The sequence below is a fragment of the Ochrobactrum sp. P6BSIII genome (genome assembly GCF_014138065.1).
Classification (GTDB): Bacteria; Pseudomonadota; Alphaproteobacteria; order Rhizobiales; family Rhizobiaceae; genus Brucella.
Genome location: NZ_JACGXB010000003.1, coordinates 57,672 through 169,388 on the forward strand (window position 1 = coordinate 57,672; position 111,717 = coordinate 169,388).

Consider the following 111,717-nt stretch of genomic DNA (forward strand, 5'->3'; position numbering starts at 1 on the left):
GCGAACTCCTCACCAAGCTTGCCGCTGAATTTTCCGCCGGTGCGCCGCAGCCAGACGTGCTGCTGATCGCCGATGCGGTGACCATGGAAGGCCTGAAGAAGGACAAGCGTCTGCTCGCCTATCCGGAAGCCAAGGTCAATGGTTTTGCAGCCGACGCCTATGACGCCGACAAGACCTATTTCGGCTCCAAGCTGATCACCACCGGCATTGCCTATAATACCGGCGCATCGCAGAAGCCGGAACATTGGGCTGATCTCGCCAAGGCCGATTATAAGGGCCAGGTGGTCATGCCGAGCCCGCTTTATTCGGGCGCGGCGGCTTACCTGCTGAGCGGTTTTGCACTCAACAAGGATCTGGGCTGGGATTACTTCAAGAATCTCAAGGCCAATGAACTGGCAAGCGTGAAGGGCAACGGCGCTGTGCTGAAGTCTGTTGCCAGCGGTGAAAAGCCTTACGGCATCCTCGTCGACTTCATGGCGCTCAACGCCAAGGCCAAGGGCTCGCCGGTCGAGTTCGTGTTCCCGTCGGAAGGCGTGCCTGCCGTGACCGAGCCGGTCGCCATCATGGCCACTGCCAAGAATGTCGATGGCGCCAAGAAGTTCGTTGACTTCATCCTCTCCGACGACGGCCAGAAGCTGGCGCTGGATCAGGGCTATCTGCCTGCCAAGGAAGGCGTTGGCCGTCCTGCCTGGCTGCCGGAAGGCACCAAGATCAACATCATGTCTATCGACACCCAGAAGGTTCTCGATCAGACTGATGCCGACAAGAAGCAGTTCTCCGAGCTGTTTGGCGGATAAGGCATTTCGATGCGTATCATGAAAGACCTTCAGGGCCGCGATGCGGCCCTGATTGTTGGCGTAACACTGATCGTGGCGGTTCTGTCGCTTCTCCCGATGGGCCGACTGCTGGTGGAGCTTGTTGCGCCGCAGGGGCAGTTTTCAACATCGGTTCTGGTTGAGACGCTGGGCAGCCAGTCGACATGGGTTGCGACGTGGCATTCCCTGCAAATCGGCATTGGCGGCACGTTGCTGGCACTTGCCTTCGGCATTGCCGCGGCGCTGCTAGTGGGCCTCACCAATATGCGCGGCCGCAATGTCTTCGTGCTTTTCTATGTAACGCCGCTGTTGATCGCACCGCAGGTGACGGCGCTGGCCTGGCTCCAGCTGTTCGGGCCGTCGAGCCAGTTTCTGAAACTCCTGGGCATGGCTCCGCCGCTTGGCAGCCGCAATCCGCTCTATTCCGTCTGGGGCATTATCTTTCTGCTCGGCGTGCAATATGGGCCGCTGGTTTTCCTCATCGTGCGGGCAGGCTTGCGCAAACTGCCGCGTGAACTGGTCGAGGCCGGTTTGAGCGCAGGTGCGAGCAAATGGACCGTGCTGCGCACCATCATATTGCCGTTGATGACACCATCGATCATCGGTGCTGCCGCTCTGGCCTTTGTCTCCTGTGTCGGCAATTTCGGTATTCCGGCTTTTCTCGGTATTCCATCGAATTATCTCGTCCTGCCAACGCTGATTTATCAACGTCTTGCCGGTGGCGGGCCATCGGTCCTGTCGAGCGTTGCCGTATTATCGGTGCTGATCGGGCTGATCGCTATGGCGGGTATCGCAGCGCAGGATTATGCATCGCGCAGACGCGATTTCCGCATCGTCTCCACATCCTTGCCCGCTGCCCCTTTCGCGCTCGGCCCCTGGCGTCTTCTGGCGGAAGTTGTGGCATGGCTGATGATTGTCGTTGTACTCGCGCTGCCATTGATCGGGTTGACGCTGTCGGCGCTGGTCCCGGCCTATGGCGTGCCGCTGACTTTCGCGACTGCGACATTTGAAAATTTCCGCTTCGTGCTCATGGAACATGGTGGAGCGGCGCGGGCCTTCGGCAACAGCATCCTGCTGTCGCTGATCGCAGCACTTTTTGCCGTTCTGATCGCCGTGCCGCTCGCCTATATGCTGGCTTGGCGCAAACGGCGCTGGACCCCGGTGCTCAATTTTGCCGCCGAGCTGCCCTATGCGCTTCCCGGCGTCGTGCTGGCCATTGCCTGTCTGCTGCTGTTCCTGAAACCGCTGCCTGTGATCGGCGTCAGCCTGTACAATACGCTCTGGATCATCCTGTTCGCCTATCTCGCGCGCTTCTTCGTGCTGGCGCTGCGGCCAACGGTTGCCGGTCTGCACCAGATTGATCGCGCGATGGAGGAGGCGGCACGCGTTGCAGGTGCGGGGCTTTTCTATCGGCTGCGCACGATTATATTTCCTCTTGTCGCACCGGCGACGCTTGCAGGCGGCGTGCTCATCTTCATGACCGCGTTTTGCGAACTGACGGTTTCGGCGCTTCTCTGGGCGTCGGGATCGGAAACGCTGGGTGTGGTGATGTTTTCTTTCGAACAGGCGGGTGATTCCGCCTATGCGGCTGCTCTATCCATTGTGGCCGTTGCGGTGACATTCATGCTGATGCTTGCAACAAATCTGTTTGCGCGGCGTCTTCCAAACGGAGTCCTGCCATGGCGCGACTGAAGATCGACCAGGTATCCAAGACGTTCAACGGGTTTCAGGCTCTGTCCGGCGTGACGCTGGATGTAAATGACGGCGAGTTCGTTGCCATTCTCGGACCTTCCGGCTGCGGCAAAACCACGTTGTTACGTATGATTGCGGGCTTCGAGGAAGTCGATGGCGGTGAAATCAACATCGGCGACAGCTGCGTCTCCCATGCAGGCGGCAATGTGCCGCCAGAAAAGCGGCAGGTCGGCATCGTCTTCCAGAATTATGCGCTCTGGCCGCATATGACCGTGGCGGAAAATGTTGGCTACAGTCTGCGCGTTGCCAAGGTCGCCAGGGCCGAGCGGGAGCGCCGGGTGAGGCAAGCGCTTGCGCTGGTCGATCTCGACGGTTTCGGTGATCGTCGTCCCGCCAACCTCTCCGGCGGACAACGCCAGCGCGTGGCGCTCGCCCGCTGTCTGGTGGCGGCGCCCTCGCTGGTGCTGTTCGATGAGCCGCTGGCCAATCTCGACGTGCATCTGCGCGCCTCGATGGAAGACGAGTTCGCCGCTTTCCACAAGCGCACCGGTACGACGATCATCTACATCACCCATGATCAGGCGGAAGCCATGGCGCTTGCCGACCGCATCGCTGTGCTGGATCACGGCAAGCTTCAGCAGTTCGATACGCCGCGAAAGCTCTATGAAGAACCTGCCAGTGAAATGGTGGCCTCCTTCATCGCCCATGGCATGGTTCTGCCTGCTGAAGTGGTGTCTTTTGCGCAAGCGGGCCATTGCGAAGCGCTGGTGCTGGGCAGCCGCACGCAGGTGCGGTGTTCGGGCATTGAAATGCCGCGCGCCAATGCACAGCTCTGCGTGCGGGCTGCCGATCTGAAACTCACCGAAACCGGTGGAATTCCGGTTCGCGTGAAGCGTTCTGTTTATCGCGGCGGTGGTTCGCGCATTGAGGCCGAAGTCATAACCAAGCCGGAAATTGCCCTTCATTTCGAAGTACGCGATCCGGTTCGGCTGGAAGAGGGCGACGAGGTTCGTATCGCGATCTGCGGCGGCTGGATCATCCCGACCGAAGATATGCCGGTGAGAAAAGCTTCAACCGGCTTTCCAATCGGCAATAAAATCTGACACTAATCAAAACATGTAAGTCTTCTTGTGAGAAGCGAGGTTGCCATATAAGCTCAGGCTAATATTTTTGCTGGAGGGGAGATGGCGGCAGCCCGTTTTTCCAATATTGATGGCTTGCGTGCGATAGCCGCAACATCAGTTGTGTTTCATCACTTCTTCGCCGATATACTGCATCACGCGACCTATAAGGACACGCCGTTATTCGGCATATTGATGTCCTTGGTCACAAGCTTCGACTTTGGCCGTTTCGGCGTGGTTCTGTTCTTTCTGATCAGCGGTTTTGTGGTGCCATTCAGTATCCGAAGCGGCAATAAGGGCGAGCATCCGATCCGGCGTTTTGCCATAGGGCGCTTCTTCCGCCTCTATCCGGCTTTCTGGCTGTCACTGGCTTGCATGTGGGCTTATTTGACGTTCACGGGCGACAGTCCGGAACTGAAAACGCTGGCCGCCAATGTGACCATGGCGGCAAATATGTTCGGCCAGCCCTGGCTGTCGGGCGTTTATTGGACGCTCTTTATCGAGCTTGCCTTCTATATCCTGATCGCGCTGGCTTTCATGGCGGGCATCTTGCGCCAGCCATTGATGATCTTCGCTGCCGGGTTATTGCTGGCGGCTTCCACCGGCGTGCCGTTCATGCTGCGCTCGTTCGGCATCAACTTGCCGGTGATCTATATCGGGCTGCATTTGTCGTTTCTGTTTTGCGGCCTGCTCTTGCGTCTCGCCGTTATCGAAAAAGCGCCGCATGCGGTCTGGACTGCGCTTGTGCTGGCCATCGTGCAGATGAGCATTATCGGTTCGATTGGTGATTTCTCGCTGGCCCGGAACGACACATTCTTCATCGTTGGCAAGTTTCCGGTCATTGCCGCCTATATCGCGGCCTATGCGGTTTTTCTGCTGTCACTCTGGACCATGCGACCGAAATCCGAAATTTTGGCAGCGACGGGCGAGATCAGCTATTCAATCTATCTCTTTCACGTGCCGGTGTTCTGGACGATCTTTCTGTTCCTGCCGCCGACCGGCTTGTGGAGTGACCTGATAACGATGGTGCTCTGCGTGGTGGCCGCCTTTGCCGTTTCCAGCCTGACCTATCGTTTTGTCGAAAAGCCGATGATCGCCGTTGGCCGACGGTTGGCCGGGCAGGCAAAACGCCCGGTGCCGCAGGTACAAAACTAGAGCATTTCCAGCAAAAGTGCGTAGCGGTTTTGCGTAGGATAATGCGTAGAAACAAATAGATAAGCGCATCACGAAAAGTGTGAAACGGCCTTCACGTGGCTGGTGAAGGCCGTCTGGTTGTTATTTTTTCTTCATCGCTTCCAGCAGTGCCGCGCCGAACCCGCCCGTTGCGGGCTGTTCCTGCTTGCGCTGCGGCGTAAAGTTCTTGGCCGGGCGTTGGTCACGGGTGCTGGGACCACGCGGAGCCGGGGCATCGCCGCCATCTTTGCGCCCGGTGGCGTCGCCACCATCTTTGCGCATAGAAAGGCCGATGCGCTTGCGCGGCACGTCCACTTCCGTCACACGCACCTTCACCACATCGCCCGCTTTCACCACTTCATGCGGGTCTTTGACGAAACGGTCTGCGAGCTGCGAGACATGGACGAGGCCGTCCTGATGCACGCCGATATCTACAAAAGCACCGAAGGCGGCCACGTTGGTCACGGTGCCTTCCAGCATCATGCCGGGTTTCAGGTCCTTGATGTCGTCAATGCCGTCGGCAAAGGTTGCGGTCTTGAATTCCGGTCGCGGATCGCGGCCCGGCTTGTCCAGTTCGGCAATGATGTCGCGCACGGTTGGCAGGCCGAACCGTTCATCCACGAAAACCCGCGGGTCGAGGCTTTTCAGCGCCACGCTGTCGCCCATCAGCGCACGCACATCGCGACCGCATGCGGCAACGATCTTCTTCGCCACGCCATAGGCTTCCGGGTGAACCGATGAAGCGTCGAGCGGTTCGCTGCCGTTCGGAATGCGCAGGAAACCCGCGCATTGCTCGAAAGTGCGGTTGCCAAGACGTGCGACTTTGAGCAGTTCTTTGCGGTTCTTGAAGGCGCCTTCGGCATCCCGGTGGGCCACAATGGCCTCGGCGATGGATGTGCCAAGCCCCGACACGCGGGCAAGCAAGGAGGCGGATGCCGTATTGAGATCGACACCAACCGCATTCACCGCGTCTTCCACAACGGCATCGAGGGCGCGGGCAAGGCGTATCTGATCGACGTCATGCTGGTACTGGCCGACGCCGATGGATTTAGGCTCGATCTTAACGAGTTCGGCCAGCGGGTCCTGCAGGCGGCGTGCAATGGAAACCGCACCGCGCAGCGAAACGTCCAGCTGCGGGAATTCGGATGCGGCAGCTTCCGATGCCGAATAGACCGATGCACCCGCTTCTGAAACGATGACCTTCAGCGGTTTTGGCGCTGGCATGTCCGACAGCATGTCCACGACGAGACGCTCCGTCTCGCGGCTGCCGGTGCCGTTGCCAATCGCGATGAGTTCTATTCTGTGCTTGCGAACGAGGCTGGCCAGTTCAGCCTGTGTGCCGCGCACATCGTTTTTGGGCGGGAAGGGGTAGACCGTGGTGGTGTCGAGCAGTTTTCCCGTGCCGTCGACCACTGCCACCTTGACGCCGGTGCGGATGCCCGGGTCGAGACCCATCGTGGCGCGCGAACCGGCAGGTGCGGCCAGCAACAGGTCTTTCAGATTGCGGGCGAAAACATTGATCGCCTCTTCTTCGGCGCGCTCGCGCAGCTCGCGCATCAGGTCGAGCGAAAGCGAGAGCGACAACTTCACGCGCCAGGCCCAGCCTGCCACTTCCATCAGCCAGCGGTCGCCCGGCAGCGTGCCGCCAATCGCATAGGCGGCAGCGATCTTGCGCTCGACGGGTTTCACAGGTGAGGTGTCGTCGGCATCGATTTCGATGTCGAGCGACAGAAAATCCTCGTTGCGTCCACGCAGCATGGCGAGCGCGCGGTGACCGGCGACGGTGGCCCAGCGTTCGAAATGATCGAAATAATCCGAAAACTTCGCGCCCGCCTCCTGCTTGCCGTCGACAACGCGTGAACGCAGCACGGCACGGTCCTTCAGATAGTTGCGCAGATTACCAATCAGCTCGGCATTTTCCGCAAAACCTTCGGCAATGATGTCGCGCGCGCCATCGAGTGCTGCTTTTACATCGGCGACTTCGCCGGTGACATAGGACGCGGCTATCTCGGCAGGCACAAGGCGACGGTCGGTGAGGATCGCCTCGGCCAGAGGCCCAAGGCCGCGCTCGCGGGCGATTTCCGCACGGGTGCGGCGCTTCGGCTTATAGGGCAGATAGAGATCTTCCAGCTCGGCTTTGGTCTGGACATTGGCGATCTTCAATTCCAGTTCGGGCGTCAGCTTTTCCTGACTACGGATCGATTCCAGAATGGATGTGCGGCGGGCTTCAAGCTCACGCAGATAGGCAAGGCGTTCGGAGAGCTGACGCAGTTGCGTATCGTCGAGCCCGCCGGTGACTTCCTTGCGGTAGCGCGCGACGAAGGGCACGGTCGAGCCTTCGTCCAGCAGACCGATAGCGGCGAGTGCCTGCTCTGGCTTTGCGTTGATTTCCGCCGCGATAATTCCGGCAATGCGCTTGCTGTCGTCCGCCATCTTCATTCCAATCTCAAATATTTGCAGCGAACATAGTCGGATGTCCGTTCGGCGCAATCAAGGCGGTATCGATGTTCCACAGGAAAGGCGGCAGTTTGGCCGTTCACGCCGATGTGAACACCTCGCCCCTTTTTAAATCGGGTTTCAGCGATATCTATATCGTGAAATGACGATATGCATTAGATCAGCGAGGTGATTGCAATGTCGGACGTTCAATCCACAGTCTCGGCGATACCCTTGGATGAGATATTCAAGGCACTTAGCAATCCGGTGCGTCTCGAAATTTTGAGCTGGCTCAAAGAGCCGGGGAAACATTTCTCCGCTCAGCACATGTCTTTGGAGATGGGCGTGTGCGCGGGCCAGTTCGAACGGTGTGGTCTGTCTCAATCCACCGTTTCAGCCCATTTGTCCGTACTGACAAAAGCGGGGCTGATAACGCCCCATCGTGTCGGCCAATGGACGTTCTACAAACGCGACGAAGAGGCAGTTGCCGCCTTCATCGCGTCGCTATCCGGTCTTTGACCAGTTCTTCCCGTTTGACCAACCTTTCCAATTTGCCCAACTTTTCCAACTTGAAGGAAATGCACTATGGCCACCTTGTTCGATCCTGTCACCGTCGGTGATCTGAAGCTTGCCAACCGCGTTGTGATGGCGCCGCTGACGCGCAATCGCTCGCCGCGTGCCGTGCCGAATGATCTCAATGTCACCTATTACGAGCAGCGCGCCAGTGCTGGCCTCATCATCACCGAGGCAACGCCGATCAGTCATCAGGGACAGGGCTATGCCGATGTTCCGGGTCTTTATTCGGCCGAGCAGCTCGCTGGCTGGAAGCGGGTGACCGATGCCGTTCACACCGCCGGTGGCAAGATCGTTGTGCAGATGTGGCATGTGGGCCGTATTTCCCACAACACCTTGCAGCCGAATGGCGGCAAGCCGGTCGCACCTTCGGCGATCATTGCCAAGTCGAAGACCTATCTGGTTCATCCTGATGGCACGGGCGAATTCGCACCGACCTCCGAGCCGCGCGCGCTGGAAAAGAGCGAGATTGCAGAAATCGTCGCCACCTATGCCAAGGCTGCCAAGGATGCGATTGACGTTGCCGGCTTCGACGGTGTCGAAATCCATGCGGCCAACGGCTATCTGATCGACCAGTTCCTGCGTTCGGGCAGCAATCAGCGCACAGACGAATATGGCGGCTCGATTGAAAACCGCGCGCGCTTCCTGTTCGAAGTGGTTGATGCGATCACCAAGACGGTCGATGCAGGCAAGGTCGGTATCCGTCTTTCGCCGGTCACGCCCGCCAATGACGCATCGGATTCCGATCCGCAGCCATTGTTCGATTATGTCATCGACAAGCTTGCCGCTTATGGTCTCGCCTATGTTCATATTATCGAAGGCGCAACCGGCGGTCCGCGTGACTTCCAGCAGGGCCCGCAGCCTTTCGACTATGCTCACCTGAAGCAGGTCTATCGCGACGCTGGCGGCGATGCCGCCTGGATGGTCAATAATGGCTATGATCGCGAGCTGGCCGAGGAAGAAATTGCAAGCGGTCGCGCCGATCTGGTGGCATTCGGCAAGCCGTTCATTTCCAATCCGGACCTCGTGCGCCGTCTGAAGGAAAATGCGCCGCTCAACGAGCTGGACCAGCAGCATATGTATGGCGGTGGCGCCAAGGGCTATACGGATTATCCGGCGCTCGCCTGATATTGAAAACAAAAAAGCCCGGTCGCGCGACCGGGCTTTTTCTTTGCGATACTTGAATAGTCAGAGCCTGGCGCGGGTCGAACGCGGCGTGGCCAGCAGAAGATTGGTTTCGCTGGCCTTGATGCCGGGCACAAGGCGGATACGACGCAGCACGGCGTCGAAGTCGGTGAGGGTGGCCGCGCCCAGCTCAACCACCAGATCGAAACGACCATTGGTGGTGTGGACGGCGGAAATTTCCGAGAAACCGCCAAGCGCCTTGACCACACGGTCGGCGACATGGCCCTCGATTTCGATCATCATGATGCCGCGCACCGGCAGGTCGACAGCGTCCGAGCGCAGAATGACCGTATAGCCCAGAATATCGCCTGAACGTTCCAGTCGCTCCATGCGCGCACGTATCGTTGCGCGGGAAACGCCAAGGTCTATCGCAATGTCGGATATGCTGCGGCGGCCATTATGGCGCAAAAGCGTAATAAGCTTTTCATCCAGATCGTCCATAGTTTCTCCAATTTGAAAAGCCAATCCGACATTCTGATAAACCAAACCGATAAAATTGCCAATCCGGTTGGTTCACATCGCCAAATAAAAATGATGAATCTTGGAGCAATAATCAGAAGGAACCTTGTTTAATGCATTGCAAGATTTTGGGACTACCCGTTCAGGAAGGCACTGGCCGCGCAGGCTGCAATATGGGTCCCGATTCCTACCGTGCCGCCGGTATTGCGGATGCCATCCGCGAGCTTGGTCACGGTTTTACGGATCTCGGCAATCTGGTTCCCAGCCCCGCACAGGCTGCAAAGGCCCCGCAGGAACATCCAAACCACGCGATCAAGGCGCTGCCAAGCGCAGTTGCATGGATTGAGGCGATCAGCGACGCGGCTTTCCGCGAGAGCGAAGAGGGCTTCCCGATTTTCCTCGGCGGCGACCATCTTCTGGCTGCCGGAACGGTTCCGGGCATTGCGCGCCGCGCTGTCGCAAAGGGCCGCAAGCAGTTCGTGCTCTGGCTCGATGCGCATACGGATTTCCACACGCTGGAAACCACAACCAGCGGCAATCTGCATGGCACGCCGGTTGCCTATTATACCGGGCAGAAGGGCTTCGAAGGCTATTTCCCAAAGCTGGAAGCCGCTATCGATCCGCACAATGTCTGCATGCTCGGTATCCGCAGCGTCGATCCGGCTGAACGTCTGGCCATCCAGAAAACCAAGGTTTCGGTTTTCGACATGCGCATGATTGACGAGCACGGCGTGGCCGCCCTGTTGCGCCGTTTCCTCGACCGCGTGAAAGCGGAAGACGGCCTTCTGCATGTCAGCCTCGATGTCGATTTCCTTGACCCGTCGGTTGCACCAGCTGTCGGCACCACGGTTCCGGGTGGCGCGACCTTCCGCGAGGCGCATCTCATCATGGAAATGCTGCATGACAGCGCCCTGGTTACGAGCCTCGATCTGGTCGAGCTGAACCCGTTCCTTGATGAACGCGGCCGCACTGCCACCGTCATGGTCGACCTGATGGCGAGCCTTCTGGGCCGCAGCGTCATGGATCGTCCGACGATCAGCTACTAAGGCGTGTCACCTGCCTGCTTGGGCCGTTATGCGGCCCGACGCAACAGAATGACGCTCCGATCATTGTATCAATACGCAATGCGTTCCGAAGGTCGTGTCAGTCTTTCGGAGCGTGTTTAAGGAGAATTTGAATGACCCAGCCGAACCTCAACATCGTCCCCTTCGTCAGTGTCGACAACATGATGAAGCTGGTGCTTTCCATCGGCGTCGAGACTTTCCTGAAGGAACTCGCAGATTACGTGGAAGAGGATTTCCGTCGCTGGGAAAATTTCGACAAGACCCCGCGTGTTGCGTCCCACTCCCGCGAAGGCGTGATCGAGCTGATGCCGACGAGCGACGGTACGCTCTATGGCTTCAAATATGTCAACGGCCACCCGAAGAATACGCGTGAAGGTCTTCAAACCGTCACGGCTTTTGGCGTTCTGGCTGATGTCGGCAGCGGCTATCCGATGCTCCTGACCGAAATGACGATCCTGACGGCGCTGCGCACGGCTGCCACTTCTGCGGTTGCCGCCAAATATCTTGCGCCGAAGAATGCCCGCACCATGGCGATTATCGGCAATGGCGCGCAGAGCGAATTCCAGGCCATGGCGTTCAAGGCGCTGCTCGGCGTGAACAAGCTCCGCCTATACGATCTCGACCCGGAAGCGACCGCAAAATGCATGCGCAACCTTGCCCATGCAGGCTTTGACATCGTCGCCTGCAAGTCGGTTGAGGAAGTGGTCGAGGGTGCCGACATCATCACGACCGTAACGGCTGATAAGGCCAATGCCACCATCCTGACCGACAATACGGTTGGCGCGGGCGTGCATATCAATGCCGTTGGTGGCGATTGCCCGGGCAAGACCGAATTGCACGGGGACATTCTGCGCCGTTCCGACATTTTCGTCGAATATCCGCCGCAGACCCGGATTGAAGGTGAAATCCAGCAGCTGCCGGAAGACTATCCGGTCAACGAGCTGTGGGAAGTCATCGCTGGCAAGGCGGAAGGCCGCAAGGACGCGCGCCAGATCACGCTGTTCGATTCCGTTGGCTTTGCCACGGAAGATTTCTCGGCGCTGCGTTATGTGCGCGACAAGCTGAAGGATACGGGCCTTTACGAGCAGCTCGACCTGCTGGCCGATCCGGATGAGCCGCGCGATCTGTTCGGCATGCTGTTGCGTCACGAAAAGCAGCTGGAAGCAGATAAGTCGAAGCCTGCCGCCTGAGTGTCTGATCCAAAAGCCGCCATGCCGGTCTGCAAATGGCAATTTCTGCGCTTCCGGTGCTCGCGTACCTTTAAGTACGGCTCAAGCTCCGGTTCTCGAAATCACCATTTTCGCTATGGCCTGTCGCTTTTTGATTCAGACACTATAGCGCGCGGCGAGCATGACGCGGGGCGGCGATACGCCCCGCTTGCGTTGCAATGGCCATTTCGAAACTGTCGGCAATGCGCCTTGCGCGGTCGATGAAAATGATCGCCGCTTCCGCAGGATAGATATCGCGTGCGGTTTGCTCGAATAGCGCAAGCCAGCGGTCAAAATGCTCATTCTTCAAATTGAGTTTGAGATGCGGCGGCATAGGCCGCCCGTCATATCCGCCGGTCTTGAGAATGACCGACGACCAGAATTGCGCAATCTGCGCAATATGATGATCCCAGTCATGCACGGCCTCCGCAAAAATCGGCCCGAGCAGCTCATCCTCCCGCGCCCGGCCATAGAATGTGGCCACCAGTTCCTGAATGGAAGCGGGGTCTATCGATGGGTGCGGCTGGTTGATGAGAAGGGTCATGGCAAGGCTTTCGGGGTTGTTCCAGCCCGGATATAGGCGCTCGCCCTCCGCTTATCCAGCGCAGCTTTGCCGCATCCTGGCTCTATTCCTCCGAGCGGCTCTTATTTTCACGGTCGCGTTCATAGCGCTTCTTGAGCGGAAAGGGCGGCAACCAGCTCTCGCGGCGGATCGTCCAAAGCTCGTAGGTCGGCACGAATTGATCGGGGGCGTCCAGTGAGCCCAGATTGACCTCGATCTCATCGCCAGAACGGCCAAAGACTGTGGAACCGCAGCGCGGGCAGAAATGCCGTCCGGCATAGTCGCGCGTTTCGCCGCTAACCGTGACTGCATTCTCAGGAAATATAGCCGAGGCGTGAAAGAGCGCCCCGTGATGCTTGCGGCAGTCGAGACAGTGGCAGAGGCCCACCCGATAGGGACGCCCCGTGGTCACAAACCGGACATTGCCGCACAGGCAGCCACCCATTGATTGTTCCATATGCCTCCTCCTCAATTCAGCGATGAAGCCTTCTATAATGAGGGGCTCCAACCGTAATGCAACCGGCGCAATGACTGCCGAAATATTGCATCGCTAACAGTGTGTATTGGATTCGAATCTGGTTCTGTCACCACGGCTGAGCAGAACTGGAGGGCTGATATTGGCCCCCGAGGGAATTTTTTCCGCAACAATCTGTATTGATTGCTTATGGTAAATTTCTGATAGCACCGTTATTTATTGAAAGAAATCAATAAGTTTCAGATCGTTAAATATAATCATCTAATATTTGTGTATCTGTTATAAACATCTGGCTTGATCTACTCAAAATTTAAGTATTGCCCCAATAATAAATTGGCTTCTTAATGCCCGGGGCTTTTATGCAATGAACTGAGGGGTTTCGATGCATTTAGGTGTTCGCGGATTGACGGCCGCCCTATTGCTTTCCACGACGGCGCTTTTCACAGTCGGCGCTGTGCTTCTGCAATCTGGTAATGCTCAGGCTGCGTGTGTGTTTTCACCGACAGCTGGTGACGATGTTTTCATCTGTGATAGCGGCACGTCCGCAGCAGGTCTGACTGATACGAGCGGTAACAACACGCTCCTGCTGCCTGAAGGCGGCAGCGGCACGGTCAATGGCAATGTGACCTTCGGAGCGGGGACAGATCGCATCGAGGTGCATTCGGGGTCGATTGTCGGCAATGTCGATCAGGGAAGCGGCGCAGATGCGTTCGTCATTTCCGGCGGCACGGTGACGGGCAATGTCCAGCAGGGCGCGGGCGTCGATGATTTCCAGATGACCGGCGGCCAGATCGGCTCGCTCAATCAGGGTGACGCTCGCGATACGTTTTTCATGTCGGGCGGACGGATTGTCGGTGCCTTCGAAGATGGCGATTATGCCGTCATGACCGGCGGTCAGATCGGTCGCGTCGATATGAAGCTCGACAAGAACTACTTCAATATGTCGGGCGGTATCATCGACCGTAATCTGGTGACGGGCTTTGACACTGATACGATCATCATTTCCAACGGCAGCATTGGCGGCAATATCAGCGTCAGCGGTGGCGCGGACAGCGTGACAATCACAGGCGGCACGATCGGCGGCAACGTTCTCATGAGCGTCGGCAACGATCAGTTCACCTGGAACGGTGGCGGCGTCGTGAATGGCTTTGTTGATCTCGGCGGGGACGACGACGTTGCAGTACTCGCCAATCTGACCGATGCCAATATAGGCGCAACATCGCGGATCACCGGCGGTGTGGGGATCGACAGTCTGACATTCGACAATGTTGTGGCAGGTGCGGTCAGCCGCTTCGACAGTTGGGAAACCGTCAATCTCACCAACAATACCAGCCTGACTTTCGATACGGCGTTTACGCTGGGTGACGCCGGAACTGGCACGGGCACGCTCAATATCGACGCGACGAGCACCATTCTGGGCGGCTCTGCACAGTCAAGCATCGTGCCTTTCACAGCGGGACAACTGGCCAATGTGGTCAATGCGGGCCGCATCGACTTGACAAATGGCGGCTCCAGCACGACCGACAGTTTGACGATCACAGGCAACTATACCGGACAGAACGGACTGTTGCTCATCGATACGGTATTGGCGGGCGATGGTTCGCCATCGGACAGACTGGTGATTGATAGCGGTGCCGCTTCCGGCAACACCACAATCGAGGTGAACAATGTCGGTGGCGCTGGCGCCAGAACCGCTGCCGACGGCATCATGGTGGTGCAGGCGCTCAACGGTGCGACCACGACTGCCGGCGCTTTTGCGCTGAACGAGCCTCTCGCGGCGGGCGCCTACCAATATTACCTGTTCAAGGGCGGTGTCTCCGCCGACACGACTGAAAACTGGTATCTGCGCTCGACAATCGTACAGGGAATTACGCCGACCGCACCTGTCGTGCCAACTCCGGTGCCGCTCCCGGCTCCGGGTGTTGCGCCGCCTTCGGCTGACGCGACGCCTGTTGAAGGCGATGTCGTCACGCTTTATCGCGAAGAGGTGCCGGTCTATTCCGCGCTGCCACCGGTTGCGCATCATCTCGCGTTGACCACGCTCGGCACATTTCATGAGCGCCGGGGCGAACAGGACCTGCTCAAAAGTGGCGGCTATTTGCCGTCAAGCTGGATGCGGGTGTTCGGTCAGGACGTGGACATGAAGTGGAAGGGAACGGTTGGGCCTGCCGTCGATGGCAGCCTTCTCGGCCTTCAGGTCGGCCAGGATCTGTTCGGTTATGAATCGGCCAGCGGCCATTTCGACCGCTTCGGCGTCTTCTTCGGTTATGCGCGCGCCACGGGCGACATTACCGGTCAGGCGCTTGGTTGGAACGATCTTGCAGTTGGCGATCTGGACGTTTCGGGCGCCAGCTTCGGCGGCTACTGGACCCATATTAGCCCGCAAGGCTGGTATCTTGATGCCGTGTTGATGGGGACATGGTTCGACGGCAGCGCCAGTTCCAACGCGCAGCAAAGCATTGATGTCGGCGGTCATGGCGTGACGGCCTCGCTGGAAGGCGGCTATCCGGTAGCGCTGGGCGGAAACTGGACGCTGGAGCCACAGGCGCAACTGATCTGGCAGCATCTGTCGCTCGATGATCAGGCAGACAGCTATTCCAGCGTGACGTTTGATTCCGACAACGCCTGGACCGGTCGCATCGGCATGCGCTTGCAGGGCACGCAAGACACGTCGTTCGGCAAGCTGCGCCCCTATCTGAAGGCCAATCTCTGGCAGAATTTTTCATCGGATCAGGTCGTCATCTTTGGCACCGATCCTATCACCACGAATTTGAAGGGCACCTCGCTGGAAGTGGGCGGCGGGGTAACGATCGATGTAACGGAAAAGGCCAGTCTTTTTGCGACGGCCGATTACACAACCAATCTTGGAGGAGAGCGAACCCGTATCTGGGAAGGCAATATCGGACTGAATGTAAAGTGGTAATTTTAATGGCGGCTGACGGCGTCGCCATATTCATTTCAGGTGAGGGAACACGATAATGGGCAGACGCGCATATGATAAACTTGCGAAGATTTGTGCATCTCTGAATACGTCCGAACAGGAACTGGCTTACGCGCTCGGCATATCGCGCATCGCACTCAAATCAATCGAACGACCCGACGCCCCCCTCTATCTGCGTCTGGCGCTTGCAGCACTGCTGTCGGACATGGACCCCGATGAAGTGCTGAATGCTACTCATTCATCCCCCACGATCGACGTACCGCTGCACATCTTGTCAACGCGGTAGAACTCAAAGGTTGAAGACCAAAGGGTGTTGTCATGACAAAAACTGTCGCCCTGCTTTTCTTGTTTGGCCTCTTAGCTTACCCCCAACTGGCGGAGGCGGCCTGTTCACAGGCGGCTAGTGCTTCCGAGCTTATGGCGCAAAGACAGCTTACTGCGTTGCGCGGCATGGAGCGGGCGCGCGGCTGCAAAGGCGATAGCGGCGGTGGGCTGTTCAATGCCTGTCGCGATTTGTCGGTGCGCATCGCAGAGGTGCAGCGGCAGATTTCGGCGGGGCTCGCGTCGCGGGCCTGTTCCAACGCATCGTCTGCAACACAGAGCGCGCGCGTGGACCGGCCAAAGGCAGCGAATGTCACGGCCAAGGCCGACGACAAATCGACGCCGTCCTGGGGTGGCAAGGGCGCGCTGACCTATTGCGTGCGGCTTTCCGATGGCTACCTGTTCCCGGCACCGCATTCGCAATTCGACAAAGCGGAGAGCACCCCGGAAACGCTGGCTCAATGCCGGTTCATTTGCCAGAATCAAAATGTCGATCTTTATGTTCTGAGCGACCCGAATGGCGAAACGGCGGATATGATTTCCGCTACCAGCGGCAAGTCCTATGCCGACCTGCCCACCGCGTACAATTATCATGATAGCGGAAACTTCCAGAAGTGCGACTGGGCGGGCTATGTCGCCAAGGTGAGCGAGCTGCGTGCCAGCAATCGATCCGCCAAAGCTATGCGCAATGTGGTCATGCCGATGCCGGATAATCGCCCCGCGCGCAATGCCGATACAGTTGATACGGTCGCCACGGCGGCCTTTGCGCCGCTGACGGACCGAACGGTTCGCGTTGTTGGACCGGCTTTCATTTTCGACGAGAGTTTGAAGAATTAGCCCATAGTAACGGATGAGCGAGCACAAGTTTCGGAGAACAGCTGCTTCCAGATCGGACGGATATGTCCGTTATATGTGATGCACTCGGGGTAAAGGCCGCTTTGGACACGGCTTTGTCCGACAGTTTCCCAATGTGGCGAATAGTCATTCTGCCAATCAAAATCCTGCGAAATAAGTGTTTCCCAATCGAAGGCTGTCGGGTCACACGCCAAAATTCTCTGCGCTTCTTCTGCCAAAGGCGTGTATTTTTCGACTGCGGCGATCTTTCTGCTTCGCGCGGCTGAATTCAGCTGAAGCACGACTTCCGTTTTTCCCGCAACATTTGTAGTTGCCGCAGAACAAAGATGACGCGCCGGAATGGCCGATGCGACAAGACGATGCTGAACCATTTTACCGAACGCCCAGGCCATATCGTGCATTGGATTGTAGCCATCCAATGCATCAGAAATAATCTGTACAGGCCGGTCCAGAGGAATGTCATCGAGAATTGCATTGAGCATTGTTGTGAAAAATGCGCTTTGACCACCTAGTATCGCGCTGTACCACGCTTTGTCCGTTATTGTGCCGAAGACAGCACCGGGCAACCCGCCTGCGTTTTCAATAACAGCTCTGGAATAGTGGGTTCTGGATGATAGCTTGCCGCCTGATCCATCCGTCAATAAATATACCGTCGGCCGGTGAAGCTCTAACCAATGGTGAATTCTAAGTTCGTGGCCCGGATGTGCCAGAATCAGGATGTTCAGTGTTGGTTGGGGCATGTGGCCTCTGCGTCATATATAAGCTAATCCTTCGCATACTAACTATAAATTGCAAGGGCTTTTGAAGTGCGCGTTCTCATCACAAATCTGTTCATGTTCTCGAATTCGGGCACGGAAACTGTGTCTGCCTTGTTAGCAGACGGTTTGCGCCAGGCGGGACACGAAGTGGTGGTCTTTGCGCCCACGCTGGGCGGTCTGGCGCAAGGAATGCGCGCGAGGGGGCATAAAGTCCATGATCGTATTGACCAAATCACTGAGAAGCCTGATGTTATTCATGCCCATCATTTGACGCCGACGCTGATCGCCATGGCGCGATTTCCCGATGTGCCTGTCGTGTTTACGTGCCACAGCTCTTTTTTTGAGGTTGAGGCGCCGATGCTTCATCCGCAAATTCGTCAATGGGTGGCGGTTGATGAGGCGTGCCGGGCGAAAAGTCTATCGCGCGGCGTTCCATCGGATCGCTTGAGCATCATTCACAACGCGGTGGATTTAAAGCGCTTCAAGCCGCGACAGCCTCTCCCGACAAAGCCCGTGCGGGGTCTGTTACTCACCAAAAACCGCGAACATCAGCAGGCGGTGCGAGAAGCCTGCGCGATTATGAATGTCACGCTGGACGAGATGGGCCCCGCGACTGGTAAGATCTCTGGTGAAATCGAAAAAGATCTCGTGAATTACGACATCGTTTTTGCAACCGCGAGAATGGCAATCGAAGCGGCGGCAGTGGGTTGTAGCGTGATCGTCTGTGACGCCCGGGGCTTTGCAGGTCGTCTTTCGACCGCGAATATCGAGCGATGGCGGGATTGGAATTTGGGCGTTGGGCTCTTGTCCCAGCCGACGACGATTGAAAATGTGACACAAGCCATATCCGAATATGATGCGGATGATGCACACGGGGTGATGCTTTATATGCGATCAGTCGCCGGGCTTGATGCTTATATCGACGACTATGTGCGGATTTATCAGAAAGCCGTTGAAGACCATGCGCCGCTTAATACGGCAGAATGCCATCTGGCATCGGCGCATTGGATCGAAGAACTGGTCGTGACCAGCGAGAAAAGAAAATGGCATGCGATTGCCACTGAGCTGGGCCAGCATCAAGAGAACAATTATCAAGATGTTTTTCTGGCACGCCTTGGTGATGTTGAAGCAGGCTTAAGAGATGTTCGAAAGGATGCCCAGGAAAGCTCTGTTTCCGTTGGAAACCGGCTTGATGCAACGAATGATCTGCTTGCTTCTATAAATGGATCGACGGCTGCAGTCGGACGGTTCACAGATCAGGCTAGAAATTTCTACCAAGCGCTCATCCCCACATCTGTCCGCAAAGTGCTTTACAGATGGCGGCAGCAGTAATGCGTGACCAGATATTCGATTCAATCGGCTGGAAGGAGACGATGGTAGCGGAGGAGGGATTCGAACCCCCGACACAAGGATTATGATTCCTCTGCTCTAACCTACTGAGCTACTCCGCCACGCGTCGCTTTGCAGAACTTTTTATCGTCACCGTTTCCGGTGGGACAAAGCATTGTTCCTGCAAGGAATGGCGGCGGTATATGTGGGGAATGAAAACCTGTCAAGCACTCTTCGCACAGGTTTCGTCTTGTTTTCCATCATTTGCACCGATAAGGAACTGTGCATAAGCAAAGGCATAGTTTCATGGCACCTCGTATTGCGGTTTTGGGTTGCGGCTATTGGGGCGGCAACCACATTCGTACCCTGAAGAGCCTCGGCGCCCTTCAGGCAGTCTCCGACGCCAATCCGGCAAATGCCGAACGATTCGCTTCCGAATTCGGCGTTCCCAATGTTCCGGTCGATGAATTGTTCACCCGTCCAGACGTCGACGCTATCGTTCTGGCCCTGCCTGCACAGTTCCACGCGCAATATGCGACCGAAGCTGTGAAGAACGGCAAGGACGTTCTTGTCGAAAAGCCCATTGCGCTCGATGTCGCATCGGCGGAAGCAGAAGTGGCCGCGGCGCGCGAAAACGGTCGCATCTTCATGGTTGGGCACGTTCTGCGTTTCCATCCGGCTTTCGAGAAGCTTCTCGACATGGTCAAGAGCGGTGAACTTGGCGAGATCCGTTATGTTCATTCGCATCGCGTCGGTCTCGGCAAGTTCCATGCGCAGTTCGATGCGCTGTGGGATCTCGCGCCGCACGACCTGTCGATGATTCTCGCCATCACCGGCGAAGAGCCAAGCGCCATTCGCGGCGAAGGCACGGCCATCATCGATCATCTGAACGATTTTGCGCATGTGCACATGGAATTTCCGAGCGGCATTCGCGGACATCTTTTTGCCTCACGGCTCAATGCATATCGCGAACGTCGCCTCAGCGTGACCGGCACCAAGGGCATGGCTGTCTTCGATGACGGCGAACCGTGGGACCGCAAGCTTGCTCTCTACAAGCACGAAGTCTGGCGGGAAAACGATCAGTGGGCTTTCAAGTTCGTAGACCCGATCTATATACCGGTCGAGGAAGGCATGCCGCTTACCCGCGAGTTGCAACATTTCATGCATTGCATCGAAACGCGCGAGACGCCGCGGACCGATGGCAAGGAAGCGATCGATGTTCTGCGGATTCTGACCGAAGGATCCGTGAAGCATAACAAATAAGATGTCGCGGGCGGAGCTTACGTTTCGTCAAGCGGTGTTACAGCATTCGCAAAACTTTGAACGCCCCGGCCATGGCAGGGCGGGGCGCAAGCGAATAAATAGGTGCCAAGGATTCGCACGTGGTTCGTGCGAGGCCAACTCTATGGAGCCAACATGCAGTTTATTGATCTTGGAGCGCAGCGCGCGCGTATCGAAGACCGTCTCAATGCCGCCATTTCCAAGGTTGTTGCGGAAGGCCGCTATATTCTCGGGCCTGAAGTGGCAGAGTTCGAGAAGAAGCTCGGCGAATATCTGGGCGTCGAACATGTGATCGCCTGCGCCAATGGCACCGACGCCCTGCAGATGCCTCTGATGGCACGCGGCATCGGTCCTGGCGATGCAGTGTTCGTTCCCTCCTTCACCTTCGCCGCGACCGCGGAAGTTGTAGCGCTTGTCGGCGCGGAGCCAGTTTTCGTCGATGTCGACGCGACCAGCTACAATATGAATGTCGAACAGCTTGAAGCTGCCATTGCCGCTATCCGCAAGGAAGGCCGCCTGCAGCCGAAGGCAATCATTCCCGTCGACCTGTTCGGCCTTGCTGCCGACTATAACCGCATCACCGCGATTGCAGAGCGCGAAGGCCTGTTCGTCATCGAAGACGCCGCACAGTCCATCGGCGGCAAGCGCGACAACGTCATGTGCGGTGCTTTCGGTCATGTCGGTGCGACCAGCTTCTACCCGGCCAAGCCGCTGGGCTGCTATGGTGACGGCGGTGCAATGTTCACCAATGATGCCGAACTTGCCAACACGCTGCGCTCCGTGCTGTTCCACGGCAAGGGTGAAACGCAGTATGACAATGTTCGCATTGGTCTCAACTCGCGCCTCGATACGATCCAGGCTGCTGTTCTTCTGGAAAAGCTTGCAATTCTCGAAGACGAAATGGAAGCGCGCGACCGTATCGCCAAGCGTTACAATGAAGCGCTGAAGGATGTGGTGAAAGTTCCGGCCTTGCCTGCCGGTAACCGTTCCGCCTGGGCGCAATATTCCATCGAAAGCGAAAACCGCGACGGGCTGAAGGCGCATCTTCAGGCCGAGGGCGTGCCGTCGGTGATCTATTATGTGAAGCCGCTGCACCAGCAGACGGCATATAAGCACTATCCGGTTGCGCCGGGCGGCCTGCCGGTCTCGGAAGCCCTGCCATCGCGTATTCTGAGCCTGCCGATGCATCCGTATCTCTCGGAAGCCGATCAGGACAAGATCATCGGCGCTATCCGTGGTTTCCACGGCAAGAAAGCCTGATCTGGTCAGTTCAGTTGAAGAAAAGCCCGGCGAAAGCCGGGTTTTTTATTTGCCTGATTTTTCCGGACGTTTTGCCAGGCTTCTTTCCACACGTTTGGCGACGAAGCGGGCAATCGCCGGTCCCGCAAAGAGCACCACGAAAAAACGGCTCGTCTGCATGGCGATGATGAAGGGCAGGTCGACATTGGTCGATGCGGCGATGATGGCAACTGTGTCTGCACCGCCCGGGCTTGTCGCCAGATAGGCGGTGAGGGGATCGAGATCGAGCATGTGGCCAAGCGCCATGCCGAACAGGCCGCAGACGGCGATCAGAATCAGCGTCGAGGCCAGCACGGCGGGAAAGGCCCGTGCTGCATGCGCGATGATCGCACGCGAGAAGCCAAGACCGATGCGCCAGCCAATCAGCGTATAACTGATCGCCAGCAGCCATGGCGGCAGGTCGATGGTCATGACGCCGGTATCCTGAAGGATCGCGCCCAGCACCAGCGGCACCAGCATGGCGCCCGTTGGAATGCGCGAGATCTGACCAAGAAGCGCACCAGCGACAACGAGAAGCAGCGTAGCGCCAAGGCTGGACGGGTTGAGCGGTGGAAACCAGTCCATTGCAGCTGGCGTTGCCATTTCCACGCCCGCACCAAGGCGCACGACGAGCGATGCGGTGGTCGCAACCAGCACGACGCGCAGATACTGCATGAACGCGACGAGCCGCGCGTCTGCGCCGAAGGATTCTGCCATCAGTGTCATTGCGGTGGCAGCACCCGGAGAGGAACCCCAGACGGCGGTTGTGCCTGGCAGGACGCGGAACCGCGCCAGCAGATAGCCAATCAGCGTGCTGGAAAACAGCACGAAGAGCATCGAGATCAGGATGATCGGCAGATGCCGCCCCATATTGGAGAAGAACTCAGGCGTAATCGCACGGGCAATCAACAGGCCGACCACGGCCTGCGCAAGTGTCGAAAGCTGGCTGTGAACGCGCAATGTGCTTTCACCAGCGGCCATCAGGATGCCGCCGATCATCGCGCCCAGCAGCAAGGCTGCCGGAAGATGCAGCAGCTCCCCGACAACAATCAAAACAACCGACACCACCAGAAGCAGGCCCCACTGGACCGGCTTGGGCGTCTTGCTGAAATTGAACTTGCTTGGGGCTGGTTTAAGCCCTGAGGGGGCGGATTTCTGCATTGCACGTCTTCCCTACATGCGGGTGAGGCGGGATGCAAACCAAGTTTTTATGTCGCCGATGCGGACAGAGCCAACTGGCTGTTGTTTGCTGGCCCGGCATACAGACGCAAAGGCACCGCCCTTATCACTACAGTTGCATTCTTCACCATGCCGGGCTGCAACGAGCAATTTCCTGCGCTCCGGTGCTCACGTACCCAAAAGTACGCTCCGCTCCGGTGCTCGAAAATCACTCGTTTCACCACGGCCTGACGAATTTGCAACTGTAGTGTTACAAAGAAGGGCAGTGCCTTGAAAATCGCAATCGTTTCGCCGTTGATCAGCCGATCATTGCGCGACGCTGATTGGCCGGACGCTCAACGACTTCGCGTGGCGCCTTGCCGCCGTCACGCTCTTCCAGTGCTTCGGCTTTGGAAAGCTCGATCTCGGCGACGGCCAGTTCTGCTTCGGCCGCTTCCTTCTGCGACATCAGATCGCCGATCGAACCGAACAGGTTGTCACGCCGCTGGCGTGCAGCCTTGGCGAAGGTCGGATAGGCAAAATGATTGATGTCGGTGATGCCGGCTTTCTTTTCTTCCGACAGGATCTGGGCGTCGAGTTCTCCAGCCATTCGCTCGAACTCGCCGATCATCAGGTCAAGCTGGCCCAGTTGACGGCGCTTTTCCTTCACCTGGAACAGTTTCAGCCTGACTAGGCTTTCACGTGGCTTCATACGCAATACTCCTTGAACACCAACCAGCTTCCATGTGTTGGGGCGTTCCCCCCTGAGTCTAGACAACGGTTCGATCCTGCTTATCGGATCGGCGCTCTAAACCAATTCATTCGAAACATGGTCTCATCGACCCTCGTTTCACGCGGTCGGACCATGTTTTATTAACAAGTGTGAATAAGCAAAATGCGCCCGTTCACACCGCGAATCCCCCGCGAATCCAGCCCCAAAGAGGGAAAGCGTCGCGGCCGTTGTCGGAAATCACCCCTCGTAGCGAAACAAAAAGTTAAGATTTCACCCGTTTGGTAACCATTCCTTTACCGGCGAGGTTAATCATACGCGTTAGGACTTAAGGCTCGGTAAACCTAATGTGGTTTTTGAGCAACAGGTGAAACCTAGAGTCGGATGAATCGCTTAGCGAGAATTCTTAAAGTGATGCTTTAGAGTCATGAGAAAGTGAATCTCCTTATGATTCAGATCGCTACGAGAATTTTCTAAACAGGGCATAAATATGCTTGCCAACCAGAATCATATTTTGTTAACCATTTGCTGGCACCTTCATACAGAGGCAACGACGGTTCCGTGTGCCGCCTTGAGGGACATCTGGTCGGCTGCGGAAAGGGGATAAGAGATGCGCGTCCTTTTGATTGAAGACGACAGTGCTATCGCACAGAGCATTGAGCTGATGCTCAAGTCCGAGAGTTTCAATGTCTACACGACCGATCTGGGCGAGGAAGGCATCGATCTCGGCAAGCTTTATGACTACGACATCATCCTGCTGGATTTGAATCTGCCGGATATGTCTGGTTACGAAGTTCTTCGTACGTTGCGCCTTTCCAAGGTGAAGACGCCTATCCTGATCCTCTCCGGCATGGCCGGCATCGAGGACAAGGTTCGCGGCCTTGGCTTCGGCGCTGACGACTACATGACCAAGCCTTTCCACAAGGATGAGCTGATCGCGCGTATTCATGCGATCGTTCGTCGCTCGAAGGGCCATGCACAGTCGGTCATCACCACGGGTGATCTGATCGTCAATCTGGACGCAAAGACGGTGGAAGTTTCCGGCCAGCGCGTTCACCTGACGGGCAAGGAATACCAGATGCTCGAGCTTCTCAGCTTGCGCAAGGGTACGACGCTCACCAAGGAAATGTTCCTCAACCACCTTTATGGCGGTATGGACGAGCCGGAACTGAAGATCATCGACGTCTTCATCTGCAAGCTGCGCAAGAAGCTTGACGCAGTTTCCGGTAGCCAGAGCTACATTGAAACCGTCTGGGGCCGCGGCTATGTGCTGCGCGAGCCGGATGCCGAGCTGCGCGAAAGCGCCTGATCGGTCCGGACCTTACGGTCATCGAATAAAAAGCTCCGCTTCGGCGGAGCTTTTTGTTTTTGGCAGTTCGAGGATCAGGTGGTTTTGTCGCGACGTATCGCCAAAACCCGTATCACGCCAGACGCGGGCGCCTCGGCTGCTCGGCGCTCATCAAGGCGGTGAATTGCTCGGTGAGATAGGCGCGGTCGAAGGGCTTCAATATGTAGCCATCCGCGCCGGAGCGTTTGGCACGCATGATCCGCGTGACGTCGAGTTCATAGAGGCAAATGATGATGCGCGGATGCTGGCCATCGGGCAAGGCGCGCAGTTCCGGGATGACTTCGAGGGCGGTCATGTCCGGCAAGTCGAAATCGAGAAGGATGATATCCGGCATCCGCGATGCGCAACTGTCGAGCGCGTCATGTCCGGTTGAGACTTCGGCAAATTCTGCGATGGAATCGGACAGGATACGGCGCGCTACCTTGCGGATGACGGATGAATCGTCAACCAACAGGCAATAGCCGGCCATTGCTTCGTCTCCCATCGAATTTCCCCCAGAAAGGCAGCGGGCAGCTGCCTGAAACACCTCACGTCACACGGTCGTTGCCTGCTGTCATCATGTCAGCAGGAGCGCGGGCGGACCCGCGCTCCAAATTCACCTACTCGGCAGAGAATACGATATCTTCTGCCGTCGCGTGAATAGAAATCGTCATGCCGGCTTCTTCGGCAAGCAGCAGCGTATAATAAGGCTGCACGGAATGCGCATCAATTGGCTCTTCCGGGGTGGCGCCGGAATGCAGCTCCAGGAACTTTGGCGGAACGCGCAGCATGCGGCCCTTGACCGTGATGACGAAGCGCGGTTCGGTATCGCCGCCTTCCAGACGCACAGCAAGCGAGCCGCCACGCGGGATCGCACCATTGGCGATCAGCAGCATATTGAGCAGCAGTTTCACTTTGTTCTTGGGCAGAAGCACGCGGGTGCCTTCCCAGGTCAGCTCCGGCTTCTCGTTCTTGAAATATTCGGTGGCGACGGTCTGCGCGTCGCCCGTGTCGATCTGCACGCCTGCTGAACCGGCAGCGCCGAAGGCAATGCGGGCAAACTGGAGACGGGCCGAGGCGTTGCGTGCGCTCGACTTGATCAGCGCCATCGCATCTTCGTCTGCGCCGCCTTCTTCCAGCAGTTCAAGACCGTTATTGATCGCGCCAACCGGCGAGATGATGTCATGACAGATCCTGCTGCACAGAAGCGCACCGAGATCGAGTGCGGAAAGGGTAACGGGTAGTGGCATGGCGCTTTCTCCGGAACGCGGATGGACCCGGCTCCGCGGCGCTTCGGCCGGACGGTCGCGTCCTGATCGGTTAACGAAACCGCCCGTAAAACCTGTCGTTTGACGCGCGGCATGAAGATGGGCGAATCGCCCTGAATGTCGGTTTAACTGGATACACGCCACACTAGAAAGCCGCAACAAAGCTGTCTTTTTTGAGATCAGCTTATCGATGTAGGCGCGTTGATGAAGACGAGGGATTTTCGCCTTTGTAACGCCAATTTCCGCTCATAAAGGTTTGGACAATAAATTAGCGTTTACAATATGCGCGATTCGACGCGAAAGCCCGGAAGAGGCGGCGTCATGCTTTTAACAGGGCGTCAGACAGAGAAGCGGTAGCCAGAAGGAAATAAAAATGGCCATACCATCCCTGTCGCAAACCAGTTTCCGCAATGCGGCGTATTACATCGCGTTTCTTGCGGCACTGTTTGTCTCCATCCTCGCTCTGCCGCATCAGGCACGGGCGCAGAACACCTACACCGCCGAGGAAATCGTCGATTCCGGTCATCGGTTCTTTGGCTCGGCTTCGGGCGGGCTTGCCAGCGCCGTCGAGAAAGCGTTCCAGAGCTTCGGCTTGCCGAACGGCTATGTTCTTGGTGAAGAAGGTTCCGGCGCGTTCATCGGCGGACTGACCTATGGCGAAGGCACGCTTTATACGAAGAATGCCGGTGACCATAAGACTTACTGGCAGGGCCCTTCGCTCGGCTGGGATTTCGGCGGTCAGGGCTCACGCGTCATGATGCTCGTCTATAATCTGGACGATATCCAGAACCTTTACGGCCGCTATGCGGGCGTTGCCGGTTCGGCTTATGTCGTTGCAGGCGTCGGGTTCAATGTGCTGAAGCGCGAAAACATTGTGCTCGTACCGATCCGCACTGGCGTTGGCGCAAGGCTTGGTGTGAATATCGGCTATCTGAAGGTTTCCGCGGCTCCGACCTGGAATCCCTTCTAGGTTGTTGTGGATTTCGGCTGCGCGAAGGCTGTTCTGCACCCGGAATGTTTCGGTGCAAGAAAGCCTTTTGCGCATTCCAGACCTATGCGCTACCATCAGTTGATGGTTCTGTTTGGCTGCAAAAAGCTCAACTTCGTGTGAAACCTTGATCCAGTCGGCACTCTTCTTCCTGCTTGGCGTTCTTGTGACGGTTTTCGTCCTGATCCTGCTTGGGCCATCGGTCTGGCGGCGCGCTTTCTTTCTAGCGCGACGACAGGTTCAGGCCGAACTGCCGATCACGCTTGCTGAAATCCGGGCTGACAAGGATGGCTTGCGTGCGGAATTCGCCGTCGCGATCAGCAAGCTGGAGCAGCAGTTGAAGCGGGAACGCCAGAAGGCAGCCGAACAGGCGGTTACCCTTGGACGTCAATATGAAGAGCTGAAGCGCATTCCGTTGCTTGAGGAAAGCCAGTCCACCATCGAGAAGAAACTGGTGGATCAGGATCAGACGCTGTCGGAGGCCAAGTCGTCGCAAGAGACAGCGTCGGAAAAGTCCGAAATCCTGCAAGCCGAGCTTGAACGCGTTCAAAGCCATTACACTGCGCTGGAAGGGCTTGCGGATACGCTGCGTATCGAGATAAGCGCTAATGAGGCTGAACGTGGCCGCTTGTCGAGCGAGATAACCGAAATGCGCCGTGACCGTAAGGAAGCAACTGCCCGCTATAACGAGCTTTCAACGCAGCTCACCTCGGCGCAGACTGAATTGAAGAGCGAGAAACGTCGAAACGGCGATTTGCAGCAGAAGCTGGAAAAGCTGATTTCCGAACTATCCGACGCACAGGAAAAGCTGGAACGCTTTTCGCGCGGTGGTGCAGTCGCTGTTTCGCTGTCCGATCAGGATCAAGCCGAGATCACGCGGCAGAATGCGGCGCTTCGCGAGGAAATGGCGGAGCTTGCTGCCCGCATGGTTGCTGCAACCGCGGACAAGGAAGGCCCCGATTCGCCTATTCACGGCATTCTGCAAGCCGCAGAGACGGCGGCAGGTGGCAAAAGCGGGAAGAACGGCAAGGCTGTTTCCAAAAGCCTCGCAAGCCGCATTCAGGAATTGCCAAAGGGCTGATCGTTCTCCGATCCCATCATTCATGATTCGCGAAAACGCCGACCAGATATTAATCCGGTCGGCGTTTCAGTTTCCTGCTGGCTTTATCAGCCGTTGGTAATCACATCAGACCAATCGGGGTGACGCGTTGCCTGCGCATGCATGAAGCTGCAGCGCGGAATGATTTTCCAGCCATTGCGGCGCGCATCGAGAATGGCGTTCTTGGCCAGTGCCTGTGCCGCGCCCTTGCCGCGCATGGACTCCGGTACGCGTGTATGATCGACGGAAATGAGCGAAGGCCCCAGCTTGGTGTAGGTCATTTCGGCTTCGCTGCCATCCAGCGACGCCACATAGCGCCCGCCGTCGGAACTGTCTTCCTTGCGAATCTCGATATTTCCGCTCATGCCATCCTCCAGATTGAACACATACAGTCTTCAACATAGGAATGAATTGCGCAAACAAAAACCGGCCCAGAGGGCCGGTTTTCAATTTGTCAGATCTATGGGCTGAATCGGTCGAATGATTGAACGACTGTTCAACCCGGCACGATCCATCAGTGCCGATATTGCTGAATTCTGGTCGTCCGGAGACCGGCGAGACCATGCTCATCGATCGAGGACTGCCAGCCAAGGAACTCTTCCACCGTCAATGTATAACGCTGGCATGCCTCCTCAAGGCTCAGAAGTCCGCCGCGAACAGCAGCGACAACTTCGGCCTTGCGGCGGATGACCCAGCGCCTTGTATTGGCGGGGGGAAGGTCCGCAATGGTCAGCGGGCTGCCATCGGGACCAATTACATACTTTATACGCGGTCTTACCAGATCGGTCATTGTACTCTCTACACAACACTCAAGGACCTAATCGAGTGTGAGACTAGCGCCACAGCTTTAAAAATTACCTAAACTGCCGGTAACACTCTGGTAACACTTGAAAAATTTTCGAAGAAAAATGAATGGCCCGACGACATTTGGGCGTTTTTCGGTGAATTTCACGGTGAAGTGTGCGGGCCAGGTCGCAATTCGACCAATGTTTATTATGCGACACCTTGGCAAATTGCCGCAGTTTCGCCTATATAGGCCTTAGAAATCTGAATTTTGAGAAGCAGGGCGCATGCCCGGAAGCTGGAATCAATCATGAGCCTGAACAGCCTCGATCTGCCGGGAAAGCCGGAAGACACGCGCGTTGTCGTCGCCATGTCGGGCGGCGTCGATTCATCTGTTGTGGCCGGGATTCTCAAACGTGAAGGTTACGACGTCGTCGGCGTGACGCTGCAGCTTTATGATCATGGCGCAGCGGTTCATCGCGCCGGCTCCTGTTGTGCAGGACAGGATATTGAAGACGCCCGCCGCGTTTCGGAAAGCCTCGGCATTCCCCATTACGTTCTCGATTACGAAGCGCGTTTCCGCGAAGCCGTGATCGACCCGTTCGCGAATTCCTATGTCAGCGGTGAGACGCCGATCCCATGCGTTTCCTGCAACCAGACGGTCAAGTTCGCTGATCTTCTCCAGACCGCGCGCGATCTTGGTGCGGATGCTCTGGCGACGGGTCACTATATTCGCAGCCGTGCAAATGGTGCGCATCGCTCGCTCTATCGTCCGGTCGATACGGATCGTGACCAGAGCTACTTCCTTTTCGCGACCACGCAGGAGCAGATCGATTATCTGCGCTTCCCGCTTGGCCATCTGCCAAAGGCGCAGGTGCGTGAAATCGCTGAGGAAATGGGCCTGACGGTTGCCAAGAAGCAGGATAGTCAGGATATCTGCTTTGTGCCGCAGGGCAAATATTCCGACATTATTTCCCGGCTGAAGCCGGAAGCGGCCAATCCGGGCGATATCGTTCATATCGACGGTCGCACGCTTGGCCGTCACGACGGCATCGTGCATTACACGGTCGGCCAGCGTCGCGGTATCGGCGTTGCAACCGGTGAGCCGCTTTATGTCGTGCATCTCGATGCCGCCAATGCGCGTGTCATCGTCGGCCCGCGTGAGGCGCTGGAAACGCACAAGGTGTTCCTGCGCGATATCAACTGGCTGGGCGATGGCCCAATCGACGATCTGCCGGAAGGCGGAATGGAAGTTTTCGCCAAGGTTCGCTCCACGCGTCCGCCGCGTCCGGCCGTTCTGCGCCACTCCGGTGGCAAGACCTGGGTTGAACTGGTGGATGGCGAAAGCGGCATCGCACCGGGACAGGCCTGCGTGCTTTATTCCGACGAGAGCAATACGGCGCGCGTTTTCGGTGGCGGTTTCATCGGTCGCTCCGAACGTGAACCGCAGGCAGAAGAAATGCTGCGCCGTCTGGTGGCCAGCACGGCGAGCGCTTCGGCGGCCTGAGCCGGGTTCAGAGAGCAAAACAAATCATAGGTGGGTGTTAGCACCCGCCTATTTTTTTGCCTGCAACAGCACCCAATCCCGAAACGCGGCCACGATGGGTCGTTCCAGCGCCGTTGCCGGATAGACCAGATGATAGGCGAAACCCTTGGCGACTTCCTGACAGAAGGGCGCGACCAGAGTGCCGTCCTCCATCTCGCGCGCCACAAGAGACCGGCGCACCAACGCAAAGCCATGCCCGGCTTTCGCTGTTTCGATAGCGCCATTGCTGTCGAGGAAGATCGGCCCGTTGGATGCGTCGATGGTGCTCAGACCCGCCGCCTCCAGCCATAAACGCCAGTCATGCCTATGCTCGTCATGGAGCAGGGTAGAGTTTTCGAGCACTGCAGGATCGCGATCCTTGCCCGTCAAAAGGGAAGGGCTGCACACCGGCGTCAGATCATCATCAATCAGCCGCTCGCTTTCCAGCCCGGGATAGATTCCGAAACCATGGCGTATCGCAACATCGATACCGTCGCGCTCAAGATCGACAATCCGGTTGGATGGGCTGATGCGCAGATCGACCTGCGGGTGCAACGCTTCAAAAAGCGAAAGCCGCGGCGTCAGCCATTGAATGGCAAAGCTGGGTGTACAACTGATTGTCAGTATGGGCAGCGCACGGGTTTTGAGCTGCGCCGTTGCCTCGCGAATGGTGCGGAATGCCGTGCGCAAAGCCGCAAAATACTGTTCGCCGTCTGTTGTCAGGATAAGACGGCGCGGCTTGCGCGTGAACAGCGTGATGCCAAGCGACATTTCCAGTTCGCGCACCTGAAGGCTGACAGCGCCGGGCGTCACATTCAGTTCCTGCGCCGCCAATGTTACACTGCCGCGCCGGGCCGTGGCTTCAAACGCACGCAGTCCGTTGAGGGAGGGGAGTGGTGCATGCATAGTTTAGTTTTACTCACTCATCCTGCGAGAAACACTCGTTTGCCAAGCATTGAATTTAAAAGCGATAAACGGGAAGTCAATCCGGCTCAGTTGGCCTAGTCTGGCTATGGTAGAGCCCAATTATTGAATTTCGGGAGCGCTGGCGATGACGACGCAAAAGGTGATGGGCTGGAAAGAATGGGGCATGTTGCTCGTGCTTTCCGTGCTCTGGGGCGGGTCATTCTTCTTCAACGGCATTGCAGTTCGGGAACTGCCGCCATTCAGCATTGTCACGCTGCGCGTTGCTCTGGCGGCGCTCGCCCTGATGGTGCTGATCCGTCTGATGGGTCTGTCCATGCCGAAGGATCGGCGTATCTGGGCTGCCTTTTTCGGTATGGGTTTTCTCAACAACCTGCTGCCGTTTTGTCTCATCGTCTGGGGCCAGACGCAGATTGCCAGCGGGCTTGCTTCCATCCTCAATGCGACGACACCGCTATTCGGCGTGATCGTTGCGCATTTTCTCACCGCGGACGAAAAGATCACCCGCAACAAGGTCGTGGGGGTTCTGATCGGTTTCTGCGGTGTGGCGATCATGATCGGACCTGACGCCATTGGTGGACTTGGCCATAATCTCTGGCCGCAGCTTGCTGTTCTCTGCGCCGCACTTTCCTATGCTTTCGCCGGTATTTTCGGACGCCGTTTCAAGGCGATGGGCGTCGCGCCGCTGATCACGGCCACCGGTCAGGTGACGGCAACGACCGTCATGCTCATTCCGGTTGCCCTGATCGTGGATCATCCGTGGACTCTGGCCGCACCAAGCGCTGCTACCTGGGGTGCGCTGGTCGGAATCGCGCTGCTCTCAACTGCGCTTGCCTATGTGCTCTTCTTCCGCATCCTCTCGACGGCGGGCGCGGTCAATCTGATGCTGGTGACGTTTCTCATACCGGTCAGTGCGATCCTGCTCGGTGTGCTGTTTCTGGGTGAGACCCTGCAAGCCAAGCATTTTATCGGCATGGCAATGATTGCCGCCGGGCTGGCGGCCATTGACGGGCGGTTGATCGCTGCGCTTTTACCGTTTGCTGGGAGCCCATCCCGAAAAGTGTGAAACGGTTTTCGGACAAGATGTGCGGAAAAACAGATAGCTAAAGCACGAGGTCTACTGAAACCGGCTGAAACGCGACAGGGCGATGCCGGAGGCGGTAGCAACATTCAGGCTGTCGAATTCCTTCGACATGGGAATGCGGGCTGTCTGGAGTCGCTCCAGAAGCCGCTGCGGCAGTCCTTCGCCTTCTGTGCCAAGCAACAGCGCCTGACGATCATGTCCGGTTGCCTGATAGATGCTGGTTTCTGACGATGGGCTGAGCGCCAGCACGTTGAAGTTTGCATCCTGCAACGCGGCGAGAATCTCGTCAATGCGTCCGCCGTGGAAATAGGGCACTTTCAGCGTCGCGCCGACAGAGACGCGAATGGCCTTGCGATAAAGCGGATCGCAGCAGGTTTCGTCCATCAGCACGCAATCGGCCTCGAAGGCGGCAGCGTTGCGGAAGATGGAACCGACATTGTCGTGATTGGATATGCCGCACAGTACTGTGACGAGCGATTGTTGCGGGAGCGCGGCCAGCAAGTCAGCCAATTCCGGCTGGGGCTTGCGGCGTCCGACGGCAAGAATGCCGCGATGCACATGAAAGCCAGCAACCGCATCCATGACGGCTTGCGGTACACAATAGACCGGGGTGCCTGTGGGGATCTGCGCCAGCTGTTCCGTCAGCCCTTCGAGCCGATTTTCCAGCACGAGCAACGATTCTGTCTCAAAACGTGCCGTGGAGGAGAACAGGACATTGATGACGACTTTGCCCTCGGCAATGAAACGCTTCTGGCGTCCGACGAGGTCTTTTTCGCGGATGTCACGATAGGGGGAAAGGCGGTCGTCGTCCGGATCGTCAATGCGTTGGAGACAGCCGTGCAAATGATCTTCTGATTTCATTGCACGGCTGTAACCTCATGCTTAAGCGATGGCTAGTACCGGCTGTTCCTGCCGGCGCGGTGTCGGACTCATATAGAGACTTGAGAGCGTCGACAACATCAACTCGATATGCGGTGACGAAACCATATAGTAGATGGTCTGGGCATCGCGTCGGGTCGAAACGAGGTCGAGAGCCCGCAATTTGGCCAGATGCTGCGACAATGCCGACTGACTGAGGTCAATCGCCTTGGCGAGCGCGCCAACCGACATTTCATTGTGGAGCAGCTTGCATAAAATCAATAGTCGCTTGTTGTTTGCGAGTGCTGAAAGAAAATCTGCTGCCTGATCTGCATTTTCTGTTAAATCACAAAAAGTATGTTCTTGGTTCATTTGCTGTCATACCCCCGTAAGACCGCTGGTAGTTTCAAATGACGGTTCCTTTTTGGAACACGCATTCAAATTTAAAGGCTGCCATTTCGTTTGAAAAGGCCTTGCTTAAATGCGCTCGTGTTTAAATCGCGCAAATTTGTCCCAAAAAGACAGTGAATTTGTTTCAGCGGGGCGCGGCGGTCATTTTTGGCAGTTCGGAGCGTATTTCTGCGACCGTGCCGCAACGCTGCGAAAAGGAGAGTCGCACCATCTCATTGCCAACCGCAATGTCGATACCGTCGGGATCTATCCCCGCGACCTTCAATGGCTTTGCTGCTGCGCCGATCATTTCGGTGACAAGGGCAGCAATCGCATCTTCTCCACTTTCTATGACGCTATCAAGAAAGTCCTGTTCGTTGGGAGCTATACTTTCGGCTATGTGGGCGGGACAGATTAGGTCTTCCGATGTGAGATTGAAGGCTTTGCCGAACCCGCCGTTCAGACTGGCGCCCGAAACATGCAGGCGAAAGAACGCGAAGTCACCGAGATCGACATAAAGCGCGCCTTTGGGATTATGGTTCAGATAGCGGCGGCGAATGCGCGGATAGTCGTCCGCTGTCCGCTCGACCTTGGCGGCTTCGCAGTGAAGGGTGATGCGCGGATGGGCAAGCGGATCGCCTTTTCCGGGTTCGCCAAGCAATAGTGAACAAGCGGGGTTGGCAAGCAGACCTGGAGTATGGGCCGCCAGTCCCGAAACCAGAATGAGCGGTGTGCCGTCCGTGTCCGTGGCCGTTGCCACGCGGCTTGCCAGCGGGCGATGGGTTTTTGCATCCAGCACGGCAAGGGCGCCATAGCGTGCCGTGCGCATCAATGTCTTGGCCAGCTGAATGGCTTCCGGCGTTGTCGGCCTGATAGGGGATTCGGTCTTTTCTTTGGTCTCGGTCATCGGGCCGCCGTAAATATGAGTTCTTTTGTCTAGTTCTTAGTCGATTTTCTGGCGATAAAACAGGGGCCTGCCGCTGATATTGCCCGCAATTCCGGCGATTCCAGAGGCGCTATGCGACAGCTGCATGACCCTATGCGAAAATTCACGCAAATAATATTATGATTTGACCGCTCTTAGCGCAATTTTCCGCAATATGGCGTTTCGAAGAAATTAAAATCTAAAAATATGGGTGGTAAACGCATAAGAATGTGAACTGGTTCTAACAATTGCGCTTGCAAAGTAAGGAACCAAGCGTTTCGATAGGCCAAGCTGCGAGCAATGGGGTGCGCGCGGCAGACTTTTCCGTGGAGGCGGACAATAAAATGAAAATGTACAAAACACTCCTGGCTGCAACCGCGCTGGTGGCTCTTATGAGCGGTGCTGCATCTGCCAAGACACTCGTTTACTGCTCGCCGGCTTCGCCTGAAGGCTTCGATCCGGCTGCCTATACGGGCGGGGATACGTTCGATGCTTCGTCGCGCACGGCCTATGACCGTCTCGTCGAGTTCAAGCATGGCGAAACCACGATTGAACCCGGTCTCGCCGAGAGCTGGGACGTTTCGAAGGACGGCCTCGAATATACCTTCCACCTGCGTAAGGGTGTGAAGTTCCAGACGACCGACTTTTTCACGCCGACGCGCGAATTCAACGCCGATGACGTGATCTTCTCGTTCGAGCGTCAGGCCAAGAAGGACAATCCCTGGCACGAATATACTGCCGGTGTTTCCTACGAATATTTCGACAGCATGGAATTCCCGACGCTGATCAAGGAGATCAAGCGCGTGGACGACCACACTGTCACCTTCGTGCTGAGCCGTCCGGAAGCTCCGTTCCTCGCTGATCTGGCCATGGATTTCGCATCCATCCTGTCGAAGGAATATGCCGACAAGCTTCAGGCCGACAAGAAGATGGATGATCTCAACCAGTTCCCGCTTGGAACCGGCCCGTTCACCTTCGTCGCCTATCAGAAGGACGCTGTGATCCGCTACAAGGCTAACCCGGATTACTGGGGCGGCAAGGAAAAGATCGACGATCTCGTTTTCGCGATCACGACCGATCCGGCTGTGCGCGCGCAGAAGCTGAAGGCTGGCGAATGCCACATCATGTCCTATCCGGCTCCGGCGGACATCGAAGGTCTGAAGGCCGATTCGAACCTCAAGGTTGACGAACAGCCAGGTCTGAACGTTGCCTATCTTGCCTATAACACGCTGGTCGCTCCGTTCGACAAGCCTGAAGTGCGCAAGGCGCTGAACCAGGCCATCAACAAGAAGGCCATCGTCGATGCCGTGTTCCAGGGTTCGGGCGAAGTTGCCAAGAACCCGATCCCGCCGACAATGTGGGGCTATAATAACGACGTCAAGGACGACGAGTACAACCCGGAAGAAGCCAAGAAGGCGCTTGAAGCTGCTGGCGTCAAGGACCTGAAGATGAAGGTCTGGGCAATGCCGGTCAGCCGTCCGTACATGCCGAATGCCCGCCGCGTGGCCGAACTGATCCAGTCGGACTTCGCAAAGGTTGGCGTTGGCGTGGACATCGTTTCGATGGAATGGGGTGAATATCTCAAGAAGTCGTCCGACAAGGACCGTGACGGTGCGGCCATCATGGGCTGGACCGGCGACAATGGCGATCCGGACAACTTCCTCGGCGTTCTGCTCGGCTGCTCGGGCGTTGGCAACAACAACCGTGCCCAGTGGTGCTACAAGCCGTTCGAAGATCTGATCCAGAAGGCCAAGGTCACTGCCGATCAGGGCGAACGTGCCAAGCTCTATGAGCAGGCGCAGGTCGTCTTCAAGGAGCAGGCTCCTTGGGCAACTCTCGATCACTCGACCGTGTTCATGCCGATGTCCTCCAAGGTCTCCGGCTACAAGATGGACCCAGTGGGTATCCATCGCTTCACCGGCGTCGATATCGCAGAGTAATTCGTCTCAACACCAGCGGCCGGGAGCGGAGGGGTCAACCCTCCGCTCCCGGTCGGAGTTTATTCTATGTTCCGTTTTTTTCTGAATAAGTTGGCCTATCTGGTGCCGACTTTCATCGGGATTACCATCGTCGCCTTCGGTTTCGTGCGCGTGCTGCCGGGCGATCCGGTGCTGTTGATGGCCGGTGAACGTGGTGTCAGTCCCGAGCGTCATGCTGAGCTTATGGCGCAATTCGGTTTCGACCGTCCGCTCTGGCAGCAATATCTCGACTATGTCTGGAACCTGTTGCATGGCGACTTCGGCCTTTCGATCGTCACCAAGAAGCCGGTCCTGACCGAGTTCTTTTCGCTCTTCCCGGCCACCGTGGAATTGAGCGTTTGCGCAATCATTCTGGCCGTGTTGATCGGTATTCCGGCGGGCGTTGTTGCAGCCGTCAAGCGCGGGTCGTGGTTCGACCAGTCGCTGATGGGTGTCGCCCTTGTCGGTTATTCCATGCCGATCTTCTGGTGGGGCCTGCTCCTCATCATTTTCTTCTCGAATTATCTGCAGCTGACCCCGGTATCGGGCCGTATTTCGCTGCTGTTTTTCTTCCCGCCCGTCACTGGCTTCATGCTGATCGACAGCCTTTTGTCGGGGCAGAAGGGTGCTTTTGCATCGGCTGCGTCGCATCTTGTCCTGCCGACCATCGTGCTGGCGACCATCCCGCTTGCGGTCATCGCGCGCCAGACCCGTTCGGCGATGCTGGAAGTGCTGGGCGAAGACTATGTGCGCACGGCGCGCGCCAAGGGCCTGCCGACCCGCCGGGTTGTCGGACTGCATGCGCTTCGCAATGCACTCATTCCGGTGATCACGACCATTGGTCTGCAGGTTGGCGTGCTTCTCGCTGGCGCAATCCTGACGGAAACGATCTTTTCCTGGCCGGGCATCGGCAAATGGATGCTCGATTCGATCTCTCGCCGCGACTATCCGGTCGTGCAAGGCGGACTTCTGCTGATCGCGGGGCTGGTTATGGCAGTCAATCTGATTGTCGATCTGCTCTATGGTCTGGTCAATCCGCGAATCCGGCACAGGTGAGGTTCCAATGAGCAATGTAACAAACACACCCGTCGCCACGGATACCGCCACGCCCGGCGTCAGCCGCATGGCGATGCTGAAGGACTTCTGGTTTTATTTCAGCGTCAATCGTGGCGCTGTCATCGGCCTCTGGGTTTTCATCGCCATCGTCCTGATGGCCATTTTTGCGCCGCTGATCGCGCCGCATGATCCGACGGAACAGTTCCGCGAATTCTTCCTGAAGCCTCCGGCATGGCAGGAAGGCGGCTCGACGTCGTTCCTTCTCGGCACCGACGCCGTGGGCCGCGATATCCTGTCCCGCCTGATCTACGGCGCACAATATTCGCTGCTGGTCGGCTTCGTGATCGTGGTGATCTCGATGTGCGTCGGCATCACGATTGGCGTGCTGGCCGGTTATCTGGGCGGAGCCGTGGATGCCGCTTTCATGCGCGTCATGGATATCATGCTGTCCTTCCCGTCGCTGCTTCTGGCGCTGGTGCTGGTGGCTATTCTCGGGCCGGGCCTGACGAATGCAGTCATCGCGATCACGCTGGTTCTGCTGCCGCACTTTTCGCGTCTGACGCGTGCTGCGGTGATGGCGGAAAAGGAGCGGGAATATGTAACGGCTGCCAAGCTTGCCGGTGCAAGCAGGCTGCGTCTGATGTTCAAGACCGTGTTGCCGAACTGTCTGGCACCGCTGGTCGTTCAGGCCACCATGTCGTTCTCCAACGCCATTCTCGAAGTGGCGGCGCTCGGCTTCCTGAACATGGGCGCACAGCCGCCGACGCCGGAATGGGGCACCATGCTTGCCGAAGCGCGCGAATTCATCACGCGCGCCTGGTGGGTTGTGACCTTCCCGGGTCTGGCAATCCTGATCACTGTTCTCGCCATCAATCTGATCGGCGACGGTCTGCGCGATGCGCTTGACCCGAAACTCAAGAGGAGCTGATCGATGGCTTTGCTTGAAATCAAGAACCTTACGGTTTCGTTCGATACTTCGACCGGTCCATTCAAGGCGGTCGACGGCATCGATATCAAGGTCGACAAGGGTGAAGTTCTGGCCATTGTCGGCGAGTCCGGTTCGGGCAAGTCGGTGGGCATGCTGGCCGTTATGGGCCTTCTGCCAAAGACCGCGACTGTGACGGCAGACACGATGTCGTTCGACGGCAAGGATTTGCGCACGCTTTCCAGTTCGGAGCGCCGCCAGATCATTGGTCGCGACATTTCGATGATCTTCCAGGAGCCGATTGCCAGTCTCAATCCGTGCTTCACGGTTGGCTATCAGCTTGAGGAAGTGCTCAAGCAGCATATGGGTATGAACGGGTCGGCGAGCCGTGCCCGCGCTATCGAACTGCTAGAGCTTGTCGGTATCCGCGACGCTGCCGAACGTCTGGGCAGTTTCCCGCATCAGATGTCGGGTGGTCAGTGCCAGCGCGTCATGATCGCTATCGCGATTGCCTGCAATCCAAAGCTTCTGATCGCCGACGAGCCGACCACGGCTCTCGACGTGACGATCCAGAAGCAGATCCTCGATCTCCTGATGCGGCTCCAGGTGGAACATGGCATGGGTCTGATCATGATCACCCACGATATGGGTGTCGTCGCCGAAACGGCGGATCGGGTCATCGTGCAGTATAAGGGCCACAAGATGGAAGACGCTGACGTGCTGTCGCTGTTCTCCGCGCCGAAAAGCCCTTACACCCGTGCGCTTCTGTCAGCTTTGCCGGAAAATGCGACTGGCGACCGTCTGCCGACGGTGTCCGATTTCGTCTTTGACAATAGCAGTGCAGGAGAAGCGCGATGAGCGAGGTTGTTCTCGAAGCGCGCGATATCAAGCGCGACTATCATGTCGGCGGCGGCCTGTTTGGCAAGCCGAAGGTGGTTCATGCCGTCAAAGGCGTCAGCTTCAAGCTAGAAAAGGGCAAGACGCTGGCAATCGTGGGCGAATCCGGTTGCGGCAAGTCCACGCTGGCGCGCATCCTGACCATGATCGACCCACAGACTTCCGGCGATCTGAAAATCGGTGGCAAGGATGTGAACATCGCTCGTGACGGGCTGACGCCTGAAATGCGCCAGAAGGTGCAGATCGTGTTCCAGAACCCTTACGGTTCGCTCAATCCGCGCCAGAAGATCGGCGACGTGCTGGCCGAACCGCTGCTGCTGAACACGAACATGTCGGCTGAAGAGCGTCGCGCCAAGGCGATGCAGATGCTGTTGAAGGTTGGTCTCGGTCGCGAACACTTTAACCGCTATCCGCATATGTTCTCCGGCGGCCAGCGCCAACGTATCGCCATTGCACGCGCGCTGATGCTCAATCCGAAGCTGCTGATTCTCGATGAGCCGGTTTCCGCGCTCGATCTGTCGGTGCAGGCACAGGTTCTCAACCTGTTGTCCGACCTGCAGGAAGAGTTCGGCCTGACCTACGTCTTCATCAGCCACGACCTTTCGGTGGTGCGCTATATCGCCGATGAGGTGATGGTGATGTATTTCGGTGAAGTGGTTGAATATGGGGCGCGTGACGACGTGTTCAACAATCCGCAGCACGATTATACGAAGAAGCTGTTTGCCGCGACGCCACGTGCGGACGTCGATGCCATTCGCGCGCGTGTTGAAGCGCGCGCTGCTGCCAGACAGGCAGCGCTGACCTAGCCGATTGAAAGTCCATTTATTGGAAATGCAGAGCTTAGCATCAAATAAAAACGCCGCATATTAAAATATGCGGCGTTTTTATTCCCATTATAACTTGTGTATGAGAGTGATTACGATACAGTAATAAAATTTAATCCACGCGGTGATCAAATGCGTATTCTATTAATACTTTTGTTTTCTGTCCTTATTCTTGTTGCCGTTGCCACCTTTTCTTTATGGGCAATTTTTCATTGATGTATCGACTGCCGTTCAAGAAGCGTGTCAACGCTGCTGGTGCCAGGCAAGCGCCCGGACGATATCGTCCGCCGCGACCTTGCCGACAATGTTTCCGTTCTCGACGATGCCGACATCGCCGTTACTGTCTGCAACGGCGTTCATCAGCTCGCGCACCAGCGTTTCCCGGCGTGCCGTTGCCGCAAAGGGGCGCGGAGCGGCGTTGCGGTCGAACGGCGTCATGATATCGCCTGCGCGCAGCACGCCAAGCGGGTTCATATGCGCGACGAAATCGGCGACATACTGATCGGCTGGCTGCAGCAGGATTTGCTGCGGTGTTCCGCATTGCACGATGCGCCCGCCTTCCATGATCGCGATGCGGTTGCCGATTTTCATGGCTTCATCGAGATCGTGGCTCACAAAAACGATGGTTTTCTTCAGCCGCGACTGGAAGGCCAGAAGCTCGTCCTGCAACCTCGTGCGGATTAGCGGGTCCAGCGCCGAGAACGGCTCGTCCATCAGCAGGATTGGCGCGCCGGTAGCAAAGGCGCGGGCGAGGCCGACACGCTGCTGCATACCGCCGGAGAGTTCGCCGACCTTGCGCTTGGCCCAGTCCTGTAGGCCAACCAGTTCAAGCTGCTGGCGGGCCTTATTGATGCGGTCTTCCTTGCCCATGCCGGAGATTTCCAGCCCGAAAGCCACATTCTCCTCAACGGTGCGCCACGGGAGCAAACCGAATTGCTGGAACACCATCGAAACGAGTTCGGTGCGTAGGTGGCGAAGCGTGTTGCGATCCGCTTTGCCGACATCGATGTCACGGTCGCCGTCCTGTACTGTGACGCGACCGCGCGAGATCGGGTTAAGCCGGTTGATGGCGCGCAGCAGCGTGGACTTGCCGGAACCGGACAGGCCCATCAGAACAAGGATTTCGCCTTCTTCAATATCGAGCGTGCAATTATGGACGCCGAGTACATGACCGGTTTCGGCCTGAATCTTGGATCGCGTTGCGCCGCCATCGGCCAGCGCCAGCGCATTGTCCGTGTTCTTGCCGAAAATGATGCAGACGTCTTCGAGTGCGATAATGGTCATCCGCAATCTCCTGACTTTTGTTTGAGCATGATCCGAACCGAAAACCGGTTCCCACTTTTCGGGACCATGCTATTTTTCCCTGCCAGCGCGGAAGATGCGGTCGAGCACGATGGCGACCACGACGATGACAAGGCCTGCCTCGAAGCCGAGCGCGGTGTTGACCGAGTTGAGCGCGCGAACCACCGGAACGCCTAGGCCGTCGGCACCGACAAGGGCTGCAATAACCACCATCGAAAGCGACAGCATGATCGTCTGGGTCAGACCCGCCAGAATTTGCGGCATGGCATAGGGTAGCTCAATCTTCCAGAGAAGCTGCGATCGCGAGGCGCCGAAGGCTTCGCCCGCCTCGATCAACGAGGATGGGGTGGAGGAAACACCAAGATGCGTCAGGCGCACCGGCGCGGGCAGAACGAAAATCGCTGTGGCAAGCAGGCCGGGCACCATGCCGATGCCGAAAAACACAATCGCCGGGATCAGATAGACGAAGGTTGGCAGCGTCTGCATCAGATCAAGCACGGGGCGCATGGCGGCATAAAGGGTGGGGCGATGGGCTGCGGCAATGCCGAGCGGAACGCCAATGGCCATGCAGAGAACGCAGGATGAAAGCACCAGCGTCAGTGTTTCCAGCGTCCGGTCCCAGTAACCCTGATTGAGAATGAACAGAAAGCCCAGGATCGTCAGGACGACCACAGAAATGCGCCGCTGGATAAACCAGGCAATCACCGCGAATATGGCGATCAGGAGCAGGGGATGGGGCAGTTTCAGGACGAAGAGCAGGGCGTCGATCATGCTTTGCATGACCGCTGCCAGCAGGTCGAAAAATCCGCCCATATTGTTCGTCAGCCAGTCCACGACCGTTTTTGCAGTCGGTCCAACCGGGATTTTATAGTCCGTCAGCCAGTTCAACGATGAAGTCTCCTGCTGCGTTTTTTGATGGAAAGGATACGGCTACCCGCAAATAACGAGGCCGCGGGTTTAGCCGCGGCCTGCGAATGCTGCGCGTCAGAGGCCGAGGGCCGATTTGACAGCAGGCAGACCTTCCTTACCGTCAACGGTCGTCACGCCAGCGAGCCACGTGTCGAGCACAGCCGGATTTGCCTTGAGCCAGTCGGTTGCCGCCTTTGAAGGCTCCTGACCGTCATCGAGAATCTTGCCCATGATCTCGTTTTCGAGATCGAGGTTGAATTCGAGATTGGTCAGGAACTTGCCGACATTCGGGCATTCCTGCGTGTAGCCCTTGCGCACATTGGTCTCGACCTTGGCGCCGCCGAGATTCGGGCCGAAGAAGTCATCGCCGCCGGTGAGATAGGTGATCTCGAAGCGCTTGTTCATTGGATGCGGTTCCCATGCGAGGAACACGATCGGCTCCTTGCTTTTGACGGCGCGCGCGACCTGCGCAAGCATGCCCTGTTCGGAGGATTCCGCCAGTTCGAACGACTTCAGGCCGAAGGCGTCTTTGTTGATCATGTCGAGGATCAGACGATTGCCGTCATTGCCCGGCTCGATGCCATAAATCTTGCCGCCAAGCTTGTCCTTGAAGGTGGCGATATCTTTGAAGTCCTTGAGGCCTTCATTGGCGGCATATGTCGGCACGGCAAGCGTGTATTTCGCGCCGGTCAGATTGGTGCGCAGCGTCTCGACGCTCTTGTCATCCAGATAAGGCTTGAGATCGGCGCTCATGGAAGGGTTCCAGTAGCCGAGGAAGACATCAATGTCCTTCTTGCTCAGCGACGCATAGGTCACCGGCACGGAAAGAACCTTGATATCGGTCTTGTAGCCGAGGCCCTTGAGAATTTCGGTCGCAACCGCAGTTGTCGAGGTAATGTCGGTCCAGCCGACATCGGAGAAGCGCACCGTCGAGCAGCTTTTCGGCTCTTCCGCAAAGCTGGCGCCGGGTGCTGCAAGCATTGCCGTTCCCGTGGCAAGCGCAGCAAAGGCAAGCGTATAGGTCAGTTTCATTGTTCTCTCCATTTCCGGGCCGTTTTGACGGTTTGCTTATTTTTCCGGTTCCGGCTTTAGCAAACACCAAAGATTGCGCCGTTCAAGTACCACAGCGGCGAAAATATTCTCGATTGCGACGTCTGTCTCTTTTGTCGTGATGAGAATGAAAAATATCCCGCACTTTTTCTGGAACGGCTCGAAGTTGCGCCATGTTACGGATCGGCCCCCCGGTTTCAACCCTGCCACGCCAAAATGCCGGATAAAATCAGTTGGATGAGCGATCCCGGTTGTCGAAAAGACAAGCGCACTCTATTTGAAAGGGAACAACGTTTCTTGCTCACGCCTTTTCGGGAAACGACGTTTTTTGCGGACGGATCGGCGCGTGAGTGAAAATGGTTCGAAGCCCCGGAATTGCGGGCCAAATGAAGGATGATCGATAGTGTGGAATGCAGTGCGGGCCGTTTTCTCCTTCCTAGGTCGTATGATTGCGGGTCTGGCCCGGCTGATAGCCGTTCCGCTGGCCGCTTTGTGGCGGCTTTATCTTAAGTTCGGAATATTGTGGAAAGCCATAATTGGCGTCGTCGTGGTCGGTCTGGCTGCGCTCTATATCTATTTTATCTGGCAGACTCAGGTCTGGACCAATTTCGATCCGGACTATCCGGCAAAGTATAGTTATCAGACCGCCAACACGCCCGGCGAGGAAGTAAGTTCGCAGTCCGCACCCGCTGCGCCAGCACAAGCTCCGGAACCGGCACCTTCCACCGGAACTGCGGCCGGATCGGGCAATGACCAGCCTTCTTCCGAAACGCCACAGACTGCACAGCCGGTTCAGGCGGCACAAATTCCGTCAACGGCGCGCAAGTGCTCGCGTTCGGCGATTGCCGAGGTTGCCGCAGACCTCACCGATTTCAACGTGAACCAGAATGCGTGGATTTCCTCCATGCTGCTCTACAAGGCCGGTTTCTTCGGCCTCGACTGGGATCGCACACCGTTCCTCGACAACAAGGCCTCGTTCCAGCGTGGTATCAATGCCGCCGTGCGTCGTACGGCGATTGAACTGGTGGACAATATCGGCCGTCTGCGCGGCACATCGCAGATCGATGGCGATCTGCAAAAGGCGCGTGGCAATTTGCAGTTTGCCGAGGATTCCTGGTATTTCGGTCTGAGCCCGTTCGGTCCGAAGACCCCGACGCCAAGCTATTATCGTTCGGCAATCAAGGATCTGCGTTCGTTCAATACGCGCCTTGAAAACTGTCAGGCCACGTTTGATGCCCGCGCCGACAATCTGATCCAGTTTGTCGACCGTATCGCCAGCGATCTGGGTTCCACCTCGGCGATCCTCAAGGACCGCGCGGAAAACTATCATAATGGCTGGTTCGACACCCGTGCGGATGACCGCTTCTGGTTCGCCTATGGTCAGCTCTACGCCTATTACGGCCTGCTCCGCTCGGCGCATTCCGATTTCCGTGGCGTGCTGGCTGAAAAGCACCTCGACGGTGTGTGGGACGAGATGGAAAAGCAGATGCGTTCGGCGCTCGACATGCAGCCTTTCATCGTTTCCAACGGCAGCCCGGATGCGTGGTTTACCCCGTCGCATCTGACCACAATGGGCTTCTATATCCTGCGCGTTCGTTCCAATCTGGTCGACGTGAAGCAGGTTCTGGAGCGCTGACGGGCAATGGAACTGCCTCCGATTTTGCGTCAGGCGGTGGATGCCGCGCTTGAGGGCGTGGCATTGGCCGATCTCAAGCGCGCCTCCGATCTTCTGTCGCGCCGCTATCGCGCCGAGACGCGGGACGGTCGCCTGCATATTTCCGACGATCTGGCCGCGAAAGCCTATCTCGCGGCGCGTTTGCCTGCCACTTATGCGGCGGTGCGCGCAAGCCTCGAAAGTGCTGCGGAAGTTTGCCCGGATTTCGCGCCACAATCGATGTTGGATGTTGGCGCTGGCCCGGGTACGGCGCTATGGGCAGCCCGGGGGTGCTGGCAGTCGCTTGAAAACGCCACAATGATCGAAGCAAGCCCGGCCATTCGCGCCGTTGGTAGCAGTCTGGCCACACAGAGCGGTCTGGCATCGCTGGACTGGCGCGCTGGCGATGTGGTGAAGGAAAAGCTCGATTTTCCGCAAGCTGATCTCGTCACCATTGCCTATGTGTTGGATGAGCTGGCGCCTGATGATCGGCGCAAGCTGGTTGCGCAGCTTTGGACGTCTGCACGGCAGATGTTCGTGATTGTCGAGCCGGGCACGCCTGCGGGCTGGCAGCGCATTCTTGATGCACGCATGGCGCTGATCGGACGGGGTGCGACGATTGCCGCGCCATGCCCGCACCAGCTGGATTGCCCGCTGGTCGCGCCGGACTGGTGCCATTTCTCGCGCCGCGTTGCCCGTTCGCGCATTCACCGCATGACCAAGGATGCGGAAGTGCCGTGGGAGGATGAGAAGTTTATTTATCTCGCCGCCGTGCGCGAACCATCCGATGCTGTTGAAGCGCGGGTTGTTGCGCCGACGAGGGTTGGCGGCGGCAAAGTTTCGGTTAAACTCTGCAAGGATGACGGCAGAGCCGAGGAGCGCCTGCTGACCAAGCGCGACGGCGACTTGTTCCGTTGGGCGCGCCGCGCCGACTGGGGCGATGCATTGTTGAGCGATTGAACCCGGAATCGAGAACATGAAGATCAGTCTGGTCCAGTTACGTCTGCTGCAAGCTGTCGCTGAAACCGGCAGCGTCGGTGCTGCGGCGCGCCAGCTGGGGCTGACGCAATCGGGAGCCAGTCAGGCGATTGCGACGCTGGAAAAGATACTGGGCCTTGATGTGCTGGCCCGCAAACGCGATGGGGCAACCCTGACGGCCTTTGGCCAGTCTATCCTCGACGATGCCAGGACCGCTCTTGCGGCGGTGGACAGGATCGAGCTGCGAGCACGAAGCAATGTTTCGGCAGGGCCCGAGCGGCTCCGTGTCGCGGCCATTCCAAGCCAGCTCGAATATGCCTTGCCCGGTTTGCGGAAAGTTTTTCAGCGGCTCTATCCGGCTATTGAACTCAGCGCGTTCGAGGGCGGACATGATGTCGTGAGCCAATGGGTGCGGGATGGCATTGCCGATCTTGGCATAACCTCGTTGCCCGCGCCGGAGCTGGAAGCATGCGACATCGGTCAGGAGGAGCTTGTCGTGGTGGGACGCAGCGACGATCCTTTCATGCGACATGACAGGATCGCCGTCGAGACCCTGCGGGATCGCCAGCTGATTGCTGCTGCGGGCTGTGAAATGATCATTGACCGCATCATTCATGGCGACGGTAAGACCTGCAGCGAGCAGGTGCGCACCCGTGATGTAGCCACCGTGCTGGAAATGGTGCGGCATGGCATCGGCACGACGCTTTTATCGGAGATCAGCCTGCCGGGGGCGGACCTGCACGGATTGCGGGCGCTTCGCCTCGATCCGCCGACATTTCGCACCGTCTATATCGTTTTTCGGGCCGACAGTCCTGTCCGGCATCTGGTCGAGCGGTTCTGCGATGTAGCGCAAGACGCCAAAAGCAAAGCGGCATAAGAAACTCTAATATCTCATATCTCACTTATCCGTGGTGTTCGCTACGGCGAAGAGTGCAATAGTCCGGCTATTCTTCGACCATCCTGCAGCGAGCAACCATGACCGCCATTGCCGACAACACCCCGACACCTTCGACATCCGATACCATACGCGGTCTTGCCTGGGGGCTTTCCGGGGTTTTGGTGTGGTCCGGATCGTTCGTTCTGACGCGTTTTGGGTTCAAGACCGCGCTCACGCCTTTCGACATCATCGCTTTGCGTTTTGGTGTGGCGGGGCTGGTGCTGCTGCCGGTCGTAGTCATGAAAGGCTTCGGCTTCCGGCAGCTTGGACCGCTGGGCTTTGTCCTTCTGGTTTCCGGCGCAGGCGCGCCCTATGCCCTGATGACCGCCTATGGTCTGCAATTCGCCCCGGCATTCCATGCGGCAGCGCTCATTCCGGGCATCATGACGGTGCTCGTGGCCATTCTGGGCGTGGTGTTTCTGGGAGAACGTCTTGCAATGTCGCGCTGGCTCGGGGTGGTTCTGATCCTGATCGGCAGCATGTTGATCGCGGGACTGTCGCAACTGGGCGGACAGGAAATGGTCGGACACATCGCCTTCTTTGCCGCGGCGCTCATATGGGCGATCTATGTCATGGTGTTTCGCAGCAAGGGGATGGACGGGCTGCATGCGACGGCGATTTCAGCTGTCGCCTCGGCACTGTTCTATCTGCCGATCTATGCGCTTTTCCTGCCCATGGGGCTCGGTGCAACATCCTGGGGCGATATCACCCTGCAAGGGTTTTATCAGGGCGTTCTCACTTCGGCCTTTGGCGTCTTTGCCTTCAACCGCGCTGTTGTTCTGCTGGGAACGGCGGCCGGGGCCGCACTTTCGGCGCTGATCCCCGTCATCACGCTGGTTCTTGCCCTTGTCCTGCTTGGCGAAGTGCCGGGCTTTGCCGACACGCTCGCCGCCCTCCTGATCAGTGTCGGTGTGCTGGCACTGAACAGGAAGGGCAAAAAGCCGGTCGCGTCATGAAGCCTGCAGAACGACGCGCGGGGCAGGGCGGTTGATGATGAACACCATCGCCGCCGCCGCAAGGCACATGGCGCCAGCCAGAACGAGGGCTGGCGTATAGCTGTCATAGTCGGTGCGGACGAAGCCCGCAAAACCGGCGGCAGCAGCGGCGCCAATCTGGTGACCGGTGAACACCCAGCCAAAGACCAGACCGGCCTTTTCCGGGCCGAAACGTTCGGCGGCAAGCTTCACCGTCGGTGGTACGGTTGCGACCCAGTCCAGACCGTAGAAGACGGCGAACAGCGCCAGTTCATAAACCGAGAAGTCGGTGAAGGTCAGATAGATCAGCGACAGGCCGCGCAGCGCATAGAACCAGAACAGCAGCCAGCGATTGTCGAAACGGTCGGAGAGCCAGCCGGACATGATCGTGCCGATCAGGTCGAATGCGCCGATGACTGCGAGGATACCGGCTGCGCCGACCGGCGCGATGCCGTAGTCACCGCAAAGCGTGATCCAGTGGGTCTGGATGAGGCCGTTTGTCGAAAAGCCGCAGACGAAGAAGGTCAGGAACAGCACCCAGAAAGTGGAGGTCGAGGACGCTTCGCGCAGGGTCACCAGCGGCGAGGCAAGCATGGCGCCAAAGCTCTTCTTCGGTTCAGGTGCTGGCAGTGGAGCCGTGCGGCCATAGGGTTTCAGGCCGATATCTGCCGGGTGATCGCGCATCAAAGCGAGAACCAGCAACAGCGCAACGGTCAGGAAACCAATGACGATGGTGAGCGATGTGCGCCAGCCAATGGTCTGGCTGACACTGGCGAGGATCGGCATGAAAACCAGCTGGCCGGTGGCATTGCTGGCGGTCATCAGGCCGACCACAAGACCACGGCGCTTTTCAAACCAGCGGGCGGCAACCGTTGCACCCAGCACGAGCGCGGTCATGCCGGTGCCGACACCGATCACGACGCCCCAGAGGCCCACCATCTGCCATTCCTCCGTCATGAAGATGGAGCCGAGAAGGCCGCTGGCGATCAGGATCAGCGCTGCGGTCACAACGCGGCGGAGGCCGAACTGGTTCATGAAGGCGGCCGCAAACGGTCCCATCAGGCCGAACAGAACCAAACGAAGCGCCATGGCAAAAGAGATATTGGCGTTGGTCCAGCCGAATTCGCGCTGGAGCGGTTCGATCAATATGCCTGCCGACCCCATGGCGGCAGCCGTTGCCAGCATGGTCAGGAAGGTAATGGCGGCGACAACCCATCCGTAATGGATGTTTCTCTGTTCGAGAACGCGTGCGAGGCGGGCAGATATCATCTTGAGCGCTTTCGGTTAGGACCATTTTTGCAGAAATGGCCACGGATAGGAAGGCGAGCTTCTTTGCGCGTAGCCGCAGAAGCGCGCTCCGTCATTGTTTCCAGTCAAGTCAGTTCAGTTAGAGGGTCGCGTCCGACGGGCTTCAGAGTGCCTGAAGCAGCGCCTGCAACTGTTCGACCCCGTTATTTCCAAGTTTTTCTTCGATTTCTTCCTGGGCTTTATCCCAGAGCGGACCGCCACGGGTGAGAAGCTCCCGGCCTGTATTGGTCAATCTGATATTGGTTTCGCGATGGTCTTCGCCCTGGCCGGGCTCAACCAGTCCCATGCGCTGCAACACCTTGGCGTTGCGCCCCATCGTGGAACGATCAAGCTCGGCCGTGCGCGCCAGTTCGGTGATCGACAGTGTGCCCGCGCGGTCAAGCCGACGCAGCAGGCTGAACTGTGCGACATTGATGCCAAGCGGCGCCAGCGCCTCGTCATAGATGGCGGAGGTTTTGCGCGATGCCTGACGCAGAAGTATGCAGAAACAAGAATGTGCCATAATGCGGGTATATACCCGCAAATGAATTCTGGCAAGCATTCATTGCTGGAGCAGGAAGGATCCTGTCAGCGTGGCGATGGCCATGAGAGGCCTTTTATACCGCGATATGCGCGGTTTCCTTGACTTCTTCCATGACGGCATAGGTGTGCGATTCCCGCACGCCGGGCAGAGAAAGAAGCGCTTCCGACAGGAAACGGCGATAATGATCCATGTCGGAAACGCGGGCCTTGACGAGATAGTCAAAGCCGCCTGCCACCATATGGCATTCGAGAACGTCTGGATTGTTGCGCGTGAACGTCGCGAAGGTCTCGAAGACTTCCGGCGTCGTGCGGTCGAGCTTGATCTCGATGAAAACCAGCATGGCGCGGTCGAGCATCTTGGGCGACAGCCGTGCCGAATAGCCCAGAATATAGCCTTCCCGGGTCAGGCGCTTGACGCGTTCGGCAGTCGCTGTCTGCGAGAGATTGATGCGATCGGCAAGCTCGGTATTGGTCAGGCGCCCGTTCTCCTGAAGGGCCTGTAGGATGTTCCTGTCCATGGCATCAAGGTTCTTCATGCGTGTGTCCCCAACTGGTCGCCTGTTTGCGGCGACTCTTTTCTTCATGCGTTCATTCTGAATTAAGTCACGGGAATGAATCTGAAATCCGCGCTGGGCGCAAGACGAAACTTGTTCAGAAGGCTGACAAATTTGCGGGGACTGGTGAGCCATGTCCCAAATACGAACAGGCGGCCCCGAATCAATTACTAGTTGCCAACTACATGCAACCCATGGTAGTGATTAGCCATACTGAAAGTCGTATTGCACGTATAAATTTAGTCATTTGGGGGGCGAGGAGCCTCGTTTTGATCAGGCAAGGCACCCCGCTTCCTTGTCTGTATGTCCTCATTAAGGACAGGGAAAAGTCCGGACCTTCCGTGGTGTCCGGACTTTTCTTTTTTCGGTTCCGAAGGCTTAGCATAATTCTGACAGGTATAGGCCTGACAATTTTCACAGGGTCGGCTCATCGGGGCCGGGTCTCGGGTCTGTCGGGAAAAATGCGAGGCCACAATTTTCCGGTTGCAAGCCGCCCGGCGGAACGCTAACACTAGCGCCCATGAACATTTCGCACATTCGCATCAACGGTTGGTGGTGGGCTCGCTAAAAGCGGCCACGCAGGCGTTTGCGCATATGCGTTCAGGAGACAGGGCCGCTGGGATTATCCGGGCGGCCTTTTTGTTTGGCTGCCCGAATGGGACCGAAGCCCGGAATTATTCGAAAACGAAAGCAATTGGGATTAGCCGACCATGAATGCGAAGATAGCGGATAGCGAGATATTTCAGCACGAAACGGCTGGCGGCATTGTCGTCGAGCGCGTGCGCCATCTCACTGCGTATAAGGGCGCCATCGAAACCTATATCGATGTGCTCAATGAAAGACGCGGTGCGGTGTTCTCGTCCAACTACGAATATCCGGGCCGCTATACGCGATGGGACACGGCAATCGTCGATCCGCCAGTGGTGATCACGTCGCGCCAGCGCACCATGCGCATTGAGGCGTTGAACGCCCGTGGCGTCATCCTGCTGCGCCCCATTCTCGATACGGTACAGGCCTTGGGCGAAGTGACGGTGGATACGTCCACGCAGGATCGCATCGAGCTGACCATCGCGGAGCCGACCGGCACATTTACCGAAGAAGAGCGTTCGCGCATGCCTTCGGTGTTCACGGTGCTGCGCGCCATTGTCGGGCTGTTCTTCTCGGAAGAAGATGCCAATCTCGGCCTTTACGGTGCTTTCGGTTACGATCTGGCGTTCCAGTTCGACCCGATCCAGTACAAGCTCAAGCGCCCGGAAACCCAGCGCGATCTGGTGCTGTTCATTCCCGACGAGATCTTCGTCGCCGACCACTATGCAGCACGCGCCTGGGTCGATCGTTATGAATTCACCTGCGGCGGTTCCTCGACGCATGGTCTTGCGCGGGCAACGCCTGCCGAGGCGTTCAAGCCTTCGGAACGCACATTGCCGCGTGGCGATCATAATCCGGGCGAATATGCCAAGCTGGTCGAGCGCGCCAAGGATAGCTTCAAGCGCGGCGATCTGTTCGAGGTCGTGCCGGGTCAGACCTTCTATGAGCGTTGCCACACTGCACCGTCGGAAATCTTCCGTCGCCTGAAGACGATCAATCCGTCGCCTTATTCCTTCTTCATCAATCTGGGCGAGAACGAATATCTGGTTGGCGCATCGCCGGAAATGTTCGTGCGCGTCAATGGCCGCCGCATCGAAACCTGCCCGATTTCGGGCACGATCAAGCGCGGGGAGGATGCGATTTCGGATTCGGAGCAGATTCTGAAACTGCTCAATTCCAAGAAGGACGAATCCGAGCTGACCATGTGTTCGGATGTCGACCGCAACGACAAGAGCCGCGTCTGCGAGCCGGGTTCGGTGCGGGTGATTGGTCGCCGCCAGATCGAAATGTATTCGCGCCTGATCCATACGGTTGATCATATTGAAGGTCGCCTGCGTGACGGTATGGATGCTTTCGACGGTTTCCTCAGCCATGCATGGGCTGTGACCGTGACCGGCGCGCCGAAATTGTGGGCGATGCGTTTTCTTGAGGAAAACGAGCGCAGCCCGCGTGCATGGTATGGCGGCGCCATCGGCATGATGCATTTCAACGGCGACATGAACACCGGTCTCACGCTGCGCACCATCCGCATCAAGGATGGCGTGGCTGAAATCCGTGCCGGTGCAACGCTGCTGTTTGATTCCAACCCGGAAGAAGAAGAGGCGGAAACCGAGCTGAAGGCTTCGGCGATGATCGCGGCTGTGCGTGAGGCGCAGAAGAGCAATCATGTTGCTGAAGAACGTGTGGCCGCCAAGGTAGGCGAGGGCATCTCGGTCCTGCTGGTGGATCACGAAGATTCCTTCGTACACACGCTGGCCAATTATTTCCGCCAGACGGGCGCAACCGTATCGACGGTGCGCTCGCCAGTCGCCGACGATATTTTCGACCGCGTCAATCCTGATCTCGTGGTGCTTTCGCCGGGGCCGGGTTCGCCGCAGGATTTCGACTGCAAGGCAACCATCGACAAGGCGCGCAAGCGCGAACTGCCGATCTTCGGCGTCTGCCTCGGCCTTCAGGCTCTGGCGGAAGCCTATGGCGGCACGTTGCGCCAGTTGCGTATTCCGATGCATGGCAAGCCGTCGCGCATTCGCGTGTCGAAGCCGGAACGCATTTTCTCCGGTCTGCCGAAGGAAGTGACGGTCGGGCGCTACCATTCGATCTTCGCCGATCCGGAGCGTCTGCCGGATGATTTCCTCGTCACGGCGGAAACCGAAGACGGTGTGATCATGGCTTTCGAGCATAAGAAGGAGCCGGTGGCGGCTGTTCAGTTCCACCCGGAATCGATCATGACGCTCGGTCATAATGCCGGTATGCGCATAATCGAGAATGTGGTGACGCATCTGGCGGGCAAACACAAAAAAGCGCGCCGCAGCAACTACTGAAAAGGCGCTTCATCGCGTTGATATTCAACCGGTCGTAGTCATCCTGCGGCCGGTTTTGTTTTTGGAATTCGACGGTGCGTTTCCGCGGCTTGCTCTGGCAACGCATTTGCAACTGTAATGCCTTGCATTTGCAGGAAAAATTAAATGCGATAACTGAAAAAACAGGGGTACGAACTTCGATTGTTCTGGGGTATAGAGCGGTCATTGAAGCACATCTCAAAAAGTGTGAAACGGTTTTTGGATAAGATGCGCTTTAGACAATGCAGTTGCATAGGACTGACCGGCTCTGAAAGCTAATTTCAAGCCAAAGCCGGTGCGCATGAGCCCAATATGCATGAGCCTGAATTGATCAAGGTCCGGTTTTTGGGCCTGTCTCGGGCAGTAATTAGATAAATCAAAGGTTCGTCATGGACGCGAGTGCAAGAGTTCGGCGGCTAGCCGCATGGTCGATTCCCATTGCCTTTGGGGTGATGGGGCTGAAATATGTGGCTTATATGCTCACCGGCTCGGTGGCGCTCTATTCCGATGCGCTCGAATCCATCGTCAATGTCATCGCGGCAGTGGGCGCCTGGTGGGCGATCAGCGTGAGCTATAAGCCCGCCGATGAAAATCACCCGTTTGGCCATCACAAGGCGGAATATATTTCGGCGGTTGTCGAGGGCGTTTTGATCACCGTTGCGGCGCTGTTGATCTTCCGCGAGGCTTGGTTTGCCTTGCAGACCCCGCGCCAGCTCGAAGCACCATGGCTTGGCCTTGGCATCAATACAGTTGCCGCTGTCATCAATGGCGTCTGGGCCACGCTCCTGATCCGTACTGGGCGTGCGGCACGGTCTCCAGCGCTAGAAGCCGACGGCAAACACATCATGACCGACGTATTCACGTCGCTGGGCGTGCTGGTCGGTCTGGTGGGTGCTGTCGTCACCGGTTGGGCAATCCTCGATCCGCTGCTCGCCATTGTCGTGGCGCTGAATATTCTGTGGCAGGGCTGGCACGTGATCAACTCGTCGGTGCAGGGCTTGATGGATATTGGCGTCGAGCCTGCCGAGGAAATGCGCATCCGCGATGTCATTTCGTCCAATGCAGCAGGCGCCATTGAAGTGCACGACTTGAAAACGCGTATCGCCGGGCGCGTCACCTTCATCGAGTTTCATCTGGTTGTGGCTGCGGACATGAGCGTCGGCGATGCACATGTGATCTGCGACCGCATTGAAGATGCCCTGAAAGAGCAGATCGGCAGCGCCCGCGTCGTCATCCATGTTGAACCGGAAGACGAGGCGAAATTGCCTTTGGGTACAAGTGCGGTTCCCTTTGCCTGATTGAAATACCGTGCTGACCGAAGCAACTGGCGTAAATGCATCTTGCATCGGTCAAATCGCGCGTGTAAAAGCTTGACCATGATGACGAAGAACGCAACATCTCTGGGACATTCGGCTGCCGCCACTGGCGCGCGCGTCGATGTTTGCGTTCTCAACTCGCTTCTTACCCTCGGCCTTAGCGGCGATCGCCGGGCTCGTTGAAGGAGCGTCCGGCGGTCGAAAACGGTCCCGCTGGCCTGTGCTCCTTTTCATAAAACCCTACAATCGATCAAGAATATCCGTGCTTGACGGGCTTTAATGCCGTCCAGAAGCCGGGAGGAAACGAGAAATGAACCAGTCCGTTATCACGCCGCAATCTGTCGCCGAAGCCGAACGTAAAGGCATGCGGGATGCAGCCACCAAATATTCGCCATTCCCGGCTCCCAAGCTCGACGACCGTACCTGGCCATCCAAGCGCATCGAAAAAGCGCCGATCTGGTGCTCGGTCGATCTGCGCGACGGCAATCAGGCTTTGATCGACCCGATGGGTCACGACCGCAAGGAGCGCATGTTCCGCTTGCTGGTCGATATGGGTTTCCCGGAAATCGAAATCGGCTTTCCATCTGCCTCGCAGACGGATTTCGACTTCTGCCGCTGGGCTATCGAGCAGGGCAATGTGCCGGACGAGCTGGATTTGCAGGTGCTGGTGCAGTGCCGTCCTGAACTGATCACCCGCACATTCGAAGCTTTGGAAGGCGCAAAGACGCCGATCATCCACTTCTACAATTCCACCAGCGAATTGCAGCGCCGCGTGGTTTTCGCCAAGGATGTTGGCGGGATCAAGCAGATCGCGACCGATGCGGCCAAGATGATCATGGATATGGCGGCCAAGGCAGGTGGCGGTTATCGCTTCCAGTATTCGCCGGAAAGCTTTACCGGCACCGAGCTGGATGTGGCGCTGGAAATCTGCAATGCGGTCATCGAGATCGTGAAGCCGACGGCGGACAACAAGCTGATCGTCAATCTGCCGTCTACGGTGGAAATGAACACGCCGAATGTCTATGCCGACCAGATCGAATGGATGTGCCGCAATCTCGACAATCGCGAAAACCTGATCATTTCGTTGCACCCGCATAATGACCGCGGTACGGGCATCGCTGCGACGGAACTGGGCCTGATGGCCGGTGCCGATCGTGTAGAAGGCACCTTGTTTGGCAATGGCGAGCGCACCGGCAATGTGGACGTGGTGACGCTGGCGCTGAACATGTATACGCAGGGCATCGATCCCGAGCTGGATTGCACGGACATCAATCGCATGAAGGATGTCTATGAATATTCGAACCAGCTGAAGATCGCAGAGCGTCACCCCTATGTCGGCGAGTTGGTCTATACCGCTTTCTCCGGCTCGCATCAGGATGCGATCAACAAGGGCATGAAGGCGCGCAAGTCGGCCAATTCGCCGGTTTGGGAAGTGCCTTATCTGCCGATCGACCCGCAGGACGTTGGCCGTTCCTACGAAGCGATCATCCGCATCAATTCGCAGTCGGGCAAGGGCGGCATCGCCTATATCCTGCAGGCCGATTACGGTTTGAACCTGCCGCGCAATCTGCAGGTCGAGTTCCGCGAAATCATCCAGCAGATCACCGACGACGAAGGCAAGGAATTGCCGTCCAAGCGCATTCATGAAGAGTTCCAGAAGCTCTATGTGACGCAGCCGGATGCTCGCATCAAGTTCGTGGATCACCACACCATACCGGATCCTGAACAGAAGGGTCGCCGCATTCTCACCGCCGAAATCACCGATAACGGCGTGACCAAGAATATAGAAGGCAAGGGCACCGGTCCGATTGATGGCTTTGTCGACGCGCTGTCCAAATATCTCGGCGTGAAGATGTCGGTCGTGGATTATTCCGAACATTCGCTCCAGCAGGGTTCGGATGCGTCGGCCATCTCCTATGTTGAAATGGCGCATCCGGGTGGCAAGCTGTTTGGTGCCGGCATCAACGACAATATCGTCAGCGCATCGCTGGAAGCCATCGTATCGGCGGCCAACCGGGTGATCGGTCAGTAACCGAAGGCTATTGAACAAAAAAGGCGGCACACTGTGCCGCCTTTTTCATTTGTAGAGTTCCTGCTCGGATATCTTGAAAATGCGCTCGCTTGCATCTTCGATGCCGTGCTGTTCCCACAGGCAATGCCAGCCGCCATCCGGCTTGCGGTCGATGTTGAAGAGATTGTAGCGGGCAGGCGGTTTGTGGCCGCCATAGTTCTGGCTGGCCGACGGGACGCAGATCACAGGCACTTTGCCGTTCGGTCCGTCGATTTCATATTTCGTCGCCAGATGCGTGTGGCCGTGAATGACCAGTTCCGCGCCATACTTGCGGATGATCTTTTGAAAACGGCGGATGCCGTAAAGCCGCTTGTGGGTCGGCGTTGCACCGTGGATCGGCGGATGATGGATCATCACCACCCGGAAAAGCCCGCGCGCACCTGCCTCATCGAGTGTGGCGGCAAGACGCTTGGCCTGCGCTGAACGAAAATCGCCGCTCGCCATGAAAGGTGCCGTAGCGCGGGCTGACGAAACGCCGATCATCGCGACATCATCGCGCACACGCATATAAGGAAATTGCGGGCGCTTGCCCTTGTTGCCGATGCCGTCGCCGCGCATCCACGGTTCCCATTTGCGGCAGGACCGGTCGAGCGCGCCGGGGACATAGGCATCGTGATTGCCGGGCACGACCGAGACATCATCCGGGTTGCCCAGTTTCGACAGCCAGTCGGCGGCGATATCTATTTCCAGATTGAGAGCCAGATTGACCAGATCGCCAGTGACGGCAATATGATTCGGCGCTTGCGCCAGCATATCGGCTACAAGTTTATCGAGCACCGTTCCGTGCATTGCACCCTTGCGGTTGCGCAGCCAGTTGATATAACCGGTGATACGCTTCGAGGCCAATTCGCGATATCTCACACGCGGCAGTGGCGAAAGGTGGATATCGGAGATGTGAGCGAGGCGAAACATAAGGCCCGTTTACTGGATAATTTCTAAAATAGAAACCGTGTTTAGCGACTTTTTGTTGATGCGATTGCTGCATTGATAACTGCATATAATGTTTGCTGGAGAGTCGGAATGCGCTTTCGTCATTTTATATTTCATTCATATTTTCTTTTGCGGCGCCCCATGACACTTGGGGTAAGGGCAATTGTGTATGATGAAAAGATTAACTCTGTTTTTTTAGTAAGACATACTTACGTACCGGGATGGCAGTTACCGGGCGGCGGTGTAGATAGTGGGGAGACTTTTCAGCAGGCGCTAGAAAAAGAACTGCGGGAAGAGGGTAATATTGTCCTGAAAGGCCGCCCCCAACTTCTTGCGCTTTACAAGAATGCCCATGCTTCTCCACGGGATCATGTAGCACTGTATGTATGCCGTTCTTTTGAACAACTTGCGCCGAAAGTGCCCGATAGAGAGATTGCCGAGAGCGGTTTCTTTCCGCTCGACGATCTTCCGGAAGGAACCACAGCTTCAACCAAGCGGCGTTTGCAGGAAGCCCTGTATGATCTGGAGCCGCTGCCGATGTGGTAATACCACTTGTGCCCGGCGGTTTTGTTTAACGCCGGGCGGAGATACTCTGTAATACTTTGGTATAAAGGGCGCAGGATGCGCCCTTTAAAATAGTCTGAAATTAGAAACGGTAGGTGATACCGGTGCCGATCAGCCACGGATTGAGCTTGGCTTTGCCGCTCAGTTCCTGTCCGCCGACTGTGACGTCGAACTTCGGTTCGAGGAACAGCTTCTTCACGTCGAAGTTCAGGCCCCAATGTTCGTCGATCATATAGTCCACACCGAACTGGAGTGCGCCGCCAAACGTGTTCTTGACCTTCAGATAGTCGGCGCTGCCTGCATCCTGATTGTAGAAGATGGTGTAATTGACGCCTGCACCGACATAAGGCTTGAACGCGCCGAAATTGGTGAAGTGATATTGCAGTGTCAGGGTGGGCGGTAGAATCCAGGTCTTGCCGACCTTGCCAAGACTGCTGATGGAGCCTGCGCCGTTGATATTGGCATAGGTCGTGCCGAGAATGAGTTCGGCGGCGATATTGTCCGTGAAGTAATAGGTGATATCGAGTTCGGGCGTGATCGACTTCGAGTAGTCGAGGTCGGAACCCGGAACACCATTCACATGGCCCTTGTTCTCCGCAATGACCCCAAGGGCGCGCACGCGGATCTGCCATGGTGAAAGCGCTTCTGGCACAGCCTGAATTTCAGAGGCTGGCTGGGCCACCACAGTGTCGGCGGCAAAGGCGGCCGGGGCGGCAAATGTCAGCGCGGTTGCTGCAAGCAGCCCTGTCGCAAATCGGTTCATCAAATCTCTCCTTAGTCACAGTGCAGTCTTGGGTGTCGTCCTGGGGGATGCATCCAATCTGAACTGCGTTGCCTCGCGCCCCATTGATCGAGATCAAAGGGGCGCAAGAGAATGAGAGAGTGCTGATATTAGAAACCGCACTGTTGCAGGAAAAGCGCAGTCGCGGTCGGGCCGGTTAACTCTTCGAAAAACGATCCCTGTCATGCGGGGCGGCAAAGTCGATTTCCGGGCCCATCGGCACAACGCCGGTTGGGTTGATCGTCTTGTGGCTGCGGTAATAATGGCCCTTGATATGTTCCATATTCACCGTCGAGGCCACGCCCGGCACCTGATACAGCTCGCGCGTATAGTTCCACAGGTTCGGATAATCGGCGATCCGGCGCAGATTGCATTTGAAATGACCAACATAGACCGGATCAAAGCGCAAAAGCGTCGTGAACAGACGCCAATCCGCTTCCGTCAGGCTTGAGCCTGTCAGATAACGCTGGCGGGACAGGCGGTCTTCCAGTGTGTCGAGCGCGGCGAATAGCTGCTTGAACGCTTCTTCATAAGCATCCTGCTCGGTGGCGAAGCCAGCGCGATAAACGCCATTGTTGATGTTTGGATAGATGAAATCGTTGAGTGCATCGATTTCAGCCGCCAGCGCTTCCGGATAGAAGTCGAGCGAGGCATCGCCGAATTCATTGAAAGCCGTATTGAGCATGCGGATGATTTCCGACGACTCGTTGGAAACGATCGTCTGGCGTTGCTTGTCCCACAGGACCGGCACAGTCACGCGGCCGGAATAGTTGGGATCGGCGCGGGTATAGATTTCATAAAGGCGCTTGGAGCCGTACAGATCATCACCGGTGCTGCCGGTGGTGCCGTAAAAGGTCCAGCCTTCTTCCACCATCAGAAAATCGACGACCGAAACCGAAATGACATCTTCCAGTTTCTTCAGCGCGCGAAAAATCAGCGTGCGATGCGCCCATGGGCATGCATAGGAAACATAAAGATGATAGCGGCCCGGCTCGGCCTTGAAACCGCCTTCGCCAGTCGGACCGGCGCTGCCGTCCGCGGTTACCCAGTTGCGGAATTGCGATTTCGAGCGTTCAAAGCGGCCTTTTGTGCTCTTGGTGTCGTACCAGACATCCTGCCACTTGCCATCGACCAGAAGTCCCATGTGATTTCTCCTTTTGGCAGCTAAGCATTTCCAGCAAAAGTGCGAAGCGGTTTTGCGTGGGATAATGCGTTGAACAAATAGATCGAAACGGCGGCATTTGCAGTATCTCAACTCGTAAACAGTGCGTCACGTTGCCAAAAAGAGAAGTCGAAACTGCCATTTTGAAAAAAATGGTTTTACCTCTGCTCAATTTGGTGTAATGGGAGTTCCAATTTGCGATCATCCAATGTTCGATCGCCCGGGAGACACGTAATGGAAATGCTTTTCATCCGACGATGAAACTTGGACCGCGCTGCGAGCGCGGAGTGCATTCCATTGACCTGACGGTCCCTGAAGTCTCCAATTGTGATCTTAAGCCCATGCAGCAGCTTGAACTGACCTACGCGCAGGAATGCCCGGCGCACGACATTGAAATCGAAGCCATCAATGCCGAAGCTTTCGGACCGGGACGCTTTACCCGTGCCGCCCATTTCATCCGTGAAGGCGGTCCGCATGATCTGAGCCTTTCCTTCGTTGCCCTGATGGGGGGCATAGTGGTGGGTTCCGTGCGGCTGACGCCGGTTGTGATCGGCAAGACACCAGCACTGTTGCTGGGGCCGCTTGCCGTGCGGCCTGAATGGAAGAAGCGGGGCATTGGCGGCACGCTGATGCGCCAGTCGCTGGAAGCGGCGACGAAGGCGGGACACAAGCTGGTCATTCTGGTGGGTGACGAACCTTATTATGGTCCGTTCGGCTTCAAGATGGTGCCGCATGGCTCCATGGTCATGCCCGCACCGGTCGATCCGCGCCGGATGCTTGCCTGTGAACTCACTGCCGGTGCCGCAAGCGGCGTCAGCGGCATTGTGCGCCACGCCAACCGGGCCTGATTTTCAGTTTAATCTTTGATTTGTGGGAACGTTTGCTTTTCCCCTCATCCTGAGGAGCCGTCGAAGACGGCGCATCATCCTGAGATTTTTGAAGGATCGAAGGAGAGGGGAAACCAGCGCGTGCCTCGTCCTTCGACACGGTGCTTCGCACCTGCTCAGGATGAGGGGGCAACGAGGTGTAGACGAAGAATGGTGTGCGAGGGCGGATTACCGCCCTTCGCGATACCACATGCCGCCAAAGACCAAGAGCAGGGCAGCGAGCGCCAGGAAGCCGGAGAACAACGGCAGACGGTTCACGCTTTTGAGCTGCGTGTCGGTGGTTTCACGCAGGCCAATCCAGTCATTGCCGCGGGCTGTGCGATTGGCGGCAACCGCGGTAATCGACGGAACCCGCACGGCGCTGTCGGCACTTGCACGCACGCGATGGACTGAACCGCCGGTCGCTTCAGCAATGGGTTTCAGGCGATCCACGGTTGAAATGCTGTCGGCAAATTCCGGTGCATCGACGGGTCCGACATGGGCCAGCGTCTCCAGATCGCCGTTCTTGATCCGGAAGACGCCGATCTCGTCGGTTTGCAGCGAACCGTCGAACAGGCCCGGCTTGTTCTGTGCGAGATTGACCTGCAACGTCTTGCCAGCAGGCGTTGTGACGGTCGCGGTGCCCGGATTATCGCCCATCGTTTGACGGTGAATGCTCAAGGTGCGGCCATTGCCTGCGGCGGTGAGCGCTTCTTCTTCCAGCTCCGGCTCCTGCATCAGCCAGTGGGCAATGCGGCGATAGAGCGCCGCATAGGGACCGCCGCCTTCAAAGCCGCGTGCCCATAGCCAGCCCTGATCGGACAGGAACATGCCGACGCGGCCTTTCCCGACGCGATTGAGAACCAGAAGCGGCTTGTTATCGGCACCGCTCATCACGGTTTCGCCCTGCGGCGCGGTGATGTCGATGGTGCGGAACCAGCGGCTCCAATGGGGCGGCTCCTGCTCGCTGCCATCGAGACCGCGTGTGACGGGGTGGCGTTTGCCGAGAACGGTCAGGCGGGGATAGAACGCTTTTTCGGTCACCGTGCCGGTCGGCATGGCGGGCAGGGCGTTGTAAAGTGGCGTGCGGGCAATCGACATTTCGCCTGCATATTCCGGCCCGGCTGCAACCAGCAGCGCGCCGCCGTTTTCCACATATTGCGCGATGTAATCGTAATAGAGCAGCGGCAGCACATCGCGATGCTGGTAGCGATCCAGAATGATGAGATCGAACTCGTTGACCTTGTCCACGAACAGTTCACGCGTCGGGAAGGCGATCAGCGACAATTCATTGATCGGCGTGCCGTCCTGCTTTTCCGGCGGGCGCAAAATGGTGAAGTGGACGAGGTCCACGGCAGCGTCGGATTTCAGCAGATTGCGCCAGGTGCGCTCGCCATTATGCGGCTCGCCGGAGACGAGAAGCACGCGCAGATTTTCGCGGATACCGTCCACGGTTGCCACTGCACGGTTGTTGGCCTCGGTCACTTCACCCGGAATCGCGGGCGTGGCAATTTCAACGATATTCACACCGGCGCGCGGCAAGGTGATGGTAACAGATGTTTCCTGCCCCACCTGTGCCTGTTCCTGCGAAACCGCTTCGCCATTGACGCGGATTTCCACCGGCGCAGGGCTGCCGAGGCTTTTGCCTTCGTCGATGACCGTGAACGACATTTCAAGCGGCTTGCCGCTGATGCCGTAGCGCGGGGCCTTGTTGAAGCGGATGCGACGGTCGAATTCGTCCGGTTTGCCCGTCACCAGTCCATGCAAAGGCGCGTCGAAGCCCAGCGCATTCTTGTTGGCGGGCGTATCGTGCACCTGTCCGTCGGTGATCATGATCGCGCCCGCAACACGGGTTGGCGGCACGTCGAGCAGCGCCCGAGCCAGCGGCCCGAAAAGCCGCGTCGCATAGCCATCCTCGTTTTCGTCCGGCTTGCCGGTTTCCACCACGCGCGTTTCAAATTGCGGCATGGTGGCAAGCTGATCCTGCACGGCTTTCAAAGCGGCATCGGTGTCGGCGCGGCGTGTCCCAAGTTCCTGGCTCTGGCTGCGGTCCACCACGACAGCGACAACGCTTTTCAACGGCTCGCGCTCTTCATTGATCACCACCGGGTTGAAGAGCGCCAAGGCAAGGGCTGCGGCGGCCAGAAGACGGATCAACCCGCCGCGCATGCGCAGGGCGACAGTTGCCAGAACCAGCAATGCCAGCGGTACGAGAATGCCGATGAGCCATGGTGTTGAGAGGAACGGTTCGAATTCGATATTCATGCCCGCCTCCTAACGCCGTAAGTTCCTATCTGTACGGACCGTAACGCTTCCCCCTCATCCTGAGGTGCGGAGCGAAGCGAAGCCTCGAAGGACGAGGGCAGGCGCGCCGTTCGTTTTTCCCTCACCCTTCGATCCTTCGACAAGCTCAGGATATTGCGCCGTCTTTGACGACTCCTCAGGATGAGGGAAAAAGAGAACCGGGACTGGGCGATGACATGGTTGCAAAACATCATGCTCTAATTCCCCAGCCGCTCGAGCAGGGCCGGAACATGGACCTGATCGGACTTGTAATTGCCGGTGAGCATGTACATCACGATATTGACGCCGCCGCGAATGGCATAGATGCGCTGCATCGGGTCGTTCGGCACGGTGGGGAGCAGGGGATTGCCCTGATCATCTACGGCCCATGCGCCTGCCAGATCATTGGCGGTGATCATGATCGGCGTCACACCGTCGCCGGTTCTAACCGGACGGTCGTGCGGCGAGGCATTTGGGGCTGTCGCCTCCACCCAGAGCGGGCTTCCCTCATAACGACCCGGAAAGTCGGGCATGATGAAGAAGGATTTCGTCAGAACGTGATCGTCGGGCACGGGTTCGAGCGGCGGCACATTCATGTCGTCGAGAATGGCGCGCAGGCGCTGATTGGCTGGGGAGACCGATGGATCAAGGCTCGCGCCCGACTGCAACTGGTCGCGCGTGTCGAACAGCACTGTGCCGCCCTGCTGCATATAGGCGTCCACCTTGGCAATGGCTTCAGGGCTCGGCATCGGCGCATTCGGGTCTATCGGCCAATAGATCAGCGGATAGAAGGCCAGTTCGTCTTTGGACGGGTCAACGCCGATCGGGTCGCCCGGTTCCAGCGCCGTCTTGTCGGTCAGCGCAAAGGTCAGACCTTTCAGACCGGCCTTGCTGATATTGTCGGTCTCGGCGCTGCCGGTGATGATATAGGCAAGATGGGTCTGCGAAACCGAGCCTATGATCGCTTCATCGCCGGGCTTGCTGTCGTCATGAATTTGTGGCGGCTGTGGCGATGCTGCTTGTGCAAAGGCGCGGTCAGCACCGACTGATAGGAGGGCGAACAGTGCGCCGCCTGCGAGAAGAACGGCGATGGTGGCCGTTTTGGCGCGCACCTTCATGCGGCGGCGGAACGCGCCGCGCAGCCACAGCATCAGCAGGGAATCGAGCGCCAGAAGCATGGCGGCAGCGGCAAAGAACGGCCCTGCCAGCGATATTGACTGATCTGCCGTATAGGAGACGGGCGTGACGCCGACTGAGAGGGTCGGCTGGCGGATCGGCTCCAGCTTGGTGTTGCTGTCGGCGAAAATGTTGAGTGCTTTCAAACCGTCCTCATTGCCGTAGAAACCGGGCGGCGTGTTGATGCTGACACTGGCCTCTCTGTTGCGCTCGACGATCAGCGGTTTGGCCTCCGAGGTCGGCGGTGTCAGCGCGCCGGCGGCTGAAAGCAGCTGGAACGGCGGCAGTGAAACGGCATCCTGATTGTCCTGCGCGCCAGTGCGCTGCGACAACGACACGATGCGGCGCAGCATTTCCACGAAGGAGCCGGAAATCGGCAGGCTCGACCATGTGGCGTCCGGCGAAATATGGAACAGCACGATGTTGCCGCGACCGCGCTGCTGACCCGTCACCAATGGGGTGCCGTCCTGAAGGATGGCATAGGCCTTGTCGTTGAGATCGAAAGACGGTTCGGCCAGCACCTGACGGTTGACGTTGACATCTTCAGGGATCGGCAGTCCGGCAAAAGGGCCCTTTTCCGGGAATGCGCGCAGCTTCTGCGGTTCAGACCAGGACAAGGTGCCGCCAAGCGCACGCTCGCCCTTGCGCAACCGTACCGGAAGCAGCGGATCATTGTCGCTCGCGCCCGCCAGACGTGGTCCGGCAAAGCGCACCAGCGTGCCGCCTTCTTCCACCCATGCGGAAATCCGCTCTGCGACAGGCGGCGGCAAGTTGCCGATATCGGCCATGATGAGAATGGACGGCTTGGCATCCAGCAGTTCGGGGACCGACTGAAGCAGATCGGCGGAACGCGGCTCAATCAGATTGGCGTAAGGCGTCAGGGCGCGCTTGATGTAATGCAGCGGTGACAGAAGCGGCTGCGCGAGATCGCCGTCGCCGCTGGCAATCAGGCCGATGGTGCGCCGCTCAGACCCGGCATCGATCAGATGCGTTGCACCCGCCTGTTCGACACCGTCGATGCGGATCAGGCGGAAATCGTTGCGCAGTTCGACCGGCAGGTTGAAATGCGCCGTGCCTTCGGGGCTGCCCAGCGCAAAGGACAGTGGCGCTTCGGCGATGCGGCGTCCCTTGTCGTCATAGGCTGCCGCCGTCAGGCTGCGCGGCATGGTCACGCCTTCCGGGCGGATCGCGGTGGCTTCGAGGCTGTCGGCCTTGTTATCCACTCCGGTCAGCGCAAGGGTACGGTCAAGATTGGCACCATACCAGAGAACATTTGCCAGATGGCCGGTCTTGTCCAATGCGGCAAAGGTCTCTTCGTCGGCAGGGGACGCCAGCCCGTCATTCATGAAGGCGAGGCGAATTTTGACGCCATCCGACAGGGCGGAAGCCAGCCGCTCCATCGTCGCCTTGCGGTCGACTGGGATCGGGCGCGGTTGCATGGCTTGGAGCCGTTCTGTGGCGCGGGTGCCATCATAGGGGCCGATTTCCGCATTGGCTGGTTCTGCGGTGCCAAGGATGTAAATCTGCGCGTTGGAACCTTCCGCGTCATCGATCAGCTTTTCGGCGGCGTTGACCCGCTGCTGCCAGTCTTCGGCGGCGGCCCAGCCATTATCCACTACAATGGCCAGCGGTTCCTGACCGGTCAGCGCGACAGGACGCGGGTTCCAGATCGGCGCTGCCAGTGCCATGATCACGAGTGCGGCGATTAGCAGACGCAGAAGCGTCATCCACCACGGGCTTTTTGAGGGCACTTCCTCGCGCTTGAAAACCTGCGCCAAAATGCGCAGCGGCGGAAAGGTTTCTTCCTGCGGGCGCGGCGGCGTCATGCGCAGCAGCCACCAGATCACCGGCAAGGCAACCAGACCGGCGAGGATCAGCGGCGAACCAAAGGCAAGCGGCAGAAAATTCATGCGCTGGCCCCCGTCGCGCCCAATGCCCCGGTTGCACTTAGCGCACTATGGAGGCGCGCCAGCGCTTCCGCCGCCGGACGGTCGGTGCGATGCACGGAATAGCTCCAGCCGAGCCGTTTGCAGAAGTCCGACAGGGTTTCGCGCCGGGCAGTGTAAAGACGGCGATAATCCTCGGCATAGGTTTCGGCGCGACCGGCAACCAGTGTTGCACCTGTCTCGGGATCGCGAAATTCGGTGCGACCGGAATAGGGGAAGGTTTCTTCTGCGGGATCGGCAACTTCGACCAGATGCGCACGCACGCCGCGCTTCGCAAGCCGGTCGAGAAGTTCGGTCAGTTCGTCGAACGGGTGCAGGAAATCCGAGACAAGCACGACTTCCGAAAAACGGCGGATCTGCGCAATATCCGGCAGCGGGCTCATGGACGCGCTGGTGGGTGCTTCATGCATGAGAGCGCCTGCAAGACGCTCCGCGCCATTGCGGGCAGCGAAAGGCGGGATCAGTGCCGGAAAGGCGATGCGCTCGCCGGAGCGTGACAGGATTTCCGCCAGCGCCAGCGTCAGCACCAGCGCGCGGGCTTCCTTGGAAACAGGCGACATTTGCGAGCGGTAGAGCATGGAGGGCGAGAAATCGCACCACAGCCACACGGTATGGGCCGATTCCCATTCGCGGTCGCGAACATAGGTGTGATCGTCGCGGGCGGAGCGCCGCCAGTCGATACGCGAAAGCTGCTCGCCCTGCACATAGGGGCGGAACTGCCAGAAATTCTCGCCGGGGCCGCGTTTGCGCCGTCCGTGCCAGCCATTCATGACGGTATTGACGACACGCTGGGCTTCAACCAGCAGATCGGGGATCGCCGCCGCCCGTGCACGTGCGCGGGCCAGCGTATCCTTGCGATCTGCGGTGGAAACTTGCGTGCCGATGACCATCAGACAGCAGCCTTTACCAGATTGGCGATGACATCGCGGATGTGCATGCCATCGGCGCGGGCTGCGAAATTGAGCGCCATGCGATGTTGCAGCACCGGCTCGGCCAGTGCCTTCACATCGTCGACCGAAGGGGCGAGGCGGCCATCATAAAGCGCACGGGCGCGGGCGCAGAGCATCAGCGCCTGACTGGCGCGAGGACCGGGGCCCCATGCGATATGCTGCCTGGCGTGATCATTGTCGGCATCGGGACGCGCGGAGCGTACCAGCTTCAGGATCGCTTCGACGACGTTTTCCGAAACCGGCATACGGCGCACGAGTGTCTGCATCTGCTTCAGACGTTCCGCATCGAGAATCTCGTAGGGCTTCGCTTCGGCGACGCCTGTAGTTTCGAGAAGAATGCGGCGCTCGGCGTCGAGTTCCGGATAGAGAATATCGATCTGCATCAGGAAACGGTCGAGCTGGGCTTCCGGCAGCGGATAGGTGCCTTCCTGTTCCAGCGGGTTCTGTGTTGCGAGAACGTGGAATGGCGCAGGCAGGTCATAACGCTGGCCAGCGACCGTGACATGATATTCCTGCATGGCCTGCAACAGCGCGGACTGGGTGCGGGGGCTCGCGCGGTTGATTTCGTCAGCCATCAGGAGCTGTGCGAAAATCGGCCCCTTGAGATAGCGGAACGAGCGGCGACCATCGGCATCCTGTTCCATGACTTCCGAACCGATGATGTCGGAAGGCATCAGGTCAGGCGTGAACTGGATGCGCTGGCCGGAGAGGCCGAGCACCACGCCCAGCGTTTCCACCAGCTTGGTCTTGGCAAGGCCGGGCACACCGACCAGCAGCGCATGGCCGCCTGCCAGAATGGCGACGAGCGTGCGCTCGATCACACTTTCTTGTCCGAAGATAACCGTGCCGACGCCTTCCTTGATGCGGGCAATATCTGCGAGCGCCCGTTCGGCTTCCGCAACAATCTGCTCGGAGTTGGCGGTTTCAGGCGTGATGACGACGCTCATGGTGACCTCGCAATATGTGACCGCTCTGGCGGACGTGCCTTATAAATCGCATATAATGCTGACAAGCCGCGAAACGGTGACTATTTCATGACTTCCATCATATTAAACACATTCGAACAGGAATAACCGAGTCGGATGACAAAGAGCACCCCTATAGGCAAAGTTGCGCCGCAAAACGCGATGCAAAGCGCCGGGACGACCAGCGGTCTGGAAGCCCTGATCGCGCGCGCCCATGCCGATGCGCAAAGCGGTCCGTCAACGAAAGAGCGCGGCATTCCGCCTGTCGAGCGGTGGAACCCCGATTTCTGCGGCGACCTCGACATGGAGATCAAGGCCGACGGCACCTGGTTTTATATGGGGACGCCGATTGGCCGCAAACAGCTGGTGCGCCTGTTCTCCACCGTGCTGCGCAAGGACGAGGACGGCAAGACCTATCTGGTCACGCCGGTCGAAAAGGTCGGCATCCGTGTCGAAGATGCGCCGTTCATTGCTGTTGAAATGCAGGTTTCCGGTGAGGGCGTGGAACAGTCGCTGACATTCCGCACTAATGTCGGCGACGTGGTGGAAGTCGATGCGGAGCATCCGTTGCGGTTCGTCGTTGAAGAAGAAAGCGACGGATTGAAACCCTATGTACTTGTTCGCGGGCGTCTGGAAGCGCTGGTGACGCGCTCCGTGATGTATGATCTGGTCGGGCTTGGCGAGGAAATCGAGATCGACGGCGTGACGATGTTTGCTGTGCGGTCCGGCGGCGCCGTCTTTCCGATCATGCCAGCGGATGCGCTGGAAGCAGCCCAGAAATGATGGTGTACTGATGGAACGGGGTCTGAAATCCCTTTCGGCGTTTTCCGCTGGTGATTTTGCCAATCGCGTTCGCAGCTGGCAGCCGGATCACAGCGAGATTACCGGCGATCATTCGCTCAATCCTGACTTCACGCAGGCCATGGTGACGTCCCAGATGCGCGACGCAGCTGTGCTGGTGCCTGTGGTGGATCGCGGTCCTGATGCGACGGTGCTTCTCACCCAGCGCACCGATACGTTGCGAAAACATTCGGGCCAGATCGCGTTTCCGGGCGGAGCCATCGATCCGGGCGACGGAACGGCGGAACATGCAGCGCTTCGCGAGGCCAATGAGGAAATCGGTCTCGCTGCCGAGCGCGCAGAGATCATTGGCAATCTGCCACGCTATCTGACCGGCAGCGGCTTTTCGATCACGCCGGTTCTGGCTGTGGTCAAGACACCGTTCGACCTGCATCCGAACCCGGATGAGGTGGCCGATATTTTCGAGGTGCCATTGTCTTTCCTGATGAATCCGGCCAATCACCGGCGCGAAAGCAGGGTGCTCAACGGCAAGGAACGCTTTTATTACGCCATGCCCTATCACGAGCGATTCATCTGGGGGATTACCGCCGGAATCATTCGCGGACTTTATGAAAGGCTCTACGTTTGAGCGACAATGTGAACATTTCCGACACGGCGACCTGGTTGAAGTCGAAGTCCCTGCAGGCGCTGTTCAAGGCCTTGAACCGCGACGGCGGGGAAGCGCGCGTGGTCGGCGGTGCGGTGCGCAACACATTGCTGGGCACCGCTGTCAGCGATGTCGATCTTGCCACCACGCATGTGCCGCAGGAAACGGTTCGATTGGCCGAGGAAGCAGGGTTCAAGCCTGTCCCGACGGGCATCGAACACGGCACGATCACTGTTGTCGCCCACGGACATGCCTATGAAGTGACGACGTTGCGCAAGGATGTCGAGACCGATGGCCGCCATGCCAAGGTTGCCTTTGGAACCGACTGGAAAACCGATGCCGAGCGGCGCGACTTCACCATCAATGCGCTCTATGCGACGGCGGACGGCAAAATCATCGATCATGTCGGCGGGCTTGCCGATATTGAAACCCGGACATTGCGTTTCATCGGCGATGCCGAACAGCGCATTCGCGAGGATTACCTGCGTATCCTGCGCTTTTTCCGCTTTTTCGCCTGGTATGGTTCCGGGCGTCCGGAAGCCGAAGGCCTGCGCGCCAGCGCAAGGCTGAAGGACGGCATCGAGCAGCTTTCAGCCGAACGCGTATGGTCGGAGCTGAAGAAACTCCTGTCGGCTCCCGATCCGTCGCGCGCCCTTTTGTGGATGCGGCAGGGTGGCGTGCTGAATCTCGTTCTGCCCGAAAGCGAGAAATGGGGCATCGACGCCATTCATGGCCTGGTGCGTTCCGAAGGCGATCTTGGCTGGTCGGCCGATCCGCTGTTGCGGCTTGAGAGCATCGTGCCGCCGGATGCCGTGCGCATGGAAGAAATGGGCAAGCGCCTGAAAATGTCCAATGCCGAGCGTGCGCGGCTGGAGGCCTGGGCGCGGGCGGATGCCGTCAAGCCGGAGCTGTCCGAACAGGCCTTGAAGAAGGTGATTTATCGCGGCAGCAAACAGGCGGTGGTGGACCGGATCAAGCTTGCCTATGCGGCGGCTCGTGCCGATGCGGCTGGCAGCGATGACGCCATGATCCGCGCTGGCGGCTTTTCCCGTTTGCTCGAAACAGCGGAACATTATGAAGCCCCTGTCTTTCCCGTGACGGGCGGCGATCTTCTGGCGCTTGGCGTGGAAAAAGGTCCGGGTCTGGGTGTGGCGTTGCGGTCGCTTGAAACTTTCTGGATCGACTCCGGTTTTAGCCTTGACCGGGCCACTCTTCTGGAGAAACTTGATCGCGATAAAATGAACAGCTGACCGCTTGTGTGCAAAATTCAGCCGTAGTTTCATCAGTTTATGGCTGGGAATCTTTTCAGCGCCGATTTGAAAGAGCATGAAATGTCCAATCCCGATACATCGATCCAAGATAAGGCAGCTTCTGATCCGAAACAGAAATTCGGCACTGAAGGTCTGGCCGCAATGGACCGCCCGAGCAAAATCACCCGGTTTTTCATGGGGATCGTCTCCTGGGCGGAAAGCCTCAATCTGAAATATGCCAAGCTCGGCAATCCGCCTGTTTATGACAATGCGACCTTCCCATGGGCGGCAGAAATTGAAAAGGAATGGCCCGCCATTCGCAAGGAGCTGGACACGATCCTGCTGCGCCAAAGCGAGCTGCCGTCCTTTCAGGATATTTCGACCGACGTGAAGACGATTTCCACCGATAATCGCTGGAAGACATTCTTCCTGCTCGGCTTCGGCGTGAAGTCGGAGCAGAACATCAAGACCTGCCCGGAAACATGGCGCATCGTGAACAAGATCCCGGGCCTGACCACGGCAATGTTCTCGATCTTTGAACCGGGCAAGCATCTGCCGCCGCATCGCGGCCCTTATAATGGCGTGCTGCGCCTGCATCTCGGCCTCATCGTGCCGGAGCCGAATGAAAAGCTGGCCATTCGCGTGGACAAGCAGGTTTGCCATTGGCATGAGGGCAAGGTTCTCATCTTCGACGACGCCTATGAGCATGAGGCGTGGAACCACACTGACAAGACGCGCGTGGTTCTGTTTGTCGACTTCGTGAAGCCACTGAAATTCCCGGCCCGTTTCGTAAACTGGTGCCTGATGAACCTCGCGATCTTCACGCCCTTCATCAAGGAAGGGCTGGACAACCACAATGAGTGGGAAAAGAAGTTCTACGCAGAAGCCGAGAAGCTCCGCAATCAGCCAAAGGCCTGATGGGATTTGACTTTCGCTATCTGCGCTCTTACATGCGGGTCAGAGGGTCGATCGGCCCTTTGACCTTCCCACCTCTGAAAGAGGAATTGTTGATGCTGGAGATTGTTGGAAGCCTTTAATCGTTCCGAACAAGAACTGTGATGACGGACGCTGAGAGCGTCTGATCGGGCAGTTGTTCAGGGACGGGAACGGCATTGGCCGTGGATAGCCGTGCGCTGTCCGCGAGTGCTGATGCTTGTTATGGTTTCCATCCAGGCATGAACAACAATGAATATCTCACGTATTGAACAGCGCGTGTTGCACGTGCTGGCGCAAGGCGGCCTTATCCGCCATTTGCGCGAAGACGGACGCGTCTGCGAAATCGAATGCTATACCCGCGAGGGTTACCTGCTCGCCGATTGTACAATGGCTGTGTTCCAGCAATTGCGGCGCAAACGGCTGATCGAATCCCGATCAGGCAGTCCCTATCGCATTTCTCTTAAAGGGCGCGAGAATGTTCGCGCTCAGCTCAATAACCGTTGAGGGAGGGCGTCATGTATCTTCGCAAGGAAAAGCCCGATGATATCGCTGCAATCCGTCATCTGACGGATGAAGCATTCAGCACGGTTCCTTATAGTAACCAGAGGGAAGGGGAGATCGTCGATGCACTTCGTGCAGCCTCGGCGCTCACTTTGTCGCTGGTTGCAGTGGACGGGGACGCGGTTCTCGGTCATGTGGCCTTCTCGCCGGTTCAGATCGGCGGGGAGGACAAGGGCTGGTATGCGCTTGGTCCCATCTCGGTTCGACCCGAAAGGCAAGGCGAAGGGATCGGCGGGGCTCTCGTCCGTGAAGGTCTTGCCCTGTTGCAGGCCGACGGCGCGAAAGGCTGCGTTCTGGTGGGCGACCCCGGCTATTACAGGCGGTTCGGCTTCAAAGCTGATCCACGACTGAAAATGCCGGGCATAGCTGCGGAATATGTCCAGTGTCTGGCCTTTGGGCCAGACATGCCGCAAGGTGACATCACGCATCATCCCGCTTTTGGCATATAAGAAAGGGCCGGTTATCCGGCCCTTTCTATTTAAAAAATTACGGCCATTTCACCACGGGTGGCATGGACGACAGAATGGAGTTCACGTTGCCGCCGGTCTTCAGGCCGAAGATCGTGCCGCGATCATAGAGCAGGTTGAACTCGACATAGCGGCCACGGCGCACAAGCTGTTCGTCGCGGTCGGCCTGCGTCCAGTCTTGATTGAAGTTCTGGCGCACCAGATGCGGATAAACGACGGAAAAGCCGCGACCCACATCGCGTGTATAGGCGAAATCGGCATCCCAGCCGCCATTTTCATCCGACGAATGCAGCCAGTCATAGAAGATGCCGCCGGTGCCGCGCGGTTCATTGCGATGCGGCAGGAAGAAATACTCGTCGCACCAGTCCTTCACGCGCTGATAGTCGACAACATTCTTGTGCTTTTCGCAGATGAAGCGGAATGCCTTGTGAAAGGCCAGCGTGTCGGCATCTTCCTGCGTGCGCCGGCGGTCGAGAACCGGGGTCAGGTCAGCGCCACCACCAAACCACTGACGGCTCGTCACGACCATGCGCGTGTTCATATGAACGGCTGGCACATTCGGGTTTTGTGGATGCGCGATCAGCGAAATGCCGCTTGCCCAATAGCGCGGGTCTTCTTCCGCACCGGGGATCTGCTTGCGGAATTCCGGCGAGAACTCGCCATAGACGGTGGACACGTGAACGCCGACTTTTTCGAAAACGCGCCCGTGCATGATCGACATGACACCGCCGCCACCTTTGCCTTCTTCCTTCAGCCAGGGCGTGCGCACGAAGCGGCCCGGCTCACGGTCGGACAGGGGGCCTTGCAGCTCGTCTTCCAGTTGCTCGAAGCTTGAGCAGATGCGGTCGCGCAGTTCCTCGAACCAGCGTTGCGCCGCCTGCTTCTTTTCCTCGATATCGTGGGGGATGATAGCGGGAATTTCGTCGCGTTGCATTGGTTGTTTCCTCTCGGCGCAATCTGCCGGATCGCTGCGTGCAGCCAAGGTTAAATGGCAAGGTGAAATAGGCTTTGCTATATCTGCTGGCTTAGCAAGTTCCGCCCCGCGCGCATAGGGCGAAGACCGGCTTCGACAGTTTGGCGAAATCGCTCTCCCCAAGAAAAGACTCGTCTTTGCAAAACCGCTACCCTATCTTTTGTGATCAAGGGGCTGGATGCGTGTGTTTCCAGCCAACCGGGAGGCAATCGCATGACAGCAGCACCGCCCCGTCCTCCGCTCGAAGGCTTGCGTAAGCAGCTGGAGAAGAGCCGCGCCCAAAACAGCGCCAAGAAAAGCCGGTTGCCACGCGACGGTTTCATCCGTGAAACATTCACCCTGCCGCGTCAGGCAGCGCGCGAAAAAGCGCGGGAATGGTTCGATACATTTCCCAAATCGGCCTACTGGACCGAGATTGAAAGCTGGTGTGAACGACCCGACGATGTGATCGAATTCACCATGCGTCGGCTGCCAACCGCGGATTGAAGATTTGATTCAATTTCTGCCGCCAACTGCTTGAAACTGGATTCAAATTGGATCGCAATAAATGGCACCCAATAACTGCCGCATTGGGTGCCATTCATCTTGAGTCGTTATACCGTTACGACCTTATTCCGCAGCGGTTTGCGGTGCTTTTTCCCATGCGTCCCACTTGCCGATGATGCTGTCTGCATAGGCTTTGCCGACCCGGTAAGCATTGGTCGTGGCCAGCGGGAAACCGCCCGACTTTGCGCCGAGGGAATCAATGGCGGTCTGGTCCTTGCCCTGCCGGTCGAAATTTGAAGAGGTGCGCAGGACGGCGATGCGGTTGAAATCCACCTTGCCCGCATCCGCAGCGCGCTTGAGCGCTGTCAGCGTGGCATTGTCTTCCATCTGCGAGGTGCAGTAATCGGCTTTGCCGTCGGTCAGAAGTTTGGCCCAATCGCTCATCGCTTCACCGAGCTTTGCACCATGCCAGTAGGTGTCACCGGACGCCGTATCGCAAATAGTGACTTTCGGCGCGCCGGTGGCGGCTTCCTGCGTGTAGCGCTTGCGATATTCCTTAGCGTCGTCGCCATCGAAAAGGGCGACATCCTTCGTGGTGGCCAGCGCATAATCGGCCAGCTTGCCGTTCAGTTCAAAGACTTCCGTGCCGGCAGCCCATTTCGGCTTTTCGCCGGGCTTGGCCGCACCAAGACCGAAGAAATCCGTGCTCCAGCCTTCCGGCGCTTCACGAATGTCGATGCGGTGGCTGAGATTGGCATCGATGACATATTTTGCCCAATGGGCCGAACCGAGTGTGCCGTGCTGCGGATCGACGCCCGCAATGCCTGCAATCAGAAAATAGGTGTGGCTGAGGTCGAGCTTGTCGCTGAGCGCCATGGCCGCTGTGGAGCTTGCAGCATTGGCAAAACCCATGGCGGTTGTCATATGGCAAAGGCCGGCAGCGGTGCAGTCGATCTCCGGATATTCAGGGCTCAAGCCCGGCAGCTTGATCTTCTGCGTGAAGTTTTCACCTTCCAGCCATGGCTTGGCTTCCTCACCAAACATGGTGATGACCATGACTTTGGGCGCCAGACGTTCGGCGCCCTTGGCGGCTTCCTGAGCAAAGGCCGGAGCAGCGGTCAGCAGCGACAGGGTGGATGCCGCAAGAACGGCAGTGCGAGCAGACAGTTTCATGGAATGAAGCGCGCCTTTCGAACCGGAAATGGGGGCGATGCGCGGCGGTCCGGTCAATCCGCGACGCATACTGCGGGCAATTCGAGTACTGATTCCGCCAAGACGCCTATGGTCTTGTTAGTTCACGCTTTATCCGACGCAAAACCGCTTCGCACTTTTGCTGGAAATGCTTTTGAATCAGAATCACTTTCGCTTCTCATCTGGCGCAAAGCTTCCCCTGCTGTCATGGCGACCGAAACCGCAAGATTGAGGGAGCGGGTACCGGGAACCATCGGGATCAACAGACGCGCATCGGCGCTGTCGTGGACCGCATCCGGCACGCCGGAGGATTCACGCCCGAAGAGGAGAATGTCATTCCCCTGAAAACGGTAGTCTGTATAGGGGATTGCAGCCTTGGTGGAGAGCAGTACGATGCGGCGTCCAGCTTGTTTGCGCCAGTCTTCGAAATGGTTCCAGTCGGCGTGTCGCGTCAGCGCGGCCTGTGCCAGATAATCCATGCCCGCACGCTTCAGTGAGCGATCGGAAATGTCGAAACCCGCAGGCTCTATCAGGTCTACGGCAAAGCCGAGACATGCGGCCATGCGCAGAATTGTTCCCGTGTTGCCGGGAATGTCGGGCTGGTAAAGGGCGACGCGCAGATCCATATGAAGCGGGTAACGCGAAATGGCTGTCGCCGCAAGGCTGCATATCGGGCGCGGTCCATGCGTCAACATCCTGATACGGATAGTCTTTACAGATCCCGTCGGATCGCAAAAATATTCCTGTTTTGTTCCGGTCAAGTCTTGGCAATTGCTTGAGGCCCGCCTAAAAGGAGCGCCATGTTTAAGTGGTTCGAACACCGACTCAATGCCTATCCTGAAGAGCCGCCGCAGGAACCTCCGCGCGGTCTGGTCGCGTTTTGCCTTTATTATACCCGCGGCGCCTGGCCGTGGATTATCGGCATGGCAATTTTCACCACCCTGATTGCAATCATCGAAGTGTCGCTGTTTGCCTTCATGGGCAATATTGTGGACTGGCTTTCTCACCAGTCGCGCGAGACCTTTCTGAGCAATGAAGGCTGGCGGCTGGCATTGATTGCCGGTGTCGTGCTGGTGGGCCTGCCGGGCGTGGTGCTGGTGCACTCGCTGGTGATCCATCAGACGCTGCTTGGCAATTATCCCATGCGCGTGCGCTGGCTGATGCATCGTTATCTGATCCGCCAGTCGATGGCGTTTTTTCAGGACGAATTTGCCGGACGCATTTCAACCAAGCTGATGCAGACCGCTCTTGCCGTGCGCGAAACGGTGATGAAGCTGCTCGACGTTCTGAACTATGTCATCGTCTATTTTGCGGGCACGCTGTTCATCGCGGCCTCCGCCGATCTGCGTCTGATGATCCCGTTCCTCGTCTGGCTCGTGGTTTATATGCTTCTGCTGCGCTTCTTCATTCCGCGTTTGCGGGTGATTTCGGAACAGCAGGCCGATGCGCGCTCGACCATGACGGGCCGCATCGTCGACAGTTATACCAATATTGCGACCGTCAAGCTGTTCTCGCATTCGAGCCGCGAGGAATCCTATGTGCGCGAAAGCCTCGATGGTTTCCTCGGCACGGTGCATCGTCAGATGCGTCTCGTGACGATGTTCCACTTCACGCTTTATGTGTCGAACTGCCTGCTGCTGTTTGCAGTCGGTGTGATCGGTATCGGCCTCTGGATGCAGGAAGCCGTGACCGTGGGCGCGGTGGCTGTCGGCATCGGTCTGGTGCTGCGCCTCAACGGCATGTCGCAATGGATCATGTGGGAAATGTCGGCGCTGTTCGAGAATATCGGCACGGTGGAAGACGGTATCACCACGATTGCGCGTGCGCATGAAGTGGTGGACGTGCCCAATGCTCCGGCTCTGCATGTGACCAAGGGTGAACTGGATTTCGATCAGGTCGGCTTCCACTACGGCAAGGGCAAGGGCGTTCTGGAAAACCTGACGCTGAAGATTCCGCCGGGCCAGAAAGTTGGTCTGGTCGGACGTTCCGGTGCAGGCAAGTCCACGCTGGTCAATCTGCTGCTGCGCTTCTACGATCTGGAGAAGGGCCGCATTCTGATCGATGGTCAGGATATTTCGAAAGTGTCGCAGGATTCTCTGCGCGCCAATATCGGCATGGTCACGCAGGACACGTCGCTTCTGCACCGCACCGTGCGCGAAAACATCATGTATGGCAGGCCCGATGCGACCGAGGAAATGTTGCAGCAGGCGATCCGTCTTGCGCAGGCAGACCAGTTTGTTCCGCTCCTCACCGATCCGAAGGGACGGCGCGGGTTGGAAGCGCATGTGGGTGAACGCGGCGTCAAGCTGTCCGGTGGTCAGCGCCAGCGTATCGCGATTGCGCGCGTGATGCTGAAAGATGCGCCGATCCTCATTCTCGACGAGGCGACATCCGCGCTCGATTCGGAAGTGGAAGCGGCCATTCAGGACAGCCTCAATACGCTGATGGAAGGCAAGACGGTCATTGCGATTGCGCATCGTCTTTCCACCATTGCCGCGCTTGATCGCCTGATCGTGATGGACAAGGGACGGATCGTCGAAGACGGCACGCATGAGGAACTTGTTGCGCTCGGCGGCATTTATGCAAGTCTATGGGCACGTCAATCCGGCGGGTTCCTCGGCTTCGAAGACAATTCCGAGGATGCGCTGGTCAAGTAAGGAAAACGCTATTGATGAAAGCGGTCTACAGCCTGTTCGAACGTTGGGTTGATCCCTTCCGTGAACCGGACAATCTGAGACCGCCTTCAACCACAATGGCTTTCCTCTGGCATTATGCGCGTCAGGCCAAATGGCCGCTTGCCGCAGCGCTTGCGGCAGGCGGGCTTCTGCCGCTGGTGGAAGCTGCACTATTTTATTTCACCGGGCGTCTGGTTGATATTCTGGATCAAGCTGGCAAAGGCACCATAGAGCGCAGCTGGTCTGCGCTCATCGAGGCCGCCGGCCCCGAGCTTCTTTTCATGGGCTTCACAGTTCTGGTGATCCGGCTGGTCGTCACCGCGGCAACGACCCTGCTGGAAGACCAGACCATGTCGCCCGGCTTCTACAACATGATCCGCTGGCAGGCGAATTCCTATGTGCTGCGCCAGTCCTATGCCTTTTTCCAGAATGATTTCGCGGGGCGTATCGCCACAAAGGTCTGGCAGGCCGGGCAGGCGGCGGGCGACCTGATCGAAAGTCTCATCCAGTCCGTCTGGTTCATGACGATCTACAGCGTCACCACGCTGTTTCTGGTCGGTCGGCTCGACTGGCGGCTGGCCGCTGCGGTCATCGTCTGGATTATCGCTTTCGGCTTCATCGCATGGCGCTTTCTGCCGCGAATCCGCAAGAATGCAGAAGCTTCTGCCGAAGCGGGTTCCATGATCAACGGGCGGATCGTTGACAGCTATTCCAACATTCAGACCATCAAGCTCAACACTGCGGATGATGACGAGCGCTATCTGCGCGATGGTTTCGAACGCTATCTCGCGGCGATCCTGCCTTTCATGCGGTCATTGACCGGCGTGCGTGTGTCGCTGACGGCCTTGTCTGGCCTGATGATCGTGAGCGTTGCGGCGATTGCCATCGATCTGTGGACAAAGGATGCCATCACGGTCGGTCAGGTGTCCTTCACGCTCGGTCTCGTGCTGCGTCTCAATATGCTGCTTGGACGCCTCATGATGCAGCTCAACGGCATGTTGCGTCAGCTCGGGCTGATCGAGAATTCGATGCGCCTCGTCTCTGCACCGCTCGGCCTTGAAGACCGGCCGGGCGCAAAGCCTTTGGTGGTCAGTGATGCGCGCATCGATGTGCGCGACGTGACCTTCCATTACGGCAAGGGCGCGGGCGTTCTCCAGAACATCAATCTGACTGTGCGGGGCGGCGAGCGCGTGGGGCTGGTCGGCCATTCCGGCGCGGGCAAGACCACGCTCGTCAATCTGATCCTGCGCCTCTACGATGTCGAAAAGGGCTCCATCGCGGTGGATGGGCAGGATATACGCGACGTCACGCAGACCTCGCTCCGCCACGCCTTTGCAGTCGTCAGTCAGGAAACCGCACTTTTGCATCGCTCGCTGCGCGATAACATCATGCTGGCCCGTGACGATGCCACCGACGAGGAATTGCAGAAGGCGACCCGGCAGGCGGAAGCTGACGGTTTCATCGCCAATCTTGAAGATTTTCAGGGCCGCAAGTCGTTCGATGCCTTTGTGGGCGAGCGCGGTGTCAAACTTTCGGGCGGCCAGCGCCAGCGCATCGCCATTGCACGCGCCGTGCTGAAAGATGCGCCCATTCTGATTCTCGACGAGGCGACCTCGGCGCTCGATTCGGAAGTCGAAGCGTCGATACAGGAAAATCTGAAGCGACTCATGGAAGGCAAGACGGTGATTGCCATTGCGCATCGTCTGTCGACCATTGCCGCACTCGACCGTCTGGTGGTCATGGACCAGGGCCGGATCGTCGAAGAGGGCACGCATGAGGAACTTATCGCCAAAGGCGGTATCTATGCTGGCCTCTGGGCACGCCAGTCCGGCGGGTTTCTCGCGGAGAACGGCGAAAACTGAAAACTTCAGGTCATCCGGGCCGGTCTTTAGCCTTGGCCGCAGCTTTGCTGTGTATCCATCAAATTAATCAAGCAAATCCGCCTGCGACATCGTGCCGTCCTAAGGGCTTGGTGTCTGGACAAGCGTTTTTTACGCGCATAAACCGGATAGTGAGATGGAGGGAATTTCGTCCTGCGAGCACTTGCGGGATAACTTTTGCGCAGGTGCAAAAGCGGACGAGGGGAGAGTTCAATTGAACATGCAGATTAAAAGGGAGTTGGCACGTGAGCGCACACGACACGGCTGAGCCGACACGGCGTGATTTTCTCTATATTGCGACGGGAATGGCCGGTGTGGTCGGTGTTGGCGGACTGGCATGGCCGTTTATCGACCAGATGCGTCCAGACGCTTCGACACTCGCAGCCGCTTCCATCGAAGTCGACGTTTCTTCTCTCGCAGAAGGCGCGTCCCTGACCGTCAAATGGCGCGGCAAGCCGGTATTCATCCGCAACCGTTCCGCCAAGGAAGTGGAAGAAGGCAAGAGCGCGGCTCTCGGTGATCTCAAGGATCCGGTCGCCCGCAATGCCAACCTTCCATCCGACGCACAGGCGACCGACGTTGCCCGCTCGGCAGGTGAAGGCAAGGAAAACTGGCTCATCATGATCGGCGTTTGCACCCATCTGGGTTGCGTGCCGCTTGGTGAATCCGGCGCATTCGGCGGCTGGTTCTGCCCATGCCATGGCTCGACCTATGACACTGCGGGTCGTATCCGCAGCGGCCCGGCACCGGAAAACATGCACATTCCGCAATATGCGTTCACTTCCGATACGGTCATCAGGATCGGCTAAAACAGGTCTTGGGGAGAGAAGACATGAGTGGTGGACACTCCACATATACGCCGAAGACCGGCATCGAAAAATGGGTGGACGAACGGCTTCCCTTGCCGCGTCTGGTCTATGATTCCTTCGTGGCCTATCCAACGCCGCGTAACCTGAACTACATGTACACCTTCGGTGGCATTTTGAGCTTCATGCTCATCGCGCAGATTCTGACCGGCATCGTTCTGGCGATGCACTATGCTGCGGATACGGGCATTGCGTTCAATTCCGTCGAAAAGATCATGCGCGACGTCAACTCTGGTTGGCTTCTGCGCTACATGCACTCCAACGGTGCATCCTTCTTCTTCATCGCCGTTTACCTGCATATTGCACGCGGTCTCTACTACGGCTCCTACAAGGCGCCGCGCGAGCTTCTGTGGATCCTCGGTGTGGTGATCTTCCTTCTCATGATGGCGACCGCCTTCATGGGTTACGTGCTGCCGTGGGGCCAGATGTCCTTCTGGGGCGCAACGGTTATCACCGGTTTCTTCACGGCCTTCCCGGTCATAGGCGAGCCGATACAGCAGCTTCTTCTTGGCGGCTTTGCGGTCGACAACCCGACGCTGAACCGCTTCTTCTCGCTGCACTATTTGCTGCCGTTCATGATTGCGGGCGTTGTCGTCCTGCACGTCTGGGCGCTGCATGTCACGGGCCAGACCAACCCAACCGGCATTGAAGTGAAGTCGAAGACCGACACGGTTTCGTTCACGCCTTATGCGACCATCAAGGACGCTTTCGGCGCGCTCGTCTTCTTCGTGTTCTTCGCCTATTTCGTCTTCTACATGCCGAACTTCCTCGGCCACCCGGATAACTATATCCCGGCCGACTCGCTCAAGACGCCTGCTCACATCGTTCCTGAATGGTACTTCCTGCCGTTCTACGCGATGCTGCGCGCCATCACCTTCAACATCGGCCCGATCGACTCCAAGCTCGGCGGCGTTCTGACCATGTTCGGTTCGATCGCTATCCTCTTCGTGGTTCCGTGGCTCGATACGTCGAAGGTTCGTTCGGCTGTCTATCGCCCATGGTTCAAGCTGTTCTTCTGGCTCTTCGTGATCAACGCCATCTTCCTTGGATGGCTGGGTTCGCGTCCTGCCGAAGGCTCCTATGTCTTCATGGCGCAGCTCGGTACGCTTTACTATTTCGCTTTCTTCATCGTCATCATGCCGGTTCTCGGCCTGATCGAGACGCCGAAGCGTCTGCCCAACTCGATCACCGAGGCTGTGCTGGCGAAGAGCGAAGGCAAGGCCGAGATTGCCCCCGTGGAAATCAAGGGCTGAACCAGCGAGAGATATGAAGGACGTAACGATGAAAAACATCCTCAAGAGCTTCGCTGCCTTTGGTATCGCTCCGCTGGTCGCACTTGGTCTTTCCATGAGCGGTGCCTTCGCTGAGGAGGGCGGCAATGCGGCGGAACCGACGCATTTCCCGATCCACCATCCAAAGCAGGAAAAGTGGAGCTTTGCCGGCCCGTTCGGCACCTATGACAAGGGTCAGCTGCAACGCGGTCTGAAGGTCTATAAGGAAGTATGCTCGGCCTGCCATTCCATGAACCTGGTGGCCTTCCGTACGCTGGAAGACCTCGGCTATTCGCCGGAACAGGTGAAGGCACTGGCTGCCGAATACGAAGTGCAGGACGGCCCGAACGGCGAAGGTGAAATGTTCACCCGCAAGGCGTTGCCGACCGACCATTTCCCGGCGCCATTCCCGAATGCGGCCGCTGCTGCGGCTGCAAACAATGGTGCGGCTCCGCCTGACTTTTCGCTGATCGCCAAGGCGCGCGCAGTGGAACGCGGCTTCCCGCAGTTCATCTTCGACATCTTCACGCAATATGCCGAAGGTGGCCCGGACTACATCCATTCGCTGCTGACTGGCTTCGATGAGCAGCCGCCAGCGGGCATGCAGATTGCCGAAGGTACGCACTATAATCCGTACTTCATCTCGGCAAAAGCGCTTGCCATGGCCAAGCCGCTCAATGACGGTCAGGTGACCTATGATGACGGCTCGCCGCAGACGGTGGACCAGTATGCGCGTGACGTTTCGGCTTTCCTGATGTGGGCAGCAGAACCGCATTTGGAACAGCGCAAGCGCACTGGCTTCCGGGTGATTGTGTTCCTGATTCTCTTTGCGGGTCTGGCCTATATCGCCAAGCGGTCGATCTGGTCTGATGTGAAGCACTGAGCAATCAGCTGATCTTTGAAAAGAGGGCGCCCGAAAAGGCGCCCTTTTTGTTTGTGGGGCTGCTGATTTACAGTCGATGGCGGCCAGACCCGCCGCCAGAGCTGCCGTTTTGCTCGCTCATGCGCGAATAAGCTTGGCGTGGCTGCGATATCGTGATTGAAAAGAGCGTAACAGCCAGAGGCGTCTTGATCGCCTTGCCGGGCGCGTTGACGAGGAAGGGATGCAGGTCACGGGACCGCTCTCCAGTCGAGGCGTTCCGTCGTTGCTGAAAGTTCAAATTGAAAGGACCGACAATGGAATCCGGGCTCAAAGCCACCTTGAAGGATGCCATCAGAACCATTCCGGATTATCCTAAGCCCGGCGTGCAGTTCCGCGACGTAACGACCCTTATGGGCGACGCGCAGGCATTCCGCCGCTCGGTCGACGAACTCGTCTATCCTTTTGCCGGTAACAAGGTGGATAAGGTTGCAGGCATTGAAGCCCGCGGCTTCATTCTTGGCGGCGCCATTGCGCACCAAATCTCCGCTGGTTTCGTGCCGATCCGCAAGAAGGGCAAGCTGCCCCGCGATACGGTGCGTATTGCCTACAGCCTTGAATATGGCATCGACGAAATGGAGATGCATCGCGACGCAATCGAGAAGGGCGAGCGCATCATCCTCGTCGACGATCTGATTGCTACCGGCGGTACGGCGGAAGCCGCTGCCAAGCTGTTGTTGCAGATGGGGGCGAACATCGTTGCCGCCTGCTTCATCATCGATCTGCCGGACCTTGGCGGACGCAAGAAGCTGGAAGCGCTCGGCGTGCCCGTGCGCACGCTGGTTTCATTCGAAGGCGACTGAGGGCGAAGTTTTACAAAGGATGTTGCGATGACTTTGACGATCGGGTTTCTGATATTTCCATCCATTCAGCAACTCGATCTGACAGGGCCGCACGACATTTTCTCGTCGGCGGAAGGAACGGATGTTCTCCTGATCTGGAAAGATCGCAATCCGGTCATTTCCTCTTCGGGACTTACCTTTGTCCCCACGGCTACATTTGATGATTGCCCGCCGCTGGATGTCATCGGCATTCCGGGCGGAGGTGGTGTAAATCCACTATTGACGGATACGGTCGTGCTGGATTTTGTGCGCGAGCAGGCGCGCAATGCACGCTATGTCACCTCCGTGTGCACGGGTGCCTTGGTTCTTGGCGCTGCAGGACTCCTGACGGGGAAAAGAGCGACGACTCACTGGAATGCGATGGATTTTCTGGAGCATTTCGGTGCGATACCGACCAAAGGACGCGTCGTGCAGGACGGCAATATCATCACGGCAGGTGGCGTCACGTCGGGGATCGACTTTGGACTGTCTATTCTCGAAGAGCTATTCGGGCGGGCGGAAGCGGAAACCGTGCAACTGACACTGGAATACGCACCTGCACCTCCATTTCATTCCGGAACGCCCGATCAGGCGCGACCTGAAATTCTGGCGCTTGGACGCGAACGCCTCGCCGCATCCAGAGCGGCGAGGGAGGCGATTTTCGCCAAATGGCCAAAGCAATGATTGGCCTTATTGGCTTATGGCAGCTTGACCATAGCCGCGTTTTCGAACGACAGCACTTCCTCGCCATTCTGGTTGAAGGCGCGGCTGCTCATCGCCAGCATCGACCAGCCCGGGCGCGAAGCGAGCGGGCGCAGCGCATGGACGGTGCGCTTATAGGTGATGGTATCTCCGGCATAGACCGGCTTTGACCATTTCAGGTTTTCGAAGCCGGGCGAGGGCCCGAAAGTCGGCGGCGTCTCGCCGCGCTTGAGCGCGTCCTTGGTTGCCTGCACGATGGAGGCGACGTTCAGCTTCATGAACACCGCTGTCGTGTGCCAGCCAGAGGCGCACAGGCCGCCGAACAGGCTGTTCTTTGCAGCTTCAGCATCGAGATGAAACGGTTGGGGATCATATTTCGTGGCAAAGTCGATGATCTCTTCGGCGGTGAATGTATAGCTGCCGATGTCCAGTTCCCGACCGAGATTGTCTTCAAGATAGCTCATCACGCACCCGCCTTGGCTTCGGCTTCCTGTGCCGCGTCGTAGTCACGGCGTCCCATCATGCAGGGATGCTGCATTTCGCACACGGTTTCGCCGCGCTGATTGACCAGCGCGTGATGCAGCGTGACGAAACCGATTTCCGGGCGGCTCTTGGAAAGGCGGCGGTCGATGACCGTGGAAACACCGCTCAGCGTATCGCCGGCGAGAACCGGGCGCTTCCAGCGGGTGAATTCAACACCGGGGCCGCCTTGTGATGTGGAGTTGGTGAGAAAGGCGTCGCAAACGAGACGCATGATCAGCGATACGGTCTGCCAGCCTGAGGCGGCAAGGCCGCCAAGCACGCTGGCCTTGCCTGCTTCTTCATCGAGGTGGAAGGGCTGCGGATCGAATGCGCTTGCGAATTCGATGATCTCTTCCTTGTTGATCGTGCGCGGACCGAAAGGGATCTTCAGTCCCGGCACCATATCCTCATAGGCGTATTTCAGCTGGGGCTTGCTCACCCTCGATCTCCTCCAAACCGGTTTCCGGAAATGCTCTAAATATGCAAAGGCCGCCGGGATACGGCGGCCTGATCGTATCAGGTGTTGAAGCGGAACAGCATCACATCGCCGTCATGGACGATGTATTCCTTGCCTTCGTCTCTGGCCTTGCCCGCTTCCTTGGCGCCGACTTCGCCGTTGTATTTGACGTAGTCTTCATAGGCGATGGTCTGGGCACGAATGAAACCGCGCTCGAAATCGGTGTGGATCACACCGGCAGCGCCGGGAGCCTTGGTGCCGCGACGGATGGTCCAGGCGCGGGTTTCCTTCGGTCCGGCGGTGAAATAGGTGATGAGGTCGAGAAGCTTGTAACCGGCACGGATCAGGCGGTCGAGGCCCGGTTCCTCAAGGTCCATGCTCTCCAGATATTCCCTGGCTTCCTCATCTGGCAGCTGGGCAACTTCTGCTTCGATGGCAGCGGAGATGATGACCGTCTGCGCACCTTGTTCCTCGGCCATCTTTTCGACGGCAGCGCTATACGCGTTACCCTTGGCAGCATCGCCTTCGGCGACATTGCAGACATAGAGCACAGGCTTGGAAGTCAGAAGGTTCAGACCCTTCAGCGTCAGCAGGTCTTCTGCTGCGATATCCTTCAGCATCAGGCGAACCGGCTGGCCATTTTGGAGCAGCTCAAGCGCTGCTTCCATCACCGGCAGAATGGTGAGGGCTTCCTTGTCCTTGCCGGTGGCGCGCTTGCGGATCTGCACGATGCGGCGTTCGATGCTTTCAAGGTCCGACAGCATCAGTTCGGTTTCAACCGTCTGTGCGTCCGATACGGGATCGATGCGACCTTCGACATGGGTGATGTCGTCATCTTCAAAGCAGCGCAGCACATGCACGATGGCATCGACTTCGCGGATATTGGCAAGGAACTGGTTGCCGAGACCTTCGCCCTTCGAGGCTCCGCGGACGAGGCCCGCAATGTCAACGAAGTTGATGCGGGTCGGGATGATTTCCTTTGACCCGGCGATCCTGGCCAGCTCGTTCTGGCGCGGATCCGGAACTGCCACTTCGCCGGTGTTCGGCTCGATGGTGCAGAACGGATAGTTTGCGGCCTGTGCGGCGGCCGTTTTGGTCAGCGCGTTGAAAAGCGTCGACTTGCCAACATTTGGCAGACCGACGATGCCGCATTTGAAACCCATGATCGTACCTGTCAGACTAGAATAGAGTTACCGTCGCTATGCGACATTGAGGTGTGAAGCGTCAAGAGGCGGAGCTGTCGCGGCCTTTGGAACGGCTTATTTTTACGCATTCTCCCACGCAAAACCGCTTCGCGCTTTTGCTGGAAATGCTTCAATCCTTCTTGCCCAGCAGCTTTTTCAGCATTTCAGCCATCGGGCCGCTTTCAGGAATGACCGGTTTCTTCTGGTTCTGCCGCGCCTGACGGATATGGCTCTGCGCCTTTGGCGGAGCCTTATCCAACTGCGCGGGATCGGCTTTGAAACCGCTTGGCCGCTGATTGCCGTCGCCCATGGCAAGCGCAATGCGGTTCATGAAGCTGTTGTCGTCACCCGGCTTGGCAAGCAGGCTCACATTGTCGGCGACAGCGCCCAGAAGCGTGTCCAGCCATTCATTGTCGGCCTTGGCAAAGTCGCCGAGGACATAATTATGCACGAGTTCCTTCGCGCCCGGATGGCCGATGCCAAGCCGCATGCGGCGATAATTCTTGCCGCCGGGGAAGGACTGGACATGCGCGTCGATGGATTTGATGCCGTTATGGCCGCCGGAGCCGCCGCCGGTCTTGATGCGCAGCTTGCCCGGAATAAGGTCGAGTTCGTCATAGATGACGACGAGGTCGGCAGAGGTGAGCTTGTAAAAGCGCATGGCCTCGCCGATGGACTGGCCCGAGAGGTTCATAAAAGTCTGCGGCTTGATCAGCAGCACTTTTTCGCCGTCGATCACGCCATCGGCGATTTCGGCCTGAAACTTCTTCTGCCAGTTGGAAAAGCGATGGCGGCGGAATATTTCATCCGCCGCCATGAAACCGATATTATGCCGGTTATGCGCATATTTGGGGCCCGGATTGCCAAGACCTGCGATGAGCAGCATGGTTCAGAGCCCCTAAAATGCGGAAAGCGATTATTCGCCGTCCTTGGCTTCTTCTTCAGCGCCTTCAGCAGCAGCTTCGTCCGACTTCAGGCCGGCAGGAGCAGCAATGGTGGCGATGGTGAAGTCGCGGTCCTGAATGGCAGCAGACACGCCCTTCGGCAGCTTGATTGCCGAAATGTGGACGGAGTCACCGATTTCAAGGCCGGTCAGGTCGAATTCGAGCGCTTCCGGAATTGCATTGGCCGGAACGATCAGTTCAACGTCGTGACGAACGATGTTGAGAACGCCGCCGCGCTTGATGCCCGGTGCAGCTTCTTCGTTCTTGAAGTGAACAGGAACGTTCACGTGAACGACCGACTTTGCGGAAACGCGCAGGAAGTCGACATGCTGCGGGAAGTCGCGGACTGGGTCCATCTGGTAGTCCTTCGGGAGGACCTGAATCTTCTTGCCGTCTACTTCGACCGTGGCAACCGTGGTCTTAAAACCACCGCCATGAATCTTGTAGTAGATCTCCTTATAGGAGACGGCGATTGCGAGGGGCTCCTGCTTGTCGCCATAGATGACTGCAGGAATCTGGCCGTTGCGACGCAGTTCGCGGGAGGACCCCTTACCAACCCGGGTACGCAGATCGGCCTTGAGCACGTAAGATTCGCTCATGGCATTTCCTTTCAAAGTTATTGGAGTGTCGCTCGTTGTAATTTTTGCGCCTGATCTTGACCGAAAACCGGTTTCCACTTTTCGGGATCATGCTTCAACAAACAACATGAAACAGCCCGTATCGTCTGTCACAAGGTGAAAGACCGGACCGCTCCATTCCGCGTTGCCTCCAAGGGTGTCTACGCGGATGGCGGTGGCTATAGACCATAGCGTGCAACAGCGCAAGTTTTTTGGCCTGCCAGCGATTGCCGCGCCCGGCATCTGTGGGCATTTCTCATAACCGGTGGCATTGGCTGCGTCAAAGATGTTAAGCGAATGCCTGATCGACCGCTGGCCTGGCCGTGCGAGTCGTCTGTTCCTGTCATTTTCAATCAAGGAGGCGAGATGCAGGTCGGTATCGACATGGGTGCTGTTGCTGGAAGCGGTTCTGCCTCGGCAGCGGCGCTTGGCGGTGGCAAGCAGGCCATGCTTGATCTTGAGGAGCTTCTCGCCACGCGCCTGCTCGTTCAGGGCAATTCCGGCTCCGGCAAGTCGCATCTTTTGCGCCGCCTGCTGGAGCAGAGCGCGCAGTGGGTGCAGCAGTGCATCGTCGACCCGGAAGGGGACTTTGTCACGCTGGCTGATCTTTACGGCCATGTCGTCGTTGATGCTGCCCGCACCGAAGCCGAATTGACCCGCATTGCCGGACGTATCCGCCAGCACCGTGTTTCGGTGGTGCTCAATCTGGAAGGTCTCGATGTCGAGCAGCAAATGCGCTCGGCAGCGGCTTTCCTTGGCGGTCTTTTCGATGCCGAACGCGATTACTGGTATCCGATGCTCGTGGTCGTGGACGAAGCACAGCTTTTTGCGCCTGCCGCCGCTGGTGAAGTGTCCGACGAAGCGCGCAAGCTATCGCTCGGTGCGATGACGAACCTCATGTGTCGCGGGCGCAAGCGCGGACTGGCCGGTGTCATTGCCACGCAGCGTCTGGCCAAGCTTGCCAAGAACGTGGCTGCTGAAGCCTCCAATTTTCTCATGGGCCGCACCTTCCTCGATATCGACATGGCCCGCGCCGCCGATCTGCTCGGCATGGAGCGCAAGCAGGCGGAAATGTTCCGCGATCTGGAGCGCGGACATTTTGTGGCGCTTGGACCGGCACTCTCACGGCGCCCGCTGCCGATCCGCATCGGCAAGGTGGAAACCTCCGCGCGTTCGTCATCGCCGAAGCTCATGCCGCTGCCCGATGCGCCGGAAGATGCGCTCGATCTGATCTTTACGCCTGCGCCGCAGGAAATCCGCACCGTTGTGCGCCGCACGCCTCCACCACCACCGCCGCCATCCACGGCGGAAATTCTGGCGCAGGTGGCCAAGCCGAAGCCCGAGGCAGAACCGGTCGAAGCGCCGCTCTTTCCGGGAATCGTTGAAGCGGAACGCGACGAGCTACTCGATAAGGTCATGCGCGAGATTGTGGATGATCCGGAGGCCTCGTTCCGGTCTGTGGCCGTTCTCTATCAGGATTTTCTGGTGCGCTGCCGCATTCACCGCGTTCCGGGCGAACCGCTGGCCTTGCCGGCCTTCCGCCGCAGACTGGCGGTGGCGCAGGCCAGCATTGAAAGCGATGTGGCCAGTGGCGAAACGTGGCAGCAGGCGCTGTCACTGTCGGAAAGCCTCACCGACGATGTGCAGGGCGTGTTCCTGATCGTCGCACAGGCGGCGGTAACCGGTGCGCCTTGTCCGTCCGATGCGGCGCTGGCCCGCGCCTATGGCACGCACTCGTTCAGCCGCGCCCGGCGTTTGCTGACCTACTTCGAGGAGCGCGGACTTCTCGTTGTCCGTAATGATTTCAAGGGAATGCGCATTGTCAATTTCCCTGATCTTGCTTGCGAAACGGCACCGGGTGATCCCAACGCTCCGGACGATCTGGCGGAAGAGGGCGCAGCCGCCGAGTAGGGCCAAGTTGCTGCCTGTGAAAACTGTCATGAACCTGTAATGATCCTCGCCGACAGCTTGCGAAACGGATCATTCAGGGCAGCAGCGTGACAGAGCCAGTAAAGCAGCCAGGTTTCAAAGAACTCTTCGCGACTTTCGGCAAAGTGGGTCTGCTGTCGTTCGGCGGCCCCGCCGCCCAGATCGCCATGCTGCAACGCATCATCGTGGATGAGAAAAAATGGATGGATCAGGAACGGCTGATCCATGCGCTGAACTTCTGCATGTTGTTGCCCGGGCCGGAAGCCATGCAGCTTGCGACCTATTCGGGCTGGGCAGTCAAAGGCTGGCGCGGCGGCCTGCTGGCAGGGCTTCTGTTCGTGCTGCCCGGCGCTATCGTGATGCTTGCTCTCTCCGCACTTTATATTGCATTCGGGCATGTGGAGATGGTGGCAGGCTTGCTGTTCGGCCTCAAGGCAGCGGTGCTGGCGGTGGTGTTTGAAGCGCTTTACCGCATGGCGAAACGCACACTTGCTTCCGGTTTTTCTTATGCAGTGGCGATTGCAGCGTTTATTGCCATAGCGCTTTTGAAACTGCCGTTTCCGCTCGTCGTTCTGCTGGCAGCTCTAGCAGGCGGCTTGCGCCATATCGTTCAGGGCAGCGGGGCGGGCACTGGTTTGGGCGAGGCGACGCCCGGCGCATTGCGCGAGTTCACGCAGCAAACGCTGGTCTGGGGCGGGCTTTGGCTCGCGCCGCTCGTTCTTCTTTATCTGGCGTTCGGCGGCACGCATGTCTTCGTGCAGGAAGCGGCGTTCTTCTCCAAGCTGGCGGCGGTGACTTTCGGCGGCGCCTATGCCGCGCTGTCCTATACGGCGCAACAGGCGGTCGAGCATTTCGGCTGGATGAAGCCCGGCGAAATGCTGACCGGGCTTGGGCTGGCCGAAACTACGCCGGGACCGCTGATCCTCGTGCTGGTTTTCGTTGGCTTTGTGGGGGCCGCAAACCTGTCGGGCCTGCCGCCGATTCTGGGCGGCCTTGTCGGCGGCATCATTGCGCTGTGGTTTACCTTCGTGCCGTGTTTTCTATGGATTTTGGCGGGCGCACCCTTCGTGGAGCGGCTGCGTCAGGTGCGCTGGCTTTCGGCCATGCTGAGTGGCATCACGGCGGCGGTCGTGGGCGTGATCGCCAATCTGGCGCTGTGGTTCTCGCTGCATGTGCTGTTTGCACAGGTGCTGGATAAGGCAGTCGGGCCGTTCAGCGTGCCTTTGCCCGTCTGGAGCACAATAGACAATGCCGCCGTCCTGATCGCAGGCGCGGCGGCATTGTTGCTTGTCGTTCTGAGGCTCAACATGCCGCTGGTGCTGTTGCTCGCGGCATGCCTCGGAATTGTGATCCGTTTGATATTTTAGTCGAACAGGCTCGAAACGGATTCTTCCGCTGCCGTACGCGCAATGGCTTCGCCGATCAGATCGGAGATAGAGAGCACGCGGATATTCGGTGCATCGTTGATCGCAGTGGTCGGCTGGATGGAATCGGTGATCACCAGTTCCTTCAGCTTCGAAGAGGCGATACGGGCAACCGCGCCGCCGGACAGAACGCCATGCGTGATGTAAGCGGTGACGCTGTTCGCGCCCTTGGCCAGCAGGGCCTCGGCTGCGTTGCAGAGCGTGCCGCCGGAATCAACGATATCGTCGAACAGCAGACAATCTTTGCCAGCCACTTCACCGATGACGTTCATGACTTCCGATTCACCTGGACGTTCGCGGCGCTTGTCGACGATGGCGAGCTGCGCGTCGATGCGCTTGGCCAAGGAGCGGGCGCGAACCACGCCGCCGACGTCCGGCGATACGACCATGCAGTTGCCGGTTGCGTAGTTGGCCTTCACGTCACGTGCGATAACCGGAACGGCATAGAGATTGTCGGTCGGGATATCGAAGAAGCCCTGAATCTGACCGGCATGAAGATCAAGGGTCAGAACGCGGTTTGCACCGGCTTCGGTGATGAGATTAGCAACCAGCTTTGCCGAGATCGGCGTGCGCGGGCCGGGCTTGCGGTCCTGACGGGCATAACCGAAATAAGGCAGGACGGCGGTGATGCGGCGCGCCGACGAACGGCGGAAGGCGTCGATCATGATGAGCAGTTCCATCAGGTGATCGTTTGCCGGATAGGAAGTCGATTGCAGAACGAACACGTCTTCGCCGCGCACGTTTTCCTGAATCTCTACGAAAATCTCCTGATCGGCGAAGCGGCGAACGCTAGCCTTGCCGAGCGGGATGTTGAGATATTTAGCAACGGATTCGGCAAGTGCCCGGTTGGAGTTGCCTGCGAAAAGTTTCATTCTTTTTGCCTCTGAGCCGATGCGATAGGTTTGCGGTTTCGTTCTGTCGCAAAAAGTCCGTATAACGGACGTAATCTTGTTTCGCGCATGGACCGCAACGATGCGGGGCCCAGCAACGTCATCCTTTAAAAACTTTAAAGCCGCGTACTTTTGGCCGGTCAGGTTAAGTACAGCAGCTTACAAGGTTTTCTCGAATGTGCGGCCTATTGCAAAGAGTCATCGTCATTGCAAGGCCCGACTGTTCACAATTGTTGAAAAAGGCCGGATTTCCGGCCTTTCCGCGTGTCAAAAAGCGGGGATTCAGTAAGGGATTTCAGTTCCTTGCTGAAAATGCTCATAGTTTATGCGCGATTTGCCGCAAGCCACGTAGAATATTCCTGCATGGTGCGGTCGGCGATGGCCTGCATCGTGGCGGGCTGCACCACGCTCCATGAGTCTGCCGCTGCACCTTGCACTTTCTCCTGCCCCTGAATGCGGTGCAACCGGTTGCCGGAAGCGTCCAGCACATCCCAGACATAGAGCACGGTCGTCTGGTTGTCTTCCGAGAGAACCGAGAAGTACCCCTTCATGACATAGGCAGCACTCGTGTCATTGGCGCCTGCCAGCTCCACGCCCTTGGCCTTGGCATCGTCATTCATGCGATGCGTCAGCGGCGTCACGACATTGACGGGCGCGCCGACAATAGGCGCAATGTGCAGCTTGCCCGGCTTCAGCGTCGCCGTGCGCCCCGGTGTGGTCGCAGGCGTTGTGGTTCCAGGGGTCGTCACAGCGCCCGGCGTCGTTGCCTGACCGTTAGCCGGTTGTCCGGCGGTCTGGCCGACAGCCTGGCCTGTGGCTTGGCCAGAGGCTTGGCTTGTGTTTTGGCCAGAGCCCTGCACGTTCAGTGCGGATTCGGTGCTGTTGCAGGCAGCGAGCGCTCCGGCAAGCAACAGCATCATCGAAATATGTGCCTTGTTCATGTTCGGCTTCATGCTCCTGAAAACGCATAGTCCTGAAAATACAGGCGGTTCTCACGTCAGGCCGATTTATCGCCGATCGTGGGCCGTTTGACAATGATGTCAGGCGATAAGCATATCAAGAGAATGGCGGGATAATGGCTGAGCCGCACCATTTGTTGTGAGGTATGTCTGTCCAAGCGTCATTGCAGCGCCGCTGTCGGAATCCATGATGATCATATGCGCGAAGAGCGTCATATCCGGCTGAATGCTCTCCGGATTGCCTGCATAGAACATTTGCGGGTCCATCCATGACGGTGTGAAGCGCGCGCCGACCGAGTAACCGCACGCATTCAGGCGGTGGCGTGTCAGCCCGTGTGCCTCCATGGTGCGGGCATGGGCGTCGAATACATCACCGAATGTTGATGCCGGTGTCATTGCCGCCTCGACGGCTTCCAGCGCCTCGCGGGCAGCATCGTAGAGCTTGACGTGGTGCTCTGTCGGCTGGCCGATCAGGATCGTGCGCATCATCGGCGCGTGATAATGGCGGAACACACCCGACCATTCGAGCGTGAGCTGGTCATTGGCATCGAGCGTGCGGCGACCGGATTTATAACGGCAGAGCAGGGCGTCTTCGCCGGAACCGATGATATATTCATTGGCCGGATAGTCACCGTCGCCGGCAAAATTGGCGCTCATCATCGCGGCCAGAATATCGGCTTCGCTTGCGCCGGCCCGTGTGGTCTTCAGCGCTGCGTCGAGCGCGTCGTCGCCCAGCTGCGCCGCGCGCCTGGCATAGGTGATTTCCGCCGGGCTTTTCAAAAGGCGCAGGCGGTCCACCATACCGGACGCATCGAACAATTTGGCAAAGCTCTGCAATTGCTCGTCGAGCCTGCGGGCATTTGCGCCAGTGAGGCCATGGGTCTGGTATTCGATACCGATACGGGTGCCGAGCAGATCAAGCTCGGTCAGGATAGTGCGCAGGTCCGCTGCCGGATTGGCATTGTCGCGGTCGGTCCAGACGACGATGTTCTCGATATTCGAGGTCTGGCGCGCCTGACGTAAATCCGCCGAGCGCGTCATCAGCACCATCGAACCGTCGGCCTTCACCACAAGGCATTGGAAGAAGCAGAAGCCGAACGTGTCATAGCCCGTCAGCCAGTACATGCTTTCCTGTGCGAACAGCAGGAGAGCATCGAGCTTTTCCTCCTCCATCTTCAAGATCAGACGGTCGCGGCGTGCGGCGAATTCTTCCGGCTCGAAGTGAAGGGCCATGCGGTTCTCCTCAAATGGAATCTTTGGCAGCGACGATAGCAATGGCTGCAATCTGGCGTCCGTAATCCGACTCTTTGCGGTGGGTGGTACGCCGGTAGGAAAAGAACTGGTCTTCATCGGCATAAGTGCACTGGCGAAGGGAGCTGGCCTGTACGCCAGCCTTGGTCAGGCGGTCGGTGATGAAGGTCCACAGATCGAAAAGCTTGTGATCCGGCTTGTCCGAAGCGCGGAAATAGCGCGCATAGGCAGGGTCCTTGCTCAAAAACTCTGCATAGAACTCCGGTCCGACTTCATAATTGTCGGGACCGATTGTCGGCCCGAGGACCGCGACGATGTTCTCGCGCTTTGCGCCAAGACCGATCATGGCGTCGATGGTATTTTCCAGCACACCGCTGAATGCACCGCGCCAGCCCGCATGGGCGGAACCGATGACACCGGCCTCATGATCGGCAAACAGAACCGGACCGCAATCGGCAGAAAGCGCGCCGAGCGCAATGCCGGGAACAGTGGTCACCATGGCATCGGCCTTGGGGCGTGGCGAATCGAAAGGCGCGGTCACATGCAGCACATCGGGCGAATGAACCTGATGCACGGTCAAAAGATGATCCGGCGCAACGCCAAGCGATTCTGCCACCCGGCGGCGGTTTTCCGCGACATGTTCTGCCACGTCATCCGATCCGGCACCGACATTCAGCCCGGCATAGATACCATCTGAAACGCCGCCTTTGCGCGTGAAAAAGCCGTGCGCAATGCGCTTCCCGGCCTGACCGGCGGGCTTGTCGAGCAGAGGCGAGCGGAGCGGTTGCGGCGTGTCAGTCATGATGTATTGGCCTTGTTAGACCGAGCATGATCCGGAAAAGTGGGAACCGGCTTTCCGAAAAGATCATGCTCAGACGAGTGGATCGGGATGGTGGGGGAGGCAGGTTGTCTTGTCAATTGCAGCTTTTTGAAGAGCAAATGACGGTCAGGCTGTCTCGAAAGGAATGAGGCGGGTGTCGCGGTCGCTGAATGCCAGCACCTTGAACAAGGTGCCCATCTGATCGGGCGCTGCCAAACGCTCCACATCCTGCCGGATCTTTTCCTGAAAGGCGGCATCGCGCCCGGTGCCCAGACGGCCTGCGCGGTCGAGCAGCCCCATAGCCAGCAAAAACTCGCCTTGCGTCATGGTGCCGGTCTTGCAGCCAGAGGCGCGTGCAGCCTGCCCAAGAATGTCGAAATCGACATGGTTGGTCAGGTCGGCAATGCCTGGATGGGCAAAAACATCGTCATAGCCATGTTTAAGCATGGCTTGCAGCGTGTCGCCAAAGCCGGATTGCAGATGGCCATAATCGATGTTGAGTGCCGCGCCGCGCGTCGTTGCAATACGTTGCGCGATTTCCTGCAGCAGCGCAGTTCGCGCCGGGGCCGCCTCGAAGATTGTGCCTTCGGGCGTCTGTGCATGGTCTTCCGGCAAAAGCGCCGGGTCGATCCCGCCCGCGCCGCTGACGAAATGGAACTGATCCTGATCATCAAGCCCTATCAGCCGTTCCACGAAACGTCCGTTGGACTTCACGAACTGCCGGAACGGGATGGCGTCGAACAGCTCATTCGATACGAGGATCAACGGTGCATCGGGCGTATCGGCGTCAACATCTGTAAAGCGTTCGAACCACGTGACGGATACGCCCAAATCGGCCAGCTTTTGTTTCTGCTTTTCGACAAGGCGTGCGCTGGTCTCGACCATGGCGACACGCAGGCCCGGCAGCATTTGAGGCGCAAGCTTGCTGATCGTGCGCAGCATATCGCTCATCAGCGTGCCGCGCCCGGGGCCGATTTCGCACAGCACGGTGTTGGCCGGGCGACCAAGCGCGTCCCATTCTGCGACGCACCAGATGCCGATCAACTCGCCGAACATCTGGCTGACTTCAGGTGCGGTGATGAAATCGCCCTCGCGGCCAAAGGGTTCGCGGGTCGTGTAATAGCCGGAATCGCGGTCGCCCAGACAGGCGGCCATGTAATCGGCGACGCTGATCGGCCCCGTTGTGGCGATCAGCCGTTTCAGCCGGTCTTTCAGCGTTGTCTCAGGCATCTTTGGCAGCTGCGCGGTTGGCGCGCCACATGGCCCACAGGCCGATCAGCACCATTGGCACCGAAAGCACCATGCCCATGGTCAGCCAACCGCCGACCAGATAGCCGAGCTGCGCATCCGGCTCGCGGAAGAACTCGACCGCGATGCGGCTGAGGCCATAGCCGGTCACGAATGCGCCTGCGATGAATCCGGGCTTCTTCAGCTTGCGACCAACCCAGACCAACAGGAACAAGACGAAGAACAGGACGAAACCTTCGAGGAAGGCTTCGTAAAGCTGGCTTGGATGGCGCGGTAGCGGCCCGCCATTCGGGAAATAAACGGCCCATGGGGCATCGCTGACACGGCCCCAGAGTTCGGAATTGATGAAGTTTGCAACGCGCACTACGCCGAGGCCGACCGGCACACCGGCAGCAACCACATCGAACATGCTCCAGACCCTGATGCCGCGCGAGCGCGCAAACAGGATCATGGCGATGGTGGTGCCGAGAATCCCGCCATGGAACGACATGCCGCCGTCCCAGACCGCGGGAATGGCGATCGGATTGGATATATAATAGGAGAAATTATAGAAGAGCACATAGCCGATGCGACCGCCCAGAACGACGCCGAGCGCTGCCCAGATGACGAAATCGTCGAGCGCTTCGGGCGCCATGGGCGGCTGGTTATGCGCCCAGAGGCGATGGCTGCGCAGAAGCTTCTTGCCATACCACCACGCGAACATGATGCCGACGACATAGCCGAGCCCGTACCAGTGCACGGCCAGCGGTCCGATGGAAAAGATCACCGGGTCAATATTCGGAAAGGCGAGGGCCGAAGCCGGCAGCAACGTCTCTATCATGAAATCACTCCATTTTGTGACGGAACATGCTGGACGAACCGGTTACGGTCAAGCTGTCCTGCTCCATGTCTGTCATCGCCTAGAGCACGTTCCGAAAGGTGCAAAGCGGTTTTCGGGTAAGACGTGCGTTAAAACAAAAAGCCAGAGCGGTTACGACGATTCAATCTTCACGGAAACCACTCTGCCAACATGATCACTTTCTATAGCTGCGCTTGCATCGGAACTGAGACGGCCCTATTTCCATTTTATGTTTTCAACAGGTCTCTCCTGGAAATAAGGAACGATTGCCATGACCAGCGGACAAAACCGGGTTCTCGATGAACTCGCCAAGCTTGTGACGGATGCGGCAGGCGCGGCGCAAGGCGTGCGCCGTGAAGTGGAAACGGCTCTGCGTTCGCAAAGCGAGCGCGTGCTCAACACGCTTGACGTGGTGCAGCGCGAAGACTTCGAAGCGGTGCGTGAAATGGCCATCAAGGCGCGCGCCGAAAACAGTGCGTTGCTGGCAAGAATCGAAGCACTTGAAGCACGTCTTGCCAGATTCGAAGGCGATTCCGATGCCAAACCGGCAAAATCGGCCTCCTCATCGGCAAAATCCAAAAATAATTCCTGATTATTTATTAACAGGCCGCGGGCGGTAAAAACCCTTGTCTTAGAGTCGCTTAAGGCAATGCTCGCGGCCAGCCCCTTTCATGTTTCCACATGCTTTCATGTCTCTTTTCTGAAAAGGGACTGGCGTTCAGATTCAGCATCAATAGACTGAAAACACTACATGATTCGAAGTGTGGTCATGTAGGCGGCGGCGAGGGGCTGTAGTTCTAGTTTTCGCGTCTTCAGGCTGCTTTCCAGTATCAGTTGCGTATGTGCGTGTGCCATTGAGGCGCTTGCATGCTGTTTGGCATGCCGGTTCCTCGACCGATCAATTCGTGCCTGTTTTTCTGCGCTCGGTTCTTGCGCGGCGGCGGGTGCGGGCGAGCAATTCTTGCGCGCCGGGAATTTGAGACATCCGGCTTGAGGGTGTCTCACAGAACAGGAAACGGACATGAGCCTTCTTGAGCTTGAATTCGCACGCGAGGCGCATCCGGTGGATGTGATCGAGCAGGTTGCGCATTCAAACGACTGGACATTCGAGCGGACTGGCGACGATGAAATCGCAATTTCGGTTGCGGGCAACTGGACTGATTATCACATCTCATTTTCCTGGATGGAAGATTTCGAGGCGCTGCATCTGGCTTGCGCATTCGACATCAAGGTGGCAGAGCCGCGTGTAAACGAGGTGATGCGCCTGCTTTCGCTGATCAACGAAAAGCTTCTCATGGGGCATTTCGATCTCTGGCAGCAGGAAGGCGCCATCATGTACCGCCAGTCGCTTTTGCTGGCAGGCGGTGCAGAACCGACGAGCCGTCAGGTGGAAGTGCTGCTGGCCGCAGCGCTCGAAGCTTGCGAAACCTATTTCCAGGCCTTCCAGTTCGTGGTCTGGTCGGGTGTCAGTGCGCGCGAGTCGCTGGAAAGCGTCGTGTTCGAAACAGTCGGACGCGCCTGATCAGGATCAACAGATAGCCCGGCGGGACAAGCGCCGGGTTATGCTTGGAACGACGAAAGCGGACGGATATGAGCGAAGACGCAACAATCACCTGGGCTGATTTCGAGAAGGTCGATATCCGTACGGGTACGATTGTGGAAGCGGTGCCCTTTCCGGAAGCGCGCAAACCTGCTTACAAGCTGAAGATCGATTTCGGCGAGAAGATCGGCGTGAAAAAGTCTTCCGCACAGATCACCAAACATTATCAGGCGGAAGAGCTGATCGGCCGTCAGGTGTTGGCCGTGGTGAATTTTCCGCCGCGCCAGATTGGACCGTTCATGTCGGAAGTGCTGACGCTGGGCTTGCCGGACGAAGCCGGTGAAGTCGTCCTCGCGGCCATCGACAAGAAAGTGCCAAACGGCGGCAAGCTCTATTAGAGCGTAATAATTTCACGATTAAAAACACGCGCTGCCGCTCCCTCATCCTGAGGAGGTTCCTGAGCTTGCGAAGGAGCCGTCTCGAAGGACGAGGGTGGTCTTTTGCCTTTTCCTTCGCCCTTCGATCCTTCGACACGCGCAGGATGAGGAGCCCTTCGACATGCTCAGGGTAAAGAAACGGCGTCAGTCTCTGTCACGCCGGAATGTGAATGATGGCGCGCAGGCCGCCGGTCGGGGCGTCTGCCAGTGTAATGTCGCCGCCATGGCTGCGGGCAATATCGAGCGCGATGGCAAGGCCAAGGCCGCCTGTGCCACCCGAATCCTGCGTTCTGGCTTCATCCAGCCGCACGAAGGGCTTGAACACATCTTCGCGCCGATCCTCGGGAATGCCCGGTCCGTCGTCATCCACCACGACTTTCAGCCAGCCGTCCTCATGCGAGATTGAAAGCTCGACATTCTGCGCATGGCGGAAAGCGTTGGACACCAGATTGCTGACGAGGCGCGAGAAGGCGTTGGGGCGAACATGGATTTCACTGTCGCCGTCGATAGAATATTTGAACCCGCGCTCGCGCAGGCGCGCTTCGTTTTCAAGCTTCTCGCACAGCCGCTTCACATCGTAGCTTGCGGTTTCTTCCGCACCTTCGCCGCGCGCAAAGGCCAGATAGCCCTCCAGCATGGTCTGCATATCGGCGATGTCCTGATTGAGCGGTTCGACGTCAATCGAGTGGCCGGCCAGCGCCAATTGTAGCTTGAAGCGGGTGAGAATGGTCCGCAGATCGTGGCTGACGCCCGACAGCATCGCCGTGCGCTGCTCGATCTGGCGCTCGATGCGGGAGCGCATCTGGATGAAGGCGATACCAGCCTTGCGTACTTCTTCCGCGCCGTGCGGCTTGAAACCTTCCGGCATGGAACGGCCCTTGCCGAAACTCTCGGCAGCGTCTGCCAGTTGCTGGATCGGCTTGATCTGATTGCGCAGGAAGGCAATGGCGATGATGAGAAGCACAAGCGCGGTGCCCACCATCCAGGTCAGGAAGATGCCGGTATTGGACGCATAAGCCTGACTGCGGCGGGCGAAGACGCGCAGCACCTTGTCGTCGAGCTTGATGCGGATCTCGATCAGGTCGGAATCGCCCACCGTATCGACCCAGAAGGGCCGATTGATCTGGCGGGTGATCTCTTCGCTGAGGAAGTAATCCAGAATGGCGAAGAACGGCTTCGGCCCCGGTGCGGGCAGGGGATCGGGCGGCAGGATCGAGATATTGAGCGCCAGACGCTGCTGCGCGAGGCGGATCAGATTGTCGTAACCCGGTTCCTGCGGATAGGTTTCGAGAATGTCGATGATCGCCGAAATATCGCGCACGACAGCCGTCGAAAGCCGCTCGGTCACCATCTGCCAGTGCCGTTCCATGAACACATAGGCGATCACGGATTGCAGCAGGACCATCGGGGCGATGATGATGATGAGCGACCGCGCATAGAGGCCTTTCGGCATCCGGCGCGCCAGCCAGCGCGAGAGATTTTTCCAGAGCGTCATCGTCTCAGAACGTCCCAAACAGCGGCCGGTTGCGTCAAATCACAACTATTCGATGCTGAGCTTGTAGCCGATGCCACGCACAGTCTGGAGCCAGACCGGGTTGGCTGGGTCCTGCTCGATCTTGCGGCGGAGACGGTTGATCTGAACATCGATAGTGCGCTCGCCGACATCGCCGTCCTGTCCGGTCAATTCATGACGTGGAATGGTTTCTCCCGCGCGTTCCGCGAAGATTGCCATAATGTCCTGCTCGCGATCCGTGAGCTTGATGGTTTCGGTGCCCTTCTTCAATTCACGGCGTGGAATGAAGAATGTGTAAGGCCCAAACACGATCTGTTCGATCTTGGGCTGGGCAGGCGGTGCGCCGCGGCGCAGAATATTGTTGATGCGTAGCGTCAGCTCGCGCGGATCGAACGGCTTCGGCAGATAATCGTCTGCGCCTGCCGACAGACCATCGATGCGGTTGTCGGTTTCCGACAGCGCGGTCAGCATCAGGATCGGTACGTTCTTTTGTTCGCGCAGCGAGCGGGTCAGCGAAACGCCGGTTTCGCCGGGCATCATCACGTCGAGAATCAGAAGGTCGAAGTCGATGCCTTCCAGCTTGCGGCGCGCTTCGGCAGCGCTTCCGGCAATGGTGACGCGGAAGCCGCTATTGGTCAGATATTGCGAAAGCAGGCTGCGGATTCGCGTGTCGTCATCGACAACGAGCAGATGCGGGGCGTCATCCGAGAGTGTTTTTTGTTCTTCTGCGGTCATGGCGTCTTTCGATCCCATTCAGTTTCTGTTCGCTGACGACACAGGGCCGTCGGACGCGCATATTATCGACTGGAATGTGGCACGTCTATTCGCCGTGTTTGCTTATATGTTTTTACACAAGCACTTAGTGCTACCTACCGTAACACTTAATTCCGATCGGGGTTCAAGAGGGCTCTGTGCTGGAAAAAGCGTCGATCTGGGCGCGGCGTTCCGGATTGACCATATTGTACAGGAAGCGCTCGATGACAGCGCGGTCCTGCGCGGCGCATCCCTCAAGGGCGCGGGCAATGCGATGCGACTGCGGCAAGGCGAGGGCGAGCGTCAGCTGGCGTCCGCTTTTCGTGGGGTAAAGCTTGCGGTGGCGGCGGTCGTGCAGGCCGGTTGCCTGAACCACATGGCCGGTATCGATCAGTTGCTTGAGAACGCGCGACAGGCTTTGCTTGGTGATGCGCAGCACTTCCAGAAGTTCCGCAACCGTCATGCCGGGCTTGCGATTGATGAAGTAGAGTACGCGGTGATGCGCACGGCCAAAGCTGATCTTTTCGAGAATGAGATCAGGGTCAGCGGTGAAGTCGCGATAAGAAAAGAACAAGAGTTCGATAACGTTGAGATCGGCCGCCTCCTCGGCTGTCAACGGATTGCTTATATAATTCATGTCGTTCGTCGAATTCACATCGATGCTCCGTACTGCTGCGATAAATATGTCAGCATTATTGACATAATTCAACCGCCCAGATAATTTTCGATAAGCGTGAGCTGGCTTTTTGGAACAATGTTTACGCTGGCGCATGCTGGAGGAGAGATAATTACGCGACCGGGGTTTTCGATCACTGCTGTGGAGGCGGTGAAAGAAACGCTGCGACCGCGAAGTCCCGCGGATTGGGAGGATTATTTTTTGTCCATGCGTGCTCCATTAGAGTTTTGCGCAAAATCTTTGCCCAAGCTCTAAGCATTTCGCACCAAAAGGCCAGTATTCGTGCGGAAAAAGGCGCCTGTTTTGCCGGTAATATCGATTTAACCGGTGAAATGGGAATGCGGAGACGTTTGCCCGAGCAGAATCTGCCCTGAGACAGCGCCGCAAGGAAAACATTTAGGAGCAAGAAAATGGCTGCGATTCCATTCGATCAAAGGGACGGATATATCTGGTTGGACGGTGCATTCGTCGACTGGAAAGACGCGAAAATTCATGTCCTCACCCATGGGCTGCATTATGCAAGCACGGTTTTTGAGGGCGAGCGCGCCTATGGCGGCGAAATCTTCAAGCTGAACGAACATACTGAGCGCCTGCATGAATCTGCGCGGCTTCTCGGCTTTGCGCTGCCTTACAGCGTTGAAGAGATCAACGATGCCTGTCGGGCGCTGATCAAGAAGATGGGCTATGTCGATGCCTATGTGCGCCCGTTTGCCTGGCGCGGCTCGGACTCGCTCGGCGTTTCGGCGCAGAACAACCGCATTCATGTGGCAATCGCCTGCTGGGAATGGCCGAGCTATTTCTCGCCGGAAGAAAAGATGAAGGGCATTCGCCTCGACATCGCCGAATATTGCCGTCCGGACCCGCGCACGGCGCCGTCGAAGTCCAAGGCGTCTGGCCTTTACATGATCTGCACGATCTCCAAGCATGCGGCGGAAGCCAAGGGCTATGCTGATGCGCTGATGCTCGACTGGCGTGGCCAGGTTGCGGAAGCAACCGGTGCAAATGTGTTCTTCGTCAAGGACGGTGCGCTGCATACGCCGAAGCCGGATTGCTTCCTCGACGGCATCACTCGCCGCACGATCATCGATCTGGCCAAGCGTCGTGGCATTGAAGTCATTGAGCGCGCAATCATGCCGGAAGAAATGGCAGATTTCTCCGAATGCTTCCTGTGTGGCACTGCTGCCGAAGTTACACCCGTTTCGGAGATAGGTCAGTACCGGTTCAAGCCAGCCGAGATCACCAGCATATTAATGGATGCTTATACAGCGGAAGTGCAGCCAAAGCGCGAAGCGGCTGAGTGACTGGGTTTTGAACAGAAAAAGAGCGGCTTTCGGGCCGCTTTTTAGTTACTTTACTGCTTATTGTTTGACATTGGGAAGTTTCGGCTCAAGATTTTCATGCCGGAATCGCGTTGTTCCGGTATTAGAGCGGCCTCTGATCTGATCCTGTCAAATCGACGCTCTAATAATTGATCAGGCGCGCAAATATTCCGAAACCGTTCATTCTTTTCGGAATGCGCTCTAACAGAAATGGGGTGACGATTATGGAATCTCTATTGCCTATCATTCTCCAGCTGGTTGCCGGTGCTGTCGGTGGCAATATCGCTGGTGCTGTCAAGAACATCAGCCTTGGGACAACGGGTAACACCGTGGCTGGCGGTATTGGCGGTGTCATCCTCGGCCAGCTTCTTCCGATGCTCTCCGGCGGTGGTGTGGATTCGATGTTGAACGGCGCAATCGGCCAGCTTGCTGGCGGTGGCGTGGGCGGTATCGTTCTGACTGCAATCGTGGGGCTGATCAAGAATTCAATGGCCAGCAAGGCCTGAGGAAAGCATTTCGCGACCGGATGGAAACATCGGGTCGAGCAAGGATGTCTATAAAATAGCAGCTTGGAGCGCGCTCCAGTTTTTGGAAGTGCTCCGGGTAGACGGCGCAGTTTTTACAGCCAACCGGCAAGACGAACGGTTTGAGAGGGATAAAACGGACGGCCATGTGCCGTCCGTTTTTTGTAGCATCATCCGATCAGCGTGAAACGAGACTTGAAGGGTCTTAAAGCCCTTTCCGTATCGGGTCGGGGCCATTATGTGTGGAACAACACAGGCGGCGGTTCGCGCGATCCTCGCCGATCCACATATGCGATGGAGTATCCAGCATGGGCCAGCTACAGGCGATTATCGTCCCCGTTACCCCGTTCCAGCAGAACTGCACCATTCTTTTCGACGGCGAGACCAAGAAGGGCGTTGTCATCGATCCGGGCGGTGATCTGCCGAAGATCGAGGAGGCGATCCAATCGCAGGGTATCGACGTTGAAGCCATCTGGATTACCCATGGCCATATAGACCATGCGGGCGCTGCGGCTGATCTGAAGGACAAGCTCGGCGTCGAGATTATCGGTCCGCATGTCGACGACCAGTTCCTGCTGGATAGTCTTGTGATGACAGGTCTCAAATATGGAATTGTCGACGGCGTGCGCAATGTGACGCCGGATCGCTGGCTGGAAGAAGGTGATAAGGTCACCGTCGCCGGGCACTCGTTCGACGTGTTCCACTGCCCCGGCCATTCGCCCGGTCATGTTGTCTTCTATAGCCCGGAAGCGCGTTTCGCGATTGTCGGCGATGTACTTTTCAACGGTTCTGTCGGTCGCACCGATTTGCCGGGCGGCGACCATGATGCGCTGATCCGTTCGATCCGCAAGAAGCTTTTGCCGCTCGGCGACGATATCGGCTTTATCTGCGGCCACGGCCCGGGCGGACGGTTCGGCGAGGAGCGCCGCAACAATCCATTCCTCATCGGAATGGCGTGACAAATACAAAAAAGCCGCCCTTTGGGCGGCTTTTTCATTGTCGATTGTGCACTGAGAGCGGTCCCGGTTAAAGCGGAATCGTGGAACCGCTCTAACTATTTGTCTTACGCATTATCCTATGCATCGAAGCGGGATCAGAAATCAGTCCAGTGAACTGATTTCCCCGCGTAGGCGCTACGCACTTTTGCTGGAAATGCTTCAGTTAGCGGTGCAGAAATGGTCGCGACCGTCATAACCGCGATAGGTGCCGGTGTTCGGGTTGAACGACCGGTAACGGTCCGAACAATAATTGTACCAGCTGCGGCTCCACGGCTCAAAGCCTGCCTGACGGTAATAGGTTACCTGACGTGGTGGCGGAGGAGCCGGGTAATATGCAGGCGGCGGCGGCGGTGCATCGTAAATCGGTGCTGGCTGCACATAGGTCGGCTGCGGCTGGCTCAGTGCGCTGCCGATCAGGGCGCCCGCTGCAAGGCCGATCACGCCGGCTGCGACGGCGTCGCCATTGCCACGATGATGATGACGGCCCCAGTCACCGCCGCGATCCCAGCCGGGACGGCCCCATGAATCTGCCGAAGCTGAAGCAAGAGGAGCAGCAATCGCTGCCAAGGATGCAACGGCCAGAATGGTTGTCTTCGCAAATCGGTTCATTGTTCGCTCCTTCAGAAGCTCGACTGCAATTCCTCTGGTGCGAACCGCTCGAAAGACGGGGCACCAATCATGAATAATGGATTAACTCTCTCGACATGAATGGAGGCTGAACAATGGTGAAATAGGACGCTAAGTCGCCAATCCCCGGTAAAATACGCGCAGTGTCTGTAACAATTCGGGGGTGGCGTCAGAGGCGCGATTGCCGTTGCGTGTGTGCTGGATTGCCATTCCAGCCATGCTTTCAATCGCTTGCAGTTGCACCGGCCGTTCTGATTTCCCCACAGAGGGGACGAATACTGGCAGGACTGCCGATCCGGTGCGCTCATTATGCTTGCGGAAATTCGGGCAATAAAAAACCCCGGTGTGAACCGGGGTCATAATTGGTATTCAGAACAATCAGCCGGTAACGGTGATGTTCACGGCCTTAGGGCCCTTGCCGCGACGATCCGGTTCCGTCTCGTAGGAAACCTTCTGATTGTCTGCGAGGCCCGTCAGGCCCGAAGCCTGGACGGCAGAGATGTGCACGAAGATATCCGCGCCGCCATCATCAGGCTTGATGAAACCAAAGCCTTTTTCGGTATTGAAGAATTTGACCAGTCCGGTCTGTGCCATTGGATCCGTTCCTTTTCCTTGGCGCCACCGCTTCTTTCGAAACGATGGAATTATATCTTCTGCCGAGCGCACCACACACCCGACAGAGGGTCATGCAGGCAGTTCTCGACTTAGGGAAGGAACCGATCATTGCCTGGGTATCCCCAGACCCGGAACTTATAGCGGCCCCGGCACGCCGTTCTTCCAGTCTTCCATTTGTTCGCTAAATGCCCGAACGAGTGGAGACTGATCTATGACGCGAATTTTGGCAAGCAAATTCTTTGCGCCCATGATCTTTTGTTATCTTTGAACCGGATTGGTCGCCAATTTTTCCGATTATTTCTAGAATTTCTATAGCTGTATACCGAAATAGAACAGCCTATCCTTGATATATAAGAGATCTTTTAGAGATGCGGCCTGTTTAAACGCGCGGATTTAATTGAATAGATTAATAGAGCACGTCGTCTTAGCGGGCACAAAGATGGTTGCCCCTGTGGGCGCGGCTAGCGATTGCGCGAGACAATGCACGCGCCACCGGCTGCACGCAACTTGCTACAAATACCATCGGCTTCCGCCCGGCTATTGGCCCCGATCCGCACCGCATAGATGCCGCGCCGCCCCATCGGGGTGCGAATGCGGCTGATGACGGGGTCGTGCCCGCTCAGCACGGATGCGAATTGCTTGCGCAGGCGGCTCCATTGATTCACGGCCGCGCTGCGACGGAAATTGCCTGCAACCTGTATGCCCCATGGCTTCGGTTTGACACGCGACATGGGAATCGTAGCCGAGCGAATGATCGGCAGGCGGCGGCAGGCCTCGGCAAAGGAACGCCCCGAATCAAGCGGGCGGGTCTGCACCTCCTTGCCGGACGCAAAGTCGTCCGCCGGAGCGCCGGTGATATCGAGCACATAATCCTCTGTTTCAAGCGGTAGGAAGCCGCCCGAGCGCATCCAGCTTGAGACGCGTCCCGCGCCCGCATTATAGGCAGCGGCGGCGAGACCCCAATTGCCGAAGGCCTGTTTGAGATCAAACAGGAAGCTGGCGGAGGCGGGGATGGCCTGCTCGATGTCGAATGGGTCGGCGAGGCCGCGCTCCTTCGCCGTATAGGGCATGAACTGGGCAATGCCCTGCGCGCCGACCGGGCTCACGGCCTGATGATCGAACCGGCTTTCCTTCCAGATCAGGCGGGCGAAGAAATCTTTCGGTATGCCGTGCCGGGTGGCGCTGGTCTCGATCAGCTGACAGATACGGTTGACGCCCGGCACCTTCTTTTCCGGCGGCAGGGGCGGTGCGGATATGCGCGGATTGGGTTCGCTATAGCTTGTCGGTGCCGTTTCTGCATCGGCGGGCGTGATTGAAAGCGGGACGATCAGGAACGATGCCGCCAGAAAAGTTCCGAAACGCCGCATGTCGTCTTTCTGTTCGCTTTTGCCCCATGGCCAGACCCGGATTGTTCGGGCTGCACACTTTATTGCAGAGTAACGCAACTTGGCGACTTGTCGAGAGACGCGCCCGCTAATCTTCCCATTTAAATCTTGCCGTTCGGAGCAACTGCTCCATTCTAGATGAGGCAAAAGACGGATATCGGTTTCTGGAGAGGAGGAAACATGGTGAGGGGTTTGTCGTGGACCGGCTTGATTGCCGGTGTGATGTTGTTGACCGGCTGTGTGGCGGAGGGCGGACCCGATCACAGGCCGCCGCCGATCCGGCCCGGTAATCCGGGCCATGTGCAGGCTTGCCCGATGATTTATTCGCCCGTCTGCGGCGAGCGGCGGGGTGTCCGCCAGACCTTCGGCAACGCATGTTCCGCACGGGCTGAGGGGTTCCGCGTGGTGTCGAACGGTCAGTGTAGCGGTCGCCCGGGCAACGGCTGGAATGGTCCCGGCGTCGGTCCTGCCCGTCCGCCACAGCATGGGACGCGGCCCGGTATGGGCGCATGCACACGGGAATATGCGCCTGTCTGCGCAAGGCGCGGCAGTGAACGGCGCACCTTCTCCAATCGCTGTGAGGCGGAACGCGCAGGCTTCCGCGTTTCGGGCAGCGGTCGTTGTTGAGTTAAACGGGGAGGCGGATCAGCGTTTCAGCGGCTCCGCCTCTCTGTAACGCAAGGCGTCAACGAGCAGCGCGAAGGCCGGGGAAGATTGTCTCCGGCTTGGATAATAGAGATGAAAGCCCGGAAAGGGCGGGCACCAGTCTTCCAGCACGCGCACCAGCGAGCCGTCGGCAAGACCGTCCCGCATGTAGTCTTCCGGCAAGCTGGCAAGGCCGAACCCGGCCTTGGCGGCTTCGACAATCATATTCGGGGAATTGAGAATGAGCTGGCCTTCGACGCGCACCTTGAGTTCGCGCCCGTTCTTCTCGAATTCCCACGCGTAAAGCCCGCCATAGGTGAGTAGTCGCAGATTGATGCAACGATGCGCGGTCAGTTCCTGCGGGGTGCGGGGGACCGGGTGATTTTTGAAATAGGACGGCGCGCCGACCACGGCCATGCGCATGTCAGGGCCGATGGGCACGGCGATCATGTCCTGTGCGATCTGCTCGCCAAGGCGGATACCGGCGTCATAACGGTCGGCTACGATGTCGCGCAGCCCGGAATCAATGGCCACTTCGACGTGAATATCTGGATAGTCCGGCAGAAGACGTTCCAGTACCGGCCACAGAATGGCCTGCGCCGCATGATCGGAGGTGGTGATGCGAATGGTTCCGGCAGGCTTGTCGCGCAACTCGCTCAAGGCGTCCAGTTCGGTTTCGATCTCCTCGAAGCGCGGGCCAATGGTGCGCAGCAGCCTTTCGCCAGCCTCTGTCGGGGAGACGCTGCGGGTGGTGCGGGTCAGGAGGCGCAGCCCAAGCCGCTCTTCCAGCCCGCGCATTGTGTGGCTCAGCGCCGATTGGGAAACGCCAAGCTTTGCCGCCGCACGGGTGAAACTGCCCTCGCGCGCAATGGCCAGAAAAGCCAGCAGATCGTGAATATTGTCGCGCCGCATTGATGAATCCATCTCATGAGTTCATGCCGATTATAACGGCTAATCATTGGGGACAGAAGTTTTTAAGTTTGCCGCGATTTCAGGCGGGTAAGAAAGGAAACATATCATGCAGATCAAGCGCATCGGGTCTCAACCTTCGACCAAGGGTTCCGCCGATTATTTCACCGGCACGGTTCGCCTCGACATGCCGTTCAGCACCACTGCACCGGCGCGCGTTGGCGGCGCTACCGTGTCGTTCGAGCCGGGCGCGCGCACGGCCTGGCATACGCATCCGCTGGGTCAGACGTTGATTGTTACCGCTGGCCTTGGCTGGGCGCAACGCGAGGGCGGCCCGGTCGAGGAAATTCGCCCCGGCGATATCGTCTGGTTTGAACCGGGCGAACGGCATTGGCACGGCGCGACGGCCACCACGGCCATGACCCATATCGCCATCGCGGAAGCGCTCGATGGCAAGGTTGTGGACTGGCTGGAACATGTCAGCGACGAAGATTATCGCGCATAAGGATATTGACCATGAAAAAGAGAATATTGGGCCGCAGCGGCCTTGAGGTTTCGGCTATCGGTCTTGGCTGCATGGGCCTTAGCTATGGTTATGGTCCCGCTGTGGACAGGCCGCAGGCTGTTGAGCTGATCAGAGCCGCCTTCGACAAGGGTGTGACGTTTTTCGATACGGCTGAAGCTTACGGCCCCTATGTCAATGAGGACGTTCTGGGCGAGGCGCTGGCACCGATCCGCGACCGGGTGGTGATTGCCACCAAGTTCGGCTTCGAATTCGATGGCAAAGGCGGCCAGAGCGGCATGAACAGCCGTCCTGAACATATCCGTGCTGTCGCGGAAGCATCGCTGAAACGACTCAAGACGGATGTGATCGACCTTTTCTACCAGCATCGCGTCGACCCGGCGACACCCATCGAAGATGTGGCCGGAACGGTTCGCGATCTGATCAAGGAAGGCAAGGTAAAGCACTTCGGCCTTTCCGAAGCTGGCCCGCAAACTATCCGGCGCGCCCATGCCGTGCAGCCAGTCACAGCGCTGCAAAGTGAATATTCGCTGTGGTGGCGCGAGCCAGAACAGGAAATTCTGCCGCTTCTGGAAGAACTGGGCATCGGCTTTGTTCCATTTAGCCCGCTCGGCAAAGGCTTTCTGACCGGAGCCATCGACAGCAAAACAAGCTTTGCAGCCAATGATTTCCGCAATGTCGTGCCGCGGTTCTCGACTGAAGCCCGCGATGCCAATCAGGCGCTGGTCGATCTGCTTGGCCAGATAGCGGAAGCCAAGGGCGTCACGCGCGCCCAGATCGCGATTGCGTGGTTGCTGGCGCAGAAGCCGTGGATCGTGCCCATTCCGGGCACGACGAAGCTGCATCGTCTGGAAGAAAACATTGGTGCCACCAATGTGGAACTGAATGCCGATGATCTGAACCGCATCGAAGCAGCGCTTTCCGAAATCACTGTGCAGGGCGACCGCTATCCGGCGCATTTGCAGCAGCGCGTTGATCGGTAACCCCGTTCAAAAGGAACCAGAATTATGCAGGGAATTCAGGACAAGGTTGTCGTCATTACCGGTGCAAGCAGCGGTCTGGGGGAAGCCTCGGCGCGGCGGCTGGCTGAAGGCGGAGCCAAGCTTGTGCTCGGCGCACGGCGTCTCGACCGGCTACAGGCGCTGGCCAGTGAGCTGGGACTAGGCGAGGGTGCGGTTCTGCATACGGATGTGACCGACCGCATTCAGGTTCAGCGTCTGGTGGATCAGGCCGTGAAACTGCATGGCCGTGTTGATGTACTCATCAACAATGCCGGGCTTATGCCGCATTCATTGCTCGAAATGGGCAAGGTGGATGACTGGGATCGCATGATCGACGTCAATATCAAGGGCGTG

108 protein-coding genes and 1 tRNA gene (2 of these 109 running past the window's edge) are annotated in these 111,717 nt (G+C 57.9%); 59 read left to right on the forward strand and 50 right to left on the reverse strand.

What is annotated here, in order from left to right; translation table 11 throughout:
- The 4 genes from FHW00_RS04615 to FHW00_RS04630 all read left to right on the forward strand — a co-directional run.
- A protein-coding gene (locus tag FHW00_RS04615) for an ABC transporter substrate-binding protein (protein WP_078338820.1) crosses the window boundary here: on the forward strand, positions 1-797 show its 3' portion. It extends 184 nt beyond the left edge of the window; 797 of the gene's 981 nt are visible here — the last part of the coding sequence; its start codon lies off the left edge, out of view; it ends in the stop codon at positions 795-797.
- A 9-nt stretch (positions 798-806) separates the two neighbouring features.
- Positions 807-2,507, forward strand: a complete 1,701-nt coding sequence (locus FHW00_RS04620; protein WP_078338819.1) for an ABC transporter permease — start codon at positions 807-809, stop codon at positions 2,505-2,507.
- Positions 2,495-3,610: an ABC transporter ATP-binding protein gene (locus FHW00_RS04625; RefSeq protein WP_078338818.1), complete on the forward strand. Its 1,116-nt coding sequence runs from the start codon at positions 2,495-2,497 to the stop codon at positions 3,608-3,610. The genes FHW00_RS04620 and FHW00_RS04625 overlap by 13 nt, the downstream gene beginning before the upstream one ends.
- Positions 3,611-3,691: 81 nt before the next feature.
- Positions 3,692-4,783, forward strand: a complete 1,092-nt coding sequence (locus FHW00_RS04630) for an acyltransferase family protein (RefSeq protein ID WP_078338817.1) — start codon at positions 3,692-3,694, stop codon at positions 4,781-4,783.
- 120 nt (positions 4,784-4,903) lie between these two features.
- On the opposite strand, the gene FHW00_RS04635 is transcribed toward FHW00_RS04630, so the two are convergent.
- Entirely contained in the window at positions 4,904-7,234 is a 2,331-nt protein-coding gene (locus FHW00_RS04635) for a Tex family protein (RefSeq protein WP_078338876.1), read from the reverse strand.
- Positions 7,235-7,435: 201 nt separating this feature from the next.
- Here FHW00_RS04635 and FHW00_RS04640 point away from each other — a divergent pair, with 201 nt between their 5' ends.
- Complete coding sequence (locus FHW00_RS04640) at positions 7,436-7,756, forward strand: ArsR/SmtB family transcription factor (protein WP_078338816.1); 321 nt, start codon at positions 7,436-7,438, stop codon at positions 7,754-7,756.
- A 66-nt stretch (positions 7,757-7,822) separates the two neighbouring features.
- Entirely contained in the window at positions 7,823-8,938 is a 1,116-nt protein-coding gene (locus FHW00_RS04645; RefSeq protein WP_078338815.1) for an alkene reductase, read from the forward strand.
- Between the two features lie 60 nt (positions 8,939-8,998).
- On the opposite strand, the gene FHW00_RS04650 is transcribed toward FHW00_RS04645, so the two are convergent.
- On the reverse strand, positions 8,999-9,436 hold the full coding sequence (locus FHW00_RS04650) for an Lrp/AsnC family transcriptional regulator (protein WP_078338814.1): 438 nt from the start codon (positions 9,434-9,436) through the stop codon (positions 8,999-9,001).
- A gap of 131 nt (positions 9,437-9,567) precedes the next feature.
- Between FHW00_RS04650 and rocF the strand changes: the two genes are divergently transcribed.
- Together rocF and FHW00_RS04660 are read left to right on the forward strand one after the other, a co-directional pair.
- On the forward strand, positions 9,568-10,500 hold the full coding sequence (gene rocF / locus FHW00_RS04655; protein WP_078338813.1) for an arginase: 933 nt from the start codon (positions 9,568-9,570) through the stop codon (positions 10,498-10,500).
- A gap of 131 nt (positions 10,501-10,631) precedes the next feature.
- Positions 10,632-11,708, forward strand: a complete 1,077-nt coding sequence (locus tag FHW00_RS04660) for an ornithine cyclodeaminase (protein WP_078338812.1) — start codon at positions 10,632-10,634, stop codon at positions 11,706-11,708.
- Positions 11,709-11,850: 142 nt separating this feature from the next.
- On the opposite strand, the gene FHW00_RS04665 is transcribed toward FHW00_RS04660, so the two are convergent.
- Together FHW00_RS04665 and FHW00_RS04670 are read right to left on the reverse strand one after the other, a co-directional pair.
- Positions 11,851-12,270 carry a group III truncated hemoglobin gene (locus tag FHW00_RS04665; RefSeq protein WP_078338811.1) on the reverse strand — a complete coding sequence of 140 codons (420 nt, stop codon included), beginning with the start codon at positions 12,268-12,270 and terminating at the stop codon, positions 11,851-11,853.
- Positions 12,271-12,352: 82 nt separating this feature from the next.
- Positions 12,353-12,745, reverse strand: a complete 393-nt coding sequence (locus FHW00_RS04670) for a GFA family protein (protein ID WP_078338810.1) — start codon at positions 12,743-12,745, stop codon at positions 12,353-12,355.
- A gap of 400 nt (positions 12,746-13,145) precedes the next feature.
- On the opposite strand from FHW00_RS04670, the gene FHW00_RS04675 reads away from it, so the two are divergent.
- The 3 genes from FHW00_RS04675 to FHW00_RS04685 are packed head-to-tail and all read left to right on the forward strand — an operon-like array spanning position 13,146 to position 16,862.
- On the forward strand, positions 13,146-15,686 hold the full coding sequence (locus tag FHW00_RS04675; protein WP_078338809.1) for an autotransporter family protein: 2,541 nt from the start codon (positions 13,146-13,148) through the stop codon (positions 15,684-15,686).
- 55 nt (positions 15,687-15,741) lie between these two features.
- Positions 15,742-15,990, forward strand: coding sequence for a hypothetical protein (locus FHW00_RS04680; RefSeq protein WP_078338808.1), 249 nt, complete (start codon positions 15,742-15,744; stop codon positions 15,988-15,990).
- A gap of 32 nt (positions 15,991-16,022) precedes the next feature.
- A complete protein-coding gene (locus FHW00_RS04685; protein WP_078338807.1) occupies positions 16,023-16,862 on the forward strand; it encodes a DUF2865 domain-containing protein in 840 nt (279 codons plus the stop codon).
- On the opposite strand, the gene FHW00_RS04690 is transcribed toward FHW00_RS04685, so the two are convergent.
- Complete coding sequence (locus tag FHW00_RS04690; protein ID WP_078338806.1) at positions 16,859-17,620, reverse strand: hypothetical protein; 762 nt, start codon at positions 17,618-17,620, stop codon at positions 16,859-16,861. The two genes, FHW00_RS04685 and FHW00_RS04690, sit on opposite strands and share 4 nt — an antisense overlap.
- Positions 17,621-17,686: 66 nt before the next feature.
- On the opposite strand from FHW00_RS04690, the gene FHW00_RS04695 reads away from it, so the two are divergent.
- Positions 17,687-18,970, forward strand: a complete 1,284-nt coding sequence (locus tag FHW00_RS04695) for a glycosyltransferase (RefSeq protein WP_078338805.1) — start codon at positions 17,687-17,689, stop codon at positions 18,968-18,970.
- Between the two features lie 42 nt (positions 18,971-19,012).
- Here the strand turns inward: FHW00_RS04695 and FHW00_RS04700 are convergent.
- Positions 19,013-19,089 (reverse strand) — tRNA-Met (locus FHW00_RS04700).
- 184 nt (positions 19,090-19,273) lie between these two features.
- On the opposite strand from FHW00_RS04700, the gene FHW00_RS04705 reads away from it, so the two are divergent.
- Together FHW00_RS04705 and FHW00_RS04710 are read left to right on the forward strand one after the other, a co-directional pair.
- Positions 19,274-20,230 carry a Gfo/Idh/MocA family protein gene (locus tag FHW00_RS04705; RefSeq protein ID WP_078338803.1) on the forward strand — a complete coding sequence of 319 codons (957 nt, stop codon included), beginning with the start codon at positions 19,274-19,276 and terminating at the stop codon, positions 20,228-20,230.
- A 153-nt stretch (positions 20,231-20,383) separates the two neighbouring features.
- Positions 20,384-21,508: a DegT/DnrJ/EryC1/StrS family aminotransferase gene (locus tag FHW00_RS04710; RefSeq protein WP_078338802.1), complete on the forward strand. Its 1,125-nt coding sequence runs from the start codon at positions 20,384-20,386 to the stop codon at positions 21,506-21,508.
- A gap of 45 nt (positions 21,509-21,553) precedes the next feature.
- Here the strand turns inward: FHW00_RS04710 and FHW00_RS04715 are convergent, their stop codons facing one another.
- Positions 21,554-22,687 carry an AbrB family transcriptional regulator gene (locus FHW00_RS04715; RefSeq protein ID WP_078338801.1) on the reverse strand — a complete coding sequence of 378 codons (1,134 nt, stop codon included), beginning with the start codon at positions 22,685-22,687 and terminating at the stop codon, positions 21,554-21,556.
- Positions 22,688-23,003: 316 nt separating this feature from the next.
- A complete protein-coding gene (locus FHW00_RS04720) occupies positions 23,004-23,396 on the reverse strand; it encodes a flagellar export protein FliJ (protein ID WP_078338800.1) in 393 nt (130 codons plus the stop codon).
- 628 nt (positions 23,397-24,024) lie between these two features.
- Here FHW00_RS04720 and ctrA point away from each other — a divergent pair.
- Positions 24,025-24,723 (forward strand): response regulator transcription factor CtrA, encoded by a 699-nt coding sequence (ctrA, locus tag FHW00_RS04725; RefSeq protein ID WP_078338799.1) that lies wholly within the window; start codon positions 24,025-24,027, stop codon positions 24,721-24,723.
- A gap of 112 nt (positions 24,724-24,835) precedes the next feature.
- Here ctrA and FHW00_RS04730 read toward each other — a convergent pair whose 3' ends face one another.
- The gene (locus tag FHW00_RS04730; protein ID WP_078338798.1) at positions 24,836-25,246 is read right to left on the reverse strand and encodes a response regulator; all 411 of its coding nucleotides are present in this window, start codon (positions 25,244-25,246) and stop codon (positions 24,836-24,838) included.
- Positions 25,247-25,361: 115 nt separating this feature from the next.
- Positions 25,362-25,991 (reverse strand): histidine phosphotransferase ChpT, encoded by a 630-nt coding sequence (gene chpT, locus FHW00_RS04735; RefSeq protein WP_109369542.1) that lies wholly within the window; start codon positions 25,989-25,991, stop codon positions 25,362-25,364.
- A gap of 391 nt (positions 25,992-26,382) precedes the next feature.
- Between chpT and FHW00_RS04740 the strand changes: the two genes are divergently transcribed.
- Together FHW00_RS04740 and FHW00_RS04745 are read left to right on the forward strand one after the other, a co-directional pair.
- Positions 26,383-26,979 (forward strand): DUF1134 domain-containing protein, encoded by a 597-nt coding sequence (locus FHW00_RS04740; RefSeq protein ID WP_078338797.1) that lies wholly within the window; start codon positions 26,383-26,385, stop codon positions 26,977-26,979.
- Positions 26,980-27,148: 169 nt separating this feature from the next.
- A complete protein-coding gene (locus FHW00_RS04745) occupies positions 27,149-28,078 on the forward strand; it encodes a hypothetical protein (protein WP_176168318.1) in 930 nt (309 codons plus the stop codon).
- Between the two features lie 86 nt (positions 28,079-28,164).
- Here the strand turns inward: FHW00_RS04745 and FHW00_RS04750 are convergent, their stop codons facing one another.
- Entirely contained in the window at positions 28,165-28,461 is a 297-nt protein-coding gene (locus tag FHW00_RS04750; protein WP_078338875.1) for a GNAT family N-acetyltransferase, read from the reverse strand.
- A gap of 149 nt (positions 28,462-28,610) precedes the next feature.
- A complete protein-coding gene (gene sciP, locus FHW00_RS04755) occupies positions 28,611-28,886 on the reverse strand; it encodes a CtrA inhibitor SciP (protein WP_010659559.1) in 276 nt (91 codons plus the stop codon).
- Between the two features lie 303 nt (positions 28,887-29,189).
- Between sciP and mnmA the strand changes: the two genes are divergently transcribed.
- The gene (gene mnmA / locus FHW00_RS04760) at positions 29,190-30,386 is read left to right on the forward strand and encodes a tRNA 2-thiouridine(34) synthase MnmA (protein ID WP_176168316.1); all 1,197 of its coding nucleotides are present in this window, start codon (positions 29,190-29,192) and stop codon (positions 30,384-30,386) included.
- A 48-nt stretch (positions 30,387-30,434) separates the two neighbouring features.
- Here mnmA and gcvA read toward each other — a convergent pair whose 3' ends face one another.
- Positions 30,435-31,310, reverse strand: a complete 876-nt coding sequence (gene gcvA, locus FHW00_RS04765; RefSeq protein WP_078338795.1) for a transcriptional regulator GcvA — start codon at positions 31,308-31,310, stop codon at positions 30,435-30,437.
- A gap of 145 nt (positions 31,311-31,455) precedes the next feature.
- Here gcvA and FHW00_RS04770 point away from each other — a divergent pair, with 145 nt between their 5' ends.
- Complete coding sequence (locus tag FHW00_RS04770) at positions 31,456-32,394, forward strand: DMT family transporter (protein ID WP_078338794.1); 939 nt, start codon at positions 31,456-31,458, stop codon at positions 32,392-32,394.
- Between the two features lie 51 nt (positions 32,395-32,445).
- On the opposite strand, the gene FHW00_RS04775 is transcribed toward FHW00_RS04770, so the two are convergent.
- The 3 genes from FHW00_RS04775 to FHW00_RS04785 form a co-directional block, all read right to left on the reverse strand.
- Complete coding sequence (locus FHW00_RS04775) at positions 32,446-33,273, reverse strand: TrmH family RNA methyltransferase (protein ID WP_078338793.1); 828 nt, start codon at positions 33,271-33,273, stop codon at positions 32,446-32,448.
- Positions 33,274-33,294: 21 nt separating this feature from the next.
- Positions 33,295-33,642, reverse strand: coding sequence for an ArsR/SmtB family transcription factor (locus tag FHW00_RS04780; protein ID WP_078338792.1), 348 nt, complete (start codon positions 33,640-33,642; stop codon positions 33,295-33,297).
- Between the two features lie 163 nt (positions 33,643-33,805).
- The gene (locus FHW00_RS04785; RefSeq protein ID WP_078338791.1) at positions 33,806-34,567 is read right to left on the reverse strand and encodes a HugZ family pyridoxamine 5'-phosphate oxidase; all 762 of its coding nucleotides are present in this window, start codon (positions 34,565-34,567) and stop codon (positions 33,806-33,808) included.
- 362 nt (positions 34,568-34,929) lie between these two features.
- Here FHW00_RS04785 and FHW00_RS04790 point away from each other — a divergent pair, with 362 nt between their 5' ends.
- The 5 genes from FHW00_RS04790 (at position 34,930) to FHW00_RS04810 (ending at position 40,227) form a co-directional block, all read left to right on the forward strand.
- A complete protein-coding gene (locus FHW00_RS04790; protein WP_078338790.1) occupies positions 34,930-36,525 on the forward strand; it encodes an ABC transporter substrate-binding protein in 1,596 nt (531 codons plus the stop codon).
- A gap of 66 nt (positions 36,526-36,591) precedes the next feature.
- Positions 36,592-37,599 (forward strand): ABC transporter permease subunit, encoded by a 1,008-nt coding sequence (locus FHW00_RS04795; RefSeq protein ID WP_078338789.1) that lies wholly within the window; start codon positions 36,592-36,594, stop codon positions 37,597-37,599.
- A gap of 67 nt (positions 37,600-37,666) precedes the next feature.
- Positions 37,667-38,527: an ABC transporter permease subunit gene (locus FHW00_RS04800; protein ID WP_162762627.1), complete on the forward strand. Its 861-nt coding sequence runs from the start codon at positions 37,667-37,669 to the stop codon at positions 38,525-38,527.
- A gap of 3 nt (positions 38,528-38,530) precedes the next feature.
- Positions 38,531-39,382, forward strand: a complete 852-nt coding sequence (locus FHW00_RS04805; protein WP_078338787.1) for an ABC transporter ATP-binding protein — start codon at positions 38,531-38,533, stop codon at positions 39,380-39,382.
- Positions 39,379-40,227, forward strand: coding sequence for a dipeptide ABC transporter ATP-binding protein (locus FHW00_RS04810; protein ID WP_078338786.1), 849 nt, complete (start codon positions 39,379-39,381; stop codon positions 40,225-40,227). Before FHW00_RS04805 ends, FHW00_RS04810 begins: the two co-directional genes overlap by 4 nt.
- 261 nt (positions 40,228-40,488) lie before the next feature.
- Here FHW00_RS04810 and choV read toward each other — a convergent pair whose 3' ends face one another.
- From choV to FHW00_RS04825, 3 genes are all read right to left on the reverse strand, one after another.
- Positions 40,489-41,529 (reverse strand): choline ABC transporter ATP-binding protein, encoded by a 1,041-nt coding sequence (gene choV / locus FHW00_RS04815; RefSeq protein WP_078338785.1) that lies wholly within the window; start codon positions 41,527-41,529, stop codon positions 40,489-40,491.
- Positions 41,530-41,598: 69 nt separating this feature from the next.
- On the reverse strand, positions 41,599-42,435 hold the full coding sequence (gene choW, locus FHW00_RS04820) for a choline ABC transporter permease subunit (RefSeq protein WP_078338784.1): 837 nt from the start codon (positions 42,433-42,435) through the stop codon (positions 41,599-41,601).
- A gap of 96 nt (positions 42,436-42,531) precedes the next feature.
- On the reverse strand, positions 42,532-43,500 hold the full coding sequence (locus tag FHW00_RS04825) for a choline ABC transporter substrate-binding protein (RefSeq protein WP_078338783.1): 969 nt from the start codon (positions 43,498-43,500) through the stop codon (positions 42,532-42,534).
- Positions 43,501-43,951: 451 nt separating this feature from the next.
- Between FHW00_RS04825 and FHW00_RS04830 the strand changes: the two genes are divergently transcribed.
- From FHW00_RS04830 to FHW00_RS04845, 4 genes are all read left to right on the forward strand, one after another.
- Positions 43,952-45,142: a DUF2333 family protein gene (locus FHW00_RS04830; protein ID WP_078338782.1), complete on the forward strand. Its 1,191-nt coding sequence runs from the start codon at positions 43,952-43,954 to the stop codon at positions 45,140-45,142.
- Positions 45,143-45,148: 6 nt separating this feature from the next.
- A complete protein-coding gene (locus FHW00_RS04835; protein WP_078338781.1) occupies positions 45,149-46,120 on the forward strand; it encodes a small ribosomal subunit Rsm22 family protein in 972 nt (323 codons plus the stop codon).
- A 16-nt stretch (positions 46,121-46,136) separates the two neighbouring features.
- Entirely contained in the window at positions 46,137-47,015 is an 879-nt protein-coding gene (locus FHW00_RS04840; RefSeq protein WP_078338780.1) for a LysR family transcriptional regulator, read from the forward strand.
- Positions 47,016-47,113: 98 nt separating this feature from the next.
- Positions 47,114-48,031 (forward strand): DMT family transporter, encoded by a 918-nt coding sequence (locus FHW00_RS04845; RefSeq protein WP_078338779.1) that lies wholly within the window; start codon positions 47,114-47,116, stop codon positions 48,029-48,031.
- On the opposite strand, the gene FHW00_RS04850 is transcribed toward FHW00_RS04845, so the two are convergent.
- The 3 genes from FHW00_RS04850 to FHW00_RS04860 all read right to left on the reverse strand — a co-directional run bounded on the left by FHW00_RS04850 (position 48,026) and on the right by FHW00_RS04860 (position 50,415).
- On the reverse strand, positions 48,026-49,318 hold the full coding sequence (locus FHW00_RS04850) for an MFS transporter (RefSeq protein WP_078338778.1): 1,293 nt from the start codon (positions 49,316-49,318) through the stop codon (positions 48,026-48,028). The genes FHW00_RS04845 and FHW00_RS04850 overlap by 6 nt on opposite strands.
- A 142-nt stretch (positions 49,319-49,460) precedes the next feature.
- Positions 49,461-49,859, reverse strand: a complete 399-nt coding sequence (locus tag FHW00_RS04855; protein ID WP_078338777.1) for a MarR family winged helix-turn-helix transcriptional regulator — start codon at positions 49,857-49,859, stop codon at positions 49,461-49,463.
- 94 nt (positions 49,860-49,953) lie between these two features.
- Positions 49,954-50,415, reverse strand: a complete 462-nt coding sequence (locus FHW00_RS04860; RefSeq protein WP_078338776.1) for an Lrp/AsnC ligand binding domain-containing protein — start codon at positions 50,413-50,415, stop codon at positions 49,954-49,956.
- Positions 50,416-51,143: 728 nt separating this feature from the next.
- Between FHW00_RS04860 and FHW00_RS04865 the strand changes: the two genes are divergently transcribed.
- The 3 genes from FHW00_RS04865 (at position 51,144) to leuA (ending at position 56,708) form a co-directional block, all read left to right on the forward strand.
- Positions 51,144-53,342 carry an anthranilate synthase component I gene (locus FHW00_RS04865; RefSeq protein WP_078338775.1) on the forward strand — a complete coding sequence of 733 codons (2,199 nt, stop codon included), beginning with the start codon at positions 51,144-51,146 and terminating at the stop codon, positions 53,340-53,342.
- 407 nt (positions 53,343-53,749) lie between these two features.
- A complete protein-coding gene (locus tag FHW00_RS04870) occupies positions 53,750-54,658 on the forward strand; it encodes a cation diffusion facilitator family transporter (RefSeq protein WP_078338774.1) in 909 nt (302 codons plus the stop codon).
- A 328-nt stretch (positions 54,659-54,986) separates the two neighbouring features.
- A complete protein-coding gene (gene leuA / locus FHW00_RS04875) occupies positions 54,987-56,708 on the forward strand; it encodes a 2-isopropylmalate synthase (protein ID WP_078338773.1) in 1,722 nt (573 codons plus the stop codon).
- A 45-nt stretch (positions 56,709-56,753) separates the two neighbouring features.
- Here leuA and FHW00_RS04880 read toward each other — a convergent pair whose 3' ends face one another.
- Complete coding sequence (locus FHW00_RS04880) at positions 56,754-57,659, reverse strand: metallophosphoesterase family protein (RefSeq protein WP_078338772.1); 906 nt, start codon at positions 57,657-57,659, stop codon at positions 56,754-56,756.
- A gap of 108 nt (positions 57,660-57,767) precedes the next feature.
- Between FHW00_RS04880 and FHW00_RS04885 the strand changes: the two genes are divergently transcribed.
- Positions 57,768-58,223, forward strand: a complete 456-nt coding sequence (locus tag FHW00_RS04885) for an NUDIX domain-containing protein (protein ID WP_078338771.1) — start codon at positions 57,768-57,770, stop codon at positions 58,221-58,223.
- A gap of 100 nt (positions 58,224-58,323) precedes the next feature.
- Here the strand turns inward: FHW00_RS04885 and FHW00_RS04890 are convergent, their stop codons facing one another.
- On the reverse strand, positions 58,324-59,004 hold the full coding sequence (locus tag FHW00_RS04890; protein ID WP_078338770.1) for an OmpW/AlkL family protein: 681 nt from the start codon (positions 59,002-59,004) through the stop codon (positions 58,324-58,326).
- Between the two features lie 175 nt (positions 59,005-59,179).
- Positions 59,180-60,166 (reverse strand): glutathione S-transferase family protein, encoded by a 987-nt coding sequence (locus FHW00_RS04895; protein ID WP_078338769.1) that lies wholly within the window; start codon positions 60,164-60,166, stop codon positions 59,180-59,182.
- A 359-nt stretch (positions 60,167-60,525) separates the two neighbouring features.
- Here FHW00_RS04895 and FHW00_RS04900 point away from each other — a divergent pair, with 359 nt between their 5' ends.
- The gene (locus FHW00_RS04900) at positions 60,526-61,032 is read left to right on the forward strand and encodes a GNAT family N-acetyltransferase (RefSeq protein WP_078338873.1); all 507 of its coding nucleotides are present in this window, start codon (positions 60,526-60,528) and stop codon (positions 61,030-61,032) included.
- Between the two features lie 207 nt (positions 61,033-61,239).
- On the opposite strand, the gene FHW00_RS04905 is transcribed toward FHW00_RS04900, so the two are convergent.
- From FHW00_RS04905 to FHW00_RS04920, 4 genes are all read right to left on the reverse strand, one after another.
- Positions 61,240-63,315 carry a glutamine amidotransferase gene (locus tag FHW00_RS04905; protein WP_078338768.1) on the reverse strand — a complete coding sequence of 692 codons (2,076 nt, stop codon included), beginning with the start codon at positions 63,313-63,315 and terminating at the stop codon, positions 61,240-61,242.
- Between the two features lie 236 nt (positions 63,316-63,551).
- On the reverse strand, positions 63,552-66,419 hold the full coding sequence (locus tag FHW00_RS04910) for a DUF4159 domain-containing protein (RefSeq protein ID WP_078338767.1): 2,868 nt from the start codon (positions 66,417-66,419) through the stop codon (positions 63,552-63,554).
- Positions 66,416-67,345: a DUF58 domain-containing protein gene (locus FHW00_RS04915; protein WP_078338766.1), complete on the reverse strand. Its 930-nt coding sequence runs from the start codon at positions 67,343-67,345 to the stop codon at positions 66,416-66,418. The genes FHW00_RS04910 and FHW00_RS04915 overlap by 4 nt, the downstream gene beginning before the upstream one ends.
- Positions 67,345-68,352 carry an AAA family ATPase gene (locus FHW00_RS04920; protein WP_078338765.1) on the reverse strand — a complete coding sequence of 336 codons (1,008 nt, stop codon included), beginning with the start codon at positions 68,350-68,352 and terminating at the stop codon, positions 67,345-67,347. The genes FHW00_RS04915 and FHW00_RS04920 overlap by 1 nt, the downstream gene beginning before the upstream one ends.
- Positions 68,353-68,487: 135 nt before the next feature.
- Here FHW00_RS04920 and FHW00_RS04925 point away from each other — a divergent pair, with 135 nt between their 5' ends.
- From FHW00_RS04925 to FHW00_RS04950, 6 genes are all read left to right on the forward strand, one after another.
- The gene (locus tag FHW00_RS04925; protein ID WP_078338764.1) at positions 68,488-69,153 is read left to right on the forward strand and encodes a DUF1285 domain-containing protein; all 666 of its coding nucleotides are present in this window, start codon (positions 68,488-68,490) and stop codon (positions 69,151-69,153) included.
- 10 nt (positions 69,154-69,163) lie between these two features.
- Complete coding sequence (locus FHW00_RS04930) at positions 69,164-69,799, forward strand: CoA pyrophosphatase (protein WP_078338763.1); 636 nt, start codon at positions 69,164-69,166, stop codon at positions 69,797-69,799.
- The gene (locus FHW00_RS04935) at positions 69,796-71,067 is read left to right on the forward strand and encodes a CCA tRNA nucleotidyltransferase (protein WP_078338762.1); all 1,272 of its coding nucleotides are present in this window, start codon (positions 69,796-69,798) and stop codon (positions 71,065-71,067) included. Before FHW00_RS04930 ends, FHW00_RS04935 begins: the two co-directional genes overlap by 4 nt.
- Before the next feature lie 81 nt (positions 71,068-71,148).
- Positions 71,149-71,985, forward strand: a complete 837-nt coding sequence (locus tag FHW00_RS04940) for an aspartyl/asparaginyl beta-hydroxylase domain-containing protein (protein WP_078338872.1) — start codon at positions 71,149-71,151, stop codon at positions 71,983-71,985.
- Positions 71,986-72,252: 267 nt separating this feature from the next.
- Positions 72,253-72,507, forward strand: a complete 255-nt coding sequence (locus FHW00_RS04945; RefSeq protein ID WP_078338761.1) for a YjhX family toxin — start codon at positions 72,253-72,255, stop codon at positions 72,505-72,507.
- Positions 72,508-72,518: 11 nt separating this feature from the next.
- On the forward strand, positions 72,519-73,013 hold the full coding sequence (locus tag FHW00_RS04950; protein WP_078338760.1) for a GNAT family N-acetyltransferase: 495 nt from the start codon (positions 72,519-72,521) through the stop codon (positions 73,011-73,013).
- A 37-nt stretch (positions 73,014-73,050) separates the two neighbouring features.
- Here the strand turns inward: FHW00_RS04950 and hemF are convergent, their stop codons facing one another.
- Positions 73,051-73,965 (reverse strand): oxygen-dependent coproporphyrinogen oxidase, encoded by a 915-nt coding sequence (gene hemF / locus FHW00_RS04955; RefSeq protein ID WP_078338759.1) that lies wholly within the window; start codon positions 73,963-73,965, stop codon positions 73,051-73,053.
- A 252-nt stretch (positions 73,966-74,217) separates the two neighbouring features.
- Between hemF and FHW00_RS04960 the strand changes: the two genes are divergently transcribed.
- Positions 74,218-74,490: a hypothetical protein gene (locus FHW00_RS04960; RefSeq protein WP_078338758.1), complete on the forward strand. Its 273-nt coding sequence runs from the start codon at positions 74,218-74,220 to the stop codon at positions 74,488-74,490.
- A 123-nt stretch (positions 74,491-74,613) separates the two neighbouring features.
- Here the strand turns inward: FHW00_RS04960 and FHW00_RS04965 are convergent, their stop codons facing one another.
- On the reverse strand, positions 74,614-75,663 hold the full coding sequence (locus tag FHW00_RS04965; RefSeq protein WP_078338871.1) for a purine-nucleoside phosphorylase: 1,050 nt from the start codon (positions 75,661-75,663) through the stop codon (positions 74,614-74,616).
- Between the two features lie 122 nt (positions 75,664-75,785).
- Positions 75,786-76,307 carry a tRNA (cytidine(34)-2'-O)-methyltransferase gene (locus FHW00_RS04970; protein ID WP_078338870.1) on the reverse strand — a complete coding sequence of 174 codons (522 nt, stop codon included), beginning with the start codon at positions 76,305-76,307 and terminating at the stop codon, positions 75,786-75,788.
- A gap of 174 nt (positions 76,308-76,481) precedes the next feature.
- On the opposite strand from FHW00_RS04970, the gene FHW00_RS04975 reads away from it, so the two are divergent.
- The 7 genes from FHW00_RS04975 to FHW00_RS05005 all read left to right on the forward strand — a co-directional run bounded on the left by FHW00_RS04975 (position 76,482) and on the right by FHW00_RS05005 (position 84,797).
- Entirely contained in the window at positions 76,482-78,338 is a 1,857-nt protein-coding gene (locus FHW00_RS04975) for an ABC transporter ATP-binding protein (RefSeq protein ID WP_078338757.1), read from the forward strand.
- A 14-nt stretch (positions 78,339-78,352) separates the two neighbouring features.
- Positions 78,353-80,218: an ABC transporter ATP-binding protein gene (locus tag FHW00_RS04980; RefSeq protein WP_078338756.1), complete on the forward strand. Its 1,866-nt coding sequence runs from the start codon at positions 78,353-78,355 to the stop codon at positions 80,216-80,218.
- Positions 80,219-80,481: 263 nt separating this feature from the next.
- Entirely contained in the window at positions 80,482-81,045 is a 564-nt protein-coding gene (gene petA, locus FHW00_RS04985; RefSeq protein ID WP_078338755.1) for a ubiquinol-cytochrome c reductase iron-sulfur subunit, read from the forward strand.
- A 23-nt stretch (positions 81,046-81,068) separates the two neighbouring features.
- Positions 81,069-82,355: a cytochrome b gene (locus FHW00_RS04990; RefSeq protein ID WP_078338754.1), complete on the forward strand. Its 1,287-nt coding sequence runs from the start codon at positions 81,069-81,071 to the stop codon at positions 82,353-82,355.
- Between the two features lie 28 nt (positions 82,356-82,383).
- Positions 82,384-83,256 carry a cytochrome c1 gene (locus FHW00_RS04995; protein ID WP_176168315.1) on the forward strand — a complete coding sequence of 291 codons (873 nt, stop codon included), beginning with the start codon at positions 82,384-82,386 and terminating at the stop codon, positions 83,254-83,256.
- Positions 83,257-83,549: 293 nt separating this feature from the next.
- A complete protein-coding gene (locus FHW00_RS05000; RefSeq protein WP_078338752.1) occupies positions 83,550-84,095 on the forward strand; it encodes an adenine phosphoribosyltransferase in 546 nt (181 codons plus the stop codon).
- A 27-nt stretch (positions 84,096-84,122) separates the two neighbouring features.
- Entirely contained in the window at positions 84,123-84,797 is a 675-nt protein-coding gene (locus tag FHW00_RS05005) for a DJ-1/PfpI family protein (protein ID WP_078338751.1), read from the forward strand.
- Positions 84,798-84,811: 14 nt separating this feature from the next.
- On the opposite strand, the gene FHW00_RS05010 is transcribed toward FHW00_RS05005, so the two are convergent.
- The 5 genes from FHW00_RS05010 to FHW00_RS05030 form a co-directional block, all read right to left on the reverse strand.
- A complete protein-coding gene (locus FHW00_RS05010) occupies positions 84,812-85,279 on the reverse strand; it encodes a MaoC family dehydratase (protein WP_078338750.1) in 468 nt (155 codons plus the stop codon).
- Positions 85,279-85,776: a MaoC family dehydratase gene (locus tag FHW00_RS05015; RefSeq protein ID WP_078338749.1), complete on the reverse strand. Its 498-nt coding sequence runs from the start codon at positions 85,774-85,776 to the stop codon at positions 85,279-85,281. Before FHW00_RS05015 ends, FHW00_RS05010 begins: the two co-directional genes overlap by 1 nt.
- A 77-nt stretch (positions 85,777-85,853) precedes the next feature.
- Positions 85,854-86,957, reverse strand: coding sequence for a redox-regulated ATPase YchF (gene ychF / locus FHW00_RS05020; protein WP_078338748.1), 1,104 nt, complete (start codon positions 86,955-86,957; stop codon positions 85,854-85,856).
- A gap of 151 nt (positions 86,958-87,108) precedes the next feature.
- Entirely contained in the window at positions 87,109-87,864 is a 756-nt protein-coding gene (gene pth, locus FHW00_RS05025; protein WP_078338747.1) for an aminoacyl-tRNA hydrolase, read from the reverse strand.
- A 30-nt stretch (positions 87,865-87,894) separates the two neighbouring features.
- Complete coding sequence (locus FHW00_RS05030; protein WP_078338746.1) at positions 87,895-88,521, reverse strand: 50S ribosomal protein L25/general stress protein Ctc; 627 nt, start codon at positions 88,519-88,521, stop codon at positions 87,895-87,897.
- Positions 88,522-88,905: 384 nt separating this feature from the next.
- Here FHW00_RS05030 and FHW00_RS05035 point away from each other — a divergent pair, with 384 nt between their 5' ends.
- Complete coding sequence (locus FHW00_RS05035; protein ID WP_078338745.1) at positions 88,906-90,450, forward strand: ATP-binding protein; 1,545 nt, start codon at positions 88,906-88,908, stop codon at positions 90,448-90,450.
- A gap of 86 nt (positions 90,451-90,536) precedes the next feature.
- Positions 90,537-91,835 carry a chromate efflux transporter gene (gene chrA / locus FHW00_RS05040; RefSeq protein WP_078338744.1) on the forward strand — a complete coding sequence of 433 codons (1,299 nt, stop codon included), beginning with the start codon at positions 90,537-90,539 and terminating at the stop codon, positions 91,833-91,835.
- Here the strand turns inward: chrA and FHW00_RS05045 are convergent.
- The 6 genes from FHW00_RS05045 to lgt form a co-directional block, all read right to left on the reverse strand.
- On the reverse strand, positions 91,832-92,764 hold the full coding sequence (locus FHW00_RS05045; RefSeq protein WP_078338743.1) for a ribose-phosphate pyrophosphokinase: 933 nt from the start codon (positions 92,762-92,764) through the stop codon (positions 91,832-91,834). The two genes, chrA and FHW00_RS05045, sit on opposite strands and share 4 nt — an antisense overlap.
- 341 nt (positions 92,765-93,105) lie before the next feature.
- A complete protein-coding gene (locus tag FHW00_RS05050) occupies positions 93,106-93,735 on the reverse strand; it encodes a hypothetical protein (RefSeq protein ID WP_078338742.1) in 630 nt (209 codons plus the stop codon).
- An 87-nt stretch (positions 93,736-93,822) separates the two neighbouring features.
- On the reverse strand, positions 93,823-94,974 hold the full coding sequence (locus tag FHW00_RS05055; protein WP_078338741.1) for a M24 family metallopeptidase: 1,152 nt from the start codon (positions 94,972-94,974) through the stop codon (positions 93,823-93,825).
- A 10-nt stretch (positions 94,975-94,984) separates the two neighbouring features.
- Positions 94,985-95,794 (reverse strand): peptidoglycan editing factor PgeF, encoded by an 810-nt coding sequence (pgeF, locus tag FHW00_RS05060; RefSeq protein WP_078338740.1) that lies wholly within the window; start codon positions 95,792-95,794, stop codon positions 94,985-94,987.
- Positions 95,795-95,938: 144 nt separating this feature from the next.
- Positions 95,939-97,042, reverse strand: a complete 1,104-nt coding sequence (locus FHW00_RS05065; protein WP_078338739.1) for a class I SAM-dependent methyltransferase — start codon at positions 97,040-97,042, stop codon at positions 95,939-95,941.
- A complete protein-coding gene (gene lgt / locus FHW00_RS05070; RefSeq protein ID WP_078338738.1) occupies positions 97,035-97,880 on the reverse strand; it encodes a prolipoprotein diacylglyceryl transferase in 846 nt (281 codons plus the stop codon). The genes FHW00_RS05065 and lgt overlap by 8 nt, the downstream gene beginning before the upstream one ends.
- Before the next feature lie 289 nt (positions 97,881-98,169).
- Here lgt and FHW00_RS05075 point away from each other — a divergent pair, with 289 nt between their 5' ends.
- The 3 genes from FHW00_RS05075 (at position 98,170) to FHW00_RS05085 (ending at position 99,836) form a co-directional block, all read left to right on the forward strand.
- The gene (locus FHW00_RS05075; protein ID WP_078338737.1) at positions 98,170-98,490 is read left to right on the forward strand and encodes an accessory factor UbiK family protein; all 321 of its coding nucleotides are present in this window, start codon (positions 98,170-98,172) and stop codon (positions 98,488-98,490) included.
- Between the two features lie 429 nt (positions 98,491-98,919).
- Positions 98,920-99,420 (forward strand): type III secretion system chaperone family protein, encoded by a 501-nt coding sequence (locus FHW00_RS05080; RefSeq protein ID WP_078338736.1) that lies wholly within the window; start codon positions 98,920-98,922, stop codon positions 99,418-99,420.
- Between the two features lie 68 nt (positions 99,421-99,488).
- Positions 99,489-99,836, forward strand: a complete 348-nt coding sequence (locus FHW00_RS05085) for a tRNA-binding protein (protein WP_078338735.1) — start codon at positions 99,489-99,491, stop codon at positions 99,834-99,836.
- Positions 99,837-100,029: 193 nt separating this feature from the next.
- Here FHW00_RS05085 and FHW00_RS05090 read toward each other — a convergent pair whose 3' ends face one another.
- The 3 genes from FHW00_RS05090 to FHW00_RS05100 all read right to left on the reverse strand — a co-directional run bounded on the left by FHW00_RS05090 (position 100,030) and on the right by FHW00_RS05100 (position 102,796).
- Complete coding sequence (locus FHW00_RS05090) at positions 100,030-101,370, reverse strand: ATP-binding protein (RefSeq protein ID WP_078338734.1); 1,341 nt, start codon at positions 101,368-101,370, stop codon at positions 100,030-100,032.
- A 45-nt stretch (positions 101,371-101,415) separates the two neighbouring features.
- On the reverse strand, positions 101,416-102,123 hold the full coding sequence (locus FHW00_RS05095) for a response regulator (RefSeq protein WP_078338733.1): 708 nt from the start codon (positions 102,121-102,123) through the stop codon (positions 101,416-101,418).
- 163 nt (positions 102,124-102,286) lie between these two features.
- Positions 102,287-102,796 carry a MarR family winged helix-turn-helix transcriptional regulator gene (locus FHW00_RS05100; protein ID WP_078338869.1) on the reverse strand — a complete coding sequence of 170 codons (510 nt, stop codon included), beginning with the start codon at positions 102,794-102,796 and terminating at the stop codon, positions 102,287-102,289.
- 431 nt (positions 102,797-103,227) lie between these two features.
- Between FHW00_RS05100 and FHW00_RS05105 the strand changes: the two genes are divergently transcribed.
- The 3 genes from FHW00_RS05105 (at position 103,228) to FHW00_RS05115 (ending at position 105,619) form a co-directional block, all read left to right on the forward strand.
- Positions 103,228-104,118, forward strand: a complete 891-nt coding sequence (locus tag FHW00_RS05105) for a branched-chain amino acid aminotransferase (RefSeq protein ID WP_078338732.1) — start codon at positions 103,228-103,230, stop codon at positions 104,116-104,118.
- Between the two features lie 242 nt (positions 104,119-104,360).
- Positions 104,361-104,642, forward strand: a complete 282-nt coding sequence (locus FHW00_RS05110; protein ID WP_078338731.1) for a hypothetical protein — start codon at positions 104,361-104,363, stop codon at positions 104,640-104,642.
- Between the two features lie 326 nt (positions 104,643-104,968).
- The gene (locus FHW00_RS05115; protein ID WP_078338730.1) at positions 104,969-105,619 is read left to right on the forward strand and encodes an MBL fold metallo-hydrolase; all 651 of its coding nucleotides are present in this window, start codon (positions 104,969-104,971) and stop codon (positions 105,617-105,619) included.
- 198 nt (positions 105,620-105,817) lie between these two features.
- On the opposite strand, the gene FHW00_RS05120 is transcribed toward FHW00_RS05115, so the two are convergent.
- From FHW00_RS05120 to FHW00_RS05130, 3 genes are all read right to left on the reverse strand, one after another.
- Positions 105,818-106,267: a BA14K family protein gene (locus tag FHW00_RS05120; RefSeq protein WP_078338729.1), complete on the reverse strand. Its 450-nt coding sequence runs from the start codon at positions 106,265-106,267 to the stop codon at positions 105,818-105,820.
- Between the two features lie 396 nt (positions 106,268-106,663).
- A complete protein-coding gene (locus FHW00_RS05125) occupies positions 106,664-106,879 on the reverse strand; it encodes a cold-shock protein (protein ID WP_010659637.1) in 216 nt (71 codons plus the stop codon).
- Positions 106,880-107,361: 482 nt separating this feature from the next.
- Positions 107,362-108,267 carry a transglycosylase SLT domain-containing protein gene (locus FHW00_RS05130; protein ID WP_078338728.1) on the reverse strand — a complete coding sequence of 302 codons (906 nt, stop codon included), beginning with the start codon at positions 108,265-108,267 and terminating at the stop codon, positions 107,362-107,364.
- A 240-nt stretch (positions 108,268-108,507) separates the two neighbouring features.
- Between FHW00_RS05130 and FHW00_RS05135 the strand changes: the two genes are divergently transcribed.
- Positions 108,508-108,912 carry a Kazal-type serine protease inhibitor family protein gene (locus tag FHW00_RS05135; protein ID WP_445558199.1) on the forward strand — a complete coding sequence of 135 codons (405 nt, stop codon included), beginning with the start codon at positions 108,508-108,510 and terminating at the stop codon, positions 108,910-108,912.
- Between the two features lie 18 nt (positions 108,913-108,930).
- Here FHW00_RS05135 and FHW00_RS05140 read toward each other — a convergent pair whose 3' ends face one another.
- Positions 108,931-109,842, reverse strand: a complete 912-nt coding sequence (locus FHW00_RS05140) for a LysR family transcriptional regulator (protein WP_078338726.1) — start codon at positions 109,840-109,842, stop codon at positions 108,931-108,933.
- A gap of 106 nt (positions 109,843-109,948) precedes the next feature.
- On the opposite strand from FHW00_RS05140, the gene FHW00_RS05145 reads away from it, so the two are divergent.
- The 3 genes in view from FHW00_RS05145 to FHW00_RS05155 are tightly spaced (at most 24 nt apart) and all read left to right on the forward strand, a layout consistent with a single transcriptional unit that may run on beyond the window.
- Entirely contained in the window at positions 109,949-110,344 is a 396-nt protein-coding gene (locus FHW00_RS05145; protein ID WP_078338725.1) for a (R)-mandelonitrile lyase, read from the forward strand.
- Between the two features lie 11 nt (positions 110,345-110,355).
- Entirely contained in the window at positions 110,356-111,345 is a 990-nt protein-coding gene (locus FHW00_RS05150; RefSeq protein ID WP_078338724.1) for an aldo/keto reductase, read from the forward strand.
- A gap of 24 nt (positions 111,346-111,369) precedes the next feature.
- Positions 111,370-111,717 carry the start of an SDR family oxidoreductase gene (locus tag FHW00_RS05155; protein WP_078338723.1) on the forward strand. The gene runs 390 nt beyond the window's last position, so the window shows 348 of its 738 coding nt (coding positions 1-348); it begins with the start codon at positions 111,370-111,372; its stop codon lies off the right edge, out of view.

Excerpts from the sequence above, each read along its gene's own strand:
- FHW00_RS04620 (WP_078338819.1), top strand. The coding sequence starts at position 807 with ATGCGTATCATGAAAGACCTTCAGGGCCGCGATGCGGCCCTGATTGTT.
- FHW00_RS04625 (WP_078338818.1), top strand. The coding sequence starts at position 2,495 with ATGGCGCGACTGAAGATCGACCAGGTATCCAAGACGTTCAACGGGTTT.
- FHW00_RS04630 (WP_078338817.1), top strand. The coding sequence starts at position 3,692 with ATGGCGGCAGCCCGTTTTTCCAATATTGATGGCTTGCGTGCGATAGCC.
- FHW00_RS04635 (WP_078338876.1), bottom strand. The coding sequence starts at position 7,234 with ATGGCGGACGACAGCAAGCGCATTGCCGGAATTATCGCGGCGGAAATC.
- FHW00_RS04640 (WP_078338816.1), top strand. The coding sequence starts at position 7,436 with ATGTCGGACGTTCAATCCACAGTCTCGGCGATACCCTTGGATGAGATA.
- FHW00_RS04645 (WP_078338815.1), top strand. The coding sequence starts at position 7,823 with ATGGCCACCTTGTTCGATCCTGTCACCGTCGGTGATCTGAAGCTTGCC.
- FHW00_RS04650 (WP_078338814.1), bottom strand. The coding sequence starts at position 9,436 with ATGGACGATCTGGATGAAAAGCTTATTACGCTTTTGCGCCATAATGGC.
- rocF (WP_078338813.1), top strand. The coding sequence starts at position 9,568 with ATGCATTGCAAGATTTTGGGACTACCCGTTCAGGAAGGCACTGGCCGC.
- FHW00_RS04660 (WP_078338812.1), top strand. The coding sequence starts at position 10,632 with ATGACCCAGCCGAACCTCAACATCGTCCCCTTCGTCAGTGTCGACAAC.
- FHW00_RS04665 (WP_078338811.1), bottom strand. The coding sequence starts at position 12,270 with ATGACCCTTCTCATCAACCAGCCGCACCCATCGATAGACCCCGCTTCC.
- FHW00_RS04670 (WP_078338810.1), bottom strand. The coding sequence starts at position 12,745 with ATGGAACAATCAATGGGTGGCTGCCTGTGCGGCAATGTCCGGTTTGTG.
- FHW00_RS04675 (WP_078338809.1), top strand. The coding sequence starts at position 13,146 with ATGCATTTAGGTGTTCGCGGATTGACGGCCGCCCTATTGCTTTCCACG.
- FHW00_RS04680 (WP_078338808.1), top strand. The coding sequence starts at position 15,742 with ATGGGCAGACGCGCATATGATAAACTTGCGAAGATTTGTGCATCTCTG.
- FHW00_RS04685 (WP_078338807.1), top strand. The coding sequence starts at position 16,023 with ATGACAAAAACTGTCGCCCTGCTTTTCTTGTTTGGCCTCTTAGCTTAC.
- FHW00_RS04690 (WP_078338806.1), bottom strand. The coding sequence starts at position 17,620 with ATGCCCCAACCAACACTGAACATCCTGATTCTGGCACATCCGGGCCAC.
- FHW00_RS04705 (WP_078338803.1), top strand. The coding sequence starts at position 19,274 with ATGGCACCTCGTATTGCGGTTTTGGGTTGCGGCTATTGGGGCGGCAAC.
- FHW00_RS04710 (WP_078338802.1), top strand. The coding sequence starts at position 20,384 with ATGCAGTTTATTGATCTTGGAGCGCAGCGCGCGCGTATCGAAGACCGT.
- FHW00_RS04715 (WP_078338801.1), bottom strand. The coding sequence starts at position 22,687 with ATGCAGAAATCCGCCCCCTCAGGGCTTAAACCAGCCCCAAGCAAGTTC.
- FHW00_RS04720 (WP_078338800.1), bottom strand. The coding sequence starts at position 23,396 with ATGAAGCCACGTGAAAGCCTAGTCAGGCTGAAACTGTTCCAGGTGAAG.
- ctrA (WP_078338799.1), top strand. The coding sequence starts at position 24,025 with ATGCGCGTCCTTTTGATTGAAGACGACAGTGCTATCGCACAGAGCATT.
- FHW00_RS04730 (WP_078338798.1), bottom strand. The coding sequence starts at position 25,246 with ATGGGAGACGAAGCAATGGCCGGCTATTGCCTGTTGGTTGACGATTCA.
- chpT (WP_109369542.1), bottom strand. The coding sequence starts at position 25,991 with ATGCCACTACCCGTTACCCTTTCCGCACTCGATCTCGGTGCGCTTCTG.
- FHW00_RS04740 (WP_078338797.1), top strand. The coding sequence starts at position 26,383 with ATGGCCATACCATCCCTGTCGCAAACCAGTTTCCGCAATGCGGCGTAT.
- FHW00_RS04750 (WP_078338875.1), bottom strand. The coding sequence starts at position 28,461 with ATGAGCGGAAATATCGAGATTCGCAAGGAAGACAGTTCCGACGGCGGG.
- sciP (WP_010659559.1), bottom strand. The coding sequence starts at position 28,886 with ATGACCGATCTGGTAAGACCGCGTATAAAGTATGTAATTGGTCCCGAT.
- mnmA (WP_176168316.1), top strand. The coding sequence starts at position 29,190 with ATGAGCCTGAACAGCCTCGATCTGCCGGGAAAGCCGGAAGACACGCGC.
- gcvA (WP_078338795.1), bottom strand. The coding sequence starts at position 31,310 with ATGCATGCACCACTCCCCTCCCTCAACGGACTGCGTGCGTTTGAAGCC.
- FHW00_RS04770 (WP_078338794.1), top strand. The coding sequence starts at position 31,456 with ATGACGACGCAAAAGGTGATGGGCTGGAAAGAATGGGGCATGTTGCTC.
- FHW00_RS04775 (WP_078338793.1), bottom strand. The coding sequence starts at position 33,273 with ATGAAATCAGAAGATCATTTGCACGGCTGTCTCCAACGCATTGACGAT.
- FHW00_RS04780 (WP_078338792.1), bottom strand. The coding sequence starts at position 33,642 with ATGAACCAAGAACATACTTTTTGTGATTTAACAGAAAATGCAGATCAG.
- FHW00_RS04785 (WP_078338791.1), bottom strand. The coding sequence starts at position 34,567 with ATGACCGAGACCAAAGAAAAGACCGAATCCCCTATCAGGCCGACAACG.
- FHW00_RS04790 (WP_078338790.1), top strand. The coding sequence starts at position 34,930 with ATGAAAATGTACAAAACACTCCTGGCTGCAACCGCGCTGGTGGCTCTT.
- FHW00_RS04795 (WP_078338789.1), top strand. The coding sequence starts at position 36,592 with ATGTTCCGTTTTTTTCTGAATAAGTTGGCCTATCTGGTGCCGACTTTC.
- FHW00_RS04800 (WP_162762627.1), top strand. The coding sequence starts at position 37,667 with ATGGCGATGCTGAAGGACTTCTGGTTTTATTTCAGCGTCAATCGTGGC.
- FHW00_RS04805 (WP_078338787.1), top strand. The coding sequence starts at position 38,531 with ATGGCTTTGCTTGAAATCAAGAACCTTACGGTTTCGTTCGATACTTCG.
- FHW00_RS04810 (WP_078338786.1), top strand. The coding sequence starts at position 39,379 with ATGAGCGAGGTTGTTCTCGAAGCGCGCGATATCAAGCGCGACTATCAT.
- choV (WP_078338785.1), bottom strand. The coding sequence starts at position 41,529 with ATGACCATTATCGCACTCGAAGACGTCTGCATCATTTTCGGCAAGAAC.
- FHW00_RS04825 (WP_078338783.1), bottom strand. The coding sequence starts at position 43,500 with ATGGAGAGAACAATGAAACTGACCTATACGCTTGCCTTTGCTGCGCTT.
- FHW00_RS04830 (WP_078338782.1), top strand. The coding sequence starts at position 43,952 with ATGATTGCGGGTCTGGCCCGGCTGATAGCCGTTCCGCTGGCCGCTTTG.
- FHW00_RS04835 (WP_078338781.1), top strand. The coding sequence starts at position 45,149 with ATGGAACTGCCTCCGATTTTGCGTCAGGCGGTGGATGCCGCGCTTGAG.
- FHW00_RS04840 (WP_078338780.1), top strand. The coding sequence starts at position 46,137 with ATGAAGATCAGTCTGGTCCAGTTACGTCTGCTGCAAGCTGTCGCTGAA.
- FHW00_RS04845 (WP_078338779.1), top strand. The coding sequence starts at position 47,114 with ATGACCGCCATTGCCGACAACACCCCGACACCTTCGACATCCGATACC.
- FHW00_RS04850 (WP_078338778.1), bottom strand. The coding sequence starts at position 49,318 with ATGATATCTGCCCGCCTCGCACGCGTTCTCGAACAGAGAAACATCCAT.
- FHW00_RS04855 (WP_078338777.1), bottom strand. The coding sequence starts at position 49,859 with ATGGCACATTCTTGTTTCTGCATACTTCTGCGTCAGGCATCGCGCAAA.
- FHW00_RS04860 (WP_078338776.1), bottom strand. The coding sequence starts at position 50,415 with ATGAAGAACCTTGATGCCATGGACAGGAACATCCTACAGGCCCTTCAG.
- FHW00_RS04865 (WP_078338775.1), top strand. The coding sequence starts at position 51,144 with ATGAATGCGAAGATAGCGGATAGCGAGATATTTCAGCACGAAACGGCT.
- FHW00_RS04870 (WP_078338774.1), top strand. The coding sequence starts at position 53,750 with ATGGACGCGAGTGCAAGAGTTCGGCGGCTAGCCGCATGGTCGATTCCC.
- leuA (WP_078338773.1), top strand. The coding sequence starts at position 54,987 with ATGAACCAGTCCGTTATCACGCCGCAATCTGTCGCCGAAGCCGAACGT.
- FHW00_RS04880 (WP_078338772.1), bottom strand. The coding sequence starts at position 57,659 with ATGTTTCGCCTCGCTCACATCTCCGATATCCACCTTTCGCCACTGCCG.
- FHW00_RS04885 (WP_078338771.1), top strand. The coding sequence starts at position 57,768 with ATGCGCTTTCGTCATTTTATATTTCATTCATATTTTCTTTTGCGGCGC.
- FHW00_RS04890 (WP_078338770.1), bottom strand. The coding sequence starts at position 59,004 with ATGAACCGATTTGCGACAGGGCTGCTTGCAGCAACCGCGCTGACATTT.
- FHW00_RS04895 (WP_078338769.1), bottom strand. The coding sequence starts at position 60,166 with ATGGGACTTCTGGTCGATGGCAAGTGGCAGGATGTCTGGTACGACACC.
- FHW00_RS04900 (WP_078338873.1), top strand. The coding sequence starts at position 60,526 with ATGCAGCAGCTTGAACTGACCTACGCGCAGGAATGCCCGGCGCACGAC.
- FHW00_RS04905 (WP_078338768.1), bottom strand. The coding sequence starts at position 63,315 with ATGAATATCGAATTCGAACCGTTCCTCTCAACACCATGGCTCATCGGC.
- FHW00_RS04910 (WP_078338767.1), bottom strand. The coding sequence starts at position 66,419 with ATGAATTTTCTGCCGCTTGCCTTTGGTTCGCCGCTGATCCTCGCCGGT.
- FHW00_RS04915 (WP_078338766.1), bottom strand. The coding sequence starts at position 67,345 with ATGGTCATCGGCACGCAAGTTTCCACCGCAGATCGCAAGGATACGCTG.
- FHW00_RS04920 (WP_078338765.1), bottom strand. The coding sequence starts at position 68,352 with ATGAGCGTCGTCATCACGCCTGAAACCGCCAACTCCGAGCAGATTGTT.
- FHW00_RS04925 (WP_078338764.1), top strand. The coding sequence starts at position 68,488 with ATGACAAAGAGCACCCCTATAGGCAAAGTTGCGCCGCAAAACGCGATG.
- FHW00_RS04930 (WP_078338763.1), top strand. The coding sequence starts at position 69,164 with ATGGAACGGGGTCTGAAATCCCTTTCGGCGTTTTCCGCTGGTGATTTT.
- FHW00_RS04940 (WP_078338872.1), top strand. The coding sequence starts at position 71,149 with ATGTCCAATCCCGATACATCGATCCAAGATAAGGCAGCTTCTGATCCG.
- FHW00_RS04945 (WP_078338761.1), top strand. The coding sequence starts at position 72,253 with ATGAATATCTCACGTATTGAACAGCGCGTGTTGCACGTGCTGGCGCAA.
- FHW00_RS04950 (WP_078338760.1), top strand. The coding sequence starts at position 72,519 with ATGTATCTTCGCAAGGAAAAGCCCGATGATATCGCTGCAATCCGTCAT.
- hemF (WP_078338759.1), bottom strand. The coding sequence starts at position 73,965 with ATGCAACGCGACGAAATTCCCGCTATCATCCCCCACGATATCGAGGAA.
- FHW00_RS04960 (WP_078338758.1), top strand. The coding sequence starts at position 74,218 with ATGACAGCAGCACCGCCCCGTCCTCCGCTCGAAGGCTTGCGTAAGCAG.
- FHW00_RS04965 (WP_078338871.1), bottom strand. The coding sequence starts at position 75,663 with ATGAAACTGTCTGCTCGCACTGCCGTTCTTGCGGCATCCACCCTGTCG.
- FHW00_RS04970 (WP_078338870.1), bottom strand. The coding sequence starts at position 76,307 with ATGGATCTGCGCGTCGCCCTTTACCAGCCCGACATTCCCGGCAACACG.
- FHW00_RS04975 (WP_078338757.1), top strand. The coding sequence starts at position 76,482 with ATGTTTAAGTGGTTCGAACACCGACTCAATGCCTATCCTGAAGAGCCG.
- FHW00_RS04980 (WP_078338756.1), top strand. The coding sequence starts at position 78,353 with ATGAAAGCGGTCTACAGCCTGTTCGAACGTTGGGTTGATCCCTTCCGT.
- FHW00_RS04990 (WP_078338754.1), top strand. The coding sequence starts at position 81,069 with ATGAGTGGTGGACACTCCACATATACGCCGAAGACCGGCATCGAAAAA.
- FHW00_RS04995 (WP_176168315.1), top strand. The coding sequence starts at position 82,384 with ATGAAAAACATCCTCAAGAGCTTCGCTGCCTTTGGTATCGCTCCGCTG.
- FHW00_RS05000 (WP_078338752.1), top strand. The coding sequence starts at position 83,550 with ATGGAATCCGGGCTCAAAGCCACCTTGAAGGATGCCATCAGAACCATT.
- FHW00_RS05005 (WP_078338751.1), top strand. The coding sequence starts at position 84,123 with ATGACTTTGACGATCGGGTTTCTGATATTTCCATCCATTCAGCAACTC.
- FHW00_RS05010 (WP_078338750.1), bottom strand. The coding sequence starts at position 85,279 with ATGAGCTATCTTGAAGACAATCTCGGTCGGGAACTGGACATCGGCAGC.
- ychF (WP_078338748.1), bottom strand. The coding sequence starts at position 86,957 with ATGGGTTTCAAATGCGGCATCGTCGGTCTGCCAAATGTTGGCAAGTCG.
- pth (WP_078338747.1), bottom strand. The coding sequence starts at position 87,864 with ATGCTGCTCATCGCAGGTCTTGGCAATCCGGGCCCCAAATATGCGCAT.
- FHW00_RS05030 (WP_078338746.1), bottom strand. The coding sequence starts at position 88,521 with ATGAGCGAATCTTACGTGCTCAAGGCCGATCTGCGTACCCGGGTTGGT.
- FHW00_RS05035 (WP_078338745.1), top strand. The coding sequence starts at position 88,906 with ATGCAGGTCGGTATCGACATGGGTGCTGTTGCTGGAAGCGGTTCTGCC.
- FHW00_RS05045 (WP_078338743.1), bottom strand. The coding sequence starts at position 92,764 with ATGAAACTTTTCGCAGGCAACTCCAACCGGGCACTTGCCGAATCCGTT.
- FHW00_RS05050 (WP_078338742.1), bottom strand. The coding sequence starts at position 93,735 with ATGAAGCCGAACATGAACAAGGCACATATTTCGATGATGCTGTTGCTT.
- FHW00_RS05055 (WP_078338741.1), bottom strand. The coding sequence starts at position 94,974 with ATGGCCCTTCACTTCGAGCCGGAAGAATTCGCCGCACGCCGCGACCGT.
- pgeF (WP_078338740.1), bottom strand. The coding sequence starts at position 95,794 with ATGACTGACACGCCGCAACCGCTCCGCTCGCCTCTGCTCGACAAGCCC.
- FHW00_RS05065 (WP_078338739.1), bottom strand. The coding sequence starts at position 97,042 with ATGCCTGAGACAACGCTGAAAGACCGGCTGAAACGGCTGATCGCCACA.
- lgt (WP_078338738.1), bottom strand. The coding sequence starts at position 97,880 with ATGATAGAGACGTTGCTGCCGGCTTCGGCCCTCGCCTTTCCGAATATT.
- FHW00_RS05075 (WP_078338737.1), top strand. The coding sequence starts at position 98,170 with ATGACCAGCGGACAAAACCGGGTTCTCGATGAACTCGCCAAGCTTGTG.
- FHW00_RS05080 (WP_078338736.1), top strand. The coding sequence starts at position 98,920 with ATGAGCCTTCTTGAGCTTGAATTCGCACGCGAGGCGCATCCGGTGGAT.
- FHW00_RS05085 (WP_078338735.1), top strand. The coding sequence starts at position 99,489 with ATGAGCGAAGACGCAACAATCACCTGGGCTGATTTCGAGAAGGTCGAT.
- FHW00_RS05090 (WP_078338734.1), bottom strand. The coding sequence starts at position 101,370 with ATGACGCTCTGGAAAAATCTCTCGCGCTGGCTGGCGCGCCGGATGCCG.
- FHW00_RS05095 (WP_078338733.1), bottom strand. The coding sequence starts at position 102,123 with ATGACCGCAGAAGAACAAAAAACACTCTCGGATGACGCCCCGCATCTG.
- FHW00_RS05105 (WP_078338732.1), top strand. The coding sequence starts at position 103,228 with ATGGCTGCGATTCCATTCGATCAAAGGGACGGATATATCTGGTTGGAC.
- FHW00_RS05110 (WP_078338731.1), top strand. The coding sequence starts at position 104,361 with ATGGAATCTCTATTGCCTATCATTCTCCAGCTGGTTGCCGGTGCTGTC.
- FHW00_RS05115 (WP_078338730.1), top strand. The coding sequence starts at position 104,969 with ATGGGCCAGCTACAGGCGATTATCGTCCCCGTTACCCCGTTCCAGCAG.
- FHW00_RS05120 (WP_078338729.1), bottom strand. The coding sequence starts at position 106,267 with ATGAACCGATTTGCGAAGACAACCATTCTGGCCGTTGCATCCTTGGCA.
- FHW00_RS05125 (WP_010659637.1), bottom strand. The coding sequence starts at position 106,879 with ATGGCACAGACCGGACTGGTCAAATTCTTCAATACCGAAAAAGGCTTT.
- FHW00_RS05130 (WP_078338728.1), bottom strand. The coding sequence starts at position 108,267 with ATGCGGCGTTTCGGAACTTTTCTGGCGGCATCGTTCCTGATCGTCCCG.
- FHW00_RS05135 (WP_445558199.1), top strand. The coding sequence starts at position 108,508 with ATGTTGTTGACCGGCTGTGTGGCGGAGGGCGGACCCGATCACAGGCCG.
- FHW00_RS05140 (WP_078338726.1), bottom strand. The coding sequence starts at position 109,842 with ATGCGGCGCGACAATATTCACGATCTGCTGGCTTTTCTGGCCATTGCG.
- FHW00_RS05145 (WP_078338725.1), top strand. The coding sequence starts at position 109,949 with ATGCAGATCAAGCGCATCGGGTCTCAACCTTCGACCAAGGGTTCCGCC.
- FHW00_RS05150 (WP_078338724.1), top strand. The coding sequence starts at position 110,356 with ATGAAAAAGAGAATATTGGGCCGCAGCGGCCTTGAGGTTTCGGCTATC.